This is a genomic window from Serratia bockelmannii, from assembly GCF_008011855.1.
GTDB lineage: Bacteria > Pseudomonadota > Gammaproteobacteria > Enterobacterales > Enterobacteriaceae > Serratia > Serratia bockelmannii.
In genome coordinates, this window is sequence record NZ_VOUX01000001.1 from 334,369 (window position 1) to 428,596 (window position 94,228).

General features: G+C 52.8%; 83 protein-coding genes, 1 pseudogene and 1 other annotated feature (1 of these 85 cut by a window edge). Of the genes and pseudogenes, 53 read left to right on the forward strand and 31 right to left on the reverse strand.

Going from position 1 to position 94,228, the window contains the following annotated elements; genetic code table 11:
* The 12 genes from FOT55_RS01700 to wbaP all read left to right on the forward strand — a co-directional run.
* Window positions 1–332, forward strand: the 3' portion of a protein-coding gene (locus FOT55_RS01700) for a polysaccharide export protein (RefSeq protein ID WP_147822998.1). The gene continues 805 nt to the left of window position 1, outside the view; the window shows 332 of its 1,137 coding nt (coding positions 806–1,137); its start codon lies beyond the left edge, outside the window; it ends in the stop codon at window positions 330–332.
* 8 nt (window positions 333–340) lie between these two features.
* A complete protein-coding gene (locus FOT55_RS01705) occupies window positions 341–775 on the forward strand; it encodes an arsenate reductase/protein-tyrosine-phosphatase family protein (RefSeq protein ID WP_147822999.1) in 435 nt (144 codons plus the stop codon).
* A 12-nt stretch (window positions 776–787) separates the two neighbouring features.
* Window positions 788–2,965: a tyrosine-protein kinase Wzc gene (wzc, locus tag FOT55_RS01710; RefSeq protein ID WP_147823000.1), complete on the forward strand. Its 2,178-nt coding sequence runs from the start codon at window positions 788–790 to the stop codon at window positions 2,963–2,965.
* A 74-nt stretch (window positions 2,966–3,039) separates the two neighbouring features.
* The gene (locus tag FOT55_RS01715; RefSeq protein ID WP_147823001.1) at window positions 3,040–4,488 is read left to right on the forward strand and encodes a lipopolysaccharide biosynthesis protein; all 1,449 of its coding nucleotides are present in this window, start codon (window positions 3,040–3,042) and stop codon (window positions 4,486–4,488) included.
* A gap of 34 nt (window positions 4,489–4,522) precedes the next feature.
* Window positions 4,523–5,599 (forward strand): polysaccharide pyruvyl transferase family protein, encoded by a 1,077-nt coding sequence (locus FOT55_RS01720; protein ID WP_147823002.1) that lies wholly within the window; start codon window positions 4,523–4,525, stop codon window positions 5,597–5,599.
* A gap of 10 nt (window positions 5,600–5,609) precedes the next feature.
* Entirely contained in the window at window positions 5,610–6,785 is a 1,176-nt protein-coding gene (locus FOT55_RS01725) for a glycosyltransferase (RefSeq protein WP_147823003.1), read from the forward strand.
* Window positions 6,786–6,796: 11 nt separating this feature from the next.
* Window positions 6,797–7,855 (forward strand): glycosyltransferase, encoded by a 1,059-nt coding sequence (locus FOT55_RS01730; protein ID WP_238476082.1) that lies wholly within the window; start codon window positions 6,797–6,799, stop codon window positions 7,853–7,855.
* An 89-nt stretch (window positions 7,856–7,944) separates the two neighbouring features.
* Window positions 7,945–9,096, forward strand: a complete 1,152-nt coding sequence (locus FOT55_RS01735) for an acyltransferase family protein (RefSeq protein ID WP_147823004.1) — start codon at window positions 7,945–7,947, stop codon at window positions 9,094–9,096.
* 30 nt (window positions 9,097–9,126) lie between these two features.
* Window positions 9,127–10,443, forward strand: a complete 1,317-nt coding sequence (locus FOT55_RS01740; RefSeq protein ID WP_147823005.1) for a hypothetical protein — start codon at window positions 9,127–9,129, stop codon at window positions 10,441–10,443.
* A 25-nt stretch (window positions 10,444–10,468) separates the two neighbouring features.
* Entirely contained in the window at window positions 10,469–11,539 is a 1,071-nt protein-coding gene (locus FOT55_RS01745; RefSeq protein ID WP_147823006.1) for a glycosyltransferase family 4 protein, read from the forward strand.
* Window positions 11,540–11,541: 2 nt separating this feature from the next.
* Window positions 11,542–12,630 (forward strand): glycosyltransferase, encoded by a 1,089-nt coding sequence (locus FOT55_RS01750; RefSeq protein ID WP_147823007.1) that lies wholly within the window; start codon window positions 11,542–11,544, stop codon window positions 12,628–12,630.
* A gap of 119 nt (window positions 12,631–12,749) precedes the next feature.
* A complete protein-coding gene (gene wbaP / locus FOT55_RS01755) occupies window positions 12,750–14,183 on the forward strand; it encodes an undecaprenyl-phosphate galactose phosphotransferase WbaP (RefSeq protein ID WP_147823008.1) in 1,434 nt (477 codons plus the stop codon).
* A 107-nt stretch (window positions 14,184–14,290) separates the two neighbouring features.
* Here the strand turns inward: wbaP and FOT55_RS01760 are convergent.
* Together FOT55_RS01760 and FOT55_RS01765 are read right to left on the reverse strand one after the other, a co-directional pair.
* Window positions 14,291–15,364, reverse strand: a pseudogene (locus FOT55_RS01760) (integrase core domain-containing protein).
* Window positions 15,365–15,706: 342 nt separating this feature from the next.
* Window positions 15,707–16,993: a cellulase family glycosylhydrolase gene (locus FOT55_RS01765; RefSeq protein WP_147823009.1), complete on the reverse strand. Its 1,287-nt coding sequence runs from the start codon at window positions 16,991–16,993 to the stop codon at window positions 15,707–15,709.
* A 404-nt stretch (window positions 16,994–17,397) separates the two neighbouring features.
* On the opposite strand from FOT55_RS01765, the gene FOT55_RS01770 reads away from it, so the two are divergent.
* The 14 genes from FOT55_RS01770 to gndA all read left to right on the forward strand — a co-directional run bounded on the left by FOT55_RS01770 (window position 17,398) and on the right by gndA (window position 39,857).
* Window positions 17,398–20,409 (forward strand): beta strand repeat-containing protein, encoded by a 3,012-nt coding sequence (locus FOT55_RS01770; protein ID WP_147823010.1) that lies wholly within the window; start codon window positions 17,398–17,400, stop codon window positions 20,407–20,409.
* Between the two features lie 390 nt (window positions 20,410–20,799).
* On the forward strand, window positions 20,800–22,572 hold the full coding sequence (locus FOT55_RS01775; protein ID WP_025302175.1) for a type I secretion system permease/ATPase: 1,773 nt from the start codon (window positions 20,800–20,802) through the stop codon (window positions 22,570–22,572).
* A gap of 52 nt (window positions 22,573–22,624) precedes the next feature.
* Window positions 22,625–23,956, forward strand: a complete 1,332-nt coding sequence (locus FOT55_RS01780) for an HlyD family type I secretion periplasmic adaptor subunit (protein ID WP_025302176.1) — start codon at window positions 22,625–22,627, stop codon at window positions 23,954–23,956.
* A gap of 2 nt (window positions 23,957–23,958) precedes the next feature.
* Entirely contained in the window at window positions 23,959–25,335 is a 1,377-nt protein-coding gene (locus FOT55_RS01785; RefSeq protein ID WP_147823011.1) for a TolC family outer membrane protein, read from the forward strand.
* A 274-nt stretch (window positions 25,336–25,609) separates the two neighbouring features.
* On the forward strand, window positions 25,610–27,034 hold the full coding sequence (locus FOT55_RS01790; protein WP_147823012.1) for a mannose-1-phosphate guanylyltransferase/mannose-6-phosphate isomerase: 1,425 nt from the start codon (window positions 25,610–25,612) through the stop codon (window positions 27,032–27,034).
* Between the two features lie 12 nt (window positions 27,035–27,046).
* The gene (cpsG, locus tag FOT55_RS01795) at window positions 27,047–28,420 is read left to right on the forward strand and encodes a phosphomannomutase CpsG (protein ID WP_043142826.1); all 1,374 of its coding nucleotides are present in this window, start codon (window positions 27,047–27,049) and stop codon (window positions 28,418–28,420) included.
* A 371-nt stretch (window positions 28,421–28,791) separates the two neighbouring features.
* Window positions 28,792–29,811 (forward strand): UDP-glucose 4-epimerase GalE, encoded by a 1,020-nt coding sequence (gene galE, locus FOT55_RS01800; RefSeq protein ID WP_049205858.1) that lies wholly within the window; start codon window positions 28,792–28,794, stop codon window positions 29,809–29,811.
* 371 nt (window positions 29,812–30,182) lie between these two features.
* Window positions 30,183–30,716, forward strand: a complete 534-nt coding sequence (rfbC, locus tag FOT55_RS01805) for a dTDP-4-dehydrorhamnose 3,5-epimerase (protein ID WP_049205859.1) — start codon at window positions 30,183–30,185, stop codon at window positions 30,714–30,716.
* Window positions 30,716–31,576 carry a dTDP-4-dehydrorhamnose reductase gene (rfbD, locus tag FOT55_RS01810; RefSeq protein ID WP_049205861.1) on the forward strand — a complete coding sequence of 287 codons (861 nt, stop codon included), beginning with the start codon at window positions 30,716–30,718 and terminating at the stop codon, window positions 31,574–31,576. Before rfbC ends, rfbD begins: the two co-directional genes overlap by 1 nt.
* 166 nt (window positions 31,577–31,742) lie before the next feature.
* On the forward strand, window positions 31,743–32,585 hold the full coding sequence (locus FOT55_RS01815; RefSeq protein ID WP_072269816.1) for a glycosyltransferase: 843 nt from the start codon (window positions 31,743–31,745) through the stop codon (window positions 32,583–32,585).
* Window positions 32,586–32,706: 121 nt separating this feature from the next.
* Entirely contained in the window at window positions 32,707–33,540 is an 834-nt protein-coding gene (locus FOT55_RS01820; RefSeq protein WP_049205867.1) for an ABC transporter permease, read from the forward strand.
* Window positions 33,530–34,846 carry an ABC transporter ATP-binding protein gene (locus tag FOT55_RS01825; RefSeq protein ID WP_049205871.1) on the forward strand — a complete coding sequence of 439 codons (1,317 nt, stop codon included), beginning with the start codon at window positions 33,530–33,532 and terminating at the stop codon, window positions 34,844–34,846. Before FOT55_RS01820 ends, FOT55_RS01825 begins: the two co-directional genes overlap by 11 nt.
* An 8-nt stretch (window positions 34,847–34,854) precedes the next feature.
* On the forward strand, window positions 34,855–38,229 hold the full coding sequence (locus FOT55_RS01830) for a GT99 family glycosyltransferase N-terminal domain-containing protein (protein ID WP_147823013.1): 3,375 nt from the start codon (window positions 34,855–34,857) through the stop codon (window positions 38,227–38,229).
* Between the two features lie 221 nt (window positions 38,230–38,450).
* Window positions 38,451–39,857, forward strand: coding sequence for an NADP-dependent phosphogluconate dehydrogenase (gene gndA / locus FOT55_RS01835; RefSeq protein WP_147823014.1), 1,407 nt, complete (start codon window positions 38,451–38,453; stop codon window positions 39,855–39,857).
* Between the two features lie 74 nt (window positions 39,858–39,931).
* On the opposite strand, the gene hisIE is transcribed toward gndA, so the two are convergent.
* The 9 genes from hisIE to hisL form a co-directional block, all read right to left on the reverse strand.
* Window positions 39,932–40,552: a bifunctional phosphoribosyl-AMP cyclohydrolase/phosphoribosyl-ATP diphosphatase HisIE gene (gene hisIE, locus FOT55_RS01840; protein ID WP_015377251.1), complete on the reverse strand. Its 621-nt coding sequence runs from the start codon at window positions 40,550–40,552 to the stop codon at window positions 39,932–39,934.
* Window positions 40,546–41,322: an imidazole glycerol phosphate synthase subunit HisF gene (hisF, locus tag FOT55_RS01845; protein ID WP_025302187.1), complete on the reverse strand. Its 777-nt coding sequence runs from the start codon at window positions 41,320–41,322 to the stop codon at window positions 40,546–40,548. Before hisF ends, hisIE begins: the two co-directional genes overlap by 7 nt.
* The gene (gene hisA, locus FOT55_RS01850) at window positions 41,304–42,041 is read right to left on the reverse strand and encodes a 1-(5-phosphoribosyl)-5-[(5-phosphoribosylamino)methylideneamino]imidazole-4-carboxamide isomerase (RefSeq protein ID WP_025302188.1); all 738 of its coding nucleotides are present in this window, start codon (window positions 42,039–42,041) and stop codon (window positions 41,304–41,306) included. Before hisA ends, hisF begins: the two co-directional genes overlap by 19 nt.
* Window positions 42,042–42,046: 5 nt before the next feature.
* Window positions 42,047–42,637, reverse strand: a complete 591-nt coding sequence (hisH, locus tag FOT55_RS01855) for an imidazole glycerol phosphate synthase subunit HisH (protein WP_147823015.1) — start codon at window positions 42,635–42,637, stop codon at window positions 42,047–42,049.
* Window positions 42,637–43,704 carry a bifunctional histidinol-phosphatase/imidazoleglycerol-phosphate dehydratase HisB gene (gene hisB / locus FOT55_RS01860; protein WP_015377254.1) on the reverse strand — a complete coding sequence of 356 codons (1,068 nt, stop codon included), beginning with the start codon at window positions 43,702–43,704 and terminating at the stop codon, window positions 42,637–42,639. Before hisB ends, hisH begins: the two co-directional genes overlap by 1 nt.
* Complete coding sequence (hisC, locus tag FOT55_RS01865; protein ID WP_147823016.1) at window positions 43,701–44,789, reverse strand: histidinol-phosphate transaminase; 1,089 nt, start codon at window positions 44,787–44,789, stop codon at window positions 43,701–43,703. The genes hisB and hisC overlap by 4 nt, the downstream gene beginning before the upstream one ends.
* On the reverse strand, window positions 44,786–46,093 hold the full coding sequence (gene hisD, locus FOT55_RS01870) for a histidinol dehydrogenase (RefSeq protein WP_025302191.1): 1,308 nt from the start codon (window positions 46,091–46,093) through the stop codon (window positions 44,786–44,788). The genes hisC and hisD overlap by 4 nt, the downstream gene beginning before the upstream one ends.
* A 4-nt stretch (window positions 46,094–46,097) precedes the next feature.
* Window positions 46,098–46,997 (reverse strand): ATP phosphoribosyltransferase, encoded by a 900-nt coding sequence (gene hisG / locus FOT55_RS01875; protein ID WP_015377256.1) that lies wholly within the window; start codon window positions 46,995–46,997, stop codon window positions 46,098–46,100.
* A 73-nt stretch (window positions 46,998–47,070) separates the two neighbouring features.
* Window positions 47,071–47,197, reverse strand: a sequence feature (His leader region).
* Entirely contained in the window at window positions 47,173–47,220 is a 48-nt protein-coding gene (gene hisL, locus FOT55_RS01880; protein WP_100396937.1) for a his operon leader peptide, read from the reverse strand. It overlaps the preceding feature by 25 nt.
* Window positions 47,221–47,449: 229 nt before the next feature.
* Between hisL and FOT55_RS01885 the strand changes: the two genes are divergently transcribed.
* Window positions 47,450–48,274, forward strand: a complete 825-nt coding sequence (locus FOT55_RS01885) for an SDR family oxidoreductase (RefSeq protein WP_043137858.1) — start codon at window positions 47,450–47,452, stop codon at window positions 48,272–48,274.
* A gap of 15 nt (window positions 48,275–48,289) precedes the next feature.
* Here FOT55_RS01885 and FOT55_RS01890 read toward each other — a convergent pair whose 3' ends face one another.
* The gene (locus FOT55_RS01890) at window positions 48,290–49,174 is read right to left on the reverse strand and encodes a LysR family transcriptional regulator (protein ID WP_043137856.1); all 885 of its coding nucleotides are present in this window, start codon (window positions 49,172–49,174) and stop codon (window positions 48,290–48,292) included.
* A gap of 137 nt (window positions 49,175–49,311) precedes the next feature.
* Between FOT55_RS01890 and FOT55_RS01895 the strand changes: the two genes are divergently transcribed.
* Window positions 49,312–50,502, forward strand: a complete 1,191-nt coding sequence (locus FOT55_RS01895) for an MFS transporter (RefSeq protein ID WP_147823017.1) — start codon at window positions 49,312–49,314, stop codon at window positions 50,500–50,502.
* Here FOT55_RS01895 and FOT55_RS01900 read toward each other — a convergent pair.
* Window positions 50,493–51,398: a LysR family transcriptional regulator gene (locus FOT55_RS01900; RefSeq protein ID WP_025302195.1), complete on the reverse strand. Its 906-nt coding sequence runs from the start codon at window positions 51,396–51,398 to the stop codon at window positions 50,493–50,495. The genes FOT55_RS01895 and FOT55_RS01900 overlap by 10 nt on opposite strands.
* Window positions 51,399–51,647: 249 nt before the next feature.
* On the opposite strand from FOT55_RS01900, the gene speB reads away from it, so the two are divergent.
* The 4 genes from speB to FOT55_RS01920 all read left to right on the forward strand — a co-directional run bounded on the left by speB (window position 51,648) and on the right by FOT55_RS01920 (window position 56,296).
* Window positions 51,648–52,580, forward strand: a complete 933-nt coding sequence (gene speB / locus FOT55_RS01905; protein ID WP_043137848.1) for an agmatinase — start codon at window positions 51,648–51,650, stop codon at window positions 52,578–52,580.
* Between the two features lie 77 nt (window positions 52,581–52,657).
* A complete protein-coding gene (locus tag FOT55_RS01910) occupies window positions 52,658–54,043 on the forward strand; it encodes a sodium:solute symporter family protein (RefSeq protein WP_025302197.1) in 1,386 nt (461 codons plus the stop codon).
* Between the two features lie 16 nt (window positions 54,044–54,059).
* Window positions 54,060–55,487: a purine-cytosine permease family protein gene (locus tag FOT55_RS01915; RefSeq protein WP_049205896.1), complete on the forward strand. Its 1,428-nt coding sequence runs from the start codon at window positions 54,060–54,062 to the stop codon at window positions 55,485–55,487.
* Window positions 55,484–56,296: a nitrilase-related carbon-nitrogen hydrolase gene (locus tag FOT55_RS01920; protein ID WP_049207929.1), complete on the forward strand. Its 813-nt coding sequence runs from the start codon at window positions 55,484–55,486 to the stop codon at window positions 56,294–56,296. The genes FOT55_RS01915 and FOT55_RS01920 overlap by 4 nt, the downstream gene beginning before the upstream one ends.
* Before the next feature lie 74 nt (window positions 56,297–56,370).
* Here the strand turns inward: FOT55_RS01920 and FOT55_RS01925 are convergent, their stop codons facing one another.
* Window positions 56,371–57,354 (reverse strand): magnesium and cobalt transport protein CorA, encoded by a 984-nt coding sequence (locus FOT55_RS01925; RefSeq protein ID WP_043137840.1) that lies wholly within the window; start codon window positions 57,352–57,354, stop codon window positions 56,371–56,373.
* A gap of 11 nt (window positions 57,355–57,365) precedes the next feature.
* Complete coding sequence (locus FOT55_RS01930) at window positions 57,366–57,785, reverse strand: GNAT family N-acetyltransferase (protein WP_147823018.1); 420 nt, start codon at window positions 57,783–57,785, stop codon at window positions 57,366–57,368.
* A gap of 131 nt (window positions 57,786–57,916) precedes the next feature.
* Here FOT55_RS01930 and FOT55_RS01935 point away from each other — a divergent pair, with 131 nt between their 5' ends.
* Window positions 57,917–59,017: a PQQ-dependent sugar dehydrogenase gene (locus tag FOT55_RS01935; protein WP_147823019.1), complete on the forward strand. Its 1,101-nt coding sequence runs from the start codon at window positions 57,917–57,919 to the stop codon at window positions 59,015–59,017.
* A gap of 13 nt (window positions 59,018–59,030) precedes the next feature.
* Here FOT55_RS01935 and FOT55_RS01940 read toward each other — a convergent pair whose 3' ends face one another.
* Together FOT55_RS01940 and FOT55_RS01945 are read right to left on the reverse strand one after the other, a co-directional pair.
* Window positions 59,031–59,651 (reverse strand): glutathione S-transferase family protein, encoded by a 621-nt coding sequence (locus tag FOT55_RS01940; protein WP_043137833.1) that lies wholly within the window; start codon window positions 59,649–59,651, stop codon window positions 59,031–59,033.
* 89 nt (window positions 59,652–59,740) lie between these two features.
* A complete protein-coding gene (locus FOT55_RS01945; protein ID WP_025302204.1) occupies window positions 59,741–60,397 on the reverse strand; it encodes an HAD family hydrolase in 657 nt (218 codons plus the stop codon).
* Window positions 60,398–60,504: 107 nt separating this feature from the next.
* Between FOT55_RS01945 and FOT55_RS01950 the strand changes: the two genes are divergently transcribed.
* A complete protein-coding gene (locus tag FOT55_RS01950) occupies window positions 60,505–60,741 on the forward strand; it encodes a hypothetical protein (protein ID WP_072008235.1) in 237 nt (78 codons plus the stop codon).
* The gene (locus FOT55_RS01955) at window positions 60,686–61,708 is read left to right on the forward strand and encodes an isopenicillin N synthase family dioxygenase (protein ID WP_049208088.1); all 1,023 of its coding nucleotides are present in this window, start codon (window positions 60,686–60,688) and stop codon (window positions 61,706–61,708) included. Before FOT55_RS01950 ends, FOT55_RS01955 begins: the two co-directional genes overlap by 56 nt.
* A gap of 59 nt (window positions 61,709–61,767) precedes the next feature.
* Here the strand turns inward: FOT55_RS01955 and FOT55_RS01960 are convergent, their stop codons facing one another.
* Both FOT55_RS01960 and FOT55_RS01965 read right to left on the reverse strand, forming a co-directional pair.
* Window positions 61,768–62,913 (reverse strand): trans-sulfuration enzyme family protein, encoded by a 1,146-nt coding sequence (locus tag FOT55_RS01960; protein WP_060432763.1) that lies wholly within the window; start codon window positions 62,911–62,913, stop codon window positions 61,768–61,770.
* Between the two features lie 12 nt (window positions 62,914–62,925).
* Window positions 62,926–64,293 (reverse strand): pyridoxal-phosphate dependent enzyme, encoded by a 1,368-nt coding sequence (locus FOT55_RS01965; RefSeq protein WP_147823020.1) that lies wholly within the window; start codon window positions 64,291–64,293, stop codon window positions 62,926–62,928.
* Between the two features lie 466 nt (window positions 64,294–64,759).
* On the opposite strand from FOT55_RS01965, the gene FOT55_RS01970 reads away from it, so the two are divergent.
* Window positions 64,760–65,965 (forward strand): serine hydrolase, encoded by a 1,206-nt coding sequence (locus FOT55_RS01970; protein WP_025302208.1) that lies wholly within the window; start codon window positions 64,760–64,762, stop codon window positions 65,963–65,965.
* Window positions 65,966–66,062: 97 nt separating this feature from the next.
* On the opposite strand, the gene FOT55_RS01975 is transcribed toward FOT55_RS01970, so the two are convergent.
* The 3 genes from FOT55_RS01975 to FOT55_RS01985 form a co-directional block, all read right to left on the reverse strand.
* Window positions 66,063–66,554 (reverse strand): fimbrial protein, encoded by a 492-nt coding sequence (locus FOT55_RS01975; protein WP_225735588.1) that lies wholly within the window; start codon window positions 66,552–66,554, stop codon window positions 66,063–66,065.
* Window positions 66,555–66,573: 19 nt separating this feature from the next.
* Window positions 66,574–67,392: a fimbrial protein gene (locus tag FOT55_RS01980; RefSeq protein WP_038630232.1), complete on the reverse strand. Its 819-nt coding sequence runs from the start codon at window positions 67,390–67,392 to the stop codon at window positions 66,574–66,576.
* A gap of 232 nt (window positions 67,393–67,624) precedes the next feature.
* A complete protein-coding gene (locus FOT55_RS01985) occupies window positions 67,625–67,954 on the reverse strand; it encodes a hypothetical protein (RefSeq protein WP_147823021.1) in 330 nt (109 codons plus the stop codon).
* Between the two features lie 664 nt (window positions 67,955–68,618).
* Here FOT55_RS01985 and FOT55_RS01990 point away from each other — a divergent pair.
* The 9 genes from FOT55_RS01990 (at window position 68,619) to FOT55_RS02030 (ending at window position 76,992) form a co-directional block, all read left to right on the forward strand.
* On the forward strand, window positions 68,619–69,140 hold the full coding sequence (locus tag FOT55_RS01990; RefSeq protein WP_025302212.1) for a fimbrial protein: 522 nt from the start codon (window positions 68,619–68,621) through the stop codon (window positions 69,138–69,140).
* 78 nt (window positions 69,141–69,218) lie between these two features.
* On the forward strand, window positions 69,219–69,755 hold the full coding sequence (locus FOT55_RS01995) for a fimbrial protein (protein WP_025302213.1): 537 nt from the start codon (window positions 69,219–69,221) through the stop codon (window positions 69,753–69,755).
* A gap of 47 nt (window positions 69,756–69,802) precedes the next feature.
* A complete protein-coding gene (locus FOT55_RS02000; RefSeq protein WP_147823022.1) occupies window positions 69,803–72,337 on the forward strand; it encodes an outer membrane usher protein in 2,535 nt (844 codons plus the stop codon).
* Between the two features lie 96 nt (window positions 72,338–72,433).
* Window positions 72,434–73,183, forward strand: coding sequence for a fimbria/pilus periplasmic chaperone (locus tag FOT55_RS02005; RefSeq protein ID WP_235614437.1), 750 nt, complete (start codon window positions 72,434–72,436; stop codon window positions 73,181–73,183).
* Window positions 73,184–73,254: 71 nt separating this feature from the next.
* Complete coding sequence (locus tag FOT55_RS02010; protein WP_147823037.1) at window positions 73,255–73,893, forward strand: fimbrial protein; 639 nt, start codon at window positions 73,255–73,257, stop codon at window positions 73,891–73,893.
* 50 nt (window positions 73,894–73,943) lie between these two features.
* Window positions 73,944–74,498, forward strand: a complete 555-nt coding sequence (locus FOT55_RS02015) for a fimbrial protein (RefSeq protein WP_049205924.1) — start codon at window positions 73,944–73,946, stop codon at window positions 74,496–74,498.
* A gap of 24 nt (window positions 74,499–74,522) precedes the next feature.
* On the forward strand, window positions 74,523–74,945 hold the full coding sequence (locus FOT55_RS02020; protein ID WP_147823023.1) for a hypothetical protein: 423 nt from the start codon (window positions 74,523–74,525) through the stop codon (window positions 74,943–74,945).
* Window positions 74,942–76,330 (forward strand): FKBP-type peptidyl-prolyl cis-trans isomerase N-terminal domain-containing protein, encoded by a 1,389-nt coding sequence (locus tag FOT55_RS02025; protein WP_147823024.1) that lies wholly within the window; start codon window positions 74,942–74,944, stop codon window positions 76,328–76,330. Before FOT55_RS02020 ends, FOT55_RS02025 begins: the two co-directional genes overlap by 4 nt.
* The gene (locus FOT55_RS02030) at window positions 76,327–76,992 is read left to right on the forward strand and encodes a response regulator transcription factor (RefSeq protein ID WP_049205929.1); all 666 of its coding nucleotides are present in this window, start codon (window positions 76,327–76,329) and stop codon (window positions 76,990–76,992) included. Before FOT55_RS02025 ends, FOT55_RS02030 begins: the two co-directional genes overlap by 4 nt.
* A gap of 54 nt (window positions 76,993–77,046) precedes the next feature.
* Here the strand turns inward: FOT55_RS02030 and FOT55_RS02035 are convergent, their stop codons facing one another.
* From FOT55_RS02035 to deoC, 4 genes are all read right to left on the reverse strand, one after another.
* A complete protein-coding gene (locus FOT55_RS02035) occupies window positions 77,047–78,414 on the reverse strand; it encodes an L-serine ammonia-lyase (RefSeq protein WP_025302221.1) in 1,368 nt (455 codons plus the stop codon).
* Window positions 78,415–78,507: 93 nt separating this feature from the next.
* Window positions 78,508–79,806 (reverse strand): HAAAP family serine/threonine permease, encoded by a 1,299-nt coding sequence (locus tag FOT55_RS02040; RefSeq protein WP_004938697.1) that lies wholly within the window; start codon window positions 79,804–79,806, stop codon window positions 78,508–78,510.
* 979 nt (window positions 79,807–80,785) lie between these two features.
* Window positions 80,786–81,550 carry a DNA-binding transcriptional repressor DeoR gene (deoR, locus tag FOT55_RS02045; RefSeq protein WP_025302222.1) on the reverse strand — a complete coding sequence of 255 codons (765 nt, stop codon included), beginning with the start codon at window positions 81,548–81,550 and terminating at the stop codon, window positions 80,786–80,788.
* A 152-nt stretch (window positions 81,551–81,702) separates the two neighbouring features.
* Window positions 81,703–82,383: a deoxyribose-phosphate aldolase gene (gene deoC / locus FOT55_RS02050; protein ID WP_147823025.1), complete on the reverse strand. Its 681-nt coding sequence runs from the start codon at window positions 82,381–82,383 to the stop codon at window positions 81,703–81,705.
* Window positions 82,384–82,596: 213 nt separating this feature from the next.
* Here deoC and FOT55_RS02055 point away from each other — a divergent pair, with 213 nt between their 5' ends.
* Window positions 82,597–83,433 carry an aldose epimerase family protein gene (locus FOT55_RS02055; protein WP_060432773.1) on the forward strand — a complete coding sequence of 279 codons (837 nt, stop codon included), beginning with the start codon at window positions 82,597–82,599 and terminating at the stop codon, window positions 83,431–83,433.
* 36 nt (window positions 83,434–83,469) lie between these two features.
* Here the strand turns inward: FOT55_RS02055 and ybjG are convergent, their stop codons facing one another.
* A complete protein-coding gene (gene ybjG / locus FOT55_RS02060) occupies window positions 83,470–84,075 on the reverse strand; it encodes an undecaprenyl-diphosphate phosphatase (RefSeq protein ID WP_049205937.1) in 606 nt (201 codons plus the stop codon).
* Between the two features lie 5 nt (window positions 84,076–84,080).
* The gene (locus FOT55_RS02065; protein ID WP_043137796.1) at window positions 84,081–84,815 is read right to left on the reverse strand and encodes a phosphatase PAP2 family protein; all 735 of its coding nucleotides are present in this window, start codon (window positions 84,813–84,815) and stop codon (window positions 84,081–84,083) included.
* Window positions 84,816–85,106: 291 nt separating this feature from the next.
* On the opposite strand from FOT55_RS02065, the gene eco reads away from it, so the two are divergent.
* From eco to FOT55_RS02090, 5 genes are all read left to right on the forward strand, one after another.
* Window positions 85,107–85,619, forward strand: coding sequence for a serine protease inhibitor ecotin (gene eco / locus FOT55_RS02070; protein ID WP_033642514.1), 513 nt, complete (start codon window positions 85,107–85,109; stop codon window positions 85,617–85,619).
* Between the two features lie 403 nt (window positions 85,620–86,022).
* The gene (locus FOT55_RS02075; RefSeq protein WP_060432774.1) at window positions 86,023–87,498 is read left to right on the forward strand and encodes a hypothetical protein; all 1,476 of its coding nucleotides are present in this window, start codon (window positions 86,023–86,025) and stop codon (window positions 87,496–87,498) included.
* The gene (locus tag FOT55_RS02080) at window positions 87,495–88,238 is read left to right on the forward strand and encodes an ankyrin repeat domain-containing protein (RefSeq protein WP_060432775.1); all 744 of its coding nucleotides are present in this window, start codon (window positions 87,495–87,497) and stop codon (window positions 88,236–88,238) included. The genes FOT55_RS02075 and FOT55_RS02080 overlap by 4 nt, the downstream gene beginning before the upstream one ends.
* A gap of 52 nt (window positions 88,239–88,290) precedes the next feature.
* Window positions 88,291–89,034 carry an ankyrin repeat domain-containing protein gene (locus FOT55_RS02085; protein ID WP_060433854.1) on the forward strand — a complete coding sequence of 248 codons (744 nt, stop codon included), beginning with the start codon at window positions 88,291–88,293 and terminating at the stop codon, window positions 89,032–89,034.
* Window positions 89,035–89,090: 56 nt separating this feature from the next.
* Window positions 89,091–89,864: an ankyrin repeat domain-containing protein gene (locus tag FOT55_RS02090; RefSeq protein ID WP_147823026.1), complete on the forward strand. Its 774-nt coding sequence runs from the start codon at window positions 89,091–89,093 to the stop codon at window positions 89,862–89,864.
* Window positions 89,865–89,913: 49 nt separating this feature from the next.
* On the opposite strand, the gene sigJ is transcribed toward FOT55_RS02090, so the two are convergent.
* The 3 genes from sigJ to FOT55_RS02110 all read right to left on the reverse strand — a co-directional run bounded on the left by sigJ (window position 89,914) and on the right by FOT55_RS02110 (window position 93,241).
* Window positions 89,914–90,810 (reverse strand): RNA polymerase sigma factor SigJ, encoded by an 897-nt coding sequence (gene sigJ, locus FOT55_RS02095; RefSeq protein WP_060432777.1) that lies wholly within the window; start codon window positions 90,808–90,810, stop codon window positions 89,914–89,916.
* Between the two features lies 1 nt (window position 90,811).
* A complete protein-coding gene (locus FOT55_RS02100; RefSeq protein WP_060432778.1) occupies window positions 90,812–91,252 on the reverse strand; it encodes a carboxymuconolactone decarboxylase family protein in 441 nt (146 codons plus the stop codon).
* A gap of 300 nt (window positions 91,253–91,552) precedes the next feature.
* The gene (locus FOT55_RS02110; protein ID WP_047728000.1) at window positions 91,553–93,241 is read right to left on the reverse strand and encodes an aspartate:alanine antiporter; all 1,689 of its coding nucleotides are present in this window, start codon (window positions 93,239–93,241) and stop codon (window positions 91,553–91,555) included.
* A gap of 294 nt (window positions 93,242–93,535) precedes the next feature.
* On the opposite strand from FOT55_RS02110, the gene FOT55_RS02115 reads away from it, so the two are divergent.
* Window positions 93,536–93,925, forward strand: a complete 390-nt coding sequence (locus FOT55_RS02115) for an inner membrane protein YbjM (RefSeq protein WP_025302232.1) — start codon at window positions 93,536–93,538, stop codon at window positions 93,923–93,925.
* Between the two features lie 88 nt (window positions 93,926–94,013).
* A partial coding sequence (locus FOT55_RS02120; protein ID WP_147823027.1) for a helix-turn-helix domain-containing protein occupies window positions 94,014–94,228 on the forward strand: 215 nt, incomplete at its 3' end.

Genomic DNA, 94,228 nt, shown 5'->3' on the forward strand with positions numbered 1-94,228 from the left:
TAAAAATGGATCGTAGCGGTATGACGTTGACAGAAGCGTTAGGCAATGCACAAGGTTTGACTCAAAGCACAGCCGATGCTACAGGCGTTTTCGTCATTAGGCCGTTGCATGGCTCGCAGGGCAACAAACTTGCGAATGTTTATCAACTGAACATGGCCGATGCAACAGCACTTGTGATGGGGGCCGAGTTTAAATTACAGCCATATGATATTGTGTATGTTACCGCTGCACCTGTCGCACGCTGGAATCGTTTGATTTCACAACTTGCGCCGACGATCGCAAGCTTCAACGATCTAACCGAAGGTTCGCTGCGTATACGTAACTGGCCATAGAGAGTGCTATGTTTGATTCAATTCTGGTTGTTTGTGTGGGTAACATATGCCGCTCTCCGACAGCGGAGAGAATACTTATTCAGCGCTTACCGGGCAAGAAAATAGCTTCGGCGGGAATATCTGCACTTGTGGGACATGCTGCTGATAGCACTGCATGTGCCGTTGCTAAAAAAAACCATTTAGATTTAGAGGGGCATGTTGCACGGCAATTGACTAAAGAAATGTGTCGCGAGTACTCGCTTATCTTAGTGATGGAAAAAGGTCATATAGATGCGGTTTGTCAATTGGTGCCCGAGGTACGTGGAAAAACGATGCTATTAGGACACTGGTTGGGTCAAAAAGAAATTCCTGATCCGTATCGTAAGAGTTACGAAGCATTTGAATTTGTCTATGGCCTCATTGATGAGGCGGCTCAGAAATGGGCGCAGGCATTAAATCGTTAACCAGAGATTACAATGACTGATAATACTAGAGCAGGCTTATCTAAGGCCAACGAGCACGATGAAATTGATTTAAGCCGCCTTTTAGGCGTGTTACTTGATCACCGGTGGCTTATCACTGGTGTGATCACACTTTTTGCCGTGATTGGGATCATTTACTCGATTTTTTCTACGCCAATATATCAAGCTGATGCAATGGTGCAAGTTGAGCAGAATGCCGGCAATTCAATTTTAAGTGATTTCTCTCAAATGCTGCCGTCAGGGCAACCTGCTTCAGCTACAGAAATTGAACTTATTTCCTCACGAATGGTTCTAGGCAAAACGGTTGATGATCTTAATCTTGATATAGCGGTAAATCAGGATTATTTCCCTATATTTGGCAGAGGATGGGAAAGATTAATAAATAAAGAACCAAGCGAGCTATTAATTGGTCGTCTAAGTGTGCCAGAGTTCATGGCTGAGAAACCAATGGAACTTAAGGCACTAGGTAGCAATCAATATTCTTTGAGTTTTGACGGAAAGGAAATTATTAAAGGTAAGGTTGGGATCCTATCTTCCTCTGATGGTATTAAGATCTTGGTTTCCGATATAAAAGCGGAAGACGGGACAACCTTCCAAGTCACTAAACGATTGAAATTAAATGTTATCAATGACTTGATAAAAAATCTCACCGTCGAAGATAAAGGGAAAGATACAGGGGTTTTGGCACTCAGTTTAACTGGGGAGAACAAATGGCGTATTCGAGAAGTTTTAGATAGTATCACTAAAAATTATTTATTACAAAATGTTGAGCGAAAATCTGAAGAAGCAGGTAAAAGTCTAAGTTTTCTTAAAGAGCAAATCCCTGATGTGCGCGCTAAGCTTGACTCATCCGAAGATTTGTTGAACAAATATCGTCAGAAAAATGACTCGGTAGATCTTTCTCTTGAGACTAAAGCTGTACTTGATTCTATTGTGTCTGTTGAAACTCAATTGAATGAATCAACGTTTAAAGAAGCAGAAATATCTAAGCTATATACCAAACAGCACCCTGCTTATAAAGCATTACTTGAGAAGAGGCAAACATTAGAAGAAGAGAGAAACAAGCTAAATAAACGCATTGCGACAATGCCTAAAACGCAACAAGAAATTTTACGCCTGACACGTGATGTTCAAGTTGAACAAGAAATTTTTATGCAATTACTGAACAAAGAACAGGAGCTTAGCGTAACTAAGGCGAGTACCGTTGGCAATGTAAGGATCATTGATCCTGCGTTGACCCAGATTAATCCTGTTCAGCCGAGAAAAACACTAATTGTACTGTTAGCTATCTTCTTAGGTGGTTTGATCTCTGTCGGTTTCGTGTTGTTGAAAACGATGTTGCATAAGGGGATTGACAATCCTGAAGCCTTGGAAGAACAAGGAATAAATGTTTATGCAAGCATTCCTTTATCTGAATGGCAGCAAAAGAAAGATATCGAAATGGCGAATCGCCGTGGCAGGAAGGTTTCTTCTACTGATTCAACTTCTTTACTTGCTGTAGGTAATCCGGCTGATCTTGCCATTGAAGCAATCCGCAGTCTTCGTACTAGTTTGCATTTCGCAATGATGGAAGCAAATAATAATGTGCTTATGATTTCTGGTGCTAGTCCGAACATCGGTAAAACGTTTGTCAGTATTAATCTCGCGGCTGTTATTGCTCAAACGGGCCAAAGAGTATTGGTAATCGATGCCGACATGCGCAAAGGTTACTCACATGCTTTGGTCGGTGGGGACTGGAAAAACGGTTTATCAGATTTATTATCCGGGAAAATTGGGTTCGAAAAAGCTGTCCAGACTACGAAGATTACGGGCATGGATTTTATTCCGCGGGGTCAGATACCGCCAAATCCATCCGAACTTCTGATGCACTCACGCTTTGCAGATTTACTGCGCGTAGCAGGTGAAAAATACGACTTGGTCTTGATTGATACACCTCCAGTTCTGGCAGTAACGGATGCATCAATAATCGGCCGGCTGGTCGGAACGTCATTGATGGTTGCACGTTTCGGCATTAATACTGTCAAGGAAGTTGACTTCAGTATTCGTCGATTTGAGCAAAATGGGATCAATATCAAGGGCGTAATCCTTAATGCTGTTGAGAAACGCGCTAGTAATTACTATGGCGGCTATGGTTATTATCAGTATAGCTACATTAATGATAAAAAACTGTAGCGTGAAACACTAATATTGGAGCTGCTGGGGACACCTGGCAGCTCTAGTTTTTTGCTACCAATAAAGTCTATATAATGACACATTCATCATTAAGAGATAGAGCTGTATCAGGGATGATATGGAGCATAGTTGAAAGGTTTCTTGTGCAAGGAGTGCAATTCGGTATCAGTATTGTTCTGGCGAGAATTATTTCTCCATCAGACTTTGGACTGATAGGGATGGTTGCGATTTTTATAGTATTATCGGATATTATTATTAATAGTGGTTTCACTCAGGCGCTAATTCAAAAAAAAGATAGAACTCAAGTAGATTATTCGACGGTATTTTACTTCAACTTGCTTATAAGTATTATTCTTTATGGTGGTATTTATTTTATAGCACCGTTTGTTGCCGACTTTTATAATTCACCTGCGATTACACATATTGTTCGAGTGCTTGGCATTAGTATTATTATCAAATCCCTATGTTTAGTGCAAACGACTAAACTATCGATTGAGCTAAACTTTAAACTAAGAGCCAAGGTTAACTTTTTATCTGTAGTCATTAGCGGGACAATTGCACTGTATTTGGCATATCACGAATATGGTGCTATGGCTCTTGTTTACCAGACTATAATAAACTCAATCTGTGTAACTATTCTTCTGGCTATCTTTCTAAAATGGCGCCCGAATTTTGTTTTTTCATTTGATTCTTTAAAGCAACTTTTTGGGTTTGGTTCGAAATTATTGTTTGCAAGTTTTGTTCGTACAATCGTCGATAATTGTTATTCAATATTAATCGGACGTTTCTTTTCAAGTAAGGAAGTAGGTTATTATACTCAAGGGCGAAATATCCCAGATTTGATTTCGGTGAATTTATTTAATATCTTACAGGGCGTGCTATTTCCTATCATGTCAGCAACGCAAGACGATAGGGAGAGACTTATTCGGATATATAAGAAAAGTCTAGATATGACAGCTTTCATAGTAATGCCTGCAATGGTTGGCTTTACATTCTTGGCAGAACCTTTTGTTCACTACTTCCTTACTGACAAATGGCTACCAGCCGTTGTTGTTATTCAGTGGATTTGTCTGTCTCGAATGATTATTCCTCTAAGTGCACTTAATTGCAGCTTAATTAATGCTGTCGGTCGTTCTGATACCTATTTAAAAGTTGATTTGAGTAAATTGCCTATAACTATAGGAGCTTTGTTACTTACAGCACCCTATGGTCTTACAGCGGTTGTGATTGGGAATTTTTTTGTTTCGCTGATTTGTTTCTTTATCAACTCATATTATCCTGGGAAGTGGTATGGGCATGGTGCATTGCAGCAAATAAAAAGTATGTTGCCTATGATTTTGGCAACGCTGATTATGTCAGTGGTGTTATGGTTTATTAAAATTGATAATGGGATTTACGAAATACTCACTAAAATTATTATAGGTGCGTTGGTCTACTATTTGGTAAGCATGTCGCTGAGGATTAGCTCCTGTGAAGAAATTAATAAAATTATTCTTTCTAAAATAAAAAGAAAGCATAGTTGAAAGCCATAAAAGTAGTTATATTGAAGGGAGAATAATGAAAACTGTACTTATAGTAAATGAAATCTGTTCAGATAATATTGGCGATCATGCGATTAATGAAGGTATTAGAGAGTTAGCCCGTGAGAATGGCTATACTCCGTTAAGCCATGGTTTTGATGCGGATAAAAAAAATGTTGTTCCAGTAAATAAGAATGAAAAAATAACTCCTAAAGTTTTCTTACGAAAGTTGAAGAATCTAATCATCAACAGAATTCGATTTCTGAAATATTTTCGTTGGTATCTTGAGAATAATTCACGCATCAAGGATGCTATAAAAAATGATTTTTCTTTATTGATGATTGGTGGCGGCCAGCTCATTCAGAGTGGGGGAACCTTCCCTATCGCCATGTTTTTATGGGCCCGTCATGCCAAGGTTAAGAATAAGCCATACATAATTCTTGGTGTCGGGTGTGCGGAGAAATTCAACTTGCTAGATAGACTGTTGTTCAAATATGCCTTTAACAATTCAGAAGGTGTTTATGTCAGAGAGAGACGCTCTATAGAGAAGTTGGATGAGTTTTTTAATTACCCAGCAAAATACATTCCAGACTTAGCATTTGCATTATATGGAAAGAATAAAACCCTTGATAAAACTATCACAATAATTGGCGCTACAGCATACTATGTTTATTTGAAAAATGCCAAGGAATTAGAGTGGGAGTCATATAAAAGTCAAGAGGAATATGTAAGTGATTGGACAAATATTGTTGAAGAAGAGATAAGATTGAAGAAAAACAAAATACTATTTATTTCGACAACAGTCGAGGATGCGGCATTGAATAGTATGATTTATCATAAAATTAAAAGTAAAAATCCAACTGCGGACGTAGAGTTATTCGAGAGCGTTCCGGAGTTGAATACGTATATTCAATATCTCAGTGCTTCGGAAAAAATTTACTCTGGGCGTATGCATTCACTTATACTAGGCAAGATTCAAGGTAATGAACTAGAGCCATGGCTTATCTCAAAAAAAATCGAATACTTCATGGAGGAATATGGTGGGAGGGATGCTTTGGATATAAATCGCGAATTGAAAACTATTTTTTCAGCGATTATCAAAAAGTTAGGCTAAGGAGTATATTTTGCTTTTATTTGATTTGACTGCAACTCAATCCTCTCCGGAATCGAGATTCCATGGCGGTTCTGAATATGCTAAACAAGTTTTTTTTTCTAGTATCGAGCGAGGTTACAAAAGTTTCACTTGCGTATTTGATAAAAAAAGAGAGCTAGATGAGGCAATCAAAAAAACATGTTTTGAGCATGGTATCGAAATAATAGGCGTCTCAGGAGATCGTGAGTTAGTCGATCTCATTAATTCAAATCGCTTCGCTAAATTTTATTCTGCTTTGCCTTATCATTTGCACGAGATAAAAACCGATAAATTAGATTTTATCATGACCGTACATGGACTACGAGAGATTGAGTGCGGTTATGATCCTGTTCAATGGCATTATCGTGACGGTATTATCTCCAAGGTAAAACTCGCAGTGAAACGCGTATTATATAGAGAGAGAGAATGGAAATTTTACTATAATAGATTTGAACGATTATTGAGCAAGTCGAGAATAAAAGTAATTACTGTTTCGGAGCACAGTAAACATTCGATGTTGTGCTTTTATCCCTACCTGAAAGGCGACGATATCTATGTGTCCCCGGCTCCATGCCCGTTTGGTAAAGGGCAACCACTTCTGGGAGATAGATATACGCATCTAACTTCCTTTGGCGGAAGTTATTTTCTTTTAGTCAGTGCCAATCGGTGGATGAAAAATAACTATCGTGCGATTAAGGCTCTGGACCATTTCTATACAAAAAATAAAAACTGCGAGATTGTGACGTTTGTTCTTGGTAAAAATAAGCCTCATAGTGATATACAAAACAAAGATAAATTTGTTTTTATAGACTATGTTGATTCAGAGTCATTGGACTGGTTTTATAAAAATGCTTATGCATTTATCTATCCTAGCTTAAATGAAGGATATGGATACCCGCCACTACAAGCAATGCAATACGGAACCCCTGTTATAGCGTCTGCTGTTTCCAGTATTCCTGAAGTCTGTAAAGATAGTGTGCTTTATTTTAATCCCACAAATATTGATGAAATAGAGAATAGAATATCACAGATCTATTATAATAAAGAGCTATATAGACATCTTGCGGTTTCAGGAGATAAGAATGCTTCGGAAGTAAAGCTACTTCAGCAGCAAAAATGGGACAAACTGCTTGCGGTGATATTTGGTTATGACGGTCCTTTAAATTGAAAGAGGGTACAGTGAAAAAAATTCTTTTTATAATGCCGATACTTGGGTTATCTGGTGCGGATAGAGTTATTTATACTCTCTTAAACAATATTGATAGAGGAAGGTTTAAGCCTTATCTTCTTCTGTATAAGAATGATAGCAAAAAAAATGTTTTGGTTAAAGAGTTGGAAAAAGATGTTGTTGTTGAATATATTAATGTAACAGGAAGAGCAAGGTACGCACTTCCAAAAATTTTATTTGGTATTAGAAAAACATGTAAGAAACATGATATAGATTCAGTTTTTATTAGCTCAGGAACTTCAAACGCAACCTTGTCACCTTTTCTTTCATATTTTGGACGTGGAATTAGAAAGATAGCTCGGGAATCTAACTTGCCAAGCTTTTTTGAAAAGAATTTCATTGCAAAACTTTTATACAAAACCTGCTATAAAAATTATGACGTGATCGTAGCCCAAAGTGATGACATGGTTAATGATCTCGTTGAAAAAATGGATATACCAAAAAGTAAACTTGTTAAGATAAATAACCCCTTGGATTATAAACGTATAAAGACACTAAGTTTAAAAGCAAGCGACTATGAGTTACCAAAGGAGCGGGTCAATCTGTTGACGATTGGCCGGTTAACGTATCAGAAAGGCTATGACCAATTACTTAACGCTTTCAGTCGGTTGGAGAAAGGTGTTTACCATTTAACGATCGTCGGTGAAGGAGAGGATGATGCAATGTTGAAAAAGCTCCATACAAATTTAGGATTGGAAGATAGCGTGACTTTTATAGAGTCAACGGAAAATCCATATGCGCTGTTAAGAGCTGCGGATATTTTTGTGTCTAGCTCTCGCTGGGAAGGTTATCCTAACGTTGTGATCGAAGCGATTGCTTGTGGGACACCAGTGTTGGCAAATGCATATCCCGGTGGAATAAATGAAATTATAAATGAAGGCAATGGAGTTATTTGCGATATAAATACAGAAATGGAGTGTGCACTAAGCAAGGCTCTATCGATAGATAATGTTTCTTTTGATAAATCTGTTATCGATGATATTTTAATAAAATACGAATCTATACTGTAAACTAAATTATTCTTTTAAAATGAATGAAGTCGTAGTTTAATTTATAATATGGTTCGTAGGATTTACTCTAGTTTCTCTCAAGGTAAAAAATGAAACGATTTACTGTTCTCGATAGTTTCCGGGGCATATGTGCACTATGTGTTGTTCTTCATCATTTCAATATTACCGGAAGCATAACTGAGTGGCCGCTGTTCAGAAATGCAACCTATATGGTTGAGTTTTTCTTCGTCTTAAGTGGTTTCGTGCTGACCCATGCGTATAGTAAAACTGAGTTTCATTTTTCTAACTTGCGCGCTTTTGCTATTAATCGCACGTTTCGCATTTTCCCTCTCCATTTGATGATGTTGCTTGTCTTTATTATACTTGAATGCGCAAAATATGTAGCACAATCCAACGGTATTGCCTTTAATAAACCCGCATTCAGCGGTGTTAATGCACCAGATCAAATTATACCTAATTTATTTTTATTGCAGGCATGGTTACCTTCTAAAGAAATACTATCATTTAATTATCCGTCTTGGAGCATTAGTGTTGAATATTATCTCTATGCGGTTTTTGCAGTTGTTCTATTTTTATTGTATAAGAGAAAAAATGTACTGACCTCTGCGTTCTTCGCCATTTCATTCTTTGCTTTCTATGGATTAGCTTTACCTGTATTTCCTTCTATAAAAAGTGAGGCTCTCTATGGAATCGCTTGTTTTTTTGGTGGTTCGGTTACTTATTTTATTTATGAGGTCTATAAACCGAAGGAATGCAATAAATTATTATTTACTTTGATGGAAGTTGCTACGTTACTTCTATGCTATTACTCAGTCACACAGCAGTATGGTTATAAAAGTATAATCACGAGCTTTTCATTTTTCCTCACTATTTATGTATTTTCATTCGAGATGGGATGGGGGTCATTTATTTTACGGAAATCTATTTTTGAGTATTTAGGTAAGATTTCATTCTCAGTTTACATGACTCACGCTGCGGTTATCTTCATTTCAATTAGTTTGGCCATGGCATGCGAAAAAATTTTTGGTTTGCGTTTTACTTACTCCGTATTCACTAAGTCTGAAAGTACGTTACGTTACATGGATTTTGGATCATGGTTTTACAACAACTTCATAGTTATGATAATAATCGCCATTGTTATTACTGTTTCACATTTTACTTATAAGATTATTGAAGTAAAATCAATATCTGCGGGCAAAAGAATCATGAAAAAAGAAGAAGTGATAAACAATAAAATTTAGATAAGACGAACTTTATTTATGGTATTCACAATGAAATTATTCGGATTGAAACGTATTCCAATTATACTCCTTCTCCTTTTTTTGGCTCTGTGCTTTTTTTCAGGCGTTATCGGTGTTGTTTCTGCAATGCTAGATTTCCCTGTGCTTAAAGTTTGGAAGGAAGCATTTATTGTTTTACTTTTTATTGTTGCTCTTTGTTTTTCTAAGGGAAAAGTTAGCAGTAAGATAGTTATCCCCGTCGTGTTGTTAATGATGATAGGGGTATTTTCCATATATTCAATGTTGGATATTGTGTCCAGCCATACTTTTATAATATTCTATCAACTAAAGTTTGATATTGTTCCTTTGATATTCATTGTTACAGTTCTGCTGATCTTCGCTAAAATGAGCAAAGAAGAACTACTTAGTTTTAGTGTGAAATTCGTTAGGATGACACTCTTTTTGGGGGCTTTAAATGCAATTGCTGTTATTCTTCAACAGTTATTCCCGGATTCATTTATGGGCCTCTTAGGTTTAGATGCTGGCCAGTGGGGAAGTGATGCTGGTGTCCGCCTCAACTCGACGGAGGGTAATATTCGAGCAATTGGGTTACAGTTGTCATTTACCATGTCGGGTGTGTTAATGCTTTTTTGTCTAATTTTATCCGTTGAATGCAGACATTTTTTAAAGAGCAGACTACTTAGAGTTGGTTTTTTCCTTTTATTTTTCGTGGCGATTTTTTGCACAACTTATAAGACTGCTGTTATTGGTCTAATGGTTTATTTCTTTGTTAAGTTCTTCGAAGGATTTCTTCCCTCAATTTCCAAAGTGGCTATATTCATAATTGGAAGCGTTTTAGTTTTATTATTCGTATATTCCACTCATAATTATGCAGTTTATGATAGTGTTCGTGTTTATAATCAAACTGCGGCATATAATTCTATCTACTTGCGTGTTCTGGAACATCATAAAATAATTGCATCTTTAGATTCATTGGAGAAAATTCTTTTTGGCGCAGGGCTTGGTATTAATGGAACATTTGGGTTGGATAAATCTCAATACGGGATTAATGCAATCCCAACAGATAGTGCCTATATTTATTTGGTTAGTAATTATGGCTATGTGGGTTTTTTGACTTATTTATTTATTCTTATATATATACAATTCAAATTATTTTCCATAAAAGATTGTGACATTTTTGGTGCAAGACATTTGATTTTTTTCACTCTAGCCATTGAGTTATTCTACAATCTGGGATTGGGTAATTTCCCTAATAATATGTTTTTAGTTGTTTTTGTGGCCATTCCTTTTGTTCTTAAAAAGAAAGGGTGTACTCGGGAAGATATTTCCATTTATAGTTATAAATAATGATTGTAATATAATGAGAGATGTTATGATTTATATTAATGCAAGGTTCCTTACTCAAGATGTGACGGGAGTGCAACGGTTTGCCGAACAAATTTGCATGGAGTTGGTTGAGCTGCGGAGTGATATTGTTCTCTTGGCACCTAGGGATATAAAAAGAGCTACATTGCCCGCCAGTTTTAATGTGAGATTCATCGGGAAAAAAAGTGGACATTACTGGGAACAAATAGAGTTGCCACGCTATTTGAAATCTCTAGGCTCTCCTCTGCTTCTTAATCTATGCAGTACTGCCCCTGCCTTCTACAATAATCAGATTGTAACACATCATGATGTGACCTATAAAAGGTATAAAAAAAGCTTTTCTCTAAAGTTTAGAGCTTTATATTCGGTGCTAGTGCCTTTGATGCTAAAAAATAGTAAAGCTCTTATTACTGTTAGTAATTTCTCGAAGTCTGAGATTCTTGATTATTTCTCTTATGTTAAAGAGAACGTATATATAGTTTATAACGCCGTAGGGCAAGAGTTTTCACCTGGGATGCTAGAAGAGAATGACAAAGATAAATATATATTGGCGGTGTCATCTCCTAACTACCATAAAAACTTTCATGGTATGTTGGAATCTTTCTCTTTGGTCAAGCGGCAGCATGGTGGGAATGTAAAGTTGAAGGTGATTGGTAAATCTTCTGCTAGTTTTTCCTCTCAAGATTTCTCTAAAAATCTAGTAAATGATGATGTTATTTTTCTTGGGAGAATAGAGGATGAAAAGTTAATATCACTCTATCAAAATGCAATTGCTTTTGTTTTTCCTTCTTTCTATGAAGGGTTTGGCATCCCTCCCTTGGAAGCTCAAGCTTGTGGATGCCCCGTTATCTCATCAAACAAGGCTTCTATGCCAGAAGTATTAAATGAAAGTGTAATTTATTTTGATCCATATAATATAAATGAAATGGCTGACGCAATGGCAAAAGTGATATCCGACGAAGAAACGAGATCTAAACTAATAAGTTCCGGATTTGATAACGTAAAAAAATATTCTTGGAAAAAATCCGCTCAAAGCGTATGTGATATAATTAATAGCATAAATTCAGCGAGAGAGTAAATATGAAGATCTTTCATGCGGCTGAAACAATCAAAGGTGGTGTGGCTACTGTTATGCGATTGATTGCATCAGATCACGTTATCAACCCCAAAGTAAGTGAAGTTTATTGTTTGGTTCCAGAAAATCAGAAAGATGAAATCAAACATCTGCCGGCCAGTGCTGTATTAACTTTTGAAAGAACAGGGCGTAATCTCAGGTCTTTTGTCTCTTTTATTAGTCACTTTGTCAAAAATATTCGCCAAACCAAACCTGATATTGTTCACCTTCATAGTACTTTTGCTGGGGTTTTAGGGCGATTAGTTTTAATAGTAATGTATCCTATATATAGACCAAGAGTAATTTATTGCCCGCACGCCTTTTCTTTCTTAATGGAAGGTAGCCACCTAAAGAAATTATTTTATAGAACGATTGAACGAGTTCTATTACCGATTACTGATGCTGTGATTTGTGTTAGCGTCTATGAAAAAAATGCGGCTATAGCAAATGGATTGAAGGAGGAAAAGCTGCATGTTGTTTACAATGGGGTTCCTGCTCCAGCCTCAATGGATTCTCTTAAGAATCCATATCAAATATCAGGGGTTATTAATTTACTATTTGTTGGTCGCTTAGATTATCAGAAAGGATTTGATATCCTTATCAAAATGATGAGTAATCTAGATTCTAAACCTTATCATTTGACTATTATTGGTGGGGCTGTACATGGTGACAATTTATATACCGAATTGCCACAGACAACTTATACTGGTTGGTTATCCTCAGATGAAATATCCCCTTATTTTGCGTACGCCGATGTTTTAATTATTCCAAGCCGCTGGGAAGGTTTTGCGATGGTTCCATTGGAAGCAATGAGCTATGGGACACCTGTTATTTCAAGTAATTGTACTTCTTTTCCTGAAATGATTTTCCCCGGTGTTAATGGTGAGCTATTTGATCTCGCTCATCATGAAAAGTTATCTTCTATTGTAGTTAGCAAGACAAAAGAGGAATGGGCTATTATGGGGAAACAAGCTAAATCTATTTTTCTCGAAAACTTTAAAGTTGATAAAATGGTCGAGCAAACTATGAGTGTTTATAAGCATGTATTGAAATAATACCTAGAAGCCTAGCCCTATCCTATTCTTTTAGTAATTGTCATCTATTTCTTGACGTATTCCATGTGTCTCCATTATCTAAGATGGATGTTTTTTAATTATTTTCTTATGGTAACCTTATGGAAATGAAACATACATACCGCAGTGGCGGTGTAGCAAAGGTTTCACTTGCACTTTCCGATCTTTTTTTCTTTAACTTCTCTTTTTATCTTACTTATATTATCCTTGATGGTTATTTTGGTGGAGCGGGTAAGTTTATTCTTGAGGGGCAACTTTCAACACGAATATTAGCTCAGGTTATTATTTCGTTGGTTTGCGTGGCTTGGTTTTGGGTGCGTTTGAGGCATTATACCTATAGAAAACCATTTTGGTTTGAACTTAAGGAAATTATACGGACGCTATTGATTTTTGCTGTATTAGATTTAGCGTTTGTAGCCTTTTCTAAATGGAATTTTTCTCGTTCTGTGTGGTTTTTATCGTGGGTATTGATCATCTGTATGGTTCCTCTTGGTCGATTCTTGACAAAAAGACTATTAGACAAATTTGGCTACTGGAAAAAACAAACGATTATTATCGGTTCTAAGAAAAATGCCTTTGAAGCCTATGCTGCTTTGCAGAGTGAGGTTATTCTTGGATTTGATGTCTCTGCATTTGTATGTATCGACGAGCCTTGCAAAGATAATTATTTTGGTGTCCCTGTAATTAATTCTGAAGATAAACTCTGGACTGTTGTTGATGTTCAAAATACTCAGTTCATTGTAGCGTTAGAGTTTGAGCAGCATGCATTGCGGGATCGTTGGTTAAAAAATTTGGCAAAACATAATTGTCGTTCGGTGTCTGTTATTCCTACATTACGTGGAGTTCCTCTTTATGGAACCGATATGTCATTTATCTTTAGCCATGAAGTGATGATATTGAGGGTTAGCAATAACCTAGCGAAGAGAACATCTAGATTGACTAAAAGAATATTTGACATATTTGGTTCGCTTGCAATTATGATCATTCTTTCTCCGGTTCTTGCTTTTCTCGCTTATATGGTTTCACGAGATGGAGGCAAACCTATTTATGGGCATGAAAGAGTGGGGCATAACGGGAAAAAATTCAAATGTCTTAAATTCCGTTCAATGGTAACTAACTCTAAAGAGGTTCTTGATGAGCTTCTCAATAGTGATGTTGATGCTAGAGCTGAATGGGAACGTGACTTTAAGTTAAAAAATGATCCTCGCATTACCAAAATTGGTGCTTTTATCAGGAAAACTAGCTTGGATGAATTGCCTCAATTGTGGAATGTTTTTATTGGGGAAATGAGCTTAGTCGGACCTCGTCCGATCATTGAAGATGAGCTAGCGCGCTATGCTGGGGATGTGGACTATTATTATATGGCTAAGCCTGGAATGACTGGGTTATGGCAAGTAAGTGGGCGTAACGATATTGATTACGATACACGGGTTTATTTTGATGCTTGGTATGTTAAGAACTGGGCCCTTTGGAATGATATTGTTATTCTCTTTAAAACTATCTCGGTTGTTTTAAAGAGAGATGGTGCTTATTGATTTTTAAGTAGTAGATATTCCAGCTGTATTAATCAGGCCATCTGTCAAAAAGATGGCTTTGTGACACAAGGCTAAATGAAGTAGGTGATTCTGTAAGCACATCCGGTTTAGTTCCACGCGCTTTTTGAGATTTCCGAATTTTCAGCCATCTGCCAACACTCTTCCGGCGTCAGGTTATCAGGGATTCATGAGGCCGTTCGCTGTTGTATTTCGTCAGCCTGCGCTCTGTGATTTCCGTGCCTCGTTCAACAAATTGAAATCAAGTATTTCTGACTGGTACGTTTGGGTGAACGGTTCGATGAAGGCATTCTGCGTCGGTTTACATGGTTTAATAATCTCCAGAATTCCTCCATATTATTCGGCCTGCTGTGACAGCGCTAGTGAGACCAGTTCTGGTTCGTTACCCATCTGTATTTTAAGCGGGTAGCCGCGGTTTGCCACGCCCCGCTCCAGTACCCGGACGACACGCTGAGCCGGGATATTCAGGTTGATTTCTATCGCCATCGCTTCACGATTAAAATTATCCACCATATTAAAGGTCCGAAAAGTCCAGCCACAGACCAACACATCATGTATACAATCAACGACCAGCTTTGGTTAGACGCTCCTGGCGTTGCCAGTGGTGTCGGGTTACGTACCGGCGGGAGTTTCCCCCTGCGACGAAAACTCAGTTTCTGCAGGCAGTAAATTCGGTGAACACGTTTATGGCTCCAGCTGCTGTCCTGTCTGCACAGCAACAGTAACAACTTCTTAAAACCGCATCGCGGATAACGTTCTGCCAGTACAGTCAACGTGAGGATCTCCGGTTCATCACGCCCGGTATCGGGTTGATAAAAATACAGCGTCCTGCTCAGGGATAATGTCCCGAATGCCTGGCGGATGCTCATGGCAAATTGTGCCGCTAGATAATTGACGGGCACCCGCTTCATCACTGGTTTAAAGATTTTTTCGAAAATGTCTTTCGGGGCCCGACATTCAAGACTGAGATCGGAAAACATCTGTTTGAGTCGCCGGTTTTCGTCCTCAAGATCCTTCATTTTTTTGATAGTAGAAGCTTCCATCCCGCCATACTTTGCTTCAGACATTCCCGCTTCGCGGCATACATCGTTGGCGGTACGTCCTGCTTCGACAGACTTAAAAACGGTAATGATCTGGCATTCGGTAAATCGGGCTTTGCACATGGTGATCTTCTCAGGGGAGATAATCACTATGTTGGAATATTTCTAAAAATGAATGGTTCGTTTTATCGGGATACTTACAGAACAAGCAAGGTGTTGGCAGAAGGATGTGAGAATGAATTAACGACAAGGAACTCCAAAACAGGAGGCAAAGGTTAGCATTCATAGTGGCGGCAGTTTTGAAGGGTTAGGGTGTGTTTTGGAGAATAAAAACCTAAACATTCTGACTGCCGTTTTCTATTGGTTCATGCTAAGTTTCGTTGAACCAATTTTAAGGCCCCCTTTGGGGGCTGTAATATAAAGGCTTTTCATGCCAGTGCATGTCCTCAACTTAAGTCATCACTTTTAATTAGATATCTTGAGAGTTGGAGTTCCATTTTTTTCCTCGATTATGGTGTTATTTTTTTTATCTTCGATCAATAACGGTGTTACGTCTGAAGTTTTTTTGTCTTTTGCAAGGCCTGCTATTCTGTTAATAAGGTTGGTTTCTTTTTCTTCGGGCTTGTTATCCCATGTGATGACGGCTTTTTCTTCTCCGTTACTTAGCTGTATGCTATTTTCCCCTTTGATTGATTGTTTGTAATGCACGACCTGAAATTTTTCGACATAACTGGATATCTTTTTAAGATAAGTTGCGGCTGGTTTAGGGGATAAATTCTGTGAAATGAATCCAAATCTATGCTCGCGGTTTCTATCATTTGCCCCATCGTCAATCAAGTCATACCACCATATCCCTTTAATGTAATCTCGTGACTTGGCTAATAATGTGTATTTAATGACATTTTGAGCAGCTAGGTTGCCTGATATTCCACCGTCACCAATATGTGTTGGGAACCCCATTTCTGTAATATAGATAGGGATTGTGCGTCCAGTTTTTTTTCTTAATTTATCTTCAAAAATATCTATCCCCGCCAAATTACCTTCAGGTTTTCTCATCTCATTATCTGGATTGCGATAAGAATACGGATGGACTGAAATAGCATCTACATAATGCATTAAGTCCATATCCAGCAATTTATCCAACCAGGCATTATCTTTTTCTTTCAATGGGTTTAACGAACCCGTCATCACGATAGCATCAGGATCCGCTTTTTTTATTGCCAGAGCAGTTTTCTTAACGAGCTCAAAGAAAACAGTTTCAGATGGCGGATTTTTTGCTCCTCTGACTCCTGTCCCAACTAACCACTCATTCCATATTTCATAGTATTTTACTTTTCCCTTGAATCTTTTAGCTGTCCAATATGCGTAATTGGCGAAAGCATCTATTGCTGCTTCACTTTGAGGGTATCCTCCTTTGTCATAAAGTGGATTTGTATAGGCTAAAACCAACATGGAACTTAACCCGAAATTTTTTTCACTTTGCGCAAATACTGCGTCGACTTTTCCTAAGTTCCCGATGAGAGAGTATTTCCCTTGAGGTCCTTCTACCTGCGCCCAAGGATAATCCTCTCTTATTGATGTGAAGCCATACTCTTTTGCCAGGTTAAGATAGTAATCACCCGTGTTGGGGTAGTGTCGTACGTGCATGTTGATACCCACTTCAAAAGCATGGGTACTTGTCCCGCAGAGTAAACCGAACGCTGTTATCATCGCTTTTTTCGCTAGGCTGCGAAGTAACTGTCTATGGTTCATATTATCCCCTTTTTGCTAATAATTGCAGATTCTTATGTTGGTAAAAGATGAATGCTTAGAATATTAATGCGAATGGCTTTCCCAAACTTATCAGCCACTTATCCTATATTGCTTGATATTGCGTTATACGTATATAGGAATAATTTTATTTTTATAGATTATCTTGCTGTTTTTTTGTGATAAAAATTAAATTTCATTTGAAATTATTTCGGTGTTTACTTTTCTGCTTGATGCCTCGTCCTACCGTCTGATTTGACACGGTTGCCTTGACAAATATCAATTCCTTTTCTTTTCTTTAGGTGCAGTAGAGTTTTTTTATTCTTTATTACTACTTGTACTGACATCTTCCGTTGGTCAGTGTCGTAATATTTTGATTGTAAAATCATGCATCCAAGGGGGATGTTATGGCTTCTCTAGTGTCACAATACGAATCGGCATCAATCTACTATGCTGTTTTAGGTAAGAGTGCATCCACATCTACTATTGACTATTTTGCGCAGCAACTCCAGTTGGGAAATAAAACCGATCTGCAATTTATCAATGGGTTGATAGCATCTGCTGATGGTGTTGCCCGTTTCGGAGCAAAAACGCCTGCTGAAGTTATTCAAACTATTTATACTAATGTTCATGGAGTTGCGCCTTCCACTGAGGTTGTCAACGCCTTGTTGGCTACAGGAAACAGTGTTGGTGTTATTGTTCAAAGTATAATCAATGACCTATCCAATTACGCTGGAAACGACAGTGCCACACTGTCACAGCAGAGCTTTTTCGATGGAAAAATAAAATCGGCACTTTTCCCATCATCAGTACCCGCTTCTGCTGGTACAGGGGCTTCTGATGTTGCCGCTATTTATCATGTACTTGGCGCTGGGCTTTCCACCTCTGGTTTGAACTATTGGGGGGGGGCATTGAACGGTGGGGTGACTACCTTGGATAAGGTGGCGCAAACATTTGTTAATGATCGTGTTTATCTCACTTCGCTTAGCAATGCAGATTTTGTTGCTCGCATTTTCCAGTACGGTTTTGAGCGAGCTCCTACTGCTGCTGAATCGTCAAGCTATTTGGCATTACTTGACGGTGGCGCAACGCGTGGCAGTGTTGTTGTAGATATTATCGAAGCACTTCGTGGCAGTGTTGCGCCTTCAGATGCTACGGCACAGGCTCATTTCAACGCCATTACTAGCGTTTATACTCCAGGGCAATTGCCTGCATTGAATATTCAAGAGCAGGTCGCCGCGGTCTATTTAGGTGTTCCAGGACGTGGAATCGATGCGCAGGCCTTGGATACCTGGGGCAAAATTCTTTCCTCAGGAAGCCTGACGTCTACAACTCTGACGGCTAAATTGTTGAGTTCAAGTGAGTTTCAGCAGAAAGGTGCCCAGCTGACAGGCGATGCTTTTATTCAGCATGTCTATACATTGGTACATGGTGTTGCCGCTACCACAGCACAATTGGCTCTCTATAGTGGTTTAGGAAGTGACAAATCGGTTATCACCCAAGCCATCATAAACGACCTCCGCAACTCAACGGCCACTGACGCCACGACTGTAACCCAGCAGCATGGCTTTGAATACGACATCGGTACCAGCTTGCTGTACAAAACCGCTGCGTCTCTGACGGCAACAGCCGCCGGCGGTAACGCAACCGGCACCGTCAACACCGGCACATCGCATCAAATCAGCAACGCCGAAACAGCGGTACTGACGAATGTTCAACTGAACGCCAATGCCGCTAGCATCGTGAACCTGAAGTTCGCCGACCATCTGGCGAATCTGACCATCAACGGCACCAGCGCAGCAACGGTCAACTTGTCTGACAATGGTGTTAATCCAGGTGTAGATATCACCGTGAATAACGGCAACGTCATCCTGAACGCCAGTTCGGGTGCGGATGACGTAGTTGTCACATCGGCGGCAAACATTGCTACCGGTACCGCACAGTTCAACCTCGGCGCCGGCAACGATAGCCTGCACTGGGTGGGCAACGGGGTTTCCGGTGGGGCGAATACTGTCGCGAACACGGTTAAGGCTGATGGTGGTGCGGGTACGGACTCCATCTCCGCCAACTTCATCACCAAAACTGTAGTAACCAACCAAAACGCCCTGGGCGTTCGCACCAGTACCGTAACCAGCAACGCTAACAACTTCTCGAACTTTGAGAAAATTGACCTGACCGGCTATATCGGCAAGTCCGTCGGTACGCTGATTACGACTCCGCTAATCGGTTCACCGACCACCACCAGCGTCACAACGCCGACCCACACCTTTGACTTTGGCCTGACCAACGGCACATCTACGGTGGAAGGCACCACGGGCGGCACGGTTACGCAGAACGCGGCGGCCACCAACCTGGGCTCACAAGGTTTTGTGATCTCCGGTCTGGCTAACGTCAACGTCATTAACGCCGCCGGTGGCAACGCCGCGCAGTTGGAAGTGAAAGGGGACGCGACTTCCGCCAGTACGCTGAACTTCACCTTCGTGCAGAACGCCACCGATCATTTCAATATCAACTTTGATGCGGTGAGTTCTTCCAATGTGAATGCCGGCGCCATTACCCTTAACAGCAGCAGCAGCGCCTTGTTGGGCACCGCTCTGACCACGGTGAACGTGGCCTCAGGCGGTACCGGCAGCTTTGACAACATTCTGTCACTGGCCGGCACCAATGCGCAGGTTCAGACCATCAACGTGACCGGTGATCACGCGCTGGATCTGACGTTGGGCAGCGGTTTCAGCAACGTGCGTGATATCAATGCGTCCACCAACACCGGGGGTCTGAATCTCGACTCCAGCCATGGCGGTACCGGTGACGGTATCATCGTTCAATTGCTGAACATTCTGCCGCTGAGCGTCATTACCACCAACCTGTTGGCGCCGGTGTTGACGGCGTTGGGCCTGAACGGTTACCAGATGACCGTAGAAGGCTCCAGTGCTGCCGATACCCTGGGCGTGATTGGCAACACCACGCTGACCGGTGGCGCAGGTGCCAACACCTATGACATCAAGGCGAGTAACACGCAGGCGGGTGTGACCATCAAGGACTTTAATAGCCTCAAGGACTCGATTGTCGACGTGAACCATGGCGGCCTGACTATTTCCGATGACGCCAGCGGCACTGCGGTAGCGAACTACGGTACGCGCTCTGCCGACACGTTGGATGCGTTGTTGGGGACACTGGTGGGCGGTTTGACCAACGGCGTTATCGGCCTGTTGGGTGGTATCTTGGGTCTGGATAGCAGCAACTCGCTGACGGCGAAAGTGGGTGTGGCATCCGTTGTATTCAGCGGTGGCGGCAACACTGCAAGCTCGTATGTAATTATCGACAACAACGATAACCACACGCTGGACCTCAACGATACCGTGGTATACCTGACAGGGCAAAACCACCAGCAATTGGTGGATACTCTGCACTACGCGTAAGGATGAATTCCAGTGGGTTATAATGCCCATTGAAACTGTTAGTCAATCAATAATACGGGGTGTGTAAACACCCCGTATTCTTTGAAAATTGTGAACTACGTCATTATCTCTAATTTATTCCCTTTCGTACTAAACTCGCGTTGCCCTGTCTACTATTTACCTCACTGTTTTCATTTGTTTTTTTCTGTAGTTCGTGAGGCGATTTTTTTTGCTTACGGCCTTGCTGATATCCACTTTCTCTACCTATAGTTAGAAAAAGTATCTGCAGTCTCGAGCATGTCTGGGGGGGGGGTTCTTTAGGATTTATTTTATTTTTCCCTTTTTAGGATTTTCCTTATAAGAGTCCAATGCGGATTTTGACTGACAGTGCACATGATGTAAGGGCAGAAAGTGAATCAATTTATACCGCGCAATGAAATTGCGGATGTTATACGGACTCGCAGTAAGGTTTTTTGGACCGTTGGCATATTTACCGCATTTATTAATTTATTAATGCTAGTTCCTTCTATCTATATGCTCCAGGTTTACGACCGGGTGCTTCCTTCGCGTAATGAAATCACGCTGTTGATGCTGACGCTGATCATGCTGGGCATGTTCGGCATGATGTCGCTGTTGGAATACGTGCGCAGCATGGTGGTGATCCGTATCGGCAGTCAGCTGGATATGCGTCTCAACACGCGAGTCTACACTGCGGCCTACGAGGCGAATCTGAAAAACGGTTCTTCTGACGCCGGCCAGATGCTGAGCGACTTGACCAATCTGCGCCAATTCCTCACCGGCAGCGCGCTGTTCGCCTTCTTTGATGCACCGTGGTTTCCGATCTATCTGTTGGTGATATTCCTCTTTAACCCTTGGTTGGGGCTGTTCGCCCTGGTCGGTGCACTGTTGTTGATCGCATTGGCGGTGATCAACGAAATGGTGTCGAAAAAGCCGCTGGCGGAAGCCAGCAAGCTGTCGATTATGTCCGGTACGTTGGCCAGCACCAATCTGCGAAATGCCGAAGTGATCGAGGCTTTAGGGATGTTGCCTAACCTGAAACGCCGGTGGTTCGGTCTGCACCAGCGATTCTTGAACAGCCAACGCATCGCCAGCGAACGCGCATCGCGGGTCACGTCGATCACCAAGTTTGTGCGCATGTCGCTGCAATCACTGGTGTTGGGGCTGGGGGGGTGGCTGGCTATCGATGGGCACATCACGCCCGGTATGATGATTGCCGGCTCCATTCTGATGGGGCGAACGCTGGCGCCGATTGAGCAGGTTATTAACGTCTGGAAGAGCTACAGCGCGGCGAAGCTTTCTTATGGCCGGTTGGTCAAGCTGCTGGAAACGCACCCGCAACGTGGTACCGGTATGTCCTTGCCGCGTCCGGAAGGGGTGCTTGCCGTAGAAGGCGTCACCGCTACGCCGCCGGGATCCAAAGGCGATGCGGTATTGCATAACGTGAGTTTTGCCATTCAGCCTGGTGACGTGCTGGGGATCATTGGCCCGAGCGCGTCGGGGAAATCGACGCTGGCTCGTTTGCTGGTCGGCATTTGGCCGGTCAGTGAAGGGATTGTTCGGTTGGATAATGCTGACATCTATCAGTGGAACAAGGATGAGTTGGGGCCGTATATCGGCTATCTGCCGCAGGACATTGAGCTGTTTGCCGGGACTATCGCCGAGAATATCGCTCGCTTTAACGAGATCGACTCAGAGAAGGTCATTGAAGCCGCTAAGTTGGCCGGTGTGCACGAACTGATCCTGCGTTTCCCGAACGGCTACGATTCGGTGCTCGGCAACGGTGGCGCTGGGCTGTCCGGTGGGCAGAAACAGCGTATCGGCCTGGCGCGCGCACTGTACGGCGACCCTTCGCTGGTGGTTTTGGATGAGCCTAACTCCAATCTGGATGATGCGGGCGAGAAAGCGTTGAACCAGGCCATTATGTTCCTCAAGCAACGTAATAAAACGGTGGTTCTGATTACCCATCGCACCAATTTGCTGTCGATGACCAGCAAGCTGTTGCTCTTGGTGAATGGCAACGTCAACGCGTTCGGCCCGACTCAACAAGTGCTTCAGGCGTTAGCCAATGCGCAAAAAGCGCAGACGCAACAGCCTCAGCAAGCGGTGAGGGCGGTAAATTCTGAGCCAGATGAAGGCAATATCCCAAAAACGCAAATTAATTAAGCCGTGAATTGCCTGATGGCTTTATTGCCGTCCGCAGTTTAAAGGAGTTGGTATGTCGACGCACATTGGCGAGCCGCAAGACTCGTATATTGAAGAGATCCCACAGGATGAACGGCGGTTTACCCGGATGGGCTGGCTGGTGGTGGGAATTGGTCTGTTCGGATTTTTGGCTTGGGCAGCGTTTGCGCCCCTGGATAAAGGGGTGGCATCACCGGGATCGGTAACCGTTTCCGGCAACCGCAAAACGGTGCAGGCACCGGCCAGCGGCATCATCAAAAATATCGCGGTGAAAGAGGGCGACAAGGTGAAAGCCGGTGAAGTCCTGGTGCAGTTGAGCCAGGTGCAGGCACAGGCGCAGGTCGATTCCCTGCGCGACCAGTACTACACCACGCTGGCCACCGAAGGGCGTTTACTCGCCGAACGCGATGGTCTGAGTAGCGTCACTTTTTCTCCCATTTTTACCCAGATCAAGGATCAGCCGCGTGTGGCTGAAATTATCGCGTTGCAAACGCAGCTGTTCGCTTCCCGCCGCCAGGGGCTGCAAAGTGAAATTGACGGTTATAAGCAGTCGATGGACGGGATTCGTTTCCAATTGAAAGGCCTGCAGGATTCACGCGTCAACAAGCAGATCCAACTTTCCAGCCTGCGTGAACAGATGAACAGCATGAAGCAGCTGGCTGCGGACGGCTACCTGCCACGCAATCGCTATCTGGAAGTTCAGCGTCAGTTCGCCGAAGTGAATAGCAGCATCGATGAAACTGTCGGGCGGATTGGCCAATTGCAAAAGCAGCTGCAAGAATCTCAGCAGCGTATCGATCAACGTTTCGCCGACTATCAACGCGAGGTCAGAACGCAACTGGCACAAACCCAAATGGACGCCAGTGAGTTTCGCAATAAGCTGCAAATGGCCGATTTCGATCTGGGCAACACCGCCATCACCTCACCGGTGGACGGCACCGTGGTCGGATTGAATATCTTCACTCAGGGGGGCGTCGTGGGAGCGGGTGACCACCTGATGGACGTTGTACCCAGCCAGGCGACGCTGGTGGTGGATTCTCGCCTGAAAGTCGACCTGATCGATAAGGTGTACAACGGGTTGCCGGTGGATCTGATGTTTACCGCCTTCAACCAAAACAAAACCCCGAAAATTCCAGGAACGGTCACATTGGTTTCCGCCGACCGTCTGGTCGACAAAGCCAACGGTGAGCCTTACTACCAGATGCAGGTTACGGTCTCACCGGAGGGCATGAAGATGCTCAGTGGCGAGGACATCAAGCCGGGGATGCCGGTAGAGGTGTTCGTGAAAACGGGGTCGCGCTCACTGCTGAGCTATCTGTTTAAACCTATTTTGGATCGCGCTCATACTTCATTAACCGAGGAATAATTTTGATTCAATCAAAACGACAGGCTGCCGGTCTGGTTATCGGCACCCTTTTGTTTGCGATATCTGCGCCGGTTTATTCGATAGGGATTTTAGACGCATATTCGCTGGCATTAGAAAAGGACCCGACCTTCCGGGCGGCTATAAAAGAGAAAGAAGCGGGAGATGAGAACGAAAACATCGGCAGGGCGGGGCTGCTGCCGAAAGTGTCGTTGAACTATCAGAATTCGCCGCGCAATTGGCAGACGCAAAAATATCCGCAGAGCGACTTTTTCGGCAATGTTTCGGAGGTCACCCGGCGGCAACAATATCGCAGTTATTCCAGTTCGATCACGCTGACGCAGCCGCTGTTCGATTATGAAGCGTACGCGCGTTACAAAGCCGGCGTAGCGCAGACGATGATGTCGGACGAGCGCTATCGCAGTAAGTTGCTGGATCTTGCTGTTAGGGTGATTAACGCCTATGTCGAAGTGGCCTATTCCAAGGATCAAATCGCGTTGGCCGAAGCGCAAAAGGCGGCTTACAAGGAACAGTTGACCTTGAACGATCGCCTGATGAGCGCCGGTGAAGGCACCATTACCGACGTATCAGAAACCCAGGCGCGCTACAGCCTGGCCGAAGCGCAGATAATCGAAGCGCGCGATGCGCTGGACGCCGCGCAGCGCGAATTGGAAGTGATTATCGGCATACCGCTGAACCAACTGGATGAATTGCAGGTTTTGCGGCCGGGCAAGTTTAAGGTGGCGCCGCTGATCCCGTCCAAATTTGAAGAGTGGCAAAAGATCGCGCTGGAGAACAACCCGGTGCTAGCCGCCTCGCGTCATGGCGTGGATGCCGCTAAGTATGACGTCGAAAGGAATCGGGCGGGCTTTATGCCGCAGGTTCAGCTGTATGCTTCGCATTCGGAAAACGATTCCAGCAGCGATAACACGGTTAACCAGAAATACCGTACCGACAGTATCGGCGTGCAGGTCAGTATGCCTATTTATTCCGGCGGCGGCGTTTCGGCGTCGACCCGGCAGGCGGCGGCGCGCTATGGCCAGGCGATGTATGAAATGGATGCGCAGACGGGCACCACGCTCAACGATCTGCGCAAGCAGTACAATCTGTGCATCAGCAGCCGCGCCAAGGTGGCGGCCTATGAGCTGGCGGTACAGTCTGCCACCACACAGGTGACGGCGACCCGGCAAAGCGTGCTGGCCGGGCAACGTGTCAACGTTGACGTGCTCAACGCCGAACAGCAGCTCTATAGCGCTCAGCGCGATCTGGCCTCCGCCAAGTACGCCTACATCAAGTCCTGGATTACCTTGCTGAGCGACTCAGGGACGTTGGACGAGAAGGATGTGCTGCGCGTGGCGCAGTATTTTGCCCGCAGTCGTTAGCAATATATTCACTATGAGCATTAATCTGAAAGAGCAGCACGATGCTGCTCTTTTTTGCGTTAATACGTTATGTTATCGGCTGGTGGTTCCTTCTGTATTTATACTTGCCTGGTTTATTTCTATACATAATTTTCTGTTAAGGAACGGTAGGTTAGAGGGATACATGCTTTTCGCAAAGTGTAACTATTGGTTAATGATCGAACGAATTTTAGAATGATGCTGCTGACGTGCGGCGTCGTCCTTGTAAGAACGATGGCTGAGTAAAGGGTAGATAATGTCCAAACTAATTCCTGTGGTTATGGCCGGCGGTACTGGGAGTCGTCTGTGGCCGATGTCGCGAGAATCGTTTCCTAAACAGTTTTTATCTATTGATGACAGCGGGGTGAGCCTGCTGCAACAAACGTTACAGCGTTTGTCGGGTCTGACCGGTATCGAAGTTGCTGCTCCTCTGGTCATTTGCAACGAGGAACACCGTTTTTTGGTTGCCGAGCAATTGCGCGGAATTGGGCAATTAGCGACCAACATTATTTTAGAGCCCGTAGGGCGCAATACCGCGCCGGCAGTGGCGTTAGCCGCTCATCTTGCAGCGGAAGAAGACGAAGACAGCATGCTCTTGGTGCTGGCTGCAGACCATCTGATCACGAAAGTAGATAATTTCCACGCGGCGATTCAGACGGCAATCTCTTTTGCGGTCAACAACCAGCTGGTCACGTTTGGCATTATTCCGGAGCATCCGGAAACCGGGTACGGTTACATCAAACGCGGCAGTCACTTGTCTCATGATTGCTTTAAGGTTGATTCATTCGTGGAAAAACCACGTTTGGAGAAAGCGATAGAATACCTCGCCAGCGGTGAATATAGCTGGAACAGCGGTATGTTCATGTTCAAAACCGCCAAGTTTTTGCAAGAGTTGCAGCAGTTTAGCCCAGACATCTTTAACACAACCCAGCAGTCTGTGGTTAAAAGCCAACGCGACATGAACTTTATTCGGGTTGAACAAGCGATCTTCAAACACTGTCCGAGCGACTCCATCGACTATGCGGTGATGGAAAAAACGCGTGATGCTGTAGTGATTCCCATTGATGCTGGCTGGAGTGACGTTGGTTCTTGGTCCTCGCTGTGGGACGTTTCTAAGAAAGATCATTTGGGCAATGTCAATGTGGGCGACATTATCTCGATCGATTCCAATGACAACTACATTTCCTCTGAATCCGCGTTGGTGGCGACCATTGGGTTGGAAAACCTGATCGTGGTCAACACCAATGATGCCTTGCTGATCGCTCACAAGGACAAAGTGCAGGATGTGAAGAAAGTGGTTGATGAGCTTAAAAAGCGCAATCTTCATCATTTTCGCCAGCATTCCACCGCATATCGTCCCTGGGGCAAGATTTGCGACATCGACAGCGGCACGCACTTCCAGGTGAAGAGAATCATTGTCCGGCCAGGTGAAGGCTTGTCAGTACAACGCCATCTCCACCGTGCTGAACATTGGGTCGTCGTGAGTGGGACAGCAAGAGTTAACGTTGATGACCAAGAGTTCTTCTTGTCGGAAAATCAGTCTACCTTCATTCCTGCGGGCAGTGTCCATACGCTAGAAAACCCGGGAAAAATCGATTTGGAAATGATCGAGGTCAGGTCGGGGCACTATCTGGAAGAAGATGATATTGAGCGTTTGCAAGATCGCTATGGCAGAGTTTAATAGGGTTTGGTAATGCAAAAATTGACGTGTTTTAAAGCTTATGACATTCGGGGAAAGCTGGGCGAAGAGCTGAATGAGGACATCGCGTATCGTATTGGACGCGCCTATGGCGAGTTTTTAAAGCCCAAAAATATCGTGTTGGGCAGCGATGTGCGGTTAACCAGTGAAAGCCTGAAGTTGGCGCTGGCGAAGGGTTTACAGGATGCGGGTACTGATGTGATAGACATCGGTTTAACCGGTACCGAAGAAATCTATTTCGCCACAACCTATTTAAAAACTGATGGTGGCGTAGAAGTCACCGCCAGCCATAACCCTATTGATTACAACGGCATGAAGTTAGTGCGTGAGGGCTCTCGCCCGATTAGCGGTGATACCGGGTTACGGGCGATCCAAGAGCTGGCGGAGAAAAACCAGTTTCAGGCGCTAGCAGCGACAGCAACGCGCGGCAGCTACGTACGCCAGGACGTATTAGGGGCTTATGTAGAACACATTCTGTCCTATGTAGACGTGAAAAATTTCAAACCGTTGAAGCTAGTGATCAACTCGGGCAACGGTGCTGCGGGGCATGTGATCGATGCTATTGAAGCGCAACTGAAGGCGCGGGGTGTGCCGCTGGAGTTTATCAAGGTGCATCACCAGCCGGACGGCTCTTTCCCCAACGGCATTCCAAATCCACTGCTGCCTGAGTGTCGTGCGGATACCGCCGATGCGGTGCGAGAGCATGGCGCTGATATGGGCATTGCGTTCGACGGCGATTTTGATCGCTGCTTCCTGTTCGATGAAAAAGGCGATTTCATTGAGGGCTATTATATCGTCGGCTTGCTGGCGGAGGCCTTCTTGCAGAAACAGCCGGGCGCGAAGATAATCCACGATCCACGCCTGAGTTGGAACACCGTCGATGTGGTCACCGGTGCCGGGGGCGTACCCGTGATGTCGAAAACCGGTCATGCTTTCATTAAAGAACGCATGCGTGCGGAAGACGCCATTTATGGCGGCGAGATGAGTGCTCACCACTATTTCCGTGATTTTGCTTATTGTGACAGTGGCATGATCCCATGGCTGCTGGTCGCTGAGCTGGTCAGTGTGAAGGGACAAACTCTGGGGCAACTGGTACAGGATCGCATTGCCGCCTACCCGTCTTCCGGTGAGATCAATATCAAGCTGGCTCAGCCTGTCGTGTCAATCGAAAGCGTTAAACAACACTATTTACCGCATGCCGATGAGGTGGACTACACCGATGGCATCAGCATGGCGTTCGCAGGCTGGCGTTTCAATCTGCGTTCCTCCAATACGGAACCGGTTGTGCGTCTTAACGTCGAATCTCGTGCCGATGTTGCGCTGATGCAAGAGAAAACCGACGAGATTTTGGCGCTGTTGTCAAACTGAGTGCGACGCGTAAGGAACACACTGTAGAGCTGTCTTGAACAGCTCTTTTTTTTTGTAAGGCTTAAACTCCCCATGTTCTGTCTCACACACACTTGGGATGCTTCAGAAAGGCAGTGAGGTTTTCTCTTGATATAACCAAGAACGCGGCTAAATATTTTAGCCTCTTTGTAGGGAGCCAGGTCAAAGCCTCCTGGCAGGCCGATTGTTTACTTGCTGGCCAAAAACGAGTGTACCAAGGGAACTCTGGGGACATATGGATGGTCAATTATGATCGAAAAGGCGTGCGTGAGTCCAAGCTTCGTTTAAAATCAATTGATTGCTTAAAGAAGACAGTTCATCTTGAGCGCCAGGGGCGCGAGTAAGGAGTTTTTATGGCGGTTTTAGTCACCGGTGGGGCCGGTTATATCGGTTCTCACACTGTTCTGGCTTTGTTGGAACATGGCGAAGATGTCGTAGTGTTAGATAATTTATCGAACTCTTCCGATGAGTCTCTGCGTCGCGTTGAGAAACTCGCGGGCAGAAGTGCTCAATTCTACCAAGGCGATATCTTGGATGCTGAGTGTCTGCACCGTATCTTCGAGGCTCACGCCATTTCGGCCGTGATCCATTTTGCTGGGCTAAAGGCTGTCGGAGAGTCGACGCGCAAGCCGCTAGAGTATTATCAGAACAATGTCACTGGCACGTTGGTATTGTTGGAGGAAATGCGTCGTGCGGGTGTGCATAAGTTTATCTTCAGTTCTTCTGCCACGGTGTACGGTACTCCAGAGCAAGTTCCTTTGACTGAGACGTCACGCGTTGGCGGTACGACGAATCCTTACGGCACGTCGAAGTTGATGGTAGAACAAATTCTGCAAGATTTCGCTAAAGCAGAACCGCAATTCTCCATTACCGCCTTACGTTACTTCAACCCGGTCGGTGCGCACGAATCTGGCATGATCGGTGAAGATCCAAATGGTATTCCTAACAATCTGATGCCTTATATTGCTCAGGTGGCAATCGGAAAACTGGAGAAACTGTCAATTTTTGGTGACGACTATCCGACACAGGATGGCACGGGTGTCAGAGATTACATTCATGTCATGGATTTGGCTGAAGGTCATCTCAAGGCGATTGAACACATCGATGAACACCAAGGTTTTACGGTCTATAATCTGGGGACTGGGGTAGGGTATTCTGTGTTGGAGATGCTCCATGCTTTTGAAAAGGCTTCAGGTCGCAATGTAGCTTACCAAATTGTACCACGTCGAGAGGGCGACATTGCAGAATGCTGGTCCGCTCCAGAATTGGCGTTCAAAGAATTGGGATGGAAGGCTACCCGTGATTTGGATGCCATGATGCGTGATGCGTGGAATTGGCAGAAGAACAATCCTCGGGGTTATCGTCCCGGTTGATAGCGAAGTTCGTTAATGACAAAATATGGCATAATGTAAATTAATTGTAACCAACGAGGGCTCGATTGACCATTTCTATGTTGGTTGCAATTAAAATATGTTTAATAACAATGAGATATCATGATTCATCCTTCAATGAGCCACATAATTTTTGACTATTTTTTGTGGATGAGTGTCGGATATTTTGATTAATTGTGCTAATCTCCGATACCTTCGTCTACGGTGCGTTCATTGAGCTATCCAAAATTTATTCTCGTTTAGTTTCTGTTCGAAAACTGGGCGAGTGGGTAGTGATAGACTGCTGGGGATGCATGTTCAGGCGGCCATCCTTTGGGCCTCTGAGGTGAGCGTATTAGTTAGCAGGTTACCTAATGAAAGTGATTGAGACACCAGTCGCAGGTGTGAAGTTGATTGAGCCGAAAGTGTTCGGTGATCATCGTGGTTTTTTCGTCGAAACGTTTCAAAAAAACCGCTATCAAGAAATGTTAGATATTGATGTGGATTTTGTTCAGGACAACCATTCGCGTTCTTCTAAAGGAGTATTGCGTGGTTTGCATTTCCAGCGAATCAAACCCCAAGGCAAGCTAGTCCGAGTTGTACGTGGGGAGGTCTATGATGTTGTAGTGGATATCAGGGTCGATTCGCCGACGTACAAAAAATGGGTTGGTGTTCACTTGTCGGAAGATAACCACCACCAACTTTGGGTTCCGCCAGGTCTCGCACATGGTTTCTTAGTGATTTCAGACATTGCTGATTTCGAATACAAGTGCACAGAGTACTATGATCCTGCTAGCGAAGCATGCTTGCTTTGGAATGATCCTGAAATTGGCATTGATTGGCCAGTCGATCAGCCATTGCTATCGCCAAAGGATCTACAAGGTAAATTACTTAGAGAGCTTTTTTAATGCGTGTACTTTTGACAGGTTCTATGGGGCAACTGGGACGCTGTTTCAGCGATAGGTTTCCTACCGATTGGAGCCTGCTAGCACTGGACAGCAAGCAACTTGACATCTGTGATTCTGATGCGATTGAGCAAGCGGTGACGGAATTTGAGCCCGATGTTATCGTAAACGCCGCCGCTTATACTGCTGTTGATAAGGCTGAATCTGAACCAGATGTAGCTAAAGCAATCAATACCTACGGGCCTGGCTACCTGGCAGCAGCTGCTGCTGCACGAAATATTCCTTTTGTACACGTATCAACCGACTATGTTTTTGATGGCCGTTCGGAAGAACCCTACTGCGAAGATGCTCCCTGCTCGCCACAAAACATTTATGGTAAAACCAAGCTTGAAGGTGAGATTGCTGCGCTGAAGGCTAATCCAAAAACTATTGTAATAAGAACGGCTTGGGTGTTTAGCGAGTACGGCAATAATTTTGTTAAAACGATGTTGCGCGTCGGGTCACAAAGGGGTGAACTTGGCGTGGTAAGCGATCAGCAAGGCTGCCCGACTTATGCCGGTGATATCGCTGATGCCATAATATCCATGCTGCAAGAACCAGGTGAATACGGTGTCTATCACTTTTGTGGTGATTCAATGGTTTCTTGGTATGAGTTTGCGCAGATAATTTTCCAACAGGCTACTGAAAGTGGGCTATACCCACATCAGGTCATCGTGAATCCGATTACTACGCAAGAGTATCCTACACCTGCGTCCCGGCCTGTATACTCTGTTCTTAACACTGATAAGATCTGCGCGTTGAATCTTAAACCTAGCGCTTGGCGCCAGCAGTTACATGCTGTGATTCGCAAACTGTTGCAGTAGGTGGATCTTGGTTTGCATGGAATAAAAGGGGATAATTTTATCCCCTTTGATGTTTTTGTTTATTGGTGACGGTTTGCGTTCCAATAGACGAGTGATAATACATCAGCCATCACACTCTTGTAACTGATTGTTTTTAAATGATTATTGGTTAGGAACTTCATACGGCATGTTTTCAAAACAAAAACAATACCAAATTGTTGCTTCAATCGTATTGTATAACCATAGCTATGCCCAACTAGAAGACACGTTACTTTCTTTGCTTAGCGAAAAATGTGTTCAAAAAATAGTTTTGGTTGATAACGGTGGTTCTGAATGGGCTGCAAAACTAGATAATCATCGCATTAGTTATATTTGTGCGGAAGCCAATAACGGTTTTGGCTACGGCCATAATCTGGCAATGAAGCGTTATCTGAATGAATGTGAATATTTTTTGATTTGTAACCCAGATATCAGTTTTACCTCGGGGGCGCTCGAGAGTCTCTACAATTTTGCGCGGAACCAAAAACACCGCTTTGTTTCTCCTCGCATTCAATATAGCGATGGGCGATTCCAATACAGTTGCCGCTTACTGCCTACACCTGCCAATTTGTTTCTTCGGCGCTTTTTCCCTAAATGGGGAGCTAAGCTGGATGCCACTTATGAAATCCAGCGTGCTGATTACACTAAATCCTTCGCAGTTCCTTCAGTTTCTGGTTGTTTTATGCTGGTTGAATCCACGTTGTTAGCGAACTTGGGAGGATTTGATGAACGGTATTTTATGTATTTAGAAGATGTGGATTTGTGCCGCCGGGCTTTGTCAATGAGCGATATTGTCTACTTCCCTGGTGCTACTATCATCCATGTTTTTGGTAAAGGTTCTTATAAAAACCTTAATTTATTCATTTATCACATGAAATCAGTTGTCTTATATTTCAATAAATGGGGATGGTGGCACGATCCACAGAGATCCAAGGTGAATACTACCTGTTTGAAGACTATTCCCATGACTTCTCCTGAAATCAAGCGGTAACATGATTGAAGATGATGTCTATGTTTTATGAGTTCAATTACATCTAAGGTATTGATTATGTTTGTTATGACTGGATGCAATTTCGAAGCGCAAAATGTTGGTATGGCAGCGGGGTGGGGTAATGAGTAATCCTCATAAATCGCAACCTCTGTCACCCCTAGCTCTGATCCGTAACATTTGGGGGTTCAAATCGCTGATCTTGCAAATGACAAAACGTGAGGTTGTTGGGCGATACAAGGGTTCCACTATGGGACTGGCATGGTCGTTCCTCAATCCTTTGTTTATGTTGACGGTCTATACATTTGTTTTTTCGGTTGTTTTTAAAGCACGTTGGTCCGTCGGTGGCGATGAAAGCCGTACGCAGTTTGCTGTAATCCTCTTTGTTGGCATGATTGTGCATGGTTTTTTTGCCGAGGTGGTTAATCGGGCACCGCAAATTATCCTAGGGAATACCAACTATGTGAAGAAAGTGGTTTTCCCTTTGGAAACGTTGCCAGTGATTGGGTTATGCGCTGCGTTGTTCCATACCCTGATCAGCTTGGTTGTACTGCTATGTGCATTCTTTTTATTCAACGGTTTTCTGCACTGGACCGTCGTTTTTATACCGTTAGTTTTCTTGCCGCTGGTCGTTTTTTGCCTTGGATTGGCATGGATATTGGCATCCCTGGGTGTTTTTATACGCGATGTTGGTCAGACGACTGTCATTATCACAACGGTTATGATGTTTTTGTCACCAGTATTTTTCCCTATCACGTCGTTACCGGAAAAATATCGCATTTGGATAATGCTTAATCCCCTAACATTTATTATTGAGCAATCACGGAATGTCTTAATTTGGGGGCGTTTGCCTGAATGGCAAGGTTTAGCTGTTTACACCCTGGCGGCATCATTAGTTGCATGGTTCGGTTTTGTATTCTTCCAGAAAACCAGAAAGGGGTTTGCTGATGTCCTCTAATGAAATCGCGATCCAAGTGACTGCATTGAGCAAATGTTATCAAATTTATGATCGTCCACGAGATCGTTTAAAACAGTTTTTTGCTCCGAGGTTACAACGTGTAGTACGACGTGAGTCTCGCCGCTATTTCCGCGAGTTTTGGGCACTTCGCGATGTCTCATTCTCTATTAAGAAAGGTGAGACCGTAGGTATTATCGGACGAAATGGTGCAGGTAAGTCAACGTTATTACAGATGATATGCGGTACGCTGACTCCAACTCAGGGAGAAATACAAGTCAATGGCCGTATTGCGGCCCTACTTGAGTTAGGCGCAGGGTTCAATCCTGAGTTCACGGGGCGTGATAATGTCTATCTTAATGGCTCTGTTCTAGGTTTTTCCCGTGAACAGATCGATGAGCGTTTTCAGGAGATTACTGACTTCGCAGATATTGGCGAGTTTATCGATCAACCCGTTAAAACATACTCAAGCGGGATGTATATTCGTCTGGCTTTTGCTGTCCAAGCCTGTGTCGAACCTGAAATCCTTATCGTGGACGAGGCGTTAGCCGTAGGCGATATCGGTTTTCAATATAAATGCTATAAACGCATGGAGGCTCTTCGTGCTAAGGGGGTCACTATTATCATGGTGACCCACTCTACCGGTAGTATTCTGGAATACGCTGACCGTTGTTTGGTTATGAACAATGGGGAGTTAGTGGGCGACACCTATGACGTACTGGCTGCTGTTCTGGCTTATGAGAAAGGAATGCTGTTGTCGCAAGCAGTGAAACGAGAGAATACGGGCAAGATCTCCTCGTCTGTTGTGATGAATCAATCTGACTTGCAGGGTTTGCAACAGGGGCAGTTGAATACCGAAGTGGGAGAAAAGCGCTTTGGCAGTGCTCGAGCGATTATTCAAAATCTCGAAGTGATAAAATCGGATGGCACTTCACTCTCCGATAAGCCTTTGGTACGTTCTGGTGATGAACTGACCTTGGATTTTACTATCCTTGCTTCAGAAGAGATTCGAGATGTTGCCTTGGGAATCTCCATCTCTAAAGCGCAGGGGGGAGATATTTGGGGGGACAGCAACATTGGAGCCGGCAAACCTTTAATCCTCAAGGCTGGTGAGCAGCATGTGATTTATAAGGTTAAATTGCCAATTAACTCAGGAGATTACCTGGTTCATTGCGGCTTGGCATCGCTGCAAGGCGGCGAGCGAGAAGAGTTGGATCAACGCAGACCAATGATGAGATTGAAGTTTTGGTCCTCTCGTGAACTCGGGGGGGTTGTTTATGCCCCTATCAGTGTTTTAAGCGAGGAGTAATTAGAGCAATGATTGCTGTATTCTTACCGCCATATCCGTTTAGGGGAGTGAAAGCTCCCTATTTATGGATATTTTATCGCCTGCTTAACTCATTGCAGCAGCGTTCACTTTTTATCGCCGGTAATGATTACTTGTTGTCTCCGGAAGAGTGGCGCAAGTCAGAACGTTGGGAATTTGATGTACCTACAATGAATAATTTGGGTTACAGCATTCCGTCTGATGAGCTATTGGCCAGTCATGATTATTACCATTTGAGAGAGAGTGTATTTGAGAGTTTATTAGACTCTTCAAACTACAATCCGATGTTGGCGTTCAAGAAAATGCTGACCCAGCGAATCCCCGAGCTGGAAGCTGAGCTGCTAAACCATCTCCAAGGCTATGAGTCTGGAAAAATAGAGGGGATATTGTCAATTTGCAATTGCCCTTCTCTGGAGGCCGTTGCCGAGTCTTTATCTATTCCTGTCATGCACTTTGAAGTAGGGCCGTTGAGAATGCCCTCTTATTATAGTACAGGGTATTTGGATTTCTCAGGTGTTAACGGTCACACAGAGGCAGAGAAGCGCTATTTGGCGGTTCAGGAACAGTGCCAGGTCGATCTTTCCATAGAGGAGTTGCATCGTTACTTCCTGCGTGTGCCAAATACTCATGAGCAGCAGTGTGATGCCGATCTGGGGATCGCATTACAGGTTGAAGACGATTCAAATCTCGTTGCTTATGGTGAAGAATTCACTAATCTGACGTTGCTTTCCTATGCGCGTACACGTTTTCCAGAGAAAAAATTATTAATTCGCACTCATCCTGGTAGTCAGTTCCAGCTCAAGGAGGGTGAGTATGAGATCGACAGTTCACCGACCAGTTTGTCTTTCGTCCAGCGTTGTCGAGAGATTTTAACGATTAATTCTAGTGTGGGATTAGAAGGAATTTTCGCTGGTATACCAACGACAGTCGTTGGTGACAGTTCATATAAATATATAACCTTGGCAGACGATGAACAAGAAAGAACTAATCGTTTGGCATTTTATCTATTTTCATACTTAGTTCCATTCGAATTGATTTTCGATATTGATTATCTGCGATTCCGTTTATCTCGGCCAAGTGAACAGGCGATAGTCAGTCGCCATATTGAATATTATTCTACTGAGAAGGAAGGATTTTTAAAAATGCAGGGGTTGACTCTGGGTGAGTTGCTATCAAAACAGGTTAAGCAAGAAAATGAAAAGCAGGATGATATGCAACAAAAAATTCGTGTTGCTGAGCATCATCTGATGATCGATAACGAAGAAAAGCAGGCAATGATTTCTTCTATGCAAGAGCAATTGCTGTTGCTTCAGGAAACGCTTATACAACAGCGAGAGCAACAGCTGGTTACTCAGCAATTGTTGGAGAATGCGCAAAAAGAAGTTCTTCTTTTAAATAATAATTATGTTGAAGACGAACCTCTTAAATTAAAGGTTGAAACACTGAGTCAACAACTTAGTGAAAGTCAGTCCGACATGAACAATATGCGAAAAAGTCTGTCGTGGCGACTAACGGTACCTGTTCGTATGCTTGGTCGGGCCATTCGCGGTGAGTTTGGGGTAATCAGGGATATATCCAGACACTACATGCGACAGCGTAAAGGGACAAAATCGACCTCTTTGGTTGGGAAAGGTTGGCAAGCGTTTCGTGCAAGTCCGCATCCTTATAAGGCTTTGCTTCGCAAAACTAAAGTGGCAGGCAAACTATTGCTAACCGGCCGTTTCGCTGAGTTGCGTAGCAGTCTTCTACGTGTGGCGAAAAATACCGCTAATACGCCGATGCCGCTAGTTAATATAGATACCGACCATATTGTTATTCTCACTACTAGGCATACACTGTTTGTGGCCCATTTGCTTGAGAAAACGCTTGTAGAGGTGGGGCGCGGCGTTACCATAATTGAAGCATACTCAGCGCCGGCGGACAGTGGGCAACTGCATATTGTTATTTGCCCTCAAATTTTTGCTGAGCTGCCGCAAAACTTTGTTGCGTTCCAAATGGAACAATCTATTAACCCACGTTGGTTTACGCCAGAGTATTTTGCGATTCTCGAACGTGCAATGGCTATATTTGACTATTCCCTGACTAACATTAATTACTTATTAGAACATGGTATCCCTTATCAAAAATTGTTCTACCTCCCAATTGCTTCTTTTGCAGACTACAGCTCAAAATTGACCCAGAAAGGTCATAAGTTGAACGGCAATGAGGAGCAAATTGACGTTCTCTTCTATGGTGATACGAATTGTGAGCGTCGTCGTCATTATCTTGAACAATTGGGACAACGTTTTAATATTCATATTGCCTCTGGTGTATTCGGCGATGAGCTGACCCGGCTGGTGAAAAATGCCAAACTGGTTATTAACCTGCATTACTATGAGAATGCGTTGCTTGAGACCACACGTATTTACGAAGTGCTATCGTTGGGAACGCCAATTGTTAGTGAAGAAAGTGTGGATATCGCGGAGCATACGTCTCTCATTGATGTTATTGATTTTGCTCCTATTGGCGATATTGACGCAATGGCGAAAAAAATTGATCGTCTCTTGAACGATCAAGATTATCATGCTAGCCGTAAGAAAAATATTGCGTTGTTTACTCATAGCGACAACAACTTTGAAGGCTATTTCAAACGCTATCTTTTGGCGAATGATTTGATTGATTTCGAAACTTATAAAAATGGCGTTGATTTTATCCCTGCGATAGAGGCGGATATTCCAAAACTCTGCCTCTCACTGACGGAAACACCGGTGCGGAAGCAAGATTTCCTCAGTAAGCCTACCCATGGTTTCAAGGTCATTGAGGGGGTTAGACACCGTATTGGCTGGATCGGATGTGGCATGAGTTATAAATACATGCTGTCCGTGCTTGCCGATCGTAATACCGAAATGGCTATGATCTGCGAGGACGATGCGTTATTCCCTGACGACTTTGACATTAAACTTGAGAAGATTGTTGCTTATCTGGAACGCAGCAATTGGGATTGGCACATTTTCTCGGGCATTATTGCGCATTTGAATGAAGATACGGAGATTCTGGCTGTCGAGGAGGTCGATGGCATTGAGTATATTTATATCAATCGCATGACAAGCACGGTGATGAATATTTACTCACGTCGTGGGATAGAGGCAGTTAGCCACTGGGATGAACGTAACGTTGATGCTCAAACCAATACCATAGATCGCTATTTGGAGTCAGTGCCAAATCTGGTTGTGGTGACCACTCTACCTTTCCAGGTTGGGCATGCTGAGGATCAAACCTCCACGTTGTGGGGGTTCGTAAATACTCAATATCTGGATATGATCAGTGAAAGTGAGCGTTTATTGAAGGAAAAAGTAGACGCGTTCAAGGCGGCCCAGGTGCGGTGACTCAAGCCCCTCGTTTCGTACTGATTGACTGAACCGCAGACCACGGCACCTTAGGGTGCCGTGGTTTTTTGTGGGGAGGATATGAATATATTGCGACATCATGTGACCTATCGCACCAATCACTACCCACGCGGCTCAATCCTGAGTTAACATGTGTGCCACATCACAAAACCTGCTGGCCGACGTTGCCGGCAGGGTCATCCTCAGACAGGAGTTCCTAAATGTCCAAGCAACAAATCGGCGTTGTCGGCATGGCGGTAATGGGCCGCAACCTCGCGCTGAACATCGAGAGCCGTGGTTACACCGTTTCCATTTTCAACCGTTCTGGCGACAAAACTGACGAAGTGATCGCTGAGAACCCGGGCAAGAATCTGGCGCCGTATTACACCGTTGAAGAGTTTGTTGAATCGCTGGAAAAACCGCGCCGCATCCTGCTGATGGTGAAAGCGGGCGAAGCGACGGATAAAACCATTGCCTCGCTGACTCCACACCTGGACAAGGGCGATATCCTGATCGACGGCGGCAACACCTACTATCAGGACACCATCCGTCGTAACCGTGAACTGTCCGACCAGGGCTTCAACTTCATCGGCACCGGCGTTTCCGGCGGTGAAGAGGGCGCGCTGAAAGGGCCTTCCATCATGCCTGGCGGCCAGAAAGAAGCTTACGAGCTGGTGGCGCCAATCCTGGAGAAAATCGCTGCGGTTGCGGAAGGCGAGCCTTGCGTGACCTACATTGGCGCAGACGGTGCCGGCCATTATGTGAAAATGGTGCACAACGGCATCGAATACGGCGACATGCAGCTGATTGCCGAAGCTTATTCTCTGCTGAAGCAGGCACTGAACCTGAGCAACGAGCAGCTGGCCGACACCTTCGCCGAGTGGAACAAGGGTGAGCTGAACAGCTACCTTATCGACATCACCAAAGACATCTTCACCAAGAAAGACGAAGAGGGTAAATACCTGGTCGATGTGATCCTGGACGAAGCCGCCAACAAAGGCACTGGCAAGTGGACCAGCCAGAGCTCGCTGGATCTGGGCGAACCGCTGTCGCTGATCACCGAATCGGTGTTCGCACGCTACCTGTCCTCGCTGAAAGATCAGCGCGTTGCCGCGTCTAAAGTGCTGACTGGCCCGAAAGTGGCGCCGTTCAGCGGCGACAAAGCCGAATTCATCGAGAAAGTGCGTCGCGCGCTGTATCTGGGTAAGATCGTGTCCTACGCACAGGGCTTCTCACAGCTGAAAGCCGCTTCTAAAGAAAATAACTGGGATCTGCACTACGGCGAAATCGCCAAGATCTTCCGCGCCGGCTGCATCATCCGCGCCCAGTTCCTGCAGAAGATCACCGACGCTTACGCGGCGGATGCCGATATCGCCAACCTGCTGCTGGCGCCATACTTCAAGCAAATCGCTGACGAGTACCAGCAGGCGCTGCGTGACGTGGTAGCTTATGCCGTGCAGAACGGTATCCCTACGCCAACCTTCTCCGCCGCGATCGCCTACTACGACAGCTACCGTTCTGCGGTACTGCCGGCGAACCTGATCCAGGCGCAGCGCGACTACTTCGGTGCGCACACCTACAAACGTATCGACAAGGAAGGCGTGTTCCATACCGAATGGATGGAATAACCTCGCCCGTTGAGCGATAAAAAAAGCCGCCGAGGTTAACGCCCGGCGGCTTTTTTATTGTGCGTGATTTAACGTCACGCTTTTTTCTGATGCCGCTCGCGCAGCCGGCCAATCACCGCGCTCAGATCCAGATCCTGGTCCTGCAGCAGCACCAGCAGGTGATAGATCAGGTCCGAAGCTTCGTTGGTCAGCTCTTCGCGATCGTTGACCGTGGCGGCCAGCGCGGTTTCCACACCTTCTTCCCCGACCTTCTGCGCGATGCGCTTGGTGCCGCTGGCGTACAGGCTGGCGGTGTACGAGCTGTCCGGGCTGGCGTGCTTGCGCTCCGCCAACAGCTGCTCCAGCTGATAGAGGAACGTCCAGTCGCTGGCGGCCGGGTGGAAGCAGCTGCTGTTGCCGAGGTGGCAGGTCGGGCCGATCGGGTTGGCCAATACCAGCAGCGTGTCGTTATCGCAGTCCGGCGTGATGCTGACCACCTTGAGGAAGTGGCCGGAACTTTCGCCTTTGGTCCACAGGCGTTGCTTGGTGCGTGAGAAGAAGGTGACGTTACCGCTCTGCTCGGTGGTCGCCAGCGCTTCCGGCGTCATGTAACCCAGCATCAGCACTTCGCCGGAAACGGCGTGCTGCACGATGGCCGGCATCAGGCCGTCGGTTTTTTCCCAGTCCAGCTGGTTTCTCTGTTGTTCTGTCAGCACACGCGAATCTCCACGCCTTGTTCGACCAGGAACCTTTTCAGTTCGCCGATATTGATGATTTGTTTGTGGAACACCGACGCCGCCAGCGCGCCGTCGACGTCCGCATCGCGGAACGCTTCCAGGAAATGCTCCATGGTGCCCGCGCCGCCGGAGGCGATCAGCGGCACCTTGCAGGCCTCGCGCACCCGGCGCAGCTGCTGCAGATCGTAACCGTTGCGCACGCCGTCCTGGTTCATCATGTTCAGCACGATCTCACCGGCGCCGCGGCGCTGCACTTCCTGTACCCAGTCGAGGGTTTCCCACTGGGTGATGCGGGTGCGGCTCTCGTCACCGGTATATTGGTTGACGTGATACTTGCCGGTTTCACTGTCGAACCAGGTATCGATGCCCACCACGATGCACTGCACGCCGAAGCGTTCCGCCAGGCGGCTAATCAACTCAGGATCGGCCAGCGCCGGCGAGTTGACCGAAATCTTGTCGGCGCCGAAAGACAGGATCTGGCTGGCATCCTCGGCGCTTTTAATGCCGCCGGCGACGCAGAACGGAATATCAATCACCTCCGCCACGCGCGATACCCAGCTTTTGTCCACCACCCGGCCGTCGCTCGAGGCGGTGATATCGTAAAACACCAGCTCGTCCGCACCTTCTTGCGCATAGCGCTGCGCCAGCGGCACGATGTCGCCGATGATTTCGTGGTTGCGGAACTGCACGCCTTTTACCACTTGCCCGTCTTTAACATCCAGGCACGGGATTATCCGTTTTGCCAGCATGCGATCGCCTCCTCAACGCTAAATTTACCTTCCAGCAGGGCGCGCCCTACGATCACGCCGGCAACGCCGCTGCCGCGCAACTGGGCGATGTCGTCCAGATTGCCGATGCCGCCCGAGGCCTGGAAGGCCACCTGCGGATAGCGGCGGCTGATCGCCTGATACAGCGCCACGTTGGAACCGGCCAGCGTACCGTCGCGCGAAATATCGGTGCACAGCACGTGCTTGAGCCCGTAGGGCAGGAACTGCTCCACCACCTGTTCCAGCGTGGCGTCGGAATCTTCCTGCCAGCCGCTGATGGCCACGCGTTTCACGCCCTGCGGGTCGATACGCACGTCCAGCGCCAGCACCAGCGCGTCGGCGCCGTAGCGCTCGAACCAGCTCTGCACCAACTGCGGTTGTTTCACCGCGGTAGAGCCGATCACCACGCGTGTGGCGCCGGCCTCCAGCAGGGCGCTGACGTCTTGCTCGTTGCGGATGCCGCCGCCGACCTGCACCGGCACGTTAACCCCCGCCAACAGCTTGCGCAGCAGCGGGATCTGGCGTGCGGCCGGATCCTTGGCGCCGGTCAAATCGACCAGGTGCAGTACCTGCGCGCCCTGTTGTTGATAGTCCTGCAGACGCAGCAGCGGATCGTTGCCGTAGTCGCGCTGCTGGCCGTAATCGCCCTGATGCAAGCGCACCACGTTGCCGTCGATCAAATCCAAAGCCGGAATAATCATGCTGCCTACATCTCCAGAAAGTTTTTCAACAGTTGCGCGCCGGCCGCTCCAGATCGTTCTGGATGAAACTGCACGCCGAAGAAGTTGTCTTTTTGCACGGCGGCGGTGAAGGGCTCGCCGTAGTTCGCCTGGGCGATGGTGCTGGGGCATATCGGCATCGCATAGCTGTGTACGAAATAGAAGTAGGCGCCGTCATCGATGCCGCGGAACAGATGGTGGCCCGCCTGCGCGGATACCTGGTTCCAACCCATGTGCGGCAGCGGCAGGCCGAAGTCGGTCATCTGCTTTACCGGCGTATCCATGAGGCCGAGCGTCGTCACGCCGCCGTTCTCTTCGCTGTTGGCCGCCAGCAGCTGCATGCCGAGGCAGATGCCCAGCACCGGCTGAGTGCAGGCCCTGATCAGTTCGATCAGATCGCGTTCGCGCAGCTGATCCATCGCCGCCTGCGCGGTGCCGACGCCCGGCAGGAACAGCTTGTCGGCGCGCAGCACGATCTCCGGATCGCGGCTCACTTCCGGCTGATAGCCCAGGCGCCGCACCGCATAGGTGACGGAGGCCAGGTTGGCGCAGCCGGTATCCAAAATCACCACGTTCATCACAGCACTCCTTTCGAGCTCGGCAGGGTATTGCCCTCGACGCGGATCGCCTGGCGCAGCGTGCGGCCAAACACTTTGAACAGGCTTTCGACCCGGTGGTGGTCGTTTTTGCCTTTGGTCTTCAGGTGCAGCGTGCAACCCATGGTGTAGGAGAGCGAACGGAAGAAGTGCTCGACCATTTCGGTGCTGAGATCGCCGACGCGCTGATAGTTGAACTCGGCCTTGTACTCCAGGTGCGGGCGGCCGGAGATATCCAGCGCGCAGCGCGCCAGACACTCGTCCATCGGCAGCACGAAGCCGAAGCGGGCAATGCCGCGCTTGTCGCCCAGCGCCTTGTTCAACGCTTCGCCCAGCGCCAGGCCGGTGTCCTCTACGGTGTGGTGATCGTCGATATACAGGTCGCCTTTGACGTCGATCTCCATGCGGAAGCCGCCGTGGGTGGCGATCTGATCCAGCATGTGGTCGAAGAAGCCGACGCCGGTTTTGATTTTGCTGCCGCCTTCGCGATCCAGCCAGACGTTGACATCGATCTGCGTCTCTTTGGTCACGCGGTTAACCCGCGCGTGACGGTCACGCAGAGTCAGCTGGCGCACGATCTCTTTCCAGCCCAGCACGCCGCGCTGGTAACGCAGCCCCTGGATGCCCATATTTTCCGCCAGCTGCACATCGGTCGGCCGATCGCCGATCACGTAGCTGTGCGCGGTATCGAGCACGCCGGGTTCCAGGTAGCCCTTCACCAGCGCGGTTTTCGGCTTGCGGCAGTCGCAGTTGTCCGCCGGCAGGTGCGGGCAGATCAGCACATCGGCGAACTGAATGCCCTGCGAGCTGAGGATCTGCATCATCAGGTTGTGCGGCGGATCGAAGGTTTCCTGAGGGAAACTGGCGGTGCCGAGCCCATCCTGATTGGTGATCATCACCAGCTGATACCCCGCCTGTTGCAGCGCCAGCAGGGAAGGGATCACGTCTGGCTCGAGCGCCAGCTTGTCCAGGCGGTCAACCTGGAAATCTTCCGGTGGCTCGGCGATCAGCGTGCCGTCACGATCGATAAAGAGGATTTTTTGGCTCACATTGGCTCCTGGCGAGTCGGGTTGGCGCCGGGTAGGGCGGACAAGGCGTCCACCACGCGTTGACATTCGTCGCGGGTGCCTATGGTGATGCGCAGGCAGCCGGACAACCCGGGCTGTTTGTTTTGGTCTCGTAAGATAATGCCCTGATCCCACAAGCTTTTAAACACATTACTTGCGGCGGTGAAGCGGGCCAGCAGGTAATTGCTGTCGCTGGCGAAAACCTGCTCGACGCAGGCGCATTTCTCCAGCTGTTGCTGCAGCCAGCTGCGGGTGGCGGCGATATCGGTGACGCGCTGGCGCATGGTGCGGATACCTTCTTCGCTCAGCGCCTGCGCGGCGATATCCGCCACCGGCGTCGAAAGCGGGTAAGGCGCGATCACCTTCAGCAGCAGGGCAATCAGATCTTCATTGGCGAGCGTAAAGCCGCAGCGCAGGCCGGCCAGCGCAAAGGCCTTCGACAGCGTGCGCAGGATAGCCAGGTGCGGATAGTCGCTCAGCCAGCCGGCCACCGTGGCCTGCGGGCAAAACTCGATATAGGCTTCGTCCACCGCGACGATCGCCTTGCCCTTGGCCAGCTCTAGCAGGCTGCGCAGAGAGTCAGGGTCGATCAGGTTGCCGGTTGGGTTGTTCGGGCTGCAGACGTAGATCAGCTTCACGTTGTCCATGCTGTCTGCGATGGCCGGCAGATCCAGCTGCCAGTCTTCTTTGGCGGCCACGGTGCGGCGCTCCACGCCGAAGGTTTCGGCGCTGACGGCGTACATGCCGTAGGTCGGCGGGCAGAACAGAATGGCGTCTTTGCCCGGCTCGCAAAAGGCGCGGATCAGCAGCTCGATGCCTTCATCGGCGCCGCGGCTGACCAGCACCTGCTCTTTCTTGACCCCGGCGTAGGCGGCGTAGCGTTCGATCACCTGCGCCGGCTGGCACTCCGGATAGCGGTTGAAGGTTTGCGCGGTCAGCTGGAATTCCGGTGCGATCGGGTATTCGTTGGCGTTCAGCCACACGTCGCCCTTACCGCCGAGGCGGCGCGCCGATTGATAAGGGGTCAGCTCGCGAACGTTGGCGCGCGCCAGTTTTTCGATGCTCATGCTTGCTCCTTCAGGGCGGCGACGCGCAGGGTCACGGCGTTCTTGTGGGCGATCAGCTGCTCGGCGGCAGCCAGCGTCTCGATGGTGGCGGCCAGGTTGCTGAAGCCCTGCGGCGTCAGCTCCTGCACCGTCATGCGTTTTTGAAAATCGGCCAGCCCCAGGCTGGAGCAGGTGGCGGTGTAGCCGTAGGTCGGCAGCACGTGGTTGGTGCCGGAGGCGTAATCGCCGGCGGACTCCGGCGACCAGTCGCCGAGGAACACCGAACCGGCGCTGGTGATGCCGTCCACCAGTTCGCGCGCATTACGGGTCTGAATAATCAGGTGCTCCGGGCCGTAACGGTTGCTGATCGCCACGCACTCAGTCAGATCGCGCGCTACGATCAGGCGGCTGCTCGCCAGCGCCTGGCGTGCGGTGTCGGCGCGCGGCAGCTCGGCCAGCTGGCTTTCCACCGCTTCGGCCACCGCCTGCGCCATCGCCGCGTCCGGCGTCAGCAGGATCACCTGCGAATCCGGGCCGTGTTCGGCCTGCGACAGCAGATCGGAAGCGACGAACGCCGGGGTGGCGCCGGCGTCGGCGATCACCAGCACTTCAGAAGGGCCGGCCGGCATGTCGATGGCCGCGCCGTCGAGGCGCTGGCTGACCTGCCGCTTAGCTTCGGTCACGAAGGCGTTGCCCGGCCCGAAGATCTTCGCCACGCGCGGCACGCTTTCGGTGCCGAACGCCAGGGCGGCGATCGCCTGCGCGCCCCCGACCTGAAACACTTCCTGCACGCCGCACAGCTGCGCCGCATACAGGATCTCATCGGCGATCGGCGGCGGCGAGCACAGCACCACCCGGCGGCAACCGGCGATGCGCGCCGGCGTCGCCAGCATCAGTACGGTGGAGAACAGCGGCGCTGACCCGCCGGGAATATACAGGCCCACCGAGTCGATTGGGCGGGTCACCTGCTGGCAGCGCACGCCTGGCTGCGTTTCGACGTCCACCGGCGGCAGTCGCTGCGCGTTGTGGAAGGTTTCCACGTTGGCGACGGCCACCGCCATCGCCTGTTTGATGTCATCACCCAACCGCGCGGCGGCGGCGGCGATCTGCTCGGCGCTGACGCGCAGCGCCGAGACTTCCGCCTTGTCGAAACGGGCGCTGTAGTCGCGCAGCGCCCGATCGCCATTGGCCTTCACGTTGTCGAGGATCTCACTCACCGTGCGGGTGATGCTGTCGGAGGCGGCGATTGCCGGGCGCATCAGCAGCTCAGCCTGGCGTTCGGCGCTGCACGTTGCCCAATCGATCGGCGTGTTGAAGGTCGACATGGCGTTACTCCATCATCTTTTCAATCGGTAGCACCAGAATCGAGCTGGCGCCGAGCGCTTTCAGTTTTTCCATGGTTTCCCAGAACAGGGTTTCGCTGCTCACCATGTGCATCGCCACGCGATTCTGCGCGCCGGCCAGCGGCAGAATGGTCGGGCGTTCGGCGCCCGGCAGCAGCGCGACGATCTCGTCCAGCTTCTCGCTCGGCGCGTGCAGCATGATGTATTTGGATTCGCGCGCCTGGATCACGCCCTGAATGCGGGTCATCAGGCGGTCAATCAGCTGCTGTTTGGCTTCAGGCATTTCGCCGTCGCGTTGGATCAAGCAAGCTTTGGAGCGGTAGATCACTTCCACTTCGCGCAGGCCGTTGGCCTCCAGCGTGGCGCCGGTAGAGACCAGATCGCAGATGGCGTCGGCCAGGCCGGCGCGCGGCGCGACTTCCACCGAGCCGTTCAGCAGGCAAGATTTGAAGCGCACGCCTTGTTTGTCGAGGTATTGCTTCAGCAGGTGCGGATAAGAGGTGGCGATGCGGGCGTCCTGCAGGCTTTGCGGGCCGGCGTATTCGGCGTCGAGTGGGGTGGCCAGCGACAGGCGGCAGCCGCCGAAATCGAGGCGGCGCAGGGTGAAGTAACGCGGGTCTTCACCCTGGGCGCGGCGGCTGAGCAGCTCTTCTTCCAGCACGTTCTCGCCGATGATGCCGAGATCGACCACGCCGTCCATCACCAGGCCCGGGATGTCGTCGTCGCGCACGCGCAGGATATCGATCGGCATGTTTTCGGCGAAGGCGATCAGACGCTGCTGCTGCAGGTTGATCTTGATGCCGCAGCGTGCCAGCAGTTCCTGGGATTCATCGCTCAGGCGGCCCGACTTCTGCATTGCGATCCGTAAACGTGTCTTGTCCAGCATGGTAACCTCTGTTTAATCTGTAATTTTTTGAATTTATTGTAAAAAACTTTCTTTTCTGTCTGTCCGGAGCCAAAAAAAAAAACCCTCGGAAGAAATCTTCCGAGGGCTCTCTCTTGCGTTCTGCGCGCCACTGGAAGATTAACAAACCGTCTTCCAGCACACATCGCCTGAAAGACTAGTCAGGGTGATGGTGATGATGGTGGTTGAACTGAACGCGTGTCATGGTGTTTTTCTCTAATCAAAAGCCGGTAAAAACCGTATGCCAATTAAGCTAAACTATCCGCTGTCCACCGTGCAACCCTTTTTTAACGTCATAAATTTAATTTATTGAAACAGGTTGAGTTATTAGCCACACACGGCTTTACCTAACCTTAAGCCGGGCAGATTGTATCGCCGTGTACAGTGGCGTAGCCTTAGGGGCAGGGCGCTGCGATCTTCAGGAGAGGAAGAGGATGAAAAAGGTAGCCATTATTGGTTTAGGTTGGCTGGGCATGCCGTTGGCGTTATCGCTGATGGGCCGCGGGTATGATGTGGTCGGCAGCAAAACCACGCCGGACGGCGTCGAGGCCGCGCGCATGAGCGGCATTGAATGCTATCAACTGGAGCTGACGCCGGAGCTGGTGTGCGATCCGGACGATCTGGAATCGCTGCTGCGCGTGGATGCGCTGGTGGTGACGCTGCCCGCTCGCCGTACCGTCGAAGGCAGCGAGAACTATTTCAATGCGGTGCGCATGCTGGTGGACAGCGCGATGGCCTTTGGCGTGCCGCGGGTGATCTTTACCAGTTCCACCTCGGTGTACGGCGAAACTGCCGGCACGCTGCGCGAAGAGTCGCCGCTGCGGCCGGTCTCGCCGTCGGGCCGGGTGTTGGCCGAGCTGGAGCGCTGGCTGCATGAATTGCCGAACACCTCGGTGGACATTCTGCGGTTGGCGGGGCTGGTGGGCGCCGATCGTCACCCCGGCCGCTTCCTGGCGGGCAAACTCGACGTGAAGGGCGGGTCGCAGGGGGTGAATTTGGTGCACCAGGACGACGTCATCGCCGCCATCCAACTGCTGCTGAAGCTGCCGAGGGGCGGTCACGTGTACAACCTGTGCGCGCCGCATCATCCGGCCAAACGCGAATTTTATCCTGCGCTGGCCGAACAGCTGCACCTGGCGCCGCCGCAGTTCGCCGACGAAGCGGATCAGGATGAGCGGCTGGTGGACGGCAACCGCATCTGCAACGAGCTGGGTTTTGAGTACCAGTATCCCGATCCGGCGCGTATGCCGGTCAGTTAAGGCGGCATACGTTGTTTAAAGCGGGAAAAGGTGGCTCGTCACAAAGTCGACGAACAGCCTGATTTTGACTGACAGGTGGCGGCCCGACGGCCAGAGGACATGAAAAACCATGTTCTCGCGGTCGTAGTCATCCAAAACCGTCACCAGGCTGCCCTGTTCCAGCTGTCTGCGCACGGCGATCTCCGGCAAATAAGCGATGCCCAGCCCTTGTTCGGCGAAGCATACCTGCGGATCGAGGGTATTTGTCACCATGCTGGCCGGCCGTTCGGGGATCATCTCCGTCTTGTCTCCCAGCGGCCAGACATCCAGTTTGCCGGTGCTGGGAAAGCGATAATGCAAACGGGCATGGCTTGTCAGATCCTCGGGCTTGCGCGGCATACCCACTTTGCTGAAATAACCCGGTGCGCCAACGAAAACCTTGCGGCAGGTACCCAGCCGGCGGGCAACCAGCCGTGAATCGCTCGGGGTTCCGCTGCGGATAACGGCATCGAAACCTTCCTCAATCACGTCAACCAGCCGATCCGAATAATCAATATCCAGCTCGATCTCAGGATAGCGGCGCTTGAAGTCCCCCAGTTTTGGCATGAAAAGCGTGCCCAGCGACGGGAGACTGATGCGCAGCTTGCCCTGAGGTGTTCCCCGCGTTTGCAACAGTTCGGCTTCCGCCTCTTTCACCTCACTCAAAATGCGTCGGCACCTTTCCAGAAACAAGGCCCCTTCCGGTGTCAGGTTGACCGTGCGGGTAGAGCGGTGAAACAGGCGCACGCTGAGCCGTTCCTCCAGCCGGGCGATGGTCTTGCTGACCGCCGAGGCGGAGATCCCCAGCTGTTGCCCGGCCGCCGTGAAACTGCGGCTTTCACTGACCCGCACGAAAACGTCGAGAGAACCCAGACTTTCCATAGGCTTCCATTCTATTGATGAACTTTATGTCATGAGTGTTGTTCACTTTAGCCTGTTTTTCTTTTATCAGCGAGTGGGCAGCATGATGCAAACGTCATCCGCGATGGGCGGAAACATCTTTGAATGGGGAGTGATTGATGAATCAAACGACGATATCTGCGCCTGCCGGGGGCATCGAGCGATTGCCGCTGGGGGGCCTGTTGGCATTGGCAATGGCCGCTTTCATCACGCTGCTGACCGAGATCATGCCGGCGGGCGTGCTGTCTTCGATCGCGGGCGATTTGAACGTATCTGAAAGCCTGGCGGGGCAGTTCATCACCGCCTATGCGGTGGGCGCGTTGGTCGCCGCTATTCCGCTGACCGCATTGACGCAAGGTATGCGGCGCCGCCCCTTGCTGTTGAGCGCGATCGGCGGTTTTGCCATCGTTAACCTCGTCACGGCGCTGTCGAACGATTATCACGTCTCATTGGCGACGCGTTTCTTCGCCGGCGTTTTCGGCGGCATCGTTTGGTCTTTGCTGGCTGGTTATGCGGTGCGCATGTCACCGGCCCACCTTGGCGGCCGCGCTATTGCGATCTCCGGCGCCGGCGCCACTCTGGCGTTGGTGCTTGGCGTACCGCTCGGCACGTTGCTTGGCCGAGCCATCGGCTGGCAGGGCGCCTTTGGTCTGATGACGTTGATGGCGCTGGTGCTCGTGGTGTGGATCATCGCCATCGTGCCGGATTTCCCCGGCCAGGCTAAGGTGCATCGGCCGTCTCTGAGCGGCGTATTCTTGCAACGGGGGATCCGCGCCGTGCTGTTCGTGGTGTTCACCTTTATCGTTGCCCATAACATTCTGTATATCTACCTGGAGCCTTTTCTCAAGCCGTCGGGGTTGTCCGAGCGGGTCGATATCGTTCTGTTTATCTTCGGGCTGGGCGCGATTGCCGGATTGGGCGTCGCCGGGATGCTGGTCGATCGGCGAGTCCAATCTCTTACGGTGATGAGTATCGTCATCTTTGCTCTCGCTGCCGTGCTGCTGGGGAGTGGGGGACGGATGATCCCGATGGTCTATCTCTCCGTCGCATTGTGGGGCGTGGCTTTCGGCGGTTTCGCCACCCTCACGCAGACGGCATTGTCACGCCTTTCCGGCCGCGCGGCCGACGTGGCGCAGTCCATGTATACGACGGGCTGGAATACCGCCGTGGCAGCCGGTGGCGCGGTCGGCGGCATGTTGCTCGACAAGGGCGGGGCGCCCTCTTTCGCCTGGGCCATCATCGGATTACTCGTCCTGTCTTTAACCGGCACGCTGTTTGCCATGAATCGGGCGCTGGCCTCTCAGCGATGAGGTGATGGGCGTGCGGCGCGCGCCAAATCCTCCAGCAGCGCGTTCAGCGCCTCGTCGGGCTGGACGGGGCGGCTGACCAGGCTGAGCGTGGCGCGGTATGAGAGCGCCGTACCGCCCAACTGCCGAAGCAGCCCCTGTTCCACCCAACGCGCCGCGTAGTGGGTGGGCAAATAGCCGAGACAGGTGCCGCTCAGCACCAGATGGGCGACGCTTTCCATATGGTGGGCCACCGCGGCCAGATGCGGCGGCGCGATCGGGCACAGCTGCTGTGCCAGCAGGTAGCCGCGCTTGACCCAGCGCGCGTTTTCAATCTGCTCGCGCCCCGGTTCTTCTACCGCGAACAGCGGGTGATCCCTACTGCAGTAGATCGCCTGCGTCTCCTCCAGCCACGGCTGATAACGCAACGCCTCCAGCTGCTGGCCGAAGTAGCCGATGCCCAGATCGAGCTGCCGGTGCAGCAACCCTTGTTCAATCTCGTTCGGCGAACAGATGCGGCACTGCAATTGCACGTCCTGATGTCGGCGTTGGAAGTGTTGGATGGCCTGACTGAACGGATTGCCCGGCAGCGAAACCAGATTATCCACCAGACCGATCTGCAGATCGCCGGTCAGCAGGCCGTTCAGCGACTGGCTGACCCGGGTGAAGTCGCGGGCGGCGTTGAACAGCGAGCGGCAGGCGATCAGCATGCGTTCGCCCTTGGGCGTCAGCCGGAAGCCGGAGCGGCCGCGTTGACACAGGCGAAAACCCAGCCGGGTTTCCAGCGAGGCCAGGTGGGTGCTGATGGTGGATTGGTTCATCAACAGCGCTTCCTGTGCGGCGCTGACGCCTTGGGCTTCCGCCACCGCGACGAACACCCGCAGCAGTTTCAGATCGATATCGCTTAGGTTGGTGAGCATCGCCCCCTCCGCAGAACGTCGGCCGGTTAACCCATTTTTAACATCGAAGAAATAGGTGCGGCGCTGAAGATATGGTCTTCCTTATGGCATGAATTTGAAATAAAAATCAATACTTCAATAGGTTAGTTGCATCGCGTTTTCCGATGTTTACATGCAAAAGCGGGAATGGTAGCCGAGGCGGCCAACGGGGTAGTCTGCGAATGTTGCTCAAATGTTTCAATTCATCGCAGATCAAGACAAGGATACGCCATGCTGAACCAACCCCAAAGCGGTAACGACATGCCGCGCTTTGCCGGTATTCCCACCATGATGCGCCTGCCCGCCGCCGAACAGGCGCACGGTCTGGACGCCGCCTTTGTCGGCATTCCGCTGGATATCGGCACCTCCAACCGCAGTGGCACCCGCTATGGCCCGCGCCAGATCCGCCAGGAATCGGTGATGATCCGTCCCTACAACATGGGCACCGGTTCCGCCCCGTTCGAACGGCTGCAGGTGGCCGATCTGGGGGATGTCGCCATCAACCCTTACAGCCTGGCGGACAGCGTGCAGCGCATCGAGGCGGCTTATCACGAGATCCTGGCACACGGCTGCATGCCGTTGACGCTCGGCGGCGACCACACCCTGACGCTGCCGGTGCTGCGCGCCGTCGCCCGCCGACATGGCCCGGTCGGACTGATCCACGTCGATGCGCATTCCGATACCAATGAGGAGATGTTCGGCGAACAGCTGGCGCACGGCACCACCTTCCGCCGCGCGTTTGAGGAGGGGCTGCTGGCGCCCGAAAAGGTGGTGCAGATTGGCCTGCGCGGCAGCGGCTATGCGGCGGATGACTTCGATTGGTCACGGCGCCAGGGCTTCCGCGTGGTGCCGGCCGAGGCCTGCTGGCACCGGTCGCTGACGCCGCTGATGGCGGAGATCCGCGAGCAGATGGGCGATGCGCCGGTTTACCTCAGCTTCGATATTGACGGGTTGGATCCGGCCTTTGCGCCGGGTACCGGCACGCCGGAGGTCGGCGGGCTGTCGGTTTGGCAGGGGCTGGAGATCGTACGCGGTTGCCGCGGGCTGAACCTGGTGGGCGGCGATGTGGTGGAAGTGTCGCCGCCTTACGATCGCTCCGGTAACACGGCGCTGCTGGCCGCCAACCTGCTGTTTGAAATGTTGTGCGTGCTGCCGGCCCGCTGAGGCCGGCGTACTGACCCTACCGGCGGAGCGGTTGCGTCGGGCCCCCTGATAACAATAACAACGGAGTGGAGGTACCCATGAATCTCGATCTGCTGGTTGTGGTGATTTACTTTCTGGTGATAGGCGCGGTGGGATGGATGGGCATTCACCGCGCCAATTCCAAAGAGGCATATCTGGTGGCCGGGCGCAACCTGGGGCCGGGGCTGTATCTGGGCACGCTGTCGGCGGTGGTGCTCGGCGGCGCGTCGACCATCGGCAGCGTCAAGCTCGGCTACACCTACGGCATCTCCGGCGTCTGGCTGTGCGGCGCGCTCGGGCTGGGCATCGTGGTGTTGAGCCTGGTGCTGGCCAAGCCGCTGCTCAAACTGAAGCTGTATACCGTCAGCCAGGTGCTGTCGCGGCGTTATCACCCGGCCGCGCGGGTCACCAGCGGCGCGATCATGCTGGCGTATGACCTGATGGTGGCGGTGACCTCGATCATCGCCATCGGCAGCGTGATGCAGGTGATGTTCGGCCTGTCGTTCAGCGCGTCTATCCTGCTTGGCGGCGGGCTGGTGGTGCTGTATTCAACGCTGGGGGGCATGTGGTCGCTGACGCTGACCGACATCATTCAGTTCATCATCATGACCGTCGGCATGATGCTGGTGCTGATGCCGATGAGCATCGTCAAGGCCGGCGGCTGGGAGGCGTTCACCAGCCTGCTGCCCGCCGGTTACTACCAGCTGTCGTCGATCGGGCTGGACACCATTCTGGTGTTCTTCCTGATCTACTTCTTCGGCATTCTGATCGGCCAGGACATCTGGCAGCGGGTGTTCACCGCCCGCAGCGCCAATGTGGCGCGCTTCGCCGGGCTGGGCGCGGGCGTCTATTGCGTGCTGTACGGCGTGACCGGCGCGCTGATCGGCATGGCCGGCAAGATCGTGCTGCCGTCGCTCAGCAACACCGACGGCGCCTTCGCCGCTATCGCGCAGGCGGTGTTGCCGGTCGGCGTCAGCGGGCTGGTGGCCGCCGCGGCGTTGGCGGCGCTGATGTCTACCGCCAGCGCCTGCCTGCTGGCGTCTTCCACCATCGCGCTGGAGGACGTATTGCCGGCCATCCGCCGCAAACCTTCCGGCGGGCTGGCCGCCGGGCGCTTCACCACGCTTTTCATGGGCGTGGTCATGCTGGGGCTGGCGTTTGTGGTGCGCGACGTGCTGGCGGCGCTGACGCTGGCTTACAACCTGTTGGTGGGGGGCATGTTGATCCCGTTGGTGGGGGCGATCTTCTGGCCGCGCGCTACCAGCGCCGGCGCGATTGCCAGCATGCTGACCGGCAGCCTGTGTGTGGTGGGGCTGATGATCTGGCACGGCATCGATGCCAACAGCCCGATCTACGGCGGTCTGCTGGGCGGCGGCGTCGCCTTCGTGTTGGGCAGCCTGTTGAGCCGCCCGGCAGCGCAGCTGCAGCCGCAAACCGAGCGTTGAAACGACGAGGTGGGACATGAACAATCGCAATGTGGCGTCACGCCCAAAAATTGAAGTGCGCTCGATAGACTATGTGCCCCGTCACGAGCGGCATGGCAAGGTTTGGCATCAGGCGCCGTTTTGGTTTACCGGTAATTTCGTTTTGACGACGATGGTGGTCGGTTTCAGCGGCCCGGCGTTGGGGTTGGGCGCGCTTTATTCGATGCTGGCCATTGCCGTCGGCGTGGGGTTCGGCACGTTCTTCATGGCGTGTCATGCCAATCAGGGGCCGCGCATGGGGCTGCCGCAGATGATCCAGTCACGGGCCCAATTCGGCCTGCGTGGCGCCATCGTTCCCTTTGCCGCCGTGGTGTTTGTTTACATCGGTTTCAACGTGTTCAACGTTATTCTCGCGACCGATGCGATCAACACGGTGTTGCCGGGCCACCGTCTGCCTTGGTATGCGTTGCTGATCGCGGTGGCCGTGCTGTTGGCGATCGTCGGCCACGACATGCTCCATGCGGTGCAGCGCTGGCTGACCTATGTGATGATGGCAGTGTTCGGCGTGCTGACGGTCGGCGCCGTGTTGTCGCTGCGGATGGACGCCGTCGTCGGCGCTGGGCATTTTTCGTGGGCGGCCTTTTTGATTCAGCTGTCGGCCGCCGCCGGCTATCAAATCAGCTACGCAGTGTACGTTTCCGACTACTCGCGTTATTTACCGCATGAAACGCCGTCGGCCAACGTGATCTTTTGGACTTACCTGGGGGCGGCCGGATCGGCGCTTTGGCTGATGTCGCTGGGCGCGTTTCTGGCTTCAGCCTTACCGGCCCCCGATGCGATCGGCAGCGTACAGGCGGTGGGTAATGCCGTCTATCCTGGGTTTGGCACGTTGGCCGTGCTGATCGCCGTGCCCTCGCTGGTCGGTATCATGGCGGTCAACTGTTATGGCGCAATGCTGACCAGCCTCAGCGCGATTGACGCGTTCCGTAAAGTGACGCCAACGTTGAAATTACGCATGGCCGGCATTGGCGTCGTCGCTATGACGGTGTTTGCGGTGGCGTTGGCCATCCCGGCGAGCTATCTCGCCAGCTTCAATACCTTCGTACTGCTGATGCTGTATTTTCTGGTGCCCTGGACGGCGGTGAACCTGATGGACTTTTACGTGGTGCGCGGCGGGCATTACGCGATAGGTGAAATCTTCAACCCGTCGGGGATCTACGGCCGCTGGGGCGGCTCCGGTCTGACGGCTTACGCGGTCGGTCTGCTGGCGATGGTGCCGTTCATGACGTTGGGCTTTTACACCGGTCCCTTTGCTGTTTTACTGGGCGGCGCGGATATCGCTTTTCTGATCGGCCTGCTGGTGGCCGGGAGCGTTTATGTCGTAATGTGCCGTAAGCTCGATCTTGAAGCCGAACGGCGGGTGGCGTTGCGCTGCGAGGGGTTATTGGAAGGAGAACCGGAGTGAAGGAAAAAATCAGCGTCGCATGCTGCCAGTTAGCGTTGCGGGTAGGGGAAGCGGAGCACAATCGGGCGCTGTCCGCCCAGGCTATCCGCCGGGCGGCGCAGCACGGCGCCAACGTCATCGTGTTGCCGGAGTTGGTGAACAGCGGCTACGTGCTGCGCGATAAGGCGGAGGCGCTGGCGTTGGCCGAGGCCGAAGACGGGCCTAGCCTCAGCCTGTGGGGGGGACTGGCGCGTGAGCTGGATGTGGCGATCGTCGCCGGTTTCTGCGAGCGCCTGCCCGAGGGTGAGGTGGCCAACAGCGCGGCATTGATCGATGCGCAGGGGGTGAGGGCGATTTATCGCAAGGCCCACCTGTGGCATGAAGAGAGCACGATCTTTACCGCCGGCGATCGGCCACCGCCGGTCGTCGAGACCCGCTTTGGCCGCTTGGCGGTGATGATCTGTTACGATCTCGAATTCCCTGAGTGGGTGCGGCTGCCGGCGTTGGCCGGCGCTCAGCTGCTGTGCGCGCCGGTCAACTGGCCGCTGGCGCCGCGCCCGCAGGGTGAACGGCCGGCGGAGATGGTGAAGGCGCAGGCCAACGCCGCCGTCAATCGGCTGTTCATCGCGGTGTGCGATCGCTGCGAAACGGAGCGCGGCGTTGCGTGGATCGGCGGATCGGTGATCGTCGACGCCGATGGTTATCCGTTGACGCAGAGCCTGGAGGGTGAAGGCATGGTGCTGGCATCGATGGATATCGGCGTAGCCGATGACAAGCACATTGGCCGCCACAATCACGTGCATCGCGATCGGCGGCCGATGCTGTATTAAAGCGGCGGGGCGGTCGGTGGACCAGGCTGCCCCGCAGAGCGTCTTTGCCGGCGGGAAAAGCCGCCGTTTGGGTGCTACAGCCAGCCCGATTTCTTCAGCTTCTGATACAGGAAAATGCAGCCGACGGCGGTCACTCCCAGCGTGGCGTGATAGGCCCACGGGAACTTCAGCTCCGGCATATCGGCGAAGTTCATGCCATACAGGCTGAAGACCACCGTCGGGATGGCCAAAATCGCCCCCCAGCCCGCCAGCCGTTTCACCACTTCGTTCTGTTTGACCGTCACCAGCGCCAGGTTGACGTGCATGGCGTTGGTCAGCATTTCGCGCATGTCGTCGATGTTGCTGACCACCTGATGCGCGTGATCCTGCACGTCGCGCACGTAGGCGCGCAGCTCTTTCGGAATCACCTCTTCGTGCAGGCGGATCAGCTGATTGCAGATTTCATCCATCGGCAGCGCGGCGTTGCGCAGCGCCAACAGGTGGCGACGCAGGGTATAGACGTTCTCGATCGCCGCCTGATCGAACTCCGACTGGAACATGTTGGCTTCGATGTTCTCGATGGTGCTCTCGAAGCGCGTCACCACGCTGCGGTAGTTATCCACCACGAAGTCCAACACCGAATAGAGGGCAAAGCCCGGCCCGTGGCACATTTGCTTGTGGTTCTCTTCCGCCTTGGCGCGGATCGGCGCGTAGCTGGGCGAGGCGCCGTGGCGCACCGTCACCAGAAAGTTTTTGCCGACGAAGAAGTGGGTTTCGCCGTATTCGATTTCGTCGTGTTCGCCCCACTGCGCGGTCTTCACCACGATGAACAGCGAGTCGCCGTAGGTTTCCAGCTTCGGCCGCTGATGCGCGCACAGCGCGTCTTCGATCGCCAGATCGTGCAGGCCAAACTCCTCCTGCACCTTGCGCATAAACGCCGGCTCCGGCTGCCGCAGCCCCAGCCAGACGAAGGTGTCCGGCTGTTTGACCACCTCGCTGATATCGTCGATGGTCACTTCGCCCAGCCGTTGTCCGGCTTTGTACGCCACACAGTTCACCACCATGCTTTTGCTGTCCATCCGTCCATCCATTAATCAGTCAGGGTTTTGGTGAGAAAATAACACTCATGTTCCACCGGATAATCTTTCAGCGTCATTTGCAGCCGGTAGCCGAGTTTTTCGTAGAACGGCCGCGCCTGGAAGCTGAAGGTGTCCAGGCGAGCGTAGCGGCAGCCGCGTGCCTGCGCCTCGCGTTCGGCGGCGCGCATCAACCGGCCGCCGAGGCCGCTGCTGCGCTGGGAGTCCGCCACCCACAGCCACTCGACGCTCAGCCAGTTGCCCCAGGTTTCGGCGGTCAGGCCGCCGATCACCGTACCGGCTTCGTCGCGCGCATAGACGCTGAGCGGCTTGCGGTGGCTGGCGTCGATATGCGGCAGGTTGTAAGCGCGCAGCCCTTGCCTGATCGCATCGAGGGTTTGTTCGTCAATCGCGTCGGTAACGGTAATGTCCATTTTTCCTCCTGGGTGATGCGTTAACTTAAGCACACTACGGCCAAAAGGCAACCTATTGAAATGTAATGCAAACGACCACATCCGCTGAGTAGACTACACTAAACGGGTCATTTTCACCCCAGGAGGACACCATGCCCCGATTGACTCTGCTGGCCAGTTTGCTGCTGTGCAGCGGCCTGCTGCACGCCGCGCCGACGGTCAGCCAACTGCAGGACGGCCTGGAACACCCCTGGTCGCTGGCCTTCTTGCCGGCGGATCAAGGCCTGCTTATCACTGAACGGCCCGGTCGGCTGCGGCTATGGCAGCCGGGCAAAGGCCTGTCGGCACCGATCGCCGGCGTGCCGCAGGTCTACGCCGAGGGGCAGGGCGGCCTGCTGGAGGTGTTGCCGGCCCCCGACTTCGCCGCCAGCCGCCGGGTATACCTCAGCTTCGCCGAACCGGGCGAGGGCGGCAAAGCCGGCACGGCGGTCGGCTATGGCCGCCTGAGCGACGATGGCGCGCGGCTGGAGAACTTTAAGGTGATCTTCCGTCAGCAGCCCAAGCTGTCGGTCGGCAATCACTTCGGCGGCAAGCTGGCGTTCGACAGGCAAGGCTACCTGTTTATCGCGCTGGGTGAAAACAACCAGCGGCCGACGGCGCAGGAAACCGGCAAACTGCAGGGCAAGCTGGTGCGGCTGACCGCCGAGGGCGCGATACCACCAGATAATCCCTGGGTCGGCCAGGCAGGTAAACGCCCGGAGGTCTGGTCTTACGGCCACCGCAATCCGCAAGGGCTGGCATTGAACCCGTGGAGCGGCGCGATCTGGGAACATGAGCACGGCCCGCGCGGCGGCGATGAGCTCAACATCCCGCTGCCGGGTAAAAACTACGGCTGGCCGCTGGCCACCTACGGCATCAACTATTCCGGCCAGCCGATCCCGGAGGCGAAAGGAGAGCGGGTGCCCGGCACCGAACAACCGCAGCACTATTGGCGAGTCTCGCCCGGCCTCAGCGGCATGGCGTTCTATGACGGGCAGCGCTTCCCTGCCTGGCGTCACTCGCTGTTCATCGGCGCGTTGGCGCAAAAGGAACTGATTCGCCTGACGCTGGAGGGTGACAAAGTGGTGGCGGAAGAGCGGCTGCTGGGCGATCGCGGCGAACGCATTCGCGAGGTGCGCAGCGGGCCGGATGGCTACCTGTATCTGTTGACGGACGAACGGGACGGCAAGCTGCTGAAGGTCGGGGCGTCGTAACGCCCCGCACGCATCAGGTGAGCTCGCTCATCACGCCGCGCTGATAGGCCGGGCGAGCGCGCAGTTGCTGATACCAGCGCTCCATGTTCGGCCGTGGGCGGCGGGCGATCGGCATCTCGAACCAGCCGTAGGCGAAGCTGCCGAGCGGGATATCGCCGAAGCCGAACGCGTCGCCGGAGAGGTAAGGCTGGTGCGCCAACGTCTGTTCAATGATATCGAAGTGTTTTTCCAGCGTGGCGGTCGCCGCTTCTATTTTCGCCATGTCGCGCAGCTCCGGCGCGGTGCGGATCAGGCCCCAAAAGACGATGGTGAAGGCCGGAACGATGGTTGAGGTGGTCCAGTCCATCCATTTCTCGGCGGCGGCGCGCGCCTGCAGATCTTGCGGATAGAACGTCGCGTCGCCGAATTTCGCCGCCAGGTAGCGCACGATGGTGTTGGACTCCCACAGCACGAAGTCATCGTCCTGCAGCAGCGGCACCAGGCCGTTCGGGTTCAGCGCGCGGTAACTCTCTTCGTTGACCTTGCCGAACGCGCCGCCGGCGTTGATGTGGGTATAGCTCAGCCCCAGTTCGGCGGCGCACCACAGCACCTTCCTGACGTTGTTCGAATTCTCACGACCCCAAATGGTCAGCATGGGATAACTCCGTTAGCGGATTAAAGACCCTTAATACCTACGCCACAATGCGCTTTTTGTCACACCGCAGGGCATTTTTTGTCTGCCGATCAACGCTCCCAGCGGCACACTTCCCAGCCGTGCTCCGCCGCTAGCGCGCTCAACTCGCTGTCGGGGTTGATCACCGTGGCGCTGTCGACGAATTGCAGCATCGCCTTGTCGTTGAGGGAGTCACTGTAGCCGTGGCTGTGCTCGAACTTCAGGTGCGGATGCTGCGCAAGCCAGTGCTGCAGGCGGATCACCTTGCCCTGTTGGTAGGTCATGGTGCCGTAGGTGTGGCCGGTGAAGCGACCGTCGCTGATTTCCACGCCGATCGCCAGCGCATCGTCGGCGCCGAGCTGTTCGGCGATCGGCGCCACCAGGTGCTCGCCGGTGGCGGAGATCACCAGGATGCAGTCGCCGCGTTCGCGGTGCCACTGCAGGCGCTCACGGGCGGCGGGATAGACGCGCGGCAGGATATCGCGGCGAATGTAGCGTTGCACCCAGCCGGCCACGGTTTGCACGCTCAGGCCGGTCAGCGGCGCCAGCGTGGCCTGCATGTAGTCCTCCATCGACAGCTTGCCCTGATAATAGAGCTGCATCAGCTGCTGCTCCTGCAGTTCCAGCTCCGCCGGCGCGAAGCCCTGGCCGACCAGCCAGCGGATCCACAGGCTGGCGCTGTCATCGTCAATCAGGGTTTCATCCAGGTCGAATAAGGCTAAATCCATCAGTATTTCTCCGGCAGGCAGGGTATGAGGTCGTTTACAGGATAGCGGATAGCGCCCATCGCCAGCCAGCGGCGTCGGCGAAATTGCGCAGAGCATAAGAAACATTGATGACGGTTTTGCGACAGTTTGTTGAACGTTTGCATAACTTAGAACGCAACAATATTGGCCGCTCCGGCGAGCGCGGTGATAACTATGGGGCAAATGCAGCTACCCGCTGGGGAGTGACAATGTTGATTATTCGTCTGTATGGCAGCCCGATCGTGATCGGGGAAGAAGAGGAACCGCATGATGACGCATCTGACGACGCTGAAGACGCTGCCGCTGCTGGATCTTTCGCAGCTTGACGGTGATGCGCGCCAGCGGCGCGCCTTTCTCGACGATTTGCGCGCGGCGGCCCGCGATGTCGGTTTTTTCTATCTGCGTGGGCACGGCGTAGACGGTGCGTTGAATGCGCGACTGCAGCACGCCGCGCGGCAATTTTTCGCCCTGCCGGAAGCCGACAAGCTGGCGGTGCAGATGGTGCATTCGCCGCACTTTCGCGGTTACAACCGGGCGGCGGCGGAGCTCACGCGCGGGCAGCCTGACTGGCGCGAGCAGTTCGATATCGGCGCCGAACGCCCGGCGCTGACGTTGTCTGACGACACGCCACGCTGGGCGCGCCTGCAGGGGCCAAACCAGTGGCCGGCAGCGCTACCGACGTTGAAACCGCTGCTGCTGCAGTGGCAACAGGCGATGACCGCCATGTCGCTGCGGCTGCTGCGCGCTTTCGCTTTGGCGCTGTCGCTGCCGGAGCAGGCGTTCGATCGCTTGTACGGCGAGAAGCCCAACGAGCACATCAAACTGATCCGCTATCCGGGGCGGGAGGCTACCGGCAGCGCACAGGGCGTTGGCGCACACAAGGACTCCGGGTTTCTCAGCTTCCTGCTGCAGGACGCGCAAAAAGGGCTGCAGGTGGAGGTGAGCGAAGGGCGGTGGATAGACGCGCAGCCGCATGAAGACACTTTCGTGGTGAACATCGGCGAGCTGCTGGAGCTGGCGACCAACGGCTATCTGCGCGCCACGGTGCACCGGGTGGAGACGCCGCCGGCGGGGCGCGACAGGTTGTCGATCGCGTTCTTCCTCGGCGCACGGCTGGACGCGGTGGTGCCGCTGTATCAACTGCCGCCGCCGCTGGCGGCGCAGGCTCGGGGCCCGGCTAGCGATCCGCTCAACCCGCTGCTGCGCGACGTGGGGTATAACTACCTGAAAGGCCGCATCCGTTCCCACCCCGATGTGGCACAGCGCTTTTATCGGGACGTCATCGGCGTCTGAACATCAGGCACAAAAAAGCCCGGCGCGCCGGCCGGGCTGATGGCGATTGATTCAGGCGATTATTCCGCCAGCGCCTGCTGCAGATCGGCGATCAGATCTTCCACATCCTCAATCCCCACCGACAGGCGCACCAGCTGCGGTGTGATGCCGGTTGCCAGGCGCTGTTCCAGCGGAATGGAGGCGTGCGTCATGCTGAACGGTTGGCTGATCAGGCTTTCCACGCCGCCCAGGCTTTCCGCCAGGGTGAACAGGTGCGAGCGCTGGATGACCCGGCGCGCATAGGCGTCGTCGCCTTTCAGCCGTACCGAGATCATGCCGCCGAAGCGCGTCATCTGGCGTGCCGCCAGCTCATGCTGCGGATGGCTCGGCAGGCCGGGATAGTAGACGTTTTCCACCTGCGGCTGGCTCTCCAGCCACTGGGCGATGCGCAGCGCGCTGTCGCTGTGGCGCTGCATGCGCAGGGCCAGGGTGCGAATGCCGCGCAGCGTCAGGAAGCTGCTGAACGGATCGAGAATGCCGCCGACCGCGTTTTGCAGGAAACCGAGCTGCTCCGCCAGCGCCGGGTTATCCCCCACCGCAGCGACGCCGGCCACCACGTCGGAGTGACCATTGAGGTATTTGGTGGCGGAGTGCACCACCACGTCAAAGCCCAGATCCAGCGGACGCTGCAGATACGGCGAAGCGAAGGTATTGTCCGCCACGCTGATAAGCTGATGCTTTTTGGCGATCGCGGCGATGGCGCTCAGATCCGCCAGTTTCAGCAATGGGTTGGTCGGGGTTTCCACCCAGATCATTTTGGTATCCGGCTCGATCGCCTGTTCCAGCCCGGCGAGATCCGCCGGTGACACGTAGGTGACGCGCAGGCCGGCGGTGCGGCTGCGCACCTTTTCCAGCAGGCGATAGGTGCCGCCGTACAGGTCGTCTACCGCGATCAGGTGGCTGTCTTTATCGAGCAGCTCCAGCACCGTGGAGCAGGCCGCCAGACCGGAGGCGAAGGCGTAGCCGCGGCTGCCACCTTCCAGTTCGGCGATGGCGCTTTCCAGCGCGGTGCGCGTCGGGTTGGCGCTGCGGGAGTATTCGTAGCCGGTATGCTCGCCCGGTGCCGGTTGGGCGTAGGTGGAGGTGGCGTAAATCGCCGGCATCACTGCGCCGGTCGCGTCCGGGGTGTAACCGGCGTGAACGGTCAACGTATCAAACTTGGCCATAATGGGTCCTTATTAACGTAATTTTTGGCGCCAGGCGTTAAGTACGTCTGTGCGGGTAATCAGGCCGAGGAAGCGCTCGCCGTCGAGCACTACCGCGACGTGGCCATGGTTGAAGGTGGCCTGTAATTCGTCGTAGCCGGCTTCTTTTTGCAGCGTATGGACTTGCTTGGTCATCGCGCTGCCGGCCGGCAGGCTGAAGTGGGCGGCGTCGGCCTGGACGGCGTTCAGCAGATCCCACTCATCGATCAAACCGACCACCCGATCGCCTTCCAGCACCGGCAGCTGCGAGATGTCGTACAGCCGCATGCGGGCGTGCACGATCGCCAGCGTGTCGTCCGGCGCGGCAGAAACGGCCGCACCTTCGTCGTGGCGGTAGGCGATCAGATCGCGCAGATCGCCGTGCTGCGGCTTGCTCAGCAGGCCCTGTTCCAGCATCCAGTGGTCGTTATACATTTTAGACAGGTATTTGTTGCCGCTGTCGCAGACGAAGGTCACCACTCGCTTGGGTTCGGTCTGTGCGCGGCAGTAACGCAATGCGGCGGCCAGCAGGGTGCCGGTGGACGATCCCGCCAGCACGCCTTCCTTGCGCAGTAGATCGCGCGCGGTGGTGAAGGCCTCCGCGTCGCCGATGCGGTAAGCGTTGCGGACCTGGTCAAAGTCGCTGAGCGGTGGGACGAAGTCTTCGCCGATGCCCTCAACTAACCAACTGCCCGCTTCGCCGATGTGGCCGTTGTCGAGATAGTCCGCCAGGATAGAGCCGGCAGGGTCGGCCAGCACAAATTCCGTCTGCGGCGAAACGTCGGCGAAATAGCGGCTCAGCCCGCCCAGTGTGCCGCCGGAGCCGACGCCGACCACGATAGCGTCCACGTCGTGCTCCATCTGCCGCCACAGTTCGGGGGCGGTAGTGGTGGTATGGGCCGCCGGATTGGCCGGGTTGTTGAACTGATCGATATAAAAGGCGCCGGGGATCTCCCCGGCGAGGCGTTTGGCGTAATCCTGATAGTAAGCCGGATGCCCCTTGCCGACGTCCGAGCGGGTCAACAGCACTTCCACGCCCAGCGCGCGCAGGTGGAAGATCTTCTCGCGGCTCATCTTGTCCGGCACCACCAGCAGCAGCTTATAGCCTTTCAGCGCCGCCACCAGCGCCAATCCCAGACCGGTATTGCCGGCGGTGGCTTCGATGATGGTGCCGCCCGGCTGCAGCTTGCCGTCGCGCTCGGCCTGTTCGATCATCGACAGCGCCACGCGGTCTTTGATCGAACCGCCGGGGTTTTGGTTCTCCAGCTTGACGAACAGCCGGCACGGGCCGGTATCGAACTGGGTCAGTTCCAGCATCGGGGTATTGCCAATCATCTCGATGACGGAATGGGGGATCGCCATGACTCATCTCCAGGATTATTCGGTATAAAAGTCGTTGTGCGGATGATAGCGCTGAGGATAAGCGCTTTAAAAAGAACAAATAACGGTTCTATATGCCATTATGGAATATATTAATCTTTTTTGGACGTATGGAAGCGCAGATGTTTAGCGGTGCAGATGCTTGGCCGTGTAGCCGTGGGTGGGTGCAAAAATGCGCGTCTCGATGCTTTTTTGAACGATAAGCGGGGGGCTGCGTACAGTTATGTAAAAATGCTGAAAATTCACGCTAAACCCTGCAAAAATAAGATAAATCACATAAACTCACAGCAAGGGCATTTTCGGTGCGTTGTGTTACCCGCTATGGGCGCCGCAGGGGGTTGCGGCCGGCATGCGCGCACCGGGCCACTCTCGCTGGTTGGCTTAAAACGTGAACATGTTTGAAAGTTAACGCTATTTCAATGGTTTGAATGGACACTCTGGCGACGTCATGATGAAAAAAAACTTATCCACTTCCCTGAAAAAACTGACCTTCAGCGTAGGCATCCTGTTGCTGGCTGCCCCGGCCGTGCACGCGGCTGAGCCGCCGGCGCCGCCGCAGGTAGACGCCAAGGCCTACATTCTGATGGATTACAACAGCGGCAAGGTGCTGACCGAAGGCAATGCCGACACCCGTCTCGATCCCGCCAGCCTGACCAAGATCATGTCCAGCTACGTGATCGGCCAGGCGATCAAGGCCGGCAAGATCAAGCCGGAAGACATGGTCACCGTCGGCAAAGACGCCTGGGCGCCCGGTAACCCGGCGCTGCGCGGCTCTTCGCTGATGTTCATCAAGCCGGGCGATCAGGTGCCGGTGCTGGAACTGAATAAGGGCATCGTGATCCAGTCGGGTAACGATGCCAGCATCGCGCTGGCAGACTACGTGGCGGGCAGCCAGGATTCGTTCGTTGGCCTGATGAACAACTATGCCAAATCCCTGGGCCTGCAGAATACCCACTTCCTGACGGTGCACGGCCTGGATGCGGAAGGGCAGTACAGCACCGCGCGTGACATGGCGCTGTTGAGTCAGGCGCTGATCCGCGACGTGCCGGACGAATACGCGCTGCATAAAGAGAAAGAGTTCACCTTCAACAAGATCCGCCAGATTAACCGCAACCGTCTGCTGTGGAGCAGCAACCTGAACGTCGACGGTATCAAGACCGGTTACACCAGCGGCGCCGGCCACAACCTGGTGGCGTCCGCTACCGACGGACCGATGCGTCTGATCTCGGTGGTTTTAGGCGCGCCGAGCGATCGCGTGCGCTTTAGCGAAAGCGAAAAGCTGCTGACCTGGGGCTTCCGCTTCTATGAAACCGCGACGCCTATCAAGGCCGATAAACCGTTCGTCACCCAGAAAGTGTGGTTCGGCGACGTCAGCGAAGTGCCGCTTGGCGTGGCGAAAGACGCCTCGGTCACCATTCCGAAAGGGCAGATGAAAAACCTGAAGGCCAGCTACAAGCTGACCCAACCGACGCTGGAAGCGCCGCTGGCGAAAAACCAGGTGGTCGGCACCATCGATTTCCAGCTGGACGGCAAGACCATCGAGCAGCACCCGCTGGTGGTGATGCAAGAGGTGAAAGAGGGCAACTTCTTCAGCCGCATCTGGGATATGGTGATGATGAAGCTGAGCCAGTGGTTCGGCGGGATCTTCGGCTGAATAGCCTGATGTAAGGAGCGCCCCGGGCGCACCATCCTCGACCAAGCCGCAACGGAGACGTTGCGGCTTTTTTTCGCGAGTTTCTGCGGCGCGGTGATTAAAAGTAGTCCACCAGCATGGTGGCGCCGCTGGTGAAATCGCCTTCCGCCAGGGTGACGGCGCTGTTTTTTACCGGCACCGCATCAAGCGTCGGCGGATTGGCGTAGTCGATGTCCAGCGGCGTATTGATGGCGAAGGCCTTACCGTTGGCCAACAGCTTGATGCCCAATCCATTGACGCTGCTGGTTAACACGCTGCCGTCGAAGGCCGCCGCGCCGCCCATGATCTTCATTTTCAGCTGGCGGCTGTTATCCAGAAACTCGCATTTGATGCTGTAATCGATGCGTTGCATATAGCGGTTGCCGTCGATGCGCTTGATGCCGACCTTGCCGAAGTCGATATCGATGGTGCGCCCGTCGTTGATCACGCAAGGCGGAGGCGCCACTACGGTGGCGGTGATGTTGACTTTGGTGCCCTGATCGGCGGCCTGAGCGGCCGAGCTAATCAATTCCAGCGCCAACAGCAGGGCGCAGCCCGTTTTTATCGTCATGTTCATTCTGGCTCCCGTCTCAAGGTGCGCTGAAGATCAGCGTGGCCGAGCCCGACAGCGGACCGGTGGCGATGCTGGTGTAAGGGACATTGTTCTTCACCGGCACAAAGGTCACGGTATCGTTACCCAGACCGTTGACGATGCGTGTTCTGAAGGCATTGTTGGGTTTCACCACCGCGCCGTTATACACCATCGCCACGCCGACGTTAGGATTGGTGGTCTTGATAAAATCGCTGGAGAAGCCGCTGGCGTCGCTGACCATGCGGATCAGAATATCCTGCGTCGCACTCTGATCGTCGCACTGGTAGCTGAGCGCTTTGTCCTGTTTGATCTGGGCATCGCTGGCGCTTTGAGTCAGAAAGTCCTGGCGGATCTGACCAAAATCGACATTAATCTGCTGGCCGTTGTTAATGGTGCAACTGGTGGTGACGAAGTAGGCGTCGTTGTCGGCGATCAGGCGCCAGCGATAAACGCCGCACTGCGGACAACCCGGCTGATCGTTGGTCTGAATAAAGTTGATTTGGCCGATGACGTCGCCCTTGTTCACCTTGATGTCCGGCGTTGGGAAACGGTTCAACACGATATAGACCCGGATGGCGACAGACTGGGTCTGCAAGCCGGTGAGGCTGAGTACGCTGATGCCGGCAGGCACCGGGGAGTTATAGTCGCTGCCGTTGATGGTGGTACCGCTGCCGATGGCGCCAAAAATCGCACTGTTCATCGACAGCGCCGGACTGTCGGTTTTGAGATAGTCATACCAGCTCGCGACGTCGTTTTTACAGGTGACCTGGCTGACGTTGACGATTTCGTTTTTGCCATAAGAAAGCTGCGGCCCGATGCGAACCCGGACGTCAACCGGCGTGGTCGAGCCCCCGGGTGGAATCAGTCCGCCATCGGACGTGCGGCAGGTAAATGCGTTGGCGTTGCCAAGCAGCAGGAAGAAAGAGAGTGCCAGGCAGCAACGTAAAAATAGCAGGGCTGTTTTTCTCACGATAATATCCCGATATATATAAATGGTGTGCGGCGTTACTCCGCAATGAAATATTGCCAATCAGGCCGGCTGGCCCTATTTATTCCGTTAAAGGAGAGTGAGATGCATCTTTGTTGGGTATGCCGTTGTTATCACCGTTCAGCAACGCGGTGGGATACCACCTCAACGAGTTGTTGATGGAGCCGTCCGTCACAATCACTTCTTGTCGGGCGACAAGATCCAATAACAGCCGTCGAGCCCGGTAAACACCGACGTTGACGGCATTGGCCAGTTGCCGCGTCGAGAGCCACTGCTGCTGTGGTGGCGGCCCGGCGACGGGACATTGACGGGGCGATTGCGCGAATAATGTTTGCAGCAGATCGTGCTGCAATTGCCGTATTTCCTTTTGTTTCGGAGATAACGCTTCCATAGCACTTCCTCTGTATTCCGATTGCCGTATTCCTAAGAAAAAACAAACATTCGCCGCCTACCAACAACGAGGTAAAACGCGAACAAAGAAAATTCCTATCTATTTATCAGGATTGAAAAAAAGGCGTTGCCCGCCCCGTTTTTACCTATGTTCAGGCAGGGGGGGCGTCACGCAGAAACCTAAAATTTTGGTTTATTATATTCACAAAGCGCCACTTTGCGATCTGATTACTTGTGAATCTCGCAAAAACAGGATATTGCTCTATAAAAGTATTTTTTACGATCTATGAGCCTAAAAATAACAGTAAATTAACTTCAATTAGGAAATAAATTGCGAATGTTCGCCTTGATCAAAAAAAGCCTTTTTTTGCTGAGAGGCATTTGCCAGAATATTCATCGCCGAACAAGAAGGGCGGATTAGAAAGTATTGGCCCCTGCTCGTTGTGATTTCGTTTATTTTTATAGGGCAAATTCATTAATGGGCGGGCCGCTGCAGACTTGCCGTTATCGACTTTTTTATTGTCGGTGCCTTTGGGGTTTGGCAGTTAACCAACTAGCAAGATGCTAAAGAATTAGGGCTGCGCACATATAAGCGCGAGCAGGTTTCCTGTGGCTCTTTTTCTTGATTGGAATATGCATTTTTTCTTATAAGGAATATAGGTTCTATGAAACTTAACAAAATCATGATGGCTGCAGTGATTGCATTTGGCGCAAGTTCTTTTGCACAGGCAGCCGATCAGGGACACGGTAAGGTCACCTTCACGGGCTCTATTATTGATGCGCCATGCTCTATTGCGCCTGAGTCGATCGATCAGACCGTAGATCTGGGCCAGGTGTCCAACGTGGCGTTGAAAAACGGCGGCAAATCCAACCCGCGTCCGTTTGAAATCAAGCTGGAGCAGTGCGACATCACCACCCTGAAAACCGTTAAAACCACCTTTAGCGGCGTAGCATCGTCTACCGATAAGGATCTGCTGGGCATCGCGGGCACCGCCAGCGGCGCCGGCGTAGCTATCTCTTACAACGGCCAGCCGATCAAACTGGGTGAAGCGACTACCGCGCAGACTCTGAACACCGGCAACAACACCCTGCATTTCGCCGCCTACCTGCAGGGCGAAGGCGCTTCCGCCGCCATCGTTCCGGGCGACTTCACCGCCGTAGCCGATTTCACCCTGGCTTATCAGTAAGTGAGTCCGAAGGCTTAATCAACCAGGCATGGGGCTCGCCACATGCCTGGTGAATCTCCCTGTCAAAGGAATGTCGCGATGTTTTTACCAAGGAATCGAGCGGGTGCCGTTCTTTTGGCGTCGTTGGCGTTTGCGCCCGGCTATGCAACTTCCGCCGCGCAGGGGTGGGGCAAAGTCAACATGCACGGCGCCATTATCGACACCGCCTGCGCCATTGCCGCCGGCAGCCGCGATCAGACGATCGATATGGACACTCTTCCTCTCGGGCAGATCATTCGTGACGGCCAGGGGATGACCAAACCTTTCAGTATTGAATTGGTCAACTGCATTTTGGAACGGCCGGAAAACAAACCTGATTGGAAATTCTTTCAGGTCACGTTTGATGGTTATGCGGAAGGCGCTCTGTTTGGCGTACAGGGCGAGGCGCGCGGCGTCGCATTGAAGATAAAAGACAGCAACGGCACGCCGGTTATTCCAGGGAAACCCTTACCGATGGAAGGAATAATACCGGGAAATAGAGTGCTGAATTATTCCATGACGTTGATGCCGAATCATCAGCCGTTGAAGGCGGGAGCGTATTTTTCCACAGTGCGTTTTAAGCTGGATTATTTTTGATTTTTTCTCGTACTGACGGTTAATTCGTTATTGAAAGGACTTTTATTATGCTTTCACCGGCAGGGAAGTTATTTCGTCTTCAAGCTTTGGGGCTCTGTGTTGCCCTTTCTCTGGGAAATCCGATCGCGTTGGTCTATGCCGCCGACGTTATTCAATTCAATACTGACGTATTAGACATCAACGATCGTAAAAATATCGATCTGAGCCAATTTACGCGCAGCGGCTACATCATGCCGGGCGTTTATACCATGGTGGTGCACGTCAATAAGAACGACCTGCCGGAACAGCCGGTGACGTTTTTGGCACCTGAGAACGATCCTAAAGGCAGCGAAGCCTGTCTTTCGCCGGAATTGGTCAACCAACTGGGGCTGAAAGAAAAACTGTTAAGCACGCTGAACTGGACGCACGGCGGCCGTTGCCTTGACGCCTCGAGTCTGGCGGGGATGGAAGCCCGCGGCGATCTTGCCAGCTCCTCGTTGTATCTCAACATTCCTCAGGCCTATCTGGAATACAGCTCGGAAAACTGGGACCCGCCTTCGCGCTGGGATGACGGTATTCCTGGGCTGCTGTTTGACTATAACGTTAACGCCCAAACGCAAAAACACCAGAAAGGCGGCAGCAGTTACAGCCTGAGCGGCAACGGCACCGGCGGCGCCAACCTGGGCGCCTGGCGTCTGCGCGCCGACTGGCAGGCCAACCTCAACCATCAGACCGGTTCTTCTCAGCCTACCGATAAACAGTTCGACTGGAGCCGCTATTACGCCTACCGGGCGATCCCGGCGCTGCGCTCGCGGTTGACGATGGGTGAGGATTACCTGAACTCCGACATTTTCGACAGTCTGCGCTTTACCGGTGTCAGTCTGCGATCCGACGACAGCATGTTGCCGCCCAACCTGCGCGGCTATGCGCCGGAAGTGACCGGCGTGGCGAAAACCAACGCTAAGGTGGTGGTCAGCCAGCAAGGACGCGTGCTGTATGAAACGCAGGTGGCGGCGGGGCCGTTCCGCATTCAGGACATCAATGACGCCGTTTCCGGCGAGCTGGACGTGCGCGTCGAAGAGCAAGACGGCAGCGTGCAGGAGTTCAAGATGAACACCGCCAACATCCCTTATCTGACGCGCCCGGGTACAGTGCGTTACAAGCTGGCGACGGGCAAACCGTCGGAGTGGGGGCACCATCTGCGCGGGCCGATGTTTGGCACCGGCGAGTTCTCCTGGGGGATCAGCAACGGCTGGTCGTTGTACGGTGGGGGCATCGCCGGCGGCGATTATAACGCGCTGTCGCTGGGGATCGGGCGCGATCTGATGGCGCTGGGGGCGCTGTCGTTCGATGCCACGCAGTCGCGTGCGCGTTTGCCGCAGGATGGCACGCTGACCGGCGGTTCGTACCGGCTGAGCTATTCGAAGAAATTCGATGAATACGACAGCCAGGTCACCTTTGCCGGTTACCGCTTCTCCCAGGAAGATTTCATGAGCATGGGGAATTACCTCGATGCGCGTTACGAAGGGGGACGCAGCGGCAAGAGCAAGGAGATGTACACCATCACCTTCAACAAACAGTTCCGCGATCTGGGGCTCAGCACCTATCTCAACTACAGCCACCAAACCTACTGGGATCGGGCGCCGAACGATCGTTACAACCTGATGGTATCGCGCTACTTCGATATCGGCGATTTCAAGAACGTCAGCGTTTCGCTGTCGGCCTATCGCAACCGTTACAACGAGCGCAACGACGACGGGATGTACCTGTCGCTGTCGCTGCCCTGGGGCAGCGCCGGGACGCTCAGTTACAACATGACGCTCGATCGCGAAGAGAACGCCCATCGGGTCGGGTACTACAACCGGGTTGATGAACACAACAACTATCAGATCAGCGCAGGCGCCGCGCGCAGTGGGGCGACGGCCAGCGGGTATTACAGCCATCAGGGCGATATGGCGCAGATCAATGCCAACGCCAGCTACCAGGCCGGCCGGTACAGCGCCGTCGGCATCGGCGCGCAGGGCGGCCTGACGATGGCGGCGGAAGGAGCGGTGCTGCACCGCGTCAATACGCCGGGCGGCACGCGCTTGCTGCTCGATACCGAAGGCGTCGCCGGTGTACCGGTACGTGGCTATGGCAGTACGGTGCTGACCAACCGTTACGGCAAGGCGGTGGTGGCGGATGTGAACAGCTACTACCGCAATAAGGCCAGCATCGATCTCAACAGCCTAAGCGACAACGTCGAGGCGACGCGTTCGGTGGTGCAGGCCACGTTGACCGAGGGGGCTATCGGCTACCGCAAGTTTGAAGTGATTGCCGGCGAGAAGGCGATGGCGATCGTCAAGCTGGCGGACGGCAGCGAGCCGCCGTTCGGCGCCACGGTGCTGAATGCCCGTAAGCAGGAGACCGGCATCATCAATGACGGCGGCAGCGTTTACCTGTCCGGCCTCAACCCCGGCGAGCGCATGAGCGTGCACTGGAACGGCGCGGCGCAGTGTGAAATCCAGCTGCCGGCGCCGCTGCCGGCCGAAATGTTGATGAATACGCTGCTGCTGCCTTGCCGTCCTCTCACCGGTAACAAGCCGGCGGAGAACGCCAACTGACATACACCCGGCGGAGTGCGCTCCGCCGCTAAACCGCCGGGGCGGGCTCGCCCGCTTCCGGCCGACTGGAACCGTGAAGACATGATGAATCTGACTATGACCAGAAAGACCGTTTTCCTTGTGAGCCCGCTCGTCGCCGCGTTGACGATCGGCGCGGTCAGCCTGCCCGCTCATGCGGCCATTGCGCTGGATCGCACGCGTGTGATTTTCGACGGCGACCTGAAAACGGTCAGTCTCAACATCAGTAACCAGAACAAACAGTTGCCTTATCTGGCGCAGGGATGGATCGAAGACGATCGCGGCAACAAAATCCAAAACCCTTTTACCGTGCTGCCGCCGGTGCAGCGGGTGGAGCCGGGCAAACCGAGCCAGGTGAAGATCCAGTCGCTGCCGGCAGCACGTCAGCTGCCGCAGGACAGGGAGACGCTGTATTACTTCAATCTGCGCGAGATCCCGCCGCGCAGCAATAAGCCGAACACGCTGCAGATAGCGTTGCAGACGCGCATCAAAATGTTTTATCGCCCGGCGGCGCTCGCCCCGAAAAAGAACGCCGCACCGTGGCAGGAGCAGCTGACGCTGACCCGGCAGGGCGACAAGTACGTGGTGAACAACCCGACCCCTTATTACGTGACGATCGTTGAGGCGAGCGCCGGCAAGGGCGGGAAAGGGGCCGCCGGCTTTGAACCGTTGATGGTGGCGCCGAAGGCCAGCGCCCCGCTGAACGTCTCCGCCGCGAGCCTCGGTAGCGGCCCGTCGCTGGCGTACATCAACGATTACGGTGGTCGGCCGCAGTTGAACTTCCGCTGCGGCGGCAATGCCTGCCAGGTCGTACCGGTCGCCAAATGACGATCCGCGCGCAAGCAGGGAAGACAGAGTGAACACAGCGGAGTGAACGAATCATGCAACGAAAGATCCCCATGCTGTTGGGAAAGGCCTATGAACGTCATCAGCGACGCACTATCGGCCTGACGGTGTTGGCCGCGCTGATGGTACCGCTGACGGCAGGCACGATGCTGATGCTGATGCCGCCGGCCCGCGCGGTGGACAACTGGGACGTGGAGGGCGCGAATGGCACGCTCCACGTCTACGGCGCGTTAACGGAAAGCGCCTGCAGCCTGGAAATGACCACCGCCCGCCAGGAGGTATGGCTGGGGGAGACCGGAACGGCGCACTTCCAGCGTCCGGGCGATCGCGGCACGCCGGTCGCCTTCGAGCTGACGCTGAAAGACTGCCTGCGGGCGCCGGCGAGCAACCGCGACGCCTGGACCGGGGTTCTGGCCTGGAGCGGCAGCCAGCCTGCGGTGTCCGTCGCGTTTTCCGCGCCGACGGATGACGACGCGCCGGGTCTGGTCAGGGTGGCCGGCGTCACCGGATTGGGGTTGCAGTTGGCGGATGCCCGCGGCCTGCCGGTCCGCCTCGGCGCGCGCAACAAACCGATCTTGCTGACGCCGGGGCAAAACACCCTGACGTATACGATGACGCCGGTGCGCACCCCGGCGACGCTGAGCGCCGGCGCTTACCGCGCGGCGATCGATTTCCGTCTTTATTACGACTAATACGCCGCTTGCGCCTGGTAGGCGCAAGCATAACCAAAGGGAGTGGCGTCATGCGCGCGACAGAGACGAACCGGCGCCGAAGCGCGCTGCTGGGAGCCGGCATGGTAATGCTGGCCGGCATGATGGCGCAGCCGGCGGCTGCGGCGGAAAACATGCGCTTTCACGGTACGCTGGTGGCCGAGCCGTGTGTCATACAACCGGGGGATGAGGACATCCAACTGGATTTCGGCACCATCGTCGACAAATACCTGTACCTGAACACCCGCACCCACAGCCAAACCTTCGCGTTGCACCTGACTGAATGCGATCTCAGCCTGGGCAATACGGTGGCCATTACGTTTACCGGCACCGAGAACGCCAAACTGCCCGGCCTGTTGGCGCTGGATACCGGCAGCCTGGCCTCGGGGATCGGCATCGGGCTGGAGGACAGCACCGGCAAGGCGCTGCCGCTCAATCGCGCCAGCGATAAATTCCGCCTGAATGCCGGCAACACCACGCTCACGCTGCAGGCCTATGTGCAGGGGGAGCCGGAGGCCATCCAAACGAAGTCCATCGGCCGCGGCACCTTCAGCGCGGTGGCCACCTTTACGTTGGAATACGAATAAGCGTGTACAAGGACAAAAAACGCAATGATGATAAAGCCCCTCAATCGCGCCCTGCGCATGGGCCTGCTGTGCCTGTTGGCGTTGAGCGCCGCCGCCTGTCAAAACCAAAAGTCGGGCAAGCCCGCCGTGAACACCAAAAATCAGACTGTGCAAGCTCCGTCAGAAGAGGCTTTGCGCAAGCAGCGTGAGGCCGAGCAGCTGCAGCAGTGCCAGCAGCAACTGGGTGCATTGCGCACGATCGACGAGAAACAGTATCAGCGCTACAAACAGGCCTTCGACAGCCTGATGAGCGGTGCTTCGCAGTACGCCAACCTGCGCGCCAGGGTAAACGGCGACACGCAGGAGACGGTGGATGCGCTGTATCGCTACAAGGTCAACTATCTGTGCGCCGGGGTGAATCAGGCGGTGCTAACCGGGCTGGCGGATCGCGGGGAGCAGGTTAAATGAGGCTGCGCCTGCTGGGCTGTGCGGCTCTGCTGTTCACCGGCGTCGCGCAGGCGGACGACGGCGTGCCGGCGCTGCTGCAGTTTGCCGAGCAGTATCAACGGCAGAACACCGCGCCGAAGAGCGAAAACGCGGCGCCCGCCGACCGCGAGGCGGGGCAAAAAAAGCGTGAGCCGGCAAAGCGTCCGCCGGACACCCACCAGTCTGCTTCATCGGCCAAAGCTTTTACGCTGAGCCAGGAATTATTGACGCGTGACCAACAGCTGGCACGCCAGCGAATGGAACTGACGATGTTGCGCCAGGAACTTACTGCGCTGCGGGCGGAGAAAGCGGCGCCACCCGTCGCAGCGTTGCCGGACTCGTCGACGCTTCAACAGTGGATTGCCGGGCTGGGCGCTGCCTGGCGAGGTTCGCCCGACGCGCAGCGCACCGAGGCGCTGTTGCGTCAGGCGACGCAGGAAACCGCCAAAAGCAGAACGACGGCGGCGCAGGCCGAACGGCGCGTCACCGAACTTGAGTCTGCCGCGCAGGCATCGGCACAGACGCTTGCACAACGCCAACGCGAGCACCAGGAGGCGTTGCACGCTCTGCGCGCCGCGTTGGAAGAAAGCGAGCAGAAGCGGGCCGGTGAGCAGAAGGCGACTCAGCAGGCGCGCGAAGACCTGCTGGCGTTGCGTAAGCGGCTGCTATGGGAGATGACGCCGGAGCAGTTGAAGGATGAACGGAAACGGTTGTCCTATGCGGCGGGCAGTGCGCTGGGGCGGGATATTCAGGGGTTGATGACGGAGCGTCAAAGCTGGGGGGTACCGGTGGACCGCGACAGCCTGTTGGCGGGCGTTATCGACAGCGTGGCGGGGCGTTTGCAGCTGCCGCCGGATGAACTGAATACGCTGACGGCGCAGGCGGATGCCGCCGCCGTGGCCGCGCGTGAGAAACGCGTTAACCAGCAGCGGCGGCGCGATGACGATTACCTGACGCAGTTCAGTCAACAAAAGGGCGTAAAGCAGTCGGCGATGGGCTTCTGGTATCGGGTGGATTACGCCGGGGAGGGCGCGCTGGCGCCAACGGCGGTGGTCGATGTCGTGGTGAAAGAGAAGCTGACCGACGGCACGGTGATCCAGGATATGGATCTGAGCGGCAAGGTGCTGTCGCAACCGCTGTCCGAATATCCGCCGCTGTTCCGGGAGGCGATAGGTCATCTGCACAACCACGGCTCGTTGACGATGGTCGTGCCGCCGGCGCTGGCCTACGGTGAAACCGGCTACCCGCCGAAGGTGCCGCCCAACGCCACCATGGTTTATGAATTGCGCATCGACAACAGCCAGGCGCCGGCGAAGGGCGTCCAGGCGGTTAAACGGGAAGCCGACACGGCGGGAGAACAGGGATGAACACGATGATAAAAATCGCGCTATTTGATGAGAATCGATACTTCAGCGCCGGTTGGCAAGAGGCCCTGGCGCTGCATTTCAGCACTTACGGCAAGCGCACGCTGTTAGTGGATGCGCGGCAGGTTCACGAAGCCGATTTGGTGTTCTGCTATTTTCCTCCCGGCGTGCAAAGCTGTTTTTGTCACCTCTCTGAGGCGCAGCCCGCGGGGCGTAAAACGCTGTATTTCTCGTTGCGAACGCCGGAGGGACGGCATAAACGCACCGTCGGTAACCGCTGCTCGCTGGAGACTGGCGTCATCTACCACGATATGCCGTTGGTTTCGGCGCTGTATCAGGTGAGCGCCGAGCTGGAGCGGCGCAGCAAATGGCCGGGCAGACTGAGCTGTGGCAGGAGCTGCGTATGCCAACACCGGGGCCTGACGCTGCGCGAACAAGAGATCATGCGCTGCATGACGCGGGAGATGGGAGTCACGCAAATCGCCCGGATGCTGGACATTAGCGTGAAGACGGTCAGCAATCACAAGATGAGCGTCATGCGCAAAATGGGATTCCGGCGTAATGCCGAACTTTACGGCTGGCTGCGGCACAGCGCTCGTCCCGGGGCTGTGGGGCTTCGCGCGGGTATTCAGCCCGGCGTTGCGGCAGGAAAGGATCGCTATTGAAACGGCGCCGGCCAAGTCACACCGGCTGGCGCCTTAAGTACCTCGCCGTGGCGATCAGTTGCAGGCCACGACCTTGATCGCCAGCCCGCCCTGTGAGGTTTCGCGGTATTTGGCGTTCATGTCTTTGCCGGTCTCGTACATGGTTTCGATCACCTTATCCAGACAAACCCGCGGTTCGCTGGTCCGGCGCATCGCCATGCGTGCGGCGTTGACCGCCTTAACGGCGGAAATGGCGTTGCGTTCGATGCACGGCACCTGAACCTGGCCGGCGAGCGGATCGCAGGTCAGTCCCAAATGGTGCTCCATGGCGATCTCCGCCGCGATGCACACCTGCGCCGGGCTGCCGCCGAGCAGCTCGGTCAACCCGGCCGCCGCCATCGAACAGGCCACGCCCACTTCCCCCTGGCAACCCACTTCGGCGCCGGAGATCGAGGCGTTCATCTTGTACAACGCGCCAATCACGCCGGACGCCAGGAAGTAGCGAGTGTAGGAGTTGGCGTTCACCGGGCGGATGAACTTGTCGTAGTAGGCCAGTACCGCAGGGATAATGCCACACGCGCCGTTGGTCGGCGCGGTGACCACGCGGCCACCGGCGGCGTTCTCTTCGTTGACCGCCAGCGCGAACATGTTGATCCAATCGACCACGTTCATCGGATCGATATTGTTCTTGTCGCCGGTCACCAGAATGCGTCGCAGCGCGGCGGCGCGGCGCGGCACTTTCATCGGGCCAGGCAGCAGGCCTTCGGTGTTGATGCCGCGCTCGATACCGGCGCTCATCACCTGCCAGACGTCGGCGAAATGCGCGTCGATGTCCGCTTTGCTGCGCAGCGCCAGCTCGTTCTGCATCACCAGGCCGGACAACGACAGCCCGGTGTCTTTGCAATGCTGCTGCAGATCGTGCGCCGATTTGAACGGGTAGGGCACCGGCGTGGCGCCCTCGGCGGACTGGCCGAAGTGTTCTTCGTCGACGATGAAACCGCCGCCGATCGAGTAATAGGTTTTGCTGTGCAGCAGGCGTTCACCGGCGAAGGCACGGATGCGCATGCCGTTTTCGTGCAGCGGCAGGTTGTCGCTGTGGAAATTCATGCCGCCGTGCAGCGGAAAATCCACCTCGTGGTGGCCGTTGGCCAGCGGCAGGCGGCCGCGCTGTTCCACGTCGCGGATAAAGCCCGGGATGCTGTCGATGTCCACGTCGTGCGGCAGGTTGCCGGCCAGGCCCATGATGATGGCGATGTCGGTGTGGTGACCTTTACCGGTCAACGACAGCGAACCGTAGACGTCGACCACCACGCGGGTGGTGTCCTGCAACTGCTGGTGGGCGATCAGATCGTCGACGAACTGTTTGCCGGCCTTCATCGGGCCAACGGTGTGGGAACTGGATGGGCCGATGCCAATTTTGAAAATATCGAAAACGCTGACCATGGTCTCGCCTCCTTCTTCAGGTTTCAGGCGGTGAATACGGGAAATGGGGGAGTGCGGGAGGGCCGGCGCGCAAGCGGCGCCGGCCGGGCGTGATTAGCCGAGCAGGCTGAACACGATAGCAGAGATGGCGATCAGACCCATCACAACCACGAACACGTTGCTGATGTGGCCGCTGTACTTGCGCATGGCAGGCACTTTACGAATGGCGTACATCGGCATCAGGAACAGCAGCATGGCGATGATTGGGCCACCCAGGGTTTCGATCATGCCCAGGATGCTTGGGTTCAGGGTGGCGACGATCCAGGTGGTCACCAGCATGAAGATAGCGGTCATGCGGTTCAACTTGGCGGTGCTGACGGTTTTGCCACGGCTCTTCATCGATTTGGCAACCAGACCGTTGAAACCTTCACGAGCGCCGAGGTAGTGGCCCAGGAACGATTTGGTAATGGCGACGAAGGCGATAACCGGCGCGATGTACTCGATCATCGGGTTGTTAAAGTGGTTAGCCAGGTAAGACAGAATCGAGATGTTCTGCGCCTTGGCTTCCGCCAGGTTTTCCGGCGTCAGGCTCAGCACGCAGCTGAACACGAAGAACATCACGGTCAGCACCATCATGATGTGTGCATAAGCCAGAATGCGGGAGCATTTCTTCTCGGCGTCTGCGCCGTACTCTTCGCGTTTGGCGACGGCGAAAGCGGAGATGATCGGCGAGTGGTTAAAGGAGAACACCATTACCGGGATTGCCAGCCACAGGGTCATGATCAGGCCGTGGCCCATGCCGGTACCGCTGCCGGACAGCGACACGTTTTCGAAGATGGCGCCGGTCCAGTTAGGGATCAGGTATACCGCCAGCAGCATCAGCACCGCCACGAACGGGAAGACCAGAATGCTCATGGTTTTCACGATGGCCTGCTCACCGAAACGCACGATGGTCATTAGACCGACGATCAGGATCAGTGACAGAATGGCGCGCGGCGGCGACGTCATGCCCAACTGGTGGGTAATGAAGCTGTCGACGGTATTGGTGATCGCCACGCTGTAAACCAACAGAATCGGGTAGATGGCGAAGAAGTACAGTAGGGTAATCAGTTTACCGGCGGTGATGCCGAAATGCTCTTCCACTACAGCGGTGATGTCTTCACCGGGATTTTTGCCGGACAGCACGAAACGGCACAGGCCGCGGTGGGCAAAGAAGGTCATCGGGAAAGCGATGATGGCCATGATGATCAGAGGAATCAAACCGCCGATGCCGGCGTTGATGGGCAAGAACAGGACGCCTGCGCCGATGGCGGTGCCGTACAGGCCCAACATCCACATGGTATCCGTTTTACGCCAGGTACTGCTGGAGCCCGAGGCCGCAGAGGCAATTGTGCCGGTCTGTGTAGTGTCCATAAATATCTCCGAAGTGAACACGAATTTAAAATTAAAAGGCAAAACTTAAGGTTAAACCGTCAAACGTCCTATTCAGGCAACGCTTGCGGTAAGAATCAGGTGTTGCTTGCGGGGATGTTTTGGCGTCCCCCTGGTTGTTTATTGTGTTCATTACCAAGGCACAGCGCCGGGTAATTCACTAAAGACTTTCCACCGTCACGGGGGATAAAAGTCGTTACCGCTGCCGACAGGTCATTGCCTGTCGATTTTTGTTGGCGGCAAGATAACGATTTACAGTAGAAACAACCGTGATCCTGCTCTCAAATGCGTAATATGTGCAGTTATCTGCTTTTTTATCGATTTTTCGCGCATTTGTTGCACATTTGTGTAAGATTTTGTGCTGAGAACGCTCTCATAAAATTTTCTGCGATTATGCGGCTTGTACAATAATTAGCCGGATAAAGCGCTGTGCTCAGCAGCAAGCCGAGCAATATATTTTATGCGTGGTTTTGGATCTAGCGAAAAACCCGGATTAAGCAGTTTTAGTGATGTGGATCACATTATGTTTTTAAGGTAAATTGAATTTATCTTTTTGTTTTTAATGATTTTTATTTAAAATTCACCGCTAGTAACCAAGGGAAATTACTTACGTGGTTAGCGGATAAAAATGCGTAACCATTCATCATATAAATAACAGATAGCTAACAGGTATTGGTGAGATTTGCTGCAATCGCGTAAACCGCCGTTTATTTAAACTTCCTGGCCTTTGGTACGATTTATCATATAAAAGCCATAAATAGCCGTTAATTCACCCAGCCGACCGCGTGTTTAGCCTGCGAAAAAATAATCACGCGGGTGAGCTGTTGCATTTTATTAACCTGATGTTGCGTGCGGATAAGCGAAAAACGCGAATTGATTGCGCATTATTTGTTCATTTTTGGGTAAGGAAAGAGGGATATCGAAACGGTGCGCCGTCGGTTATGACGGCGCTGAAGGCGGATTAATAGCGGATAGCGATGGCGTTGTCGTTGAAGAATGCCAGGAAGTCGGCGGCCGGTTGGCGGTCGGTGATCACCCGATCGAATTGTGTCAGGGGGCCGATGCAGGCCGGTTTGGTTTTGCCGAATTTGCTGTGGTCTGCCACCAGGATCTTTTGCTGCGCCATCGCCATCGCGCGATGCTTCATCTCCAGTTCGTCGAAGTTGAAGCAGGTGGCGCCGTGCTGCAGACTGAGGCCGGCGGCGGAGATAAAGGCGATATTCGGGCAGATATGATCGAGCTCGTTACGGCCGCTGACGCTGGAAAAGATGTAGTTGTTCGGCTTGAACTCACCGCCGCACAGGACCACTTTGCAGTTCGGTTTGTCCTGCAGCGCCAGGAAGGTGTTCAGCGAATGGCACACGGCGGTGAAGGTCAGTTCGTCGGCGATGGCGTCGATGATCGCCGGGGTGGTGGTGCCACAGTCAAAAAACACCGTGTCGTTTTCATTGATCAGCGGCGCTGCCAGCAGGCCGATGCGCCGTTTCTCCGTGACCTGTTTGGCTTTTTGATCGGAAACGAAGTAGTTGGTCACGCCGTTGCTGCGCGGATCGGTCACCACGTAGCCGCCGAGCAACACCACGGCCGCCGGTTCGGCGCTCAGATCGCGGCGAATGGTCATCTCCGAGACCCCCAGCAGCGCGGCGGCTTCTTTCAGGTGGATCTTGTCAGCGCGTTTTAACGCCTGAACTAACCGGTTGATACGTTCTTCGCGCCGCGTTTCCATAGATCCGTCTTCCCACAGGTAGTAGAGGTAAAGGGGCGTGCCGGCATTTCCGGCGCTAAACACAACAATGCGGGGCAATATCGGGCCGCATCAGCCGCCCGTATTGTCCCGCATCGGAGTGTATGGCCATGCCCGTCAGCGCAAGCCGACGATCAGTAGCTGCCCGCCGCCGGCTGGGCGCCGGATACGATGGCGACGCCGGAGCTGGTGCCGATGCGCGTGGCGCCGGCTTTGATCATCTTCTCGGCGGTGGCGCGATCGCGCACGGCGCCGGAAGCTTTCACGCCCATTTCGCTGCCCACAGTCTCACGCATCAGTTTGACGTGCTCTTCCCGAGCGCCGCCGGTGCTGAAGCCGGTGGAGGTTTTCACGAAGGCGACATCGAGTTCGCGACACATTTCACAAACCTGGACGATCTGCGCATCGCTGAGCAGGCAGGTTTCCAATATTACCTTCAACGGGATCGCCGCGCAAACCTCGCGCACGGCGGCGATATCGGCTTTCACTTCGTCCAGCAGGCCGCTTTTCAACCAGCCGACGTTGATCACCATATCGATCTCTTGCGCCCCGGTGGCGATCGCCGCTTTGGCTTCAAAGGCCTTGGCGACGGTCAGGCCGGCACCCAGCGGGAAACCGATCACCGAGCAGACTTTCACGGTGCTTTCTTGCAGCAGCTGGGCCGCCAGCGGCACGTAGCCGGAGTTGACGCATACCGCATAGAAGTTGTGCTGCTGTGCTTCTTCGCACAGTTTGGCGATCTGCATTTCGGTGGCGTCCATGGCCAGCAGGGTGTGGTCGACATAGCGGGCGTAATCGATGTTTTCGGTGGTCATCGCGGTTCCTTAGTGAGGTTAAGACAGTAAACGGAGTGAGGAATGTGAAAATAATAACATTCCGATGCCGATAAACCTAGTGCTGTTTAAAAAATTTCGATCCGATCGTCGCTATAATGCTGTTATAGGTATAGCTTAAAGGCGTTTCATTTGTTATTTAAATAACATTTTGTGGCTCGCGGCCTGCGCGGGCGAAACGTCGAGGGAAAAAAGATGAAGATCAACATCGATCTGGCTCCTGAAGCTTTCGGGGCGCATCGGCAGGAACTGTTCCGCAATGCGGATTTTGCGGTGAGCGCGCATCGCTGCGCAGAACGTGGGCCGATGTTAACGCTGGCGAACTGCCGTGGCGCGCTGACGGTTTTACCGTATCAGGGCCTCGCGATCTGGGACGCTAAGTTTGACGGTTACTCGCTGAAGTCGGGCCGCCGCAGCGTGCGGGGCGCCGGCAGAAAGCGCGCTGACGACGCTGCGTTCTATCCCGCCTGGCCGCATCAGGACGGTGAGCCGCTGCAGATGCAACGCGTGTGGATCCAGCTGGCGGGCGATGAGCTGACGTTGCACGGCGAGGGGGAGCGGGCGGGCGGGCGTTGGCGCATCGGCCCGGCGCTGCGTCTGGCGGCCCAGAGCGCGCAGTTCGCCATAGAGATGAAGGTCACCAATCAGGCCGAGCGGCCGCAGCCGCTGCGCTATGTTTGCGGCCTCAACTATGACTGCATTCCTGATGCGGTATTCCGCCAGAACCTGCCGACGCCGGCTTTGTTAGGGGATACGATCGGGCAGGAACTGTTGTGCTCCGACGATCTGACGCGCTACGTGGATCAGGCCGAATTCTTTATGCTGGCGCCGCAGGGCCGGCGTTATGTGACGCGTTTTGCCACCGAACAATTCAACTATGGTTTCCGGCGCATCGCCGTTCAGGGCAACAGGCGGCTGCTCGCTTTTATCCAGCCGGCGAACTGTCGGCCGAACGCGTCGGAAGGGGAGGTAGGAGTGATGCTGGGAGCGGGAAAAACGCGGACGTTCTGTGTGACTACCGGCGTGGTGTGAAAGCAGGGGCGGTAACGCCCCTGTCATGTTGTGCGGTTACTCTTTCACCCAGCCGCGGCGAATGGCGAAGGCAAACAGGAAGCGATACAGGCGCGACAGCTTGTGGGCGAGGACATCGCCGAACAGATTCCATACCAGCTGCGCGAACAGGCAGCCGACCAGGCCGAGTAGGAAACCGCCAACCATATCCAGCGGCCAGTGCACGCCGAGGTAAACGCGTGACCAGGCGATGCCGGCGGCGACAATCATCAGCAGCGCGCCGGACCAGACCCGGTGCCAGAACAGGAATGCCAGCGCAAAGGTAAAGATGGCGGTGCCGTGATCGCTGGGGAACGAGCTGTCCGGCGCGTGCGCCAGGAAGGTATAGCCGACGCCGGCGACGAACGGACGCTCATGCGGCAGCAGCGCGCCGATAGCGGAGGCGGCAAGCATGGCGAACAACAGCGCGATCGTGGTTTTCGCCACCACTTCGCGCTGTGAAACCAGCTGGCTTTGCGGCCCCCACAGCCACAGGCCGACGATCAGCAGCGGCACGATAATGATAAGATCGCGCGCCAAAAAGGTGGCGAAATCGATCATCCATTCGGGAGACGCCGGGGTCGCATTGATCCAGGCGAAAAGAACATGGTTTAGCTGCTCCATAACCGTTACCTCATCTTGCGGCGCCAATAGCCGCTAATCATCCAATAAATAGCCAACTGGCTTAACCAAACCCACCAACCCGCCCACAGGTTATGGGTAAGAAAATGTGCGCCACGCATGATCTGACCAAAGCCCATCACCATGCCGAGCGCAATGCCGCCGCACCAGCACCACCAGGCCAGGCGCGGGCGCTGCGGATAAAACAGGAAAAACAACGCCATCACCGCGAAACCGCTCGAGGCGTGCCCGCCGGGGAAACAGCGACCGGGGCCCGGCAGCGCCGGTACCGTGCCGAACAGCGGGAAGGACATCGCCTTGCCGCCGTACTCAATCAGATCCCACGGACAGGAGTGCGCGCTGGTGGCTTTGAGAATGCCCACCACCAGCGGGCCGATACCAATCAGCAGCATGGTTACGATCAGGCGCGCGCTGCGGCGATAGAGGCCCCAAAACAGTGTCAGCACCGCCCCTACGATCACTATCTGCTTCAACAGGCGGTGATTGATCAGATCCAGCCAATAATTGTTTTGCCACGGGAAATGCCCGCTGGCGGCATCGAACCAATAATTGCTGATCGCCCAGTCCAGCTGTTCGTTACGGGAGAGCCATAGAAACACCAAACCGCTGATCAGCAGGCCAAAAACTTGCCAACGGTAAAAGGATGCCGACAGGGAGTAAAGGGTGGTTGTCTTAATTTGCGGTGTCGTTGAGGATTGATTTAATGACGATTCTGGATTCACGCGCAGGCTCAGTGACAGGATTGAATGACGTTACTGTAATAATTCTGTCTTAAGAAAACCTTAGTCCGCCGGTAAGAAAACCCTATCTGATACACTTGCTTGTACGAAGGTAATCGCTGGTTTTTCTCGTCTTAACCCGAGGGTGCGCTGGCTAATTGCTCCAGTTAACGGTTTATATTAGGCGATTGTCACTATTGATTGCCTATTGTAAAGAAGATTAAACCTGTGGCGAGCTTGGCGGTAGTGTATTAGTTTATAGACGGATTATTTGACAAAGTGTAGGGATAAAACATGAACAAGGCATCCGTTGTATTTTCCGGCCTGCTGATGGCCGTTTCCGCCGGCGCTATGGCGGCGACCTCTGGCGATGACGCGGACATGAGCAAACAGCCGCTGGAAAAAGTCGCGCCTTACCCGAAAGCCGAGAAGGGTATGAATCGCCAGGTGATCTACCTGCCGAAGCAAGAGCACGAAGAGAACTACAAGGTAGAGCTGCTGATCGGCAAGACGCTGGAAGTGGACTGCAACCGCCATATGATTGGTGGCACGTTGGAGACCAAAACCCTGTCCGGCTGGGGTTACGACTACCTGGTGCTGGAGAAGCTGTCTGAACCGGCCTCGACCATGATGGCCTGCCCGGACAACACCAAGACCAAGAAATTCATCGCCGCTAACCTGGGCGACGCCGCGATGCAGCGTTACAACAGCCGCCTGCCGATCGTGGTGTATGCGCCGAAAGACGCGGAAGTGAAATACCGCATCTGGAAAGCCGAAGATACCGTAAGTCAGGCTGAGCAGAAATAATCGCCGCCTGACGCCGCTCCGCTGGCCATTCCCGGTTGGCGGAGCCTTTCTCCTTCCTGTCTCCTTATCATTCCCGCATCTTTGACACTCGACTGATTGCTTTCGGACGTGGCTTTTAGCCGCAACATGACAACGAAATACGTTCTTCACATGGGCACAGGAAGCACGCCGCTGCATGGATGGGAGAGGATGCGCGCGTATAGAAATAGAGCAAAGAAATCTTTACTGAATTGTGATAATTTTGCCCATACCCTATTTAGGCGTGACACAGAAGATAAGGATATCCAATGCGTTATCGTTCGCTAACGCTCGACGAAACCAGAAAAAGTCGCCCATCTGGCGAGCTGCACTGTGATGGCGCGTCTGTGCCGACCACGGAACCTTACGAGTGGGCAGGCGCCGTATGAAACTGATTCATTTCTCCTCTGAACACACGGCGCCGGAAAGCTTTTCCAGGATACTTAACCCTACAGCAGCGCGGTATGAGCTGGAACGGCATTATCTGTTCGGCGGCGCAGCCGGCATATCGATAAGCAGCCGGTATCCGATTACCCGCAATACTCAATCCGGGATTGGCGTCACCGGTTATCGTGAGGACGTGGCTGTGAAGCGCAGCGTGCTCGATGAGATCAACCGGGGCGGCTTGCTGGCGATTGATCAGGGAATGGGCACCTGGACGCCGACGAAATATGCTTTTTACGTCGACGCGGAAGGCCGATTACAGCGCTATCCAGGCAGCTCTCTTCCCGCCTTTTATCCTATCGGGCGCGTGATCGCCCGCTATGAAGAAATGGTTAGCCGCTATGGCCACCGGGCAAAACCGACGGTGCTGCCGGCGAGGCAGAATACGACCCGGAATCCCCCTCTGCAGCAAGCCATCGCGACCGCAGTAGCAACCGTTGCCGCCACGGTGCAGGCCATCCGTCCGCTGACCAAGGCAGAACGCTGGCAAGAACGCCAGTACCTGATAGGGCGAGGCAACCGCAGCATTTACCCGGATGCGCGCATAGCTGCACAGCGCCTGGCGGAGAACAACGTTGCGGTCGAAAAGGCGAAGTTGGCTGAGAATGTTTACAAGACCGCCGATTCACTAGGCGAACTACCAGGGGTACCGGAGGGCTGGAAAGATATCAGTAATAACGAACGAGCTTTAAATAGGCTTGGTCTGGACAGTAAAATGCTTTATGACATACCAATGAATCCTGATTTTTTAGCCCGAGTTTATCAGCCAGATGAGAGCATCTTTGGTAAAGCGATGAGTCCGACGGTGGTGTTCCGCGGATCGCGTGCGCCCGAGTTCCCGGAGGGAATAAGCAAGGCTGCCCAGAAAGCGTTATTGAACGGCGATTTGTCAGGAATTAAAAACCTGAGCGATTGGACAAATAATGGTGCTCAGGGAATAGGGCTTAATTCTGAATACTACAAAAAAGCGGTTAATATCGGTAAAGCAATTAAAGGCGATGTTGGGATATCTGGTCATTCGCTGGGTGGGGGCATGGCGTCTGCGGCTTCTATAGCCAGCGGTAAACCGGCTTGGACGTTTAATGCAGCAGGCCTGAATGCGGGAACCGTCGAAAAATACGGCGGTTCGATAATAGGCAGCGCCGATAATATTCAGGCGTATCGCGTAAAAGGGGAGCTGTTAACCAAGCTGCAGGAAGTTGATTTGTGGGAGGATGCTAAAGACCTCAAATTTTATCCGCCTGCGGTGATGGCGAAAGAACGGCTGTCCATGTTGGCGCCTGACGCAGTGGGAGTAAAACACACGCTTCCCGGTGGAACAGGCTCACTGCTGGATAAGCACGGTATAGACCAGGCGATACAATGCATTGAAAATGAAAAAGACGATGACATAGCCACAATCAAGGGAAGAATATGAAAAAAATCATACTCATTATCACGATGGTAGTGTCTATGCTCATCATACAGGGGTGCAAACAAGGTATGGATTTACAACCACAGGATTATTTTGACGGTCAGCAATTGGACATTGCCAAAGCCATTTATGATGGTGATAGGCCGCAGTTGGATAAACTGTTGCCATCAGTAAATAAAGAGATCTTAAATCGTCCAGCTAAGGAGGAAATGACCTTATTGTTCTGGGCAATAAACAATGCCATCTATGACAAAACCACACCTGAAAGATTGAAAATTATCACTGATTTGGTAAAGGCCGGCGCAGATCCTTTACAGCCTCAACCCAACACGCCAGGTAGTCCCGCTGAATTTGTTATGAAAGCGGACAAAGGCGTCTGGATACAGGCTATGTTGGAAGGTGGCCTTTCTCCAAACGCCAGAGATAGGGTTCATAATCAACCTATCATATTTGAAAGTTTTGAAGCGAAGAATACTGAAACATTAAAGGTACTTATTGCCTACAAAGCTGATGTTAATATCAAAGGGGCTATGAATAGAACGCCATTAATTAATGCGTTGTATAATAGTTGCCCAGAACACATTGAGGTTCTTTTGGCTCATGGCGCTAACCCATTAGCCAAAGATGATTTTAATGACAGCTTCATTTCTTTGATTTCTGCGGAAATAGCCGAGGGAGACAAAAATAATTCTTATATAAAAAAATTAATTAAAATTAAAGATAATATAAATATTGTGAATTAGTCGACTCTTAGCTGGGTGAAATGACGGGGGTTTGACGTGGGTGGGTATGAGCATGAAGCACATTATTCTGATGATCACCGTGGTGCTATCTATCTGTGTGATGCAGGGATGCGAACAAGGTAGGGAGCTACAACCACAGGATTATTTTGAAGGGACGCAGCTGGACATCGCCAACATCATCTACGAGGGTGACAGGCAAAAGCTGGATAAGGTTTTACCGACGGTAAGCAAAGAAACGTTAAATCGACCGGCCAAGGTGGAGATGACGTTGCTATTCTGGGCGATAAACAACGCCATCTTTGACAAGAATACGCCAGAGCGGCTCAAGATCATTACGGATTTGGTCAAGGCGGGGGCAGATCCACTGCAGCCAAGACCGGAAGGGCGAAGTAGCCCGGCTGAATATGTTATGAAAGCGGATAAAGGCGTCTGGATACAGGCTATGCTTGAAGGCGGACTATCGCCTAATGCAAGGGATGAAATAAACAATCAACCAATAATTTTCAAGAGCTTTCAAGCGGTTAATACAGAGACGCTGAGTACTCTAATAGATTACAAAGTTGATGTTAATATCAAAGGTGCTATGAACAGAACGCCATTAATTAATGCGTTGTATAATAGTTGCCCAGAACACATTGAGGTTCTTTTGGCTCATGGCGCTAACCCATTAGCCAAAGATGATTTTAATGACAGCTTCCTTTCTTTGATTTCTGCGGAAATAGCCAAGGGAGACAAAAATAATTCTTATATAAAGAAATTAATTAAAATTAAAGAGAAAATAAACATTATGAATTAGTTGGCTCTCAGGTGGGTGAAATAATTGGCGTTTGACGTGGATGGGATGGGTATGGCATGAAGCACATTATTCTCATTATCACCGTGGTGCTGTCTATATGTGCGATGCAGGGATGCGAACAAGGTAGGGATCTACAACCACAAGATTACTTTGAAGGGAAGCAGCTGGACATCGCCACCATCATTTACGAGGGTGACAGGCAAAAGCTGGATAAAGTTTTATCGACGGTAAGCAAAGAAACGTTAAATCGGCCGGCCAAGGCGGAGATGACGTTGCTATTCTGGACGATAAACAACGCCATCTTTGACAAGAACACGCCAGAGCGGCTCAAGATCATTACAGATTTAGTCAAGGCGGGGGCTGAGCCATTACAACCTCAGCCTAACGCACCAGGCAGCCCCGCTGAATTTGTTATGAAAGCGGATAAAGGCATCTGGATACAGGCTATGTTAGAGGGCGGACTTTCTCCAAATGCCAGGGATAAGGTTCATAATCAACCCATTATATTTAATAGTATCTTTGCAAAAAACACAGAAACATTAGAGGTCATGTTGGAGCATGGTGCTGATATAAATATAAGAAATTCACTGGGTGATACGCTGCTCATCGATGCTTTAGACTATCACTCCTATGACCACGTCATTCTTTTATTAGAAAAAGGCGCCGATAGCGATATAAGAGGCAACTCGGGTTGGACGATGGGTAATCAACTACAACGGCTGATTAATAGGAGTCCGGACGGCAGTGAGGCGAAAGCGTCTCTTGAGCGCATCAAAGACGAGCTAATTAAGCGTGGTGGGAAATGGCCACCTCTCCCTGTCAGTCAATAAACCGTCTGGCTGTATTACCGGAAACTGGGCACATGTTGTAAAGGTGTTCTTACCGCAGAGGCATTGTCCACAGACGGTCGAGTTGCGAAAGTTTGCTTGGGTTGCGCACGATAAATACCTGAGCCAGTCGGCCTTCGGCATTCAAGCTGAGACTGACAGACGCCGTAATACGGCCTTGTTCGGATAGCAAGGCGCCCGGCACGCCATTGATGAGCGCGTGTTGCCAGAGATAGGCTCGCCAAAATACGGGCAATTTACCGCCGATAAACTCGAGTACCTCACGTTTGCCGACGAGTTCAGCCAGGTTGGCGGGCACTTTGCCGCCGCCGTCCGCACTGAGCTTAACGTCTTCGGACAACAGGGTCGAAAGCGGTTCGATATCTGCCGTTTCCACCGCCGTTTTGAAAGCGATCAGCAACGCCTCCTGCCGCTCTGTGGGCTGGGTTTTACGCTCCTCTGGGCGGCCAACTTTTTCGCGCGCGCGTGACACCAGTTTACGACACGCCGTTTCTTCCCCACCTAATGTCGTGGCGAGATCCGCGTAGGGCAAGTCAAAGATGTCATGCAGCAAATAGGCTGCGCGCTCGCGGGGAGTGAGTCTTTCGAGCAACAGCATAAAGGCCGTCGACAGCGACGATGCGAGTTCCAACGTCTGCTCGGGCGTTTTGGCTACGGCGGTTTGAATGGGTTCTGGTAGCCAAATACCGACATAATCGACGCGAGCCTGCTGCGCGGCGCGCAGCAGGTCAAGACAACGACGAGTGCAGACGGTGGTCAGCCAGGCCGCAGGATTCAGAATGCTGTGGCGATCCGCATGTAACCATTTGATATAGGTATCTTGCACGGCATCTTCCGCGTCGGCCAGAGAACCTAAAATACGATAGGCGAGGCCGATCAGAAACGATCTTCTCGATTCGAACAGTGCTGCATACTTGTCGTTTTTCATATTAGTGGCCGGAAATATGAATTCTATTCCACAGATTTATCATAGTGATATTTGCGGTTAGCGCGCTGATTTCTTCCTCGGAATAGTACGCGCGCAATGCCGCACGCAGTGGGCCATACTCGGTATGGCGTTCAAGCCGCGTTAACGCTTCTGTCCAGGCAAATGCGGCGCGCTCGCGAGGCGTGAAATCATCAACGTGTTCCCATACCACCAGCCTGTCCAGACGTGCGTTGGTTTCACCGTCCTCGCGCGCTTCTTTGGTATGCATCTCGACACAGTAACCGCAGCCATTGATTTGCGAAGCGCGCAGGAGGACGAGATGGTAGATCTTGCGCTCCAGATTGTGCGCATCGATAGCGCCATGCACTTTCAGCAGCGCGGAAAAAACGTTGGCAATGGTTTGCGCATGATTGACAGGGTCGGTATTCACTAACGTAGTCATAAGAACTCCTCATTTATCGGGTTAACACATATAGATGACGAATGAGAAGAGGGATGTGTGACCGAACCACAGCAAAAATGTGCATTTTGGGGCCGTGGGCCGTTGATGTAATACGTTTTTCAGACAACAAAAAACCCGATAATCTTGAACCTAAAAGGCGGGATTATCGGGCTCCACAAAATGGGGACATCAAAGAAAAGCAGTGGCACTAATTCAGACTGCGGCCCCCAACGAAAGTTCTGGCCGGCGACAAAAAAATCAAAATATTTTTATCGCCGATCCATCTCTCCCGCTAATCGATCAGCCGAGTATGCCCGGCCATAGCACCACGATGAGTGAACCCGCCAGCGTTAACAGCACGTTAGCGATGGCGTAGGTGCCGGCGTAACCCAGCGCCGGGATGTTGCTGCGCGCGGTATCGCTGATGATCTCCATCGCCGGCGCGCAGGTGCGGGCGCCCATGATGGCGCCGAACAGCAGGGCGCGGTTCATGCGCAGCACGTAGGCGCCGAACAGGAAGCAGATAACCACCGGCACCAGACTGACGATAAGCCCGGCGATCAGCATCTGGCCGCCGACCGCACCCAGGCTGTGGCCGATGCCAGCGCCGGCGCTCAGGCCTACGCCCGCCATAAACACCATCAGGCCGAATTCTTTCACCATGTTCAGCGCGCCCTGCGGAATGTAGCCGAAGGTCGGGTGGTTGGCGCGCAGGAAGCCGAGCATGATGCCGGACATCAGCAGGCCGGCGGCGTTGCCGATGCCGAACGAGAAGTTGCTGAACTGAATGGTGATCTGGCCGATCAAAAGGCCGATGATGAAGAAGGCGCAGAACGCCAGCAGATCGGTCACCTGGCTGTGAATCGAGATAAAGCCAATTTTCTCCGCCACGCTCTTCACCCGGCGCGCGTCGCCGCTCACCTGCAGCACGTCGCCTTTGTTGAGCACGATGCTGTCGTCGATCGGCATTTCGATCTGGCTGCGGATCACGCGGTTGAGGAAGCAGCCGTGGTCGGTCAGCTTTAGCTGGCTCAGGCGTTTGTTCACCGCGTTGCTGTTCTTCACCACGATCTCTTCGGTGACGATGCGCATGTCGAGCAGATCGCGATCGAACACTTCCTTGCCGTTGCGGAAGCTCGGGTCCAGCCGCGCGTGGGCGTCCGGGTAGCCGACCAGCGAAATCTCGTCGCCCACCTGCAGCACCGCGTCACCGTCCGGGTTGGCCAGAATGCCGTTGCGGCGGATGCGTTCGATGTAACAGCCGGTCTGGCGGTAGATGCCCAGTTCACGCAGGTTCTTGCCGTCGGCCCAGGCCACCAGCTCGGGGCCGACGCGGTAGGCGCGGATCACCGGCAGGTAGACCTTGCGCTGGCTGTCGGTGTCCAGGCCGCGTTCGCGGGCGATCTGCTGGGCAGAGGTGGACAGGTCCTGGTGTTGCAGCTTCGGCAGGTAGCGCGCGCCGAAGATCAGGCTGACCAGACCGATCAGGTAGGTGAGGGCGTAGCCGAGGCTCAGATGATCCTGCGCCGCCAGCAGCGCCGGGCCGTTGACGATGGTGTTGCGTAGCGTGTCGCCGGCGCCCACCAGCACCGGCGTGGAGGTCATCGAGCCGGCCAGCATGCCGGCGGTCAGGCCGATGTCCCAGTGGAACAGCTTGCCGAGACCGATGGCGAGCACCATCGCCGAGCCGACCATCACCAACGCCAGCATCAGGTAGTTTTTGCCGTCGCGGAAGAAAATCGAGAAAAAGTTGGGTCCGGCTTCCACGCCGACGCAGAAAATAAACAGCATGAAGCCGAGATTCAGCGCCTCGGTGTTAATGGCGAAGTGTTGCTGGCCGAGCAGCAGGGAAACCACCAAAACGCCAATGGAATTACCGAGTTGGACGGAGCCCAGACGGAGTTTACCGAGGCACAGCCCCAGTGCGAGTACCACGAACAGTAACAGAATGTAGTTACCGTTTAACAAACTAGCGACGTTTATGTTCACGGAGGATAACTTATTGTTTACCAGTAAGTGCTTGATATAGATAACTATAAGAGATAAATTCAGCCTTAAAACGACGTCATAAATCACCACCAGCAGAAAGCGAAGCGAACCATCGTTCGGCGGCGTTCATTCTAGACGCTATGACCGATGACAGCCAGCACAGAAAGCTGATTTCCTGCGCCGCCGTGCGCATTTAACTCTCTTTTGACCAAGGAAAAAATTCGGTTTAGCGTCACCTCACGGGGGGCCGGACCGATTTCTATTGATGCGGTAATTGGGCGGGGGAGAATTCGCATGACGAGTTATCGATATTGGCTGGGCATTCTCAGCTGTTTTCTGTTGTTCAGCCTGGTGTTTCTCGGCCAGCAAACCGGCCTGTTCGGCAGCACGGATCATGAGCACCACGGGGAAACCGGCCTGCTGCTGTTCGTTGTCCCCGGTGCGATCGCCAGCTATCTGTCGAGCCGCAAGCGGCTGCTTTGCCCGTTGCTTGGCGCGCTGTATGCGCTGCCGCTGTGCCTGCTGATCCGCCACTTCTGGCTGACGCCGTCCTATTCGTTCTGGCAGGAGTTGGCTTATGCCACCAGCGCGGTGTTCTGGTGCGTGTTCGGCGCGATGCTGATGCTGTTCGCCCTCGGCCTGTTGCAGACGCTGCAGCAGCTGCACCGGCGGCAGCGGCAATAAAAAAAGGCGCGTTAAGCGCCTTTTTTGTCGTTCATGACCCGTCCTGAATAGCGTTGACACATTTTACTCACGCACAGAGGAAAATGTGATGAACCAGTATATTAAACGCACACAACGCGATTACTCTCTATCCTTTAAACTGGCTGTCGTCGAACAGGTCGAAAAAGGCGAGATGACATACCGCCAGGCGCAAGATCGCTACGGTATCCAGGGCAGCCAGACTGTTATGAACTGGCTGCGCAAATACGGTCAACTTGACTGGCGAACTTCTCCTTCCACCAGAACGTGCGGAGACAACATGCC

What these genes read in the sequence shown, in the direction of transcription:
- FOT55_RS01940 (WP_043137833.1), bottom strand. Translation starts at nt 59,651, where the DNA reads ATGCTGACCATTTGGGGTCGTGAGAATTCGAACAACGTCAGGAAGGTG.
- FOT55_RS01900 (WP_025302195.1), bottom strand. Translation starts at nt 51,398, where the DNA reads ATGCTCACCAACCTAAGCGATATCGATCTGAAACTGCTGCGGGTGTTC.
- FOT55_RS01995 (WP_025302213.1), top strand. Translation starts at nt 69,219, where the DNA reads ATGTTTTTACCAAGGAATCGAGCGGGTGCCGTTCTTTTGGCGTCGTTG.
- hisG (WP_015377256.1), bottom strand. Translation starts at nt 46,997, where the DNA reads ATGCTGGACAAGACACGTTTACGGATCGCAATGCAGAAGTCGGGCCGC.
- FOT55_RS01765 (WP_147823009.1), bottom strand. Translation starts at nt 16,993, where the DNA reads ATGAACCATAGACAGTTACTTCGCAGCCTAGCGAAAAAAGCGATGATA.
- FOT55_RS01910 (WP_025302197.1), top strand. Translation starts at nt 52,658, where the DNA reads ATGAATCTCGATCTGCTGGTTGTGGTGATTTACTTTCTGGTGATAGGC.
- FOT55_RS02080 (WP_060432775.1), top strand. Translation starts at nt 87,495, where the DNA reads ATGAAAAAAATCATACTCATTATCACGATGGTAGTGTCTATGCTCATC.
- FOT55_RS01715 (WP_147823001.1), top strand. Translation starts at nt 3,040, where the DNA reads ATGACACATTCATCATTAAGAGATAGAGCTGTATCAGGGATGATATGG.
- FOT55_RS02035 (WP_025302221.1), bottom strand. Translation starts at nt 78,414, where the DNA reads ATGGTCAGCGTTTTCGATATTTTCAAAATTGGCATCGGCCCATCCAGT.
- FOT55_RS01740 (WP_147823005.1), top strand. Translation starts at nt 9,127, where the DNA reads ATGAAATTATTCGGATTGAAACGTATTCCAATTATACTCCTTCTCCTT.
- FOT55_RS02025 (WP_147823024.1), top strand. Translation starts at nt 74,942, where the DNA reads ATGAGGCTGCGCCTGCTGGGCTGTGCGGCTCTGCTGTTCACCGGCGTC.
- speB (WP_043137848.1), top strand. Translation starts at nt 51,648, where the DNA reads ATGCTGAACCAACCCCAAAGCGGTAACGACATGCCGCGCTTTGCCGGT.
- FOT55_RS01895 (WP_147823017.1), top strand. Translation starts at nt 49,312, where the DNA reads ATGAATCAAACGACGATATCTGCGCCTGCCGGGGGCATCGAGCGATTG.
- FOT55_RS01925 (WP_043137840.1), bottom strand. Translation starts at nt 57,354, where the DNA reads ATGGACAGCAAAAGCATGGTGGTGAACTGTGTGGCGTACAAAGCCGGA.
- FOT55_RS01720 (WP_147823002.1), top strand. Translation starts at nt 4,523, where the DNA reads ATGAAAACTGTACTTATAGTAAATGAAATCTGTTCAGATAATATTGGC.
- hisA (WP_025302188.1), bottom strand. Translation starts at nt 42,041, where the DNA reads ATGATTATTCCGGCTTTGGATTTGATCGACGGCAACGTGGTGCGCTTG.
- FOT55_RS01945 (WP_025302204.1), bottom strand. Translation starts at nt 60,397, where the DNA reads ATGGATTTAGCCTTATTCGACCTGGATGAAACCCTGATTGACGATGAC.
- deoC (WP_147823025.1), bottom strand. Translation starts at nt 82,383, where the DNA reads ATGACCACCGAAAACATCGATTACGCCCGCTATGTCGACCACACCCTG.
- FOT55_RS02000 (WP_147823022.1), top strand. Translation starts at nt 69,803, where the DNA reads ATGCTTTCACCGGCAGGGAAGTTATTTCGTCTTCAAGCTTTGGGGCTC.
- FOT55_RS02090 (WP_147823026.1), top strand. Translation starts at nt 89,091, where the DNA reads ATGAAGCACATTATTCTCATTATCACCGTGGTGCTGTCTATATGTGCG.
- FOT55_RS01975 (WP_225735588.1), bottom strand. Translation starts at nt 66,554, where the DNA reads ATGACGATAAAAACGGGCTGCGCCCTGCTGTTGGCGCTGGAATTGATT.
- FOT55_RS01780 (WP_025302176.1), top strand. Translation starts at nt 22,625, where the DNA reads ATGTCGACGCACATTGGCGAGCCGCAAGACTCGTATATTGAAGAGATC.
- FOT55_RS01815 (WP_072269816.1), top strand. Translation starts at nt 31,743, where the DNA reads ATGTTTTCAAAACAAAAACAATACCAAATTGTTGCTTCAATCGTATTG.
- FOT55_RS02075 (WP_060432774.1), top strand. Translation starts at nt 86,023, where the DNA reads ATGAAACTGATTCATTTCTCCTCTGAACACACGGCGCCGGAAAGCTTT.
- sigJ (WP_060432777.1), bottom strand. Translation starts at nt 90,810, where the DNA reads ATGAAAAACGACAAGTATGCAGCACTGTTCGAATCGAGAAGATCGTTT.
- FOT55_RS02020 (WP_147823023.1), top strand. Translation starts at nt 74,523, where the DNA reads ATGATGATAAAGCCCCTCAATCGCGCCCTGCGCATGGGCCTGCTGTGC.
- FOT55_RS02030 (WP_049205929.1), top strand. Translation starts at nt 76,327, where the DNA reads ATGAACACGATGATAAAAATCGCGCTATTTGATGAGAATCGATACTTC.
- FOT55_RS01930 (WP_147823018.1), bottom strand. Translation starts at nt 57,785, where the DNA reads ATGGACATTACCGTTACCGACGCGATTGACGAACAAACCCTCGATGCG.
- hisH (WP_147823015.1), bottom strand. Translation starts at nt 42,637, where the DNA reads ATGAACGTGGTGATTTTGGATACCGGCTGCGCCAACCTGGCCTCCGTC.
- FOT55_RS01965 (WP_147823020.1), bottom strand. Translation starts at nt 64,293, where the DNA reads ATGGCGATCCCCCATTCCGTCATCGAGATGATTGGCAATACCCCGATG.
- eco (WP_033642514.1), top strand. Translation starts at nt 85,107, where the DNA reads ATGAACAAGGCATCCGTTGTATTTTCCGGCCTGCTGATGGCCGTTTCC.
- FOT55_RS01750 (WP_147823007.1), top strand. Translation starts at nt 11,542, where the DNA reads ATGAAGATCTTTCATGCGGCTGAAACAATCAAAGGTGGTGTGGCTACT.
- FOT55_RS01885 (WP_043137858.1), top strand. Translation starts at nt 47,450, where the DNA reads ATGAAAAAGGTAGCCATTATTGGTTTAGGTTGGCTGGGCATGCCGTTG.
- wbaP (WP_147823008.1), top strand. Translation starts at nt 12,750, where the DNA reads ATGGAAATGAAACATACATACCGCAGTGGCGGTGTAGCAAAGGTTTCA.
- FOT55_RS02100 (WP_060432778.1), bottom strand. Translation starts at nt 91,252, where the DNA reads ATGACTACGTTAGTGAATACCGACCCTGTCAATCATGCGCAAACCATT.
- rfbC (WP_049205859.1), top strand. Translation starts at nt 30,183, where the DNA reads ATGAAAGTGATTGAGACACCAGTCGCAGGTGTGAAGTTGATTGAGCCG.
- FOT55_RS01960 (WP_060432763.1), bottom strand. Translation starts at nt 62,913, where the DNA reads ATGGCCAAGTTTGATACGTTGACCGTTCACGCCGGTTACACCCCGGAC.
- galE (WP_049205858.1), top strand. Translation starts at nt 28,792, where the DNA reads ATGGCGGTTTTAGTCACCGGTGGGGCCGGTTATATCGGTTCTCACACT.
- deoR (WP_025302222.1), bottom strand. Translation starts at nt 81,550, where the DNA reads ATGGAAACGCGGCGCGAAGAACGTATCAACCGGTTAGTTCAGGCGTTA.
- hisD (WP_025302191.1), bottom strand. Translation starts at nt 46,093, where the DNA reads ATGTCGACCTTCAACACGCCGATCGATTGGGCAACGTGCAGCGCCGAA.
- FOT55_RS01705 (WP_147822999.1), top strand. Translation starts at nt 341, where the DNA reads ATGTTTGATTCAATTCTGGTTGTTTGTGTGGGTAACATATGCCGCTCT.
- FOT55_RS01985 (WP_147823021.1), bottom strand. Translation starts at nt 67,954, where the DNA reads ATGGAAGCGTTATCTCCGAAACAAAAGGAAATACGGCAATTGCAGCAC.
- FOT55_RS01990 (WP_025302212.1), top strand. Translation starts at nt 68,619, where the DNA reads ATGAAACTTAACAAAATCATGATGGCTGCAGTGATTGCATTTGGCGCA.
- FOT55_RS01935 (WP_147823019.1), top strand. Translation starts at nt 57,917, where the DNA reads ATGCCCCGATTGACTCTGCTGGCCAGTTTGCTGCTGTGCAGCGGCCTG.
- FOT55_RS02055 (WP_060432773.1), top strand. Translation starts at nt 82,597, where the DNA reads ATGAAGATCAACATCGATCTGGCTCCTGAAGCTTTCGGGGCGCATCGG.
- FOT55_RS01950 (WP_072008235.1), top strand. Translation starts at nt 60,505, where the DNA reads ATGACGGTTTTGCGACAGTTTGTTGAACGTTTGCATAACTTAGAACGC.
- wzc (WP_147823000.1), top strand. Translation starts at nt 788, where the DNA reads ATGACTGATAATACTAGAGCAGGCTTATCTAAGGCCAACGAGCACGAT.
- FOT55_RS02115 (WP_025302232.1), top strand. Translation starts at nt 93,536, where the DNA reads ATGACGAGTTATCGATATTGGCTGGGCATTCTCAGCTGTTTTCTGTTG.
- hisF (WP_025302187.1), bottom strand. Translation starts at nt 41,322, where the DNA reads ATGCTGGCAAAACGGATAATCCCGTGCCTGGATGTTAAAGACGGGCAA.
- FOT55_RS02010 (WP_147823037.1), top strand. Translation starts at nt 73,255, where the DNA reads ATGCTGTTGGGAAAGGCCTATGAACGTCATCAGCGACGCACTATCGGC.
- FOT55_RS01735 (WP_147823004.1), top strand. Translation starts at nt 7,945, where the DNA reads ATGAAACGATTTACTGTTCTCGATAGTTTCCGGGGCATATGTGCACTA.
- rfbD (WP_049205861.1), top strand. Translation starts at nt 30,716, where the DNA reads ATGCGTGTACTTTTGACAGGTTCTATGGGGCAACTGGGACGCTGTTTC.
- FOT55_RS01955 (WP_049208088.1), top strand. Translation starts at nt 60,686, where the DNA reads ATGACGCATCTGACGACGCTGAAGACGCTGCCGCTGCTGGATCTTTCG.
- FOT55_RS01790 (WP_147823012.1), top strand. Translation starts at nt 25,610, where the DNA reads ATGTCCAAACTAATTCCTGTGGTTATGGCCGGCGGTACTGGGAGTCGT.
- cpsG (WP_043142826.1), top strand. Translation starts at nt 27,047, where the DNA reads ATGCAAAAATTGACGTGTTTTAAAGCTTATGACATTCGGGGAAAGCTG.
- FOT55_RS01890 (WP_043137856.1), bottom strand. Translation starts at nt 49,174, where the DNA reads ATGGAAAGTCTGGGTTCTCTCGACGTTTTCGTGCGGGTCAGTGAAAGC.
- FOT55_RS01820 (WP_049205867.1), top strand. Translation starts at nt 32,707, where the DNA reads ATGAGTAATCCTCATAAATCGCAACCTCTGTCACCCCTAGCTCTGATC.
- FOT55_RS02085 (WP_060433854.1), top strand. Translation starts at nt 88,291, where the DNA reads ATGAAGCACATTATTCTGATGATCACCGTGGTGCTATCTATCTGTGTG.
- FOT55_RS01830 (WP_147823013.1), top strand. Translation starts at nt 34,855, where the DNA reads ATGATTGCTGTATTCTTACCGCCATATCCGTTTAGGGGAGTGAAAGCT.
- ybjG (WP_049205937.1), bottom strand. Translation starts at nt 84,075, where the DNA reads ATGGAGCAGCTAAACCATGTTCTTTTCGCCTGGATCAATGCGACCCCG.
- gndA (WP_147823014.1), top strand. Translation starts at nt 38,451, where the DNA reads ATGTCCAAGCAACAAATCGGCGTTGTCGGCATGGCGGTAATGGGCCGC.
- FOT55_RS01770 (WP_147823010.1), top strand. Translation starts at nt 17,398, where the DNA reads ATGGCTTCTCTAGTGTCACAATACGAATCGGCATCAATCTACTATGCT.
- FOT55_RS01915 (WP_049205896.1), top strand. Translation starts at nt 54,060, where the DNA reads ATGAACAATCGCAATGTGGCGTCACGCCCAAAAATTGAAGTGCGCTCG.
- FOT55_RS02015 (WP_049205924.1), top strand. Translation starts at nt 73,944, where the DNA reads ATGCGCGCGACAGAGACGAACCGGCGCCGAAGCGCGCTGCTGGGAGCC.
- FOT55_RS02040 (WP_004938697.1), bottom strand. Translation starts at nt 79,806, where the DNA reads ATGGACACTACACAGACCGGCACAATTGCCTCTGCGGCCTCGGGCTCC.
- FOT55_RS01970 (WP_025302208.1), top strand. Translation starts at nt 64,760, where the DNA reads ATGATGAAAAAAAACTTATCCACTTCCCTGAAAAAACTGACCTTCAGC.
- FOT55_RS01745 (WP_147823006.1), top strand. Translation starts at nt 10,469, where the DNA reads ATGATTTATATTAATGCAAGGTTCCTTACTCAAGATGTGACGGGAGTG.
- FOT55_RS02005 (WP_235614437.1), top strand. Translation starts at nt 72,434, where the DNA reads ATGACCAGAAAGACCGTTTTCCTTGTGAGCCCGCTCGTCGCCGCGTTG.
- hisC (WP_147823016.1), bottom strand. Translation starts at nt 44,789, where the DNA reads ATGAGCATCGAAAAACTGGCGCGCGCCAACGTTCGCGAGCTGACCCCT.
- FOT55_RS01825 (WP_049205871.1), top strand. Translation starts at nt 33,530, where the DNA reads ATGTCCTCTAATGAAATCGCGATCCAAGTGACTGCATTGAGCAAATGT.